This is a genomic window from Exiguobacterium flavidum, from assembly GCF_003344535.1.
In the GTDB taxonomy this organism is placed as follows: domain Bacteria; phylum Bacillota; class Bacilli; order Exiguobacteriales; family Exiguobacteriaceae; genus Exiguobacterium_A; species Exiguobacterium_A flavidum.
Window position 1 is genome coordinate 1 of sequence record NZ_QPKS01000008.1, and the last position, 115343, is coordinate 115343.

The window sequence follows — 115343 nt, forward strand, 5'->3', positions numbered from 1 at the left end:
ATCTGTACGGCGGTCTGCAAGACAAGTGCAGGACGCTCCGACTCGCGGAGACGGCGAAGGAGCTGCCTCGCCTCCTTCGGGAGGCGGAGTTGAAGGGATGGACCTATCATGAACTCGTACACGAGATTCTGACGTATGAGCTGGACTGCAGGGAACAGAAAAACATCGAGCGCCTGATGAAATGGGCAGACTTCCCCGAGCAGAAGACGTTCGAAAGTTACGACATCCGAGAACAGAACGCGCTCGGGGAGAAGAACCTGAACGTCCTGAAGGAGTTGAACTGGGTGGGGGAATTCTTCACCCTAATCCTGATGGGCCCGACGGGCGTCGGGAAGACGCATCTCTCGATTGCCTTAGGCATCCATGCGATCAGCAACGGTCATCAAGTGTCCTTCGTGTCGATGACGCATCTCATCTACATCCTGAAGACACGCGATCATCTGAGGAAGTCGGAGACGCGCTACAAAAGGATCGTGGACTCGGACCTCATCATCATCGACGATGTCATGTACATGACCTATGATCCGCAAGAAGCCCACCTTTTCTTCCAGTTCATCTATGACATGTATGATCATGCGGCCTTCATCCTCACATCCAATAAAGGACCGAACGAGTGGGGTAAATTCTTGGGCGATCCCACCCTGACGACGGCAATCCTGGACAGGCTACTCCACCGGAGTGAAATCATCACGTTCGGCGAAGAGACGGACAGCATCCGGATGAAATATCGAAAAACTTTATTCACTGAACCATCTGTGCAACCTTAATTGTTGGAAACTGACATCTATAATTGTTATAAATTGACCGATTCTAATTGACGGTTACACAGGAAGGTTTTTAGGCGGTCTTAGATACCAAATCAACAGATACTCTAAAATTAACAAGCCACGGTTATTAATAGATTGATCTGGTATGAATACATCCATAAACGTGACTTCATTTGTTAACTTTTTTCCGTTATAGGAATTATGTGATCGTATTCTTGATCGCCAGTTCTCTTTTGTCTCGTCTGTGTCCTTACATGTTCCCACGTACTCGATATCGCCATTAACATTACGGAAAACATATACTCCAGAGAGCCCCTTCATTGAGCTCAACTCAAAGCCAAAGGTATGCGTTTGTTTCTTTCCCATATTGAAACCTTCCTTCCCTCTACCTTTATTTGATTTTGAAATCATTGAGCGGGCTGTACATTCTACCAATTTCTAAAATGCTGTCTTGTTCTAGACCTCTCAAATATTTAGACGTCATCTGCGTATCAAAGTGACCCATCAAACGACTTAAGCTGTAGATATCTATTCCATTACGTAATTGCTTTTGAGCAAAGTAATGGCGGCAATCGTGTGGAGAACAACGGACTTCCCTACGTACCCCAGCATTCTTACAATGAGCCTTCAAGATTTTGTTTATACTCGAGCGATGCAACTGTGTAGCGGATTGATCCAACAAGTAGTACTCTTCCAACTCATCTGGTTCCTTGCATCGAAATCGCTCTCTCTTCAAACTTTCATAGCGACGCATATACTTACGCATCGTTTTGCTAATGTACACAAGACGTTGTTTTGATCCCTTGCCATGGATGAGTATCGTCTTGGATGAGATATCCTTGTCTTTGATACCAATCAACTCCGAAACTCGAACTCCTGTATCAAATAGCATGATGAGAATAAGCTTATCTCGAACATTGGAATAGGTTTCTTCTTCGACGTCTGTGATGATTCGTTTTACCTCGTCATCATTAAACGTTACAATCACCCGTTTTTCTTCCTTCAAACTCTTGATTCTTCGCATTGGATTAGAGAGCTCTTCAATGAACTCCTCTTCTACCAAGTAGTTAAAGAACACTTTTAATGTGGCGATGTTGTTATTGATCGTAATCTCTTTTTCTTGTCCGAGTTGCTGACGATATTGAATATACCGTTTGATGTGTATGGGTCGTACCTCTTCTACTTCTTCTACGCTTAACTCCTCTTGCATAAAATCTTTCCACCTCGACAGACGCCAAATACACATCTCGATATACTTTGCCCTCCTTCCTTGAACTTGTTGATTCAGTTTAAAATCGTCTAACAGTTCCGTAATTTTGGTCACAAAAAAGCCCCCTTCCATTCACAAATAATGTGAACAAAAGAGAGCTTCATTTTTAAATATAATTGTTGAAGGTGAAACGAACTTCATTCCACCTATCCCCTTTAAAACGTTGGTACGAAAGGCTTCATGAGACGAATCGCCTCAGTAAGTCCAGTTCTTATTCCCACTCGATCGTTGAAGGTGGCTTAGACGTCACGTCGTACAGGACGCGGTTGACGTGCTTCACTTCGTTGACGATCCGGACCGAGATCTTCTCGAGGACGTCCCACGGGATGCGCGCCCAGTCGGATGTCATCCCGTCGATCGACGTGACGGCACGGATGCCGACCGCGTAGTCGTACGTCCGCTCATCCCCCATGACACCGACTGACCGGAGCGGCGGGAGGACTGTGAAGTATTGCCAGATCTCGCGTTCGAGTCCTGCCTTCTTGATCTCGTCCCGCAGGATCGCATCCGATTCACGGACGATCTCAAGCTTCTCGTCCGTCACCTCACCGAGGACACGGATACCGAGACCTGGTCCAGGGAACGGCTGACGCCAGACGATTTCATCCGAGAGGCCGAGTTCTTTTCCGAGTTCGCGCACTTCATCCTTGAAGAGCGTGTTGATCGGCTCGATCAGCGTGAACTGCATGTCTTCCGGCAGGCCGCCGACGTTATGGTGCGACTTGATCGTCTGCGCCGTATCCGTCCCGCTCTCGATGATGTCCGTGTAGAGCGTTCCTTGGGCGAGGAAGTCCATGTCTGTCAGCTTCGATGCTTCTTCGTCGAAGACGTAGACGAACTCGTTACCGATGACCTTACGTTTTTCTTCCGGATCAGAGACGCCTCGGAGTTTCGATAGAAAGCGCTCCTGCGCATCGATCTTGATGACGTTCATGTGGAAGTGGTCCGCGAACGTCTGCATGACGCTCTCTGCCTCACCCTTACGGAGAAGACCGTGGTCGACGAACATACACGTCAACTGATCGCCGATCGCCTTGTGGATCAGCGCTGCGACGACGGACGAATCGACGCCGCCAGAGAGTGCGCAGAGCACCTTCTTGTCACCGACCATCTCCTTGATTTTCGCGACTTCGACCTCGATGAAGTTCTCCATCGACCAGTCACCTTCGCAACCGCATACTTCGAACAGGAAGTTCTTGAGCAGCTCCTTGCCGAAGATCGTGTGGTTGACTTCCGGATGGTACTGGACGCCGTACATCTTCAGCTCGTCATTTTTGATCGAGGCGATCGGACAAGAGACATTCGTCCCATCGACCGTGAAACCTGCAGGCACTTCAGTCACGAGATCCCCGTGGCTCATCCAGACCGTCTGCTCGAGCGGAAGGTCCGTGTACATCGCGGATGGATCGTTAAGCGTCAATGTCGCTTTCCCGTACTCCCGGTGAGCGGCCCGCTCGACTTTTCCGCCGAAATGTTGCGTCATGAGCTGCATGCCGTAGCAGATTCCGAAGATCGGAATCCCGAGTTCGAAAATCCCCGGGTCGCACTGATAGGCGTCTTCTGCATAAACGCTGCGCGGTCCGCCTGAGAAGATGATTCCTGCAGGTGCGAGTTCCTTCACCTTTTCCGCCGTGATCTTGTGTGAGTGCAGCTCGCTGTAGACACCAAGGTCACGAATGCGGCGTGTGATCAACTGATTGTACTGGCCCCCGAAGTCGAGGACGAGAATCATTTCCTGGTCCAAATGTGCTTCCAAATGTGCTCCCGCCTTTCAAAGTTTCATGCGTCGCCTTACGAAAAAAGCCCGCTCTTCTCCCAAAGAAAAAATGGAAAAAGAGCAGGCCGCTTCCGAAAAAATGTATACGAAGGGTCTGCTCCCTTATAGTCAGGCCGTTTAAGGTGACCCGGTAGAGACTCTCACGCCATATTCGCGAGGATATACAAAGGAGTTGCATGTTTGATTATGATTTACGTTGTTCCCATTGTAACTACATTGATTCGGAAATATCAACCCTCTACCCGACGAATGATATTTTCGAAATATTCCCGCTTCTTATCCGCGCTCAGCGCTTCCCCGCCGTAGACGAGGCGTTCATAGCTATCCGTGAGCGGGCGCATCGCATAGATTTCGTAATACTGGTCTACCTCCCGTGACAGTTCGCGAAGCGTCCGTCCTTCTTTATAACGGAAACCCTGCTTCTCGAGACGATGCAACAGGAAGCGGTACATCTGACCGAACCCTCTCGGATCATCGATTCGTTTGCGGAAGTAGAGCAGGGCGAGCATCCGGATCAGTTGGCGCCGGAAGATGAACCCGAGCAAAAGGATCAGTCCCCCTGCGACGAATGGCCAGATCGGAAGCTGCGTCTCGTTTTGTGACACCGCAGAGGCCTGTTCTTGCTCGAACGGATTTTCCTGCGGGCGTTCCTGACGCACCGGCGCTTCCGTCTCGGCCGTATCACGTTGCGGATTAGCCCGTTCCGTCTCGCTCTCATTCGTCCGGTCGATCGTATAGAGACCATTTCCGTCGAAGCTGACTGTCGGCTCGAGCGCGACCCAGCCCGGACCTTCGATGTAGACCTCGACCCAGGAATGGGCGTTCTTGTTTCGGACGGTGTAGCTCGTGACGGCTGAACCGATGACATCCGATTCCCCGCCCGTGAACCCCTTCACCCAGCGTGCCGGAAGTCCCGCCGAGCGCAAGAGGACCGTTGCTGCGGTCGAGAAGTTGTCGCAATAGCCGGATTGCGTCTCGAACAGGAACTGATCGACGTAATCCTGATCCTCAGCCGGCACCGGAACGTCCTGCGTATCGTAGACGAAATTCTCCCGGTCGAAGTAGCCCTCAATCGCTTTCGCGCGGTCGTATGGCGTCTCTTCCCCCTCGACGATTTCCTGCGCCAGCTCTCTGACGCGTTCAGGCAGCGTCTCGGGCAGTTGCAGATAGCGTTCGAGTTCGCCGTCCGAAAGTTTGACCGGTTCATCGGTCGCTAGAATACGTTCCGTATAGATCGGATAGTCGTATGTGATCCGGTAGTTCTTCTGGCGGTCCGCTTCGTCGAGGTAGGATATCTTCTGATTTTCCTCATCGATGAGAAATTCTTGACTGTCCTCCCCTTGGAAGAGCTGGACGTTGCTGCCGTTATACGGGACGAAAGGAAGTTCGCGCGTCATCTCGAACGTCGCTTGTTCCTCCCTCTTCTCGACGTCTTCGCCGAACATCGGGAAGTTCGCCTCATCCCGGATTTCCGGGTCGGACTGGGACAGAATCCATCCCTTCCCCGTATAGATGTCCTTCGTCTCGACACGCCAGTAGCGGCTGCCTTCGCTCGCGACCTGGAAGACGACACGCTCGTCCATCTGGAACGGTCCTCCGAGCTGCTGGTCGTTGTTTCCATAGCCGACTTTCTGAATGCCTCCCGTCCCTTCGCCTTCACCTTGGAAACGGGCAGTGAAATCATACCAGCTGTCCTGCCAGTCCGCAGCGAGCGCCGGGGTCTTCATGGCTGCGAGCATGACTGCGCCAATGATGAGGAGCGCGCTGACCGGGCGTACGTAGGAGGCGACCGGCCGTTCGTTCACCTCTGTCGCATACAGCAACAGGAGACTGAGGGAGATCGGCCAAAAGATGAATGTTTCTCCGGAATAGTCGGTCCATGTGTCACAGTAGGCGATGAAGCCGAGTATCCCAAATCCGAGTCCGTAGACGAACCCCCGATTCGGAAATGTCCGACGGGCGAGATAGGCGACGAGAAAACTGATCAGACCGATCGAGAAGGCGAATGCCGGCTTGCCCGGCAAACTTCCGTCAAGGACCCGCTGCACGTCATCGAGTATCTCACCAAGCAGTGCCCACGGCATCTGCCCCGGTGTCAGCACCCAGTAAAAGGAGATGATCAGACCGAGCAGCGACGTTCCGAGGAAATAGAGCCGTTTCAAATGCGAGGCCAGCAACGGGAACGTCAACATCGGCAGGAACGGCAAAAGCCGGTCGAAGGTCGTCAGCGTCAAGAGTGGCGGCATCAGGCACGCAAACAATGCGGCTGCAAGCGCGTTCCATATCCATCTCCGCATCATCGCACCTCCCTCCTCTCCGGCGTATACACATAGACGCTCGCTTCTTGCCCAATTTTTCCGGCCCAGATTTCGTTCCCTTCATCAAGCCGAGGCGTGATGAAGAGGACGTTCCCGCTGAGACGGAGTGCCTTCGCGGAATACTCCCACGCCTCGATGAAGGAGCGGGTCCTGCTCGGACGCACGGTCATCAGGTAATGCGCAAGCTTCGCCTCCTCGAGCGGCAACGACATCGACTGGACGCCATGTCCGACGAGATGAATCCTGTAATTGAGGCGCCGGCGCGTAAGCTGGTCCGTCGCCTCGGCAAGCATCGAGATGCTCTTCTCGAACGCTTCGTCCGGCAGCGTCCCTTCGTCGAAGATGATCGTCGTCTCCCGCTCCTGTTCACGCTCGAACGTCTTCGTCATGAGCGCTTGGCGTTTCGCCGTCGACTTCCAGTCGATCTGGTTCATCCGGTCTCCGCTGACATAATCACGGACACCGACGACCGTATAGGAGGACTGCCGCAAGTCGAGCGAGATAGGTGACGCTCCGCCATCCCCGCGGTCGTCCTCGCTCGGCAGACCGATATCGAGCCGCGCCGGTTCGATCGCAAGATGCGTCTCGACCGAAAAGAAGCGTCTCCGCATGAAGAGACCGAACGCATCACGAATTTCAATCACACAGCCGGGTATCCGGTACAGCCCCCGGCGAATCGACGGAATGACATACTCGATTTTTTCCGCTCTCCGGTAATGGGCGCGGACATGATGCCGGATGTTCAGCTTTTGATCGCTCAGCTCGACAGGCAGTTCTTCGATCACCTCGACGGTCCCGACGAGAAACGGGAACTTCCGCCGGACGGAAAGTGTTGTCTGCAGATTGGTCCCTGCGACGAGCATCCCCCCTGGCACCGACCGTTCGGCGACAGCGCTCGTGACCGGCCAAATCAAAAACAGCGTCCAGTAGATCATCAGACCGAGCGCCACATAGAACAGGCTCGACGCGACCGACCCGCCGTCGACGCGGGCATACATCCAGAGTGCGAAGACAGTCAACAGCAGCAGCGCGTAGCGCCAGCCGATCTGCCATTTCGTCATAGAGCATCCACATCCTGATTGATCGGGACAGGCACTTCCTTCTTCACCTGCTCGAGGATCCGCTCAGCTGTCTGTCCATGGTATCTTGCGTCAGCCGTCAGGATCAGGCGGTGCGACAGGACAGGGACGAGCAAATGTTTCACGTCGTCCGGCAAGACGTAGTTCCGTCCTTCCATATACGCCCAAGCCTGTGCGACCTTCATCAAGGCGATCGACGCCCGCGGACTCGCACCGAGATAGAGGAGCGGATGCGTACGCGTCGCCTGGACGAGCGAGACGACATACTTCTTGACCGCTTGCGAGACGTGAACTTCCTTGACCTCCTGTTTCATCCGGAGGAGGTCCTCCCGTGTCAGGACGGCCTCGAGCGTATCGATCGGCTCCTCCCGTTCGAAGCGTGTCAGCAGTTTCATCTCCTGGTGGAAATCGGGATAACCCATCTTGACCTTGATGAGGAACCGGTCGAGTTGCGCCTCTGGAAGCGGGTAGGTGCCTTCGTGTTCGATCGGGTTCTGTGTCGCCATGACGAAGAATGGGCTCGGCAGCGTATGGATTTCGCCGTCGACCGTCACGTTCGATTCGGCCATCCCTTCGAGAAGGGCGGATTGCGTCTTCGGGGAAGTCCGGTTGATTTCATCCGCCAAGACGATGTTTCCCATCAGCGGACCGGGGCGGTATTCGAACTGGCTCGTCTTTTGGTTATACATGGAGACGCCTGTCAGGTCGGAAGGAAGGAGATCGGGAGTGAACTGGACACGCTTGAACGTCAAACCGATCGATCGGCTGAACGCCCGGACGAGCATCGTCTTCCCGACGCCCGGCACATCCTCGAGCAGGACATGTCCTCCGGCGAGCAGCGCGGCGAGCGCCTCGGTGATGACCTCTTCTTTCCCGATGATGACTTTCTCTACGTTGTCGAGGATGGCTTTGATCTCTTTCGTGTAAGTTCGCATTAGCAGACCCCTTGCTTAGTATGATAGAATTTTCTGACTTTAATAATCTTCTCATATTTCCAGTGCTATTAAAAGCGTTTCGAGCAGTTCGAAAACACACGAAAAAAGAGAGGGTGCTCACCGTGCAGCACCCCCTCCCTGTTTCAGGAACGATCACCATAACCGTTCAAGAAATATTTCACTCGTCCTTAGGACACGATATCAATCTCGTGTCTGATTCGTTCACGTCAAGTCCGGTGATCCTCTTTCCGAAGCGACATGTGATCGTTCCGTCTACACTGGTTATCATTCATGTGCATCACCATCCTTTCGTATTATGAATATTACCTAATCAAAAGGATGTTAAACCGATTTTCTAAAAAAAAATCAACTCTGTCGCAAGGCACCGAGAGCAGCAGCGATCGTCCGCTCATTCGGTGTCTCGATCACACCGAGCTCGGTGATGATTGCCGTGATCAGGGAATGCGGTGTGACGTCGAACGCCGGATTGAAGACATCGACTCCGCGAGGCGCCGTCTCGGTTCCTCCGAACGTCAGCACTTCGTCAGCCGGCCGTTCCTCGATTTCGATCTCCGAACCCTCGGCACTCGAGAAGTCGAACGTCGTCAGCGGTGCTGCGACATAGAACGGAATGCCGAAACTCCTCGCGAGGAGCGCGAGCTGGAACGTTCCGATCTTGTTCGCCGTATCGCCGTTTCGCGTGATTCGGTCGGCTCCGACGATGATCGCGTCGATCCCTTTCTGCTGGATCGTATAGGCCGCCATGTTATCCGTAATCAGCGTCACCGGAATGCCTGCCCGTTGCAGCTCCCAGGTCGTCAGGCGCGCTCCTTGAAGAAGAGGCCTTGTCTCGGAAGCGAATGCTTCGAGGCGAATGCCCCGTTCCTTTGCGAGATAGAAAGGAGCGAGTGCCGTCCCGTAGGCTGCCGTCGCGATCGATCCGGCGTTACAGATCGTCAAGATCTTCGCGCCATCCTCGAACAGGCTGAGCGAGTGCTCGCCGATTTGCCGGCTCGTCGCGGCATCCGCCTCGTACAGCTCGATCGCCCGCCGCTCGAGTGCGCGGCGTGTCCCGTCGACCGTCTTGCCCTGCTCAAGCACGCGTCCGAGTTCCTCGAGGATGTTCTGCAAGTTGACCGCGGTCGGCCGTGTCGAAAGCAGGATGTCCGCCGTTTCGCGTAATCGCTCCTTGAACGTGTCGATTTCCCCGTGTATCTTCTTCGCCTCGAGGACGAGGACGAATGCCGCGAACAGGCTGATCGCGGGTGCCCCGCGCACGCGCAGCTTCAAAATCGCTTCCGCCGCTTGTTCCAGATCCTTGATCAGCAGGTAATGTTCCTCTTTTGGCAGCTTCGTCTGATCGAGTATCCGGAGCGTCCCGTCCTCCCAGATGATGCTTCTCGCGAACGTCGTCATCTTGCCACCTCCTGCGCAAAGAGCTCCTTCAACGCCTGCAAATCGAGCGTCAGCCGATTCCGGATGAGGAAGACGCCGGTTTGGAGGGCGTGCCGTTTTCGCACGATCCGCTCCGCCTTCGACTCGATTCCTTCGAGGTCAGCGACCGGCGCGAGGCCGATCGTACGGCGGATCAGCTCGCATCCGGCGAAGCCGAACGCGTCCGCAAGCGTCGTCTTGAGCACGTCGTCGACGAGCCCGTCCGCGTCCCGGAACGGAGCGACGGCGAAGCTTTCCCACCGCTCGCGGAAAACCGATTCGTATGTCGCAAGGAACGTTTCGACGTCTGAGCGCACACGCTCCTCGCCGATTGCTGAGGAAGCGAAGAACAGGTGCGCCATGAACTGACCGACATCGAATCCGAACGGTCCGTAGAATGCGAATTCCGGATCGATCACCCGAGTCTCGTCAGCCGAGGCGAAGATGCTGCCGGTATGCAGATCGCCATGGAGCAGCGCATCCCCCTTCGTGACGAACAGCGCCTCGAGCTTCGCGACCTCACGCCGCAACTCCCGGTCCGACCAGATGGCTTCGACGTCCTGTTCGAGTCCTTCCTCGATCTGGTTCGTCTCCGCGTCGCAGAACGGGTCGGTGAAGATCAGCTTCTCCGTGATGTCGCACAAATCCGGGTTGTAGTACGTCCGGGCGACCCCCTTCTTCGCGACCGGTCCGAGTGCGAAGTCCGACGTGTGGAACAGTGTCTTCGCGAGGAAGGAACCGATATGGCCGGCGAGCAGCGGATACACTTCTCCCGCGAGCAGTCCGTGCCGTACGATCGTCAAATGCGACAGGTCCTCCATGACCGTGAACGCCTCTTCCTTGCTCGCGTGGTACACGTGCGGGACGAAGGCCGGCGCGAATTTCGCGAATTCCTTGAGCGCAGCCTGTTCGATCCATGCCCGCTCGAGCGAGAGCGGCCAGCTCTCCCCTACGACCTTCGCGTACGGGAGTGCCTGCTTCAGGATGAACCGCTTCTCTCCCTGACGGACGCGAAAGACGAGGTTCAGGTTCCCGTCGCCGATTTCTTCACACGAAGCCTCTCCTTGTCCGATGAATCCGAGTGCCTGTAGCCGCTCGACTGCCGTCCGTTCCGTCAATGCCTGATATGTCATCTGTCATTTCCTCCTGTATCCTTACGCGAAAAACGCCCTTCCGTCCGGTCCAGACGAAAAGGCGCGAAGAGATACTTCGTCCTCTCATCTTTCAGACCATGTCTGTTGGATGTAGCACCGTGCCGAAATGGTCGGTTGCCGCGGCATCTTCGGGCCAATTCCCTCTGCCAACTCGCGATAAGAGTGTATGTGATTTGGTAGTTCGTCAGTTGCTGATTCGAATCATACGCCTCCCGCTTTTCTCGTGTCAATCCTCGAAGCCGGAACCTGAAAACTGATTTGGCAGGCCATCTATAGAAACGAAATCCGAAAAAATTAATTTTTCTAAAAATTGTTTGACAGGATGGTTGTCACATGTAAAAATTGCAATTAGATTTCACAACCACATCACATTCTTATCAAGAGCAGACGGAGGGACGAGCCCTATGATGTCGCAGCAACCGACCAACCTTGGCACGGTGCTAATTCTTGCAGCGCTAGCTGGCAGATAAGAGTCCACACGTATTTTCATGGTCTCTTGTCTATCGACGAGGGACCATTTTTTTGTAGAGACGGAGGATGGCAATGGCTTATATCACGGCAACTTATCAAATCAACGAAACGACGCGCCTGAAGGAACGGGCCGAGTCGATCGCGACCGGACTGACGGTCGGGACGTGGACCGACCTTGCGCATCTCGAACAGGAACAGCTTCGTGCCTACAAGGGCGAGGTCGTCCTCGCAGAAGAACGGGACGGGAAGGGCTACTTGACGATCCGCTACCCGGAACATAACGTCTCACGTGACTTCTCGGCGATTTTGACGACGGTCTTCGGCAAGCTGTCGCTCGACGGCAAGATCCGCCTCGTCGACATCGACCTGCCAGAGACGTTCGCGGCAGATTTCACGGGTGCGAAGTTCGGCGCGACAGGCGTCCGGGACTTGCTCGGCGTACACGACCGCCCGCTCTTGATGAGCATCTTCAAAGGGGTGATCGGGCGGGACCTGTCCTTCCTGCGCGAGCAACTCGAAGCGCAGCTTGAAGGCGGGATCGACATCGTCAAGGACGACGAGATCCTTTACGACAACATGCTGACCCCGACGATCGAGCGGGCACGCGTCGGACGTGCCGTCCTCGACGCCCATTTCGAGAAGACCGGGAAGCGGGCACTGTACGCGATCACGCTCAGCGGTCCTGTCTTCGGACTGAAGGAGCAGGCGAAACACCTGATCGGACACGGGGCGACGGCACTTCTGCTCAACGTCCATACATACGGGCTCGACGTGCTGCGCGAACTCGCGCTCGATCCCGAGATCAACGTCCCGGTCCTTAGCCATCCCGCCTACAGCGGCGGGATGATCGGAAGCGCGGACTACGGCGTCAGCGCCCCTGTCCTGCTCGGTACGCTGACGCGCCTCGCCGGCGCCGACCTGACGCTCTTCCCGTCGCCGTACGGAAGCGTCGCCCTCGATAAGGAGGAGGCGCGCGGCATCGCGGCGGAAGCTTCGCGAATCGGTTTCACCCGGCCCATCCTGCCTGTCCCGTCTGCCGGCATCCATCCGGGACTCGTCCCGGACATCCTGCGCGACTTCGGCCATGACTGCGTCATCAATGCCGGCGGCGGTGTCCACGGTCACCCGCACGGTGCGGCTTCAGGCGTCCGCGCCTTCCATCAGGCAATCGAGGCGACGATTGCACGTCGTCCGCTGCAGGAAGCGGCACGCGAGCACGAAGCACTCCGCCTCGCACTGAGTGCCTGGGGGGTTCGCACATGACGATTCATCTGCTGTGTGACTTTGACGGGACCGTGACGCAAGACGACAACATCATCGCCTTGATGAAACGGTTCGCACCAAACGAGTGGATCACGCTGAAGGACCAGGTCCTCAGCCGCGAGATTTCGATCGAGGACGGCGTCGGTGCGATGTTCCGCCTGCTCAAAAGCAGTGAACGGGAGACCTTCACCCGCTTCCTGATCGACAACGCCTCCTTGCGGGAGGGGTTCCCGGAATTCGTCCGCTACGCCGAGGAGGCCGGACTTTCCCTGACGTTCGTCAGCGGCGGAATCGACTTCTTCGTCCATCCGATCCTCGCGCCGTTCGCCGGTCCGGAACGGATCTACTGCAATGGATCCGACTTCTCGGAAGAAACAATCCGGATCACTTGGCCTCATGCGTGCGACAGCCAGTGCGACAACGGATGCGGCTGCTGTAAACCGTCGATTGCAAGACGCCTCAGCCGCCCGGGTGACCTCGTGATCGCAATCGGTGACTCCGTGACGGATTTCGAGCTCGCGAAGCAGGCCGATCTCGTCTTCGCCCGCGATCATCTCATCCGGATGTGCGAACAGGAAGGCATCCGTTACGTCCCGTTCGAGACGTTCTACGACATCATCGACGGACTGAAGTTCAGATTGGAGGTGACGAAGTAAATGTTCAGAGAATGGCACGAACTGAGTGAAATCAAACGCGAACTCGCAGCGCGTGACTGGTTCCCCGGCACGAGCGGCAACCTTGCGATCCGGACGAAGCTGGAGCCGGTCGAGTTCCTCGTCACGGCGAGCGGCAAGGATAAACGGAAGTCCTCTCCGGACGACTTCATCCTCGTCGACGCGGTCGGTCAACCGACTCATCCGCAAGCAGGAAAACCATCTGCCGAGACGCTCCTGCACGTCGAGGTGTTCAACCGGACGAACGCCGGCTGCTCACTCCACGTCCACACGATCGACAACAACGTCATCTCGGAACTCTATGCCGCTGAAGGCGAGATCCGTTTCACCGGCCAAGAGATCCTGAAGGCACTCGGCTACTGGGAAGAGACGGCTGAAGTCTTCGTCCCGATCATCCCGAACCACGCGGACATCCCGACGCTCGCCGAGGCGTTCGCGGGACACATCAACGGGGACAGCGGCGCCGTCCTGATCCGCAACCACGGCATCACCGTCTGGGCGAAGGACGCCTTCGAGGCGAAGAAGCAGCTCGAGGCATACGAGTTCCTGTTCAGCTACACCGTCAAGCTCCGCCTGCTCGGCGCGACAATCAAACAATCAGTTATCTAAGGAGGAATTCAACATGGCAACGATCCTATTCCAAGAGACGAACGAACGATACAGCACGCAAGAGAAAGTCGCATCCTTCCTCGAGTCCCGCGGCATCCTCTACGAGCAGTGGGACATCACGAAGCTTCCCGCCGACCTGCAAGAAAACTATTCGCTGACGGACGAGGACAAGCAGACGATCCTGAACACGTTCAGCACGGAGATCAAAGACGTCTCGGAACGCCGCGGCTACCAGACGGCTGACGTCATCTCGCTGTCCGACTCGACACCGAACCTCGAGCAGTTGCTCGTCAACTTCCAGCAGGAACATCATCATACGGATGACGAGGTCCGCTTCATCGTCAGCGGCCACGGCATCTTCGCGATCAAGGACGAGGAAAAGGGCTTCTACAGCATCGAGCTCGATCCGGGTGACCTGATTTCGGTGCCTGTCAATACGCGCCACTATTTCACGCTCCAGGACGACCGCCAAGTCGTCGCCGTCCGGATCTTCGTCACGACGGAGGGCTGGGTCCCGATCTACGAGGAGACGGTAAGCGTCTGAAAAAAACGATACGCACAAAAGCAGCGGACCTTCCTCTCGGAAAGTCCGCTGCTTCGCGTTTCAGGAGATGACTTCTTCTCCCGTCAAATCGATATGTCCTTCGCCCCACGCGCACATGGCGTCAAGAATCGGGCGGAGAGACCAGCCATATTCGGAGAGAGAATAGACGACTTTCGGCGGAACCTGTTCATAGACCGTCCGAATGACGACACCATCCTCCTCAAGCTCGCGCAACTGTTGCGTGAGCATTTTTTGCGTGATGTTCGGCATGAGTTTCTTCAGTTCGCTCGTCCGTCGCTCCCCCTTGATCAAATGACACATGATGACGACCTTCCACTTGCCTCCGATGACTTGAAGCGTGGCCTCGACCGGGATGTTATACGGCATGGTTCCTCTTCCTTTCCTTTCGCTGACTGACCGGGACAGGCACTTTTTAGTGCCTATCGCACTTGAAAGTGCGTACTTCTCAATCTTGTTCGATGCGCCTATGATAGCAATTGTAATCGAAAAGTACAAGCGCATCCGGTATGTTGCATCGTTCAGGGACACAAGGGTACTTTTTAGTACCTATAGCACTTCAAAGTACGTACTTCCCTTAGCGACTAAAGTGCAACTATACTGACTGCATGCCAAGCAACACGGCAAACGGAAAGACGGGCGGGCCCCCTGCTTCCGAAGCTTCGACTTCTCGATAGTCACTTACGACGATACGCAGAACTATTCATTCATATGGAAACACAAGGAGGACTTTACTATGAATCAACTGAACCCAAGAACGGACCAGGAACAGGTCCCTAAAAACGGAGGACTCGCGCTGCTCGCCCTCGCCATCAGTGCGTTCGGGATCGGGACGACCGAATTCGTCCCGGTCGGTCTGCTTGCAGCTATCGCAAAAGACTTGAACATCGGAATCACACTCGCCGGTCTGATCATCTCGGGCTATGCGATCGGTGTCGCAGTCGGTGCACCGATCTTGACTGCATTGACGAACCGCATGAACCGCAAGACTTTGCTCATGGCGCTGATGGTCATCTTCATCGCCGGAAACCTCGTCTCCGCCATGTCGACAAGCTTCGAACTACTCATTGCCGCCCGGTTCATCACGGCATTCTCGCACGGTGTCTTCTTCTCGATCGGTGCGACGATCGCCGTCCAGCTCGTCCCTGCACATAAAAAAGCGAGCGCCATCGCGCTCATGTTCACAGGACTAACCGTCGCGACCGTCACCGGCGTCCCGCTCGGCACGTTCATCGGTCAATCGTTCGGATGGCGCGCGACATTCTTCGCCGTCGCAGCGCTCGGTCTCGTCTCGATCATCGCAAGCTTCTTCCTGATCCCGAAAGACTTGAAGCAATCGCCCCCGGCCAAGTTCTCAGACATGTTCAAACTGTTGACGAACGGTCGGATCATGATCGGTTTCCTCATCACGGCACTCGGATATGGCGGGACTTTCGTCGCCTTCACTTACTTGACGCCGATCATGCAGGACGTCACGCACATCAGCCCTAAACTGATCAGCATCATCCTGCTCGTCTACGGAATCGCCGTCGCGATCGGCAACTATGTCGGCGGTAAGCTCGCAAACCATAACCCGGTCAAAGCGTTGTTCTATATGTTCATCATCCACGCCGTCGTCATGATCGCTATGTCGTTCATGATCCCGTTCAAGGTCGCAGGTATCATCGGAATCATCCTGATGGGCTTGCTCGCCTTCATGAACGTGCCAGGCCTTCAGCTGTATATCGTACAGCTCGCTGAAAAATATGTGCCTGCCGCAGTCGATGTCGCCTCAGCACTCAACATCGCAGCATTCAACGTCGGAATCGCACTCGGGGCGACGATCGGAGGCATCACGGCAGATACGATCGGTCTCGTCCACACCCCTTGGGTCGGCGGTATCATGGTCATCCTTGCCGTCATCCTGACAGCCGTATCCCGACGTCTCGAACAGCAGTAAGCAAGGAGGAAACATCATGTTCGAACACCACAAAAGTCATCAACGCATGTATCAGGAAGGCGAGCTGACGCTCGGTCTTCACGTCCCGCTCGAGAACTTCAAGTCACGGACGCCGAAACTCGAGAAACAGGTCGAACTCGCAAAAAAAGCGGATCAATACGGATTCACCGCCCTCTGGTTGCGTGACGTCTTGCTGAAGGATCCATACTTCATGGATCCTGCGGTCGGACAGATCTACGACATGTTGATCTACGGGACGCATCTGCTCGGGCAGACAAGGGACATCGCGCTCGGCACTTCCGCACTCGTGCTTCCGTTGCGGCACCCTCTTCGTTCCGCCAAAGAAGTCGCGACGATCGAGGCGCTCTTCCCGGAACGCTTGATCCTCGGGATCTCTTCCGGCGATCGCCAGGCGGATTTCCACGGCCTCGGCATCGATCACCCGAGCCGCGGCGAACAATTCAAGGAATCGCTGCGTGTGATGGAAAGTGCACTATACGAAAATTATCCGCATATCGAATCGCCATACGGTGATGTCGAGGGCGCGACCCTCGTCCCCCGACCGAAGACGCGAATCCCAACGATGATCACGGGGTTCGCCCAACAGGACATGGACTGGATCGCTCGAAACGGGGACGGCTGGATGTACTATCCGCAAGCTCCTCAGGCACAGGCGAACGCCGTCGCCCATTGGCGAAGCGCGAGCGTCGAGGCCGGAACGAAACGCTTCCGCCCTTTCTCGATGCCGATGCACCTCGACCTTTCGAAAGATCCGGACGAGCTGCCGACACCGATCCGGCTCGGCTTCCGCGTCGGACGAAACCGGCTGATCGAGTTGCTCAAGGTCTATCGTTCGATCGGCGTCAACCACCTGTTCTTCGCGCTGTTCGACAGCGAGCGACCGGCCGAGGAAGTCATCGACGAACTCGGGACATACGTGTTGCCGCACTTCCCGCCCCATCATGCGTGAGGAGGTGACAGCATGACTGTCCGAATCGACGAGAAAGGCGTGAATACGAAACCACTCGAATACGCATCAAACTACCTTGGTTCTTCATTTGAAATACAAATCATTCAGGTCCTTTTGCAGTCACCGCAATCCTTCGAGGAACTGCTGGTCAGATGGGGATCACCACGAAAAAAGCTGGCGCATTCGCTGTATACCCTGGAGGAACGCGGGGTCGTCGAGAAATCGGTCGCCTCCCTCTACGGATTGACACGTCTCGGCTACAGTTTGCAACCGATTTTCCACTCCATCGACCGATGCATCGGGCACCCTTCGTGATTCGTCCGACTCGGGAAGTGGAAGAAATACGCCGAACTTAAAAAGAACGAGGTCCACTCAGGAGAGTGACCTCGTTCTTTTTGTCATCCATCATGTTCTCCAGCAGCGATTATGTTCAGAACAGCCGCTTCGACGTCTGGTAGTTCTTGTTGCCACCGGACAGATTATAGACGTCCGTAAATCCGAGGTTGCGCAGGACGTTCTGCGCCGCGTTCCCCGTCACCCCTTTGTTACAGTAGACGACGGTCGGACTTGCCGGATCAAAATCCTTCGAGCGTTCGCGCAACTCGCCGAGCGGAATATGGACCGCTCCGTCGACGCACGACTTCTCGAACTGCGCCTTCGAACGCGTGTCGATGACCTGGATCTTCTCGCCTGCAGCGATCCGCTTCGCGAGCTGCTGCGGCGTGATCAGGCGCGCCCGCTTCTTGATCGCGTTGTCGAGCGCCATCCCGGTGTAGAGCACCGGATCCTTCGTCGTCGCGAACGGCGGTGCGTAGGCGAGGTCGAGGTGGAACAGGTCCCCTGCCTTCGCCCCGAACGTGATCGCCGTCGCGAACACGTCGATCCGCTTGTCGACGCCTTGCGGACCGACGATCTGCGCCCCGAGAAAACGTCCCGTCGCGCGGTCCGCGATGCCTTTGATGACCATCTCTTTCCCGCCGAGATATTCCGGACGGTCCGGTTTGATGTTGTGGAGGACCTCGACATCGAAGCCGGCTTCGATCGCGTCCCGCTCTGTCAGTCCGGTCTGTGCGACTGTCAGGTCGAACGCCTTGAAGATGCCTGTCCCGAGGACTCCGCGGTGTGCCGCATCCTCACCCGTGATGACCTGGCCGGCGATCCGTCCCATCTTGTTCGCCGTCGAGCCGAGCGGACGGTAGATCGCCTCGCCCGTGATGACGGAGAAGCTCTCCGCGACGTCACCGACGGCGTAGACGTCCGGTACATTCGTCTGCATGCGTTCGTTGACGGCGATCGCGCCGGTCTTGCCGACTTCTACGCCGATCTGCTTCGCGAGTTCGACGTTCGGCTTGACGCCGACCGACAGGATGACGAAGTCGGTCATGATCCGCTTTCCGCTCTCGAGTACGACTTCCTTGACCATCTCTTCGCCTTCGAGCGCGACGACCGTCTCGCCTGTCAGCACATCGACACCTTTCGCCTCGAGATGTTCCTCGACGCGGCAGGCCATGTCGGAGTCGAGCGGCGGCATCACCTGTGGCAAACGCTCGATCAGCGTGACATCGATGCCGCGGTATGTCAGCTGCTCGGCCATCTCAAGACCGATGAATCCGGCGCCGATGATGACGGCCTTCTTCGGATCCGTCGCTTCGATGTGGCTGCGGATCGCGTCCGCGTTCCGGATGTTTCGGACACTGAAGACGTTGTCCGCGTCGACGCCCGGGATTGGCGGGACGAAACTCGAAGCGCCTGTCGCGAGGACGAGCGTGTCGTAATCATCTTCGAACGTCTCCCCTGTCTCGAGGTTCTTGATCGTCGCCGTCTTACTGTCATGATCGACTTTGACGACCTCATGACGCGTATGGATGTCGATGTTATGACGCTTCTTGAACCACTTCGCATCGCGCGGCGTCAATTCGTCGATGTCTGCGATCTCGCCGCCGACGAAGTACGGGATGCCGCAGCCGGAGTAAGAGATGTCGTAGTCGCGGTCGTAAATCGTGATGACCGCGTCCTCGTCATTACGTCGTACCTTCGCGCCGACCGATGTCCCGGCAGCGACCGAACCGATGATGAGCAGTTTCATAAGATATTCCTCCTATTAGTAAAGTAACAGACTGATATAGAGACCAAGCAACGTGAACGCGAGAGTCGGCACCGTCAAAATCGTCCCGATCTTGAAATATTGTCCCCAGCCGATCCGGACCCCTTTCGAACGAAGGACATGAAGCCAAAGTAGCGTCGCGAGACTGCCGATCGGCGTGATTTTTGGTCCGAGGTCGGACCCGATGACGTTCGCGTAGATGAGCGACTCCCGGATCGCGCCGGTCGTCTGCGTCAAGTCGATCGCGAGTGCATCGATCATGACGGTCGGCATGTTGTTCATGACAGACGACAGGATGGCTGCGAGGAAGCCCATTCCGAACGTCGCAGCGGCGAGATTGACTGAGAACGAATCAATCAGACTCGCGAGCAGCCGTGTCAGTCCCGCGTTCTGCAGACCGTAGACGACGACATACATCCCGAGCGAGAAGAAGACGATCGCCCAAGGTGCACCGCTGACGACCTTCCGTGTCTCGACCGCGCTCGAACGGCTCGCCATCAACAGGAAGAACGCTGCGATGAGACCGGCGACGAGACTGACCGGTACGCCGAGCAAGTCGCTCGTGAAATAACCGAAGACGAGCAGTCCGAGGACGAGCCAGGACAAACGGAACATCTTCACATCCTTGATCGCGTCGACCGGCCGTTTCACGTCCTCGAGCGCATACGTCTTCGGGATGTCCTTCTTGAAATAGAGATAGAGGACGAGCAGGCTGCCTGTCACCGAGAACAGGTCGACGAAGACCATCCGGGCCGCGTACTCCGCGAACCCGATGCCGAAGAAATCGGCCGATACGATGTTGACGAGGTTCGAGACGATGAACGGCAAGCTCGCCGTATCCGCGATGAAGCCGGATGCGAACACATAGGCGAGCACGACGTAATCCGGGAGTTTCAGTGCCCGGACCATGGCGAGGACGATCGGCGTCAGGATGAGCGCCGCACCGTCGTTCGCGAATAAAGCAGCGACGACGGCACCGAGCAGCGTCATATAGATGAACAGCTTAACGCCTCCCCCGCGCGCGATACGTGCCATATGTAGTGCCGCCCATTCGAAGAAGCCGATTTCGTCCAGAATGAGCGAGATGACGATCAGGGCGATGAACGTGAACGTGGCGTTCCAGATGATTCCCCAGACCGTCCCGACGTCCGCCCAGTCGACGACGCCGGTCAGGAGAGCGACGAGCGCCATCCCGACGGCCGAATAACCGATTCCGAGGCCTTTCGGTTGTTTGATGATCAAGAACAAGGTGACGAGAAAAATTCCCGTCGCGAGCAATTGCAAATGCGACATGACTTCACTTCTTTTCTTAATTGATATGTGGTGTGACTAGTGACTCTTAGGGATTCACAAACGTTTTGCTTCAGCAGCCGCAGGCAGGGCTTAGTGCCGGCTCCGATTCGAGCCCTTTCAGGATTTGCAGGACGATCCCATACTGTGGATGCGCCTCGTTCAGCCGGTAGTAGATCCACTGCCGGTCGCGACGCTCGAGGATCACTTCCGCCGTCTTCAGCACCTTCAAATGCCGGCTGATCGCAGGTTGCGAGATATCGAACATCTCGACGAATTCACAGACGCAATGTTCCTTTCCCTGAATGCGTCGGATGATCTCAAGGCGCGTCGAATCACTGAGCGCCTTCAGGAATTGGCTCATCGCCTCGATACTCTGTTTTTCACGCATGGTTTTCTCCCCCATCTCCGTTACGCATCGAACTGTATCGCAGAATAATGCATATAATCATTTCGTTATATACTATAATAGGTGTAGGAGAAAATTGCAATTTTTTAAGGAAGGTGATGCGGAATGGTCATTCGACCTGTAGAGAAGAAGGATTTGCCTGCCGTTCTGACGATTTACAATGAAGGAATCGAGGACCGGATCGCGACGCTCGAGACGAAGGTGAAGGACGCCTCCTTCATCGACAGCTGGTTCGACGAACGGACGGACGTCTATGCGGCTTTCGTCGCCTGTGACGGGGACGAGATTCTCGGATGGGTCGCCCTGAATCCTTACTCGCCACGGGACTCCTACTCCGGGGTGAGTGAACTGTCCGTCTACATCACGCGGACACACCGCGGTCAGGGCATCGGCAAGCAGCTGTTGCGCGTCATCGAGGAACATGCCGTCAGCCGTAAGCTCCATAAGATCATCCTGTTCACCTTCCCGTTCAATAAGCTCGGTCAGCGCCTCTATGTACGGGCCGGTTATCGGATCGTGGGCACGTTCAAGGAACAGGGGCGCCTGAACGGCTATTATGTCGATGTCATGGCGATGGAGAAGATTCTTCCGAATGGGGAAGTATGACATTCCCCATGATTTCTGAAGACGAAAAATGCGCCTTGCCGAAATTGGAATCGGTAAGGCGCATTTTTCGTCTCAGCTCTTAGCTTCTTTTTTTTCTGGATACCGCTCCTTCCGATGCTGAAACGCCCCGTACGTAGCGGTAAGAAGGCCTCCTAGTGTTCCTGCGACAAGGTCCGTCATCGTGTCGATGTTGCCGTTCGCCTGCATCGTCGTGTTGAGCACGATGTCGGACGTGAACTCGTATAATTCCCAGAGCGCAGCTCCCGCCATCGACAACCCGAGGATATAGATGAGGACGAAACGCGTCGGCAGCTCGAGGCGTGTCTCTGTATCGAGCCGGTGCAAAAAGTCGATCGCGAGGAAGGACAGGAAGACACCGCTCAGGACGTGGAGAAAGATGTCCCACCAGCCATTTCCGTAAAGTCCGACGATCGAGCCGAGATATTGCGAAGCGAACAGAAACAGGATGTAGGCGATCTTCAAGGCAGTATCGAACTCGAACTTGAAGAAGCGCTCGATCAGCATCGGGATGAGTCCGCAGAAGACACCTGCTGCAGCCACGCTCGCATCGAACATCTCCCCTTGCATGAGTGCGACGATGAGCATGATCAGCATGAAGACGACGAATCCGATTTCAAGACCGCGAACCGGCGTGAACGGCATTTCCTTTCCTCCTCTCGGCTAATCAAGGCGCTTCAGACGGAACAATGCTATATTTGTCAAAAAGGAGTGATTCTCACATGCAAATGCGTCCATTCGGTTCGCACGACTTTCAAGTGTCCGCCCTCGGATTCGGTGCCGGGCATATCGGCGCAGACGGGATGACGGACCAGGAAGCCAGCTATCTCGTCCAAACCGTCCTCGACCGCGGCATCAACCTGCTCGACACGGCGCGCGGCTACGGCAAGTCGGAGATACGCATCGGCCAGGCCTTGAAAGGGCGCCGGGATTCTGCCATCCTTTCGACGAAGGTCGGCTACGACGTCGCCGGTCAGGAAGACTGGACATACGGTGCCGTCTCCGGCGGTATCGATCAAGCGCTCCGCCTGATGCAGACGGATTACATCGACATCGTCCATCTCCATTCTTGCACCCGGGACGTCCTCGCCCGTGGAGACGTGATCGAAGCGCTAGCGCAAGCGAAGCAGGCAGGAAAAATCCGCGCGATGGCATACTCGGGCGACGGCGTCGACCTCGCCTATGCGTTCTCGACCGGTGCGTTCGACAGTTTCCAGACATCCGTCAACCTGTTCGACCAGCGCGTGACGGACAGCTTGCCGCAGATTGCGGCGAAGAAAAAGGCGGTCATCGCGAAACGTCCTCTCGGCAATGCGCCGTGGCGCTTCGCAGAACGCCCGGCCGGCCACTATGCAGAAGAGTACTGGTTGCGATTCCAAGCGATGGGGCTCGAGTTGAAGGAGTCGTCGTGGCTCGAGACGGCACTTCGTTTCACGGTGTTCGAACACGGTGTCACGTCAAGCATCATCGGGACGGCGAACCTGTCCCATCTCGACGCGAACCTCGCGCTCCTCTCGAAGGGGCCGCTTCCTGAAGCGCGCGTCAACGAGCTGAAACAAACCTTCAAAAAACACGATCAAGACTGGGTCTCCCAGGTCTGACAAGGCTGCTCTCTCGAGCAGCCTTATTCTTTTACTTCAAGCGCTTCGATCAGTCGCTCGGTCTCCTCGGCATCCAGTCGTCCGACGCCGCGATCCTCACTCGTCAGGATCGCGCGGTTCATTCCCTCCACCCAAATCCGCCACGTCTCCACTTCAGCGTCCTCATGATGAATTTCCAAGCGCAGATTTTCCGGTGTCGCCACCTCAAAACGTTTTCTTGCGCTCCACTCGATCTTCTCGAGCGGAGCTTCGATGCGTTCGATCTCTTCATCAGATGTATACGTTTGAATGTGGTATCCCCTGCCGTCGTAATACTCGACCTGCCGCAATTCGAGCGGTTCCGTCCTGAAATTCAGATAGAACAGGACCGCCCCGGCGAGTGCGAGGATGGAGAGGATCGCCAGCAGTACCTTACCACTGGTGGACATGCCGTTTGCCTCCTCATGCACCAACCTGAACCGTTCCTTCTTTTAGAAAATGTTCCCGCTTTCCTCTCAACATATGTCAGGTTACGAACGGAGAAACAAAAAAACCTTCCCGATCACCGGGGTGTGTCGCTCGCGAGCAACGAGTAGGAATAGACGTCTCGCGCCGTTCCACCCTGTTGAAGATAACCGCGCAATACGCCTTCGCGGACGAAACCGTTCTTCTCGACCGCACGCTGGGAAGCGGGATTGTCACACGTGATGATCGCCCCGATCCGCTCCATCCCTGTCGAAAAACCGTAATCGACGACCGCACGGATCGCCTCCGTCACGTACCCCATCCCCCAGTGATCGGGGTTGAGCTCATAACCAATCTCCGTCCGTTTGTGATACGGGTTCCAGGCGTTGAAGCCGGCCGTCCCGATCATCTCGCCCGTCTCGCGCAACGTGATCGCGAAGCGGATTCCTCGTTTTTCCGCGAGCGCATTTCGGAACGATTCCGCGATCCGGACGCCCTGCTCTGGATCAGTGAACGGCTCCATTCCGTAATATTGCGTCACCTCCGGTTTGCTGAAGTTTTGATACAGGAACTCCGCATCCCCCTGCTCGATTTCACGTAGCCGAAGACGTTCGGTTTCGAGAATCGGAAACACCGCTTGCTCTGACATGTCTCTCATCCCCCTTTTGTTCCTTTCATTCTAGTGGAAGCCTGTCATTTTTACTTTTTTTTTCGAAAACGTTGTTTGAGACGATTTGAGACCGTGGTATAGTCTAGACAACGAAACAAGAACATTTGTTCTGTAATGAAAGGGATGAAGAGACATGTGGGAGTTCGACCGTTTGCCGGCGAGGCGTGTATTTTGTGTCGACAGCGTCTCTTTTTACGCCAGTTGCGAGTGTGCTTACCGCGGATTGCCCCCCTTGACGACGAAGCTTGCCGTCGTCGCGGACATCAGAAGGAGCGGATCGGTCGTGCTCGCCGCCTCCCCCGCCTTGAAGAAGCTCGGTATCAAGACAGCGAGCCGTCTCTATGAGATCGAGCGCCTGCCTTGGCAGGAGCGCCGGGAGATCCACCTCGTCGAGCCACGGATGCTCGCCTATATGAAGACGTCGGTCGCGATCACCCACATCCTGCATCAGTTCGCCCCGCCGGAAGCGATTCGTGTCTATTCGATCGACGAGACGTTCGTCGATTTGACCGGCACGGAGTCGCTCTGGGGCGACGATGCGCACGCCGCACAGATGATTCGCTCGACCATCTTCCAGCAGACCGGCATCCCGACGACGATCGGGATCGGACCGAACAACGTCATCGCGAAGATGACACTCGATTTAATCGGGAAGAAGACAGGCGTGGCTTCATGCGGATACGCCGACGTCGCCCGCCTGCTCCACCCGTTTCCGGTCGAGAAGATGTGGGGCGTCGGACGCCAGATGACGCAGCATTTGAATCGGCTCGGCATCGAGACGATCGGTGACCTCGCACATTTTTCGCTCCCGCTCCTTCACGACCGCTTCGGCGTGATCGGCGCCGAGCTGTGGCACCATGCATGGGGATTCGATGCGTCGCCGACGCTCCTTGATCCGCGAACCTTCTTTGGTTCCTCGCTGCATCGCGACCGGTCGATCGGTCACGGCGTGACACTGATGCGCGACTATTATCGTTTCGAGGAGGTCCGTCTCGTCTTGAGCGAGCTTTGCATCGATGTCGCGGCACGGGCTCGACGCTCAGGGAAGGCCGGATGGACGGTTCATCTCGGGGTCCGCTATTCCCGGACCAGTGATAAGCGTGGATTCTCCCGTCAACAGAAGCTCCCCTACCCGACATCGGATGAACGAATGATCCTCCATCACGCCCTGACGCTGTTCGAATCCTCGTTCGTCGAAGGGGAAGCGATTCGTTTCCTGTCCGTCTCGCTCGGGAAACTCGCCGACGACGGCGGGATGATGCAGCTGTCGCTGTTCGAGGACAACGGACGGAAGTGGCGGCGGCGACGCCTGCTGCGTGCAATCGACGCCGTCAACGGCCGTTACGGAAAAGGGACGTTGCGGATCGCATCTTCCTTCCTCGATACGAGTGTCGCGAAACGCCGGCTCCGTTTCGTCGGCGGGCACAAGGGAGGCGACCTGCCGTGACGCGCTATGAGGACCGCGGTAATTTGAAGTGGATCCCGTTCCTGATGCCGGAGCACGCCGCGCTTCTGCGCGAATACTACGTACGCGTCCAGAAGCTGGAGATGCCGGCGATCGACGAGCAGCTGAAGGAGTGGTGGGCGCGTGAGCTCGAGCAGGCACTGATCGACGGGACGGAGACGCGCATCATCTACTTCGAGGACGGCGGATACCGGACGGCGTCCGGCTTCGTCGAACAGGTCCGTCAGGAGGAGGAAATCCTTGTGATCCGCTCCTCTGAGAGACAGGAAATTCCGCTCGCGCGAATCATCCGAATCGAAACGGGGTAGAGCCAACTAAAGACGCGCTATCCATCCTAATCGAAAGAAAGAAGGAATCATCCATGCTCGAATGGTTCAGCTCACTGCCTGTCGTCGTCCAGGCGCTGCTCGCGGGGACGATGACGTGGGGATTGACCGCGATCGGGGCTACGCTCGTCTTCGTCTTTACGACGATCGAGCGGCACATCATGAACATGATGCTCGGGTTCGCTGCCGGTGTCATGATCGCCGCCTCCTTCTGGTCGCTGCTCGCCCCGGCTATCGCCTTTACCGAGGAGGCTGGAGGCATCGCCTGGCTCCCTGCGACGATCGGATTCTTGGCAGGCGGCGCCTTCGTCCGCCTGCTCGACTTCGCGACGCCTCACCTTCATCTCGCCTCCCCGATCGAGAAGGCGGAAGGACCGTCGACGAATCTGAAGAAGACGACGCTTCTCTTCCTCGCGATCACCTTACACAACATCCCGGAAGGTCTCGCGATCGGCGTCGCTTTCGGGGCAGCAGCCCTCAACATGGAGGGAGCGACAGTTCTTGGAGCGTTTGGTCTCGCACTCGGAATCGGGATCCAGAACATGCCGGAAGGCGCGGCACTCTCGATCCCGCTGCGCGGCGAGGGATTATCACGGGCAAAGGCGTTCCACTACGGACAAATCTCAGCCGTCGTCGAACCGATCGCCGCGATGATCGGCGCGGCAGCCGTCTATTTCGTCCAGCCGATCCTTCCGTATGCACTCGCTTTCGCGGCAGGAGCGATGATTTTCGTCGTCGTCGAGGAACTGATCCCGGAATCGCAGGCAGATGACGGATCAGACCTCGCGACGATCGGCCTGATGGTCGGGTTCGCCGTCATGATGATTCTCGACGTCGCCCTCGGATGAAAGAAAAGAAGCGTTCGTACATGTCCTTGAGGACTGCGTACGAACGCTTCTGCATGTTCATTTCCTTAAAATCCGCATCGCGTTCAAGACGGCGAGCAGCGTGACGCCGACATCGGCGAAGACCGCTTCCCACATCGTCGCGATGCCGAAGGCGCCAAGCGCTAGGAAAATCAACTTGACCCCGAAGGCGAAGCCGATGTTCTGGTAGACGATTCGGCGTGTCTTGCGTGCGACGTCGAGCGCATCGATCAGCTTTTTCGGCTCGTCCGTCATGAGGACGATATCCGCCGCCTCGATCGCCGCATCGCTCCCGAGTCCGCCCATCGCGATGCCGAGATCCGCCCGGGCAAGGACCGGCGCGTCGTTGATTCCGTCCCCGACGAAGGCGACCTTCTTGCCGTTCGTTCGCGCGAGAATTTCTTCGAGCCGCTCGACCTTCTGATCCGGCAACAGCTCCGCATAGAACCTGTCGATCCCGATTCGCTCGGCGAGCGCCTGAGCCGTCTCGTTCCGGTCGCCTGTCAACATGATCGTCTCGCGGATGCCGATGTCCTTCAAACGGAGGAGCGTCTCCTTGACATCATCCTTCAAGCGGTCGGCGATCTCGATCGCACCGAGGTACGCTCCGTCACGCGCGACATGGACGACCGTGCTTGCACCGTCGATGTCGAGCGGCGAGAGGCCCAGCTCGCGGAACCAACGGCCGTTGCCGGCCCGGATCACACCGTCCGGGAACGTCGCCTCGATACCGGACCCTGCCACTTCACGGTATCCTGTTCCGGTCTTGTCGATGTCCTTCCCATATTCCTTCATGATCGAGCGCGCGATCGGATGGTTCGAGGCGTGCTCGACTTGAGCCGCAACCTCGAGCAATTCCGACTCTGTCACGCCCCGCGGATGGAGCGCCGTCACTTCGAAGACGCCGTGAGTCAGCGTCCCTGTCTTGTCGAAGACGACCGTGTCGATATCATTGAGCGCCTCGAGATAGTTCCCGCCTTTGACGAGTACGCCGCGCTTCGAGGCCGCCCCGATTCCGCCGAAGAAGCCGAGCGGGATCGAGATGACGAGCGCGCACGGACAGCTGATGACGAGGAAGACGAGCGCACGGTAGATCCAGTCGGAGAACGTCGCTCCGTCAAGGATGAGCGGCGGGACGAACGCGAGCAACGCCGCGATGACGACGACCGCCGGTGTATAGACGCGGGCGAACCGCGTGATGAATTGTTCCGTCTTGGCTTTCCGGCTTGACGCATTCTCGACGAGGTCGAGGATTTTCGCGACCGTCGATTGTCCGAACGTCTTCTCGACCTCGATCAACAGGCGACCGTCCGTATTGACGAATCCGCCGAGGACGGAATCCCCTTCGCGGACGCGTCGCGGGACCGACTCCCCGGTCAGGGCAGCCGTGTCGACGAGCGCCTCACCCTCGAGCAGGCGGCCGTCGAGCGGGATTCGTTCTCCCGGCAGGACGACGATCCGTGTCCCGATGCTCACCGATTCCGGCGAGACGACCGTACCATCCTCGAGCATCGCCCGGTCCGGCCGGATGTCCATCAAACCGGCAATCGATTTGCGTGACTGGTCGACCGCCCGGTGCTGGAAGTATTCGCCGATCTGATAGAAGAGCATGACGGCGACGCCTTCCGCGTATTCGCCGATCGCGAACGCCCCGAGCGTCGCGATGACCATCAGGAAGTTCTCATCGAACACCTGGCCGTGCCGGATGTTCCGGACCGCCCGGACGACGACGTCACCGCCGATCAGCGCGTAGGCGATCAGGAAGAGATACAGTTCGACCGCAGTTGGCGCAAGAAACGCTGAGGCATATGCGACGACCCCGATGCCGTACCGGATCATCGTGCCTCTCCCGAAGTGATCATGATCGTGTTCATGGCTGTGGACGTGCTGATTCGTCGTTTTCTCATCTTGGTCCGATGCGAGCGTCACACCGGGCTCGAGCTCCTTGACCCGCCCGATGATCCGCGGATAGACTTCCGTCCGCGCGCTCCCTTCCTGATACGTCACGAACAGCTTCTCTCCCGCAAAGTCGAGGTTCGCTTCCGCGACGCCGTCGAGCGCCTGGATTCCACGTTCGACCTTCGCTGCGCAGTTCGCACAGTCGATGCCCTTGATGACCACTTTCTCCTTCTGTCGTTCCATTTATCTCACCCGCCTCATTCAAATGTTCGTTTGATTATAAATTCATCATACGCCTATCCGGACGAAACGACAACCCCTATTCCCTCTCATCCTTGAGAATGATATTTGCGAATAGGATGGTTTCCATTTCATTAAAATGATATGGTTTTACGTAGAATATAATGGATAAGGGAGAAACATAATGGATATCTTTGAATTACTTAAAGCGCTCCTGCTCGGCTTCGTCGAGGGGATGACTGAATTCGCGCCCGTCTCGTCGACCGGACATATGATCATCGTCGACGACATGTGGCTGCAGACGCAGGAGTTCCTCGGGAAGTACTCGGCGAACACCTTCAAGATCGTCGTTCAGCTCGGATCGATCCTCGCCGTCGTCGTCGTCTTTTGGAAACGGCTCTTCAGCCTCGTCGGTCTCTATAAGCTCGAAGGCGAGCATGACGCGACCGGCACGCACAAGCTGAAGCTGCGCCACGTCTTGATCGGTCTGCTTCCGGCAGGCGTCCTCGGCGTCATCTTCGAGGACGTCATCGACGAAAAACTGTTCTCCGTCGAGACGGTCATCATCGGACTCGCCGTCGGTGCGTTCCTGATGATCGCAGCCGACAAGCTCGGACCGAAGGAGATCAAGACCCACACGCTCGATCAGATCACCTACAGACAGGCAGCCTTGATCGGTCTGTTCCAGTGCCTTTCGCTCTGGCCCGGCTTCTCGCGCTCCGGTTCGACGATTTCGGGCGGTGTCTTCCTCGGTCTCAACCACCGGACGGCAGCGGACTTCACGTTCATCATGGCCGTTCCGATCATGATGGGCGCGAGCCTGATTTCCCTCGTCAAGAACTGGGAGTACATCAACGCAGGCGACTTCGGCTTCTACGCCGTCGGTTTCGTCAGCTCCTTCATCTTCGCCTTGCTGTCGATCCGCTTCTTCCTGAAGCTGATCAACAAGATCAAGCTCGTCCCGTTCGCCATCTACCGGCTCGTGCTCGCAGCAGTACTCGCGTTCATCCTCTATACATGAGGATGAACGTTTTTTGTTTTTCCATGAAACTAATTTCTGGCGAATATGGGTATAGAAGAATTGTAGTCAGAAAAAGAGAAGGAGTGAATGCTAGTGGCACGTCGCAATCGAAGCGGATCGAAACTTCCGCTGATCATCGGAATCGCAGTCGTCGTCCTGATTGCTTTCCTCGCAATCGGACAGTATAACAACCTGGTCAATCTCGAAGAGGACGTCGACAACAAGTGGGCCCAAGTCGACAATCAGATCAAACGCCGGGCTGACCTCATCCCGAACCTCGTCAACACAGTCAAAGGAGTCGCGGGACAAGAACAGAAAGTTTACGGGGATATCGCGAAGGCACAGGCTAGCCTCGCGCAAGCCGCAACGACGGAGCAGACCATCCAGGCCGATCAGCAGGTGACGACGTCACTTCGCGGATTGATCGCCCTGCAGATGACCTATCCTGAATTGAAGTCGAATCAGCAGTTCCAGGCATTGATGGACAGCTTGGAGGGGACGGAGAACCGTCTCGGAATCGCGCGCAAGGATTACAATGACGTCGTGACGACGTATAATAAGAAACGCCGCAGCTTCCCAACGAGCTTGTACGCAAGCGTATTCGGCTTCGAGAAGAAACCGTACTATGAAATCTCGGAAAGCGACCGGGAAAACCCGACCGTCGATTTTGAAAGTGATTCGCAATGATTTGGCGTCGGACGCGTCTGTTCCTTGCCGCGTTCCTCGTCCTGTTCATGACGGCTCCAGTCGCGCAAGCGGTGACAGAGCGAACGGGAGCAGCCTTCTTCATCCAAGATGATGCCAACATCCTCTCGGCAAGCGAAGAAGCAGAACTCGCCCGGCTCGGCGAAGAGCTCGAGCGGTATACGACGGCACAAGTCGTCTTGAAGACGGTGCCTGACCTGAAGGGCCAGGATCTCAGCACTTACGCGAACGAGACGTTCCGTGCACAAGGAATCGGTCAGGAAGGTGCAGACAACGGCGTCCTCGTCGTCGTCGCCCCGAACGAGACGTCACGTAACTTCCGGATCGAGGTCGGCTACAAGATGGAAGGCATCATCACCGATACGACGGCAGGTCGCATCCTGGACGAGAATGCCGTCCCTTACCGTGAGACCGGTGAATGGAACAAGGCAGCGGCTGAAACCTACAAAGCCGTCGTCAGCGTCGTCTCGAAGGAACAGCCGCTCGAGGCTTCCGACCCCGCACCGCAATCCGAAGGCGGACTCAGTTTCTGGACGAAGGTACTGATCGGTGCAGGACTCGTCCTGTTGATTTTCCTCGACATGAAGTTCACCGGCGGCATGTTCTTCTTCGCGATTCTCAACATCCTCTCGTCCGTCCTGCGGGGCGGCGGGGGCGGTGGCGGAAGCCGCGGTGGGGGCGGAAGCTCCGGCGGCGGCGGCGCGGAACGCTGAAACCAGAAAGGAATCGATGCATGTCAGTCATCCAGTTCATCACGATCTATTACCTGCTCTTCTCCCTCATCGGATTCGTCTCGATGTGGCAGGATAAGCGAAAAGCACGAAACGGACAGTACCGCACGCCGGAATCGACCTTGCTCGCCATCGCCTTCCTCGGCGGCGCGCTTGGGACGTTCGTCGCGATGCAGACCTTCCGTCATAAGACACAAAAAGCGAAATTCCAGTTGCTCGTCCCGCTTGCGATCCTGTTGCATGCGACGGGCTGGATCCTCGCGACACGTTGAGGCACTCGGGTCTTCCCCTGAGTGCTTTTCTTTTTCCATTATCAGGTAATGATGCAGTATACTGAAAGAAAACGTCTCAGAAAGGGGTCTTCATGAAACTACTTTCGCGGCTCGTCTTCCTCTCCCTTCTTCTCTTCTCCACTCCAGCCCACGCATTGTCCTGGGCCTACCCGTTCGTCGTCTGGGACGGGAAGGTATATGAAGTGAAACAGGAGAACGTCATTCCGAAAGAGGAAGTCGGCAAACGGATCGGCGAGGTCAAGACGATTCCGAACGACATGACGGGTCGTTATTACGGGGACGCGTCGAACATGTATCCGAAAGGAACGGCCTATCACGCCATCGAGGGGAAAAATCGGGATAAGACGATCGCCGTCAAGGACGACGGCCGTTACGTCGAAGCGGTCTATCGGTATGATTCCCCGTTCCACGTCCTCGACATCTTGACGAACCCGCTGTTCCAGATCGTCATGCTCGTCCTGATCAGTCTGCCGATTGCCTTCTTCATCCGGAACGCCATCCGGCGCAGACGTTCGTAATTCACGGAAATGCTTTTTTGGCATGCTAGAATCAAATCATCACGATGAAAAGGAAGTGCGCCTATGTTCACCGCTTTTGCACGCCAATCCGTATCGGACTAAACGCGCGGGAGCCAACTCGTTCTCGCAGCAAAAGGAGAACTAACATTGATCGATATCTTTAAAGGAAAACAGCTGATCATGACACCGAACCGCGACGGGGACGCCACTGTCCTTGCCGCCTGGGAGGAGGATGCACGCTTTCTCCGTTTCATGGACACGGATCGCGCCTATCCCCGTTCGTACGAGACGATCGCGGAGTCCGAGAACCGCGAGAGCGAGCATTTCTCGTTCCGTCTGCGGACGAAGGACGAGGAACGCCTGATTGGTTTCATCGCCCTGCACGGCGTCGAATGGAACAACCGGACAGGGTCGCTCGCGATTGGCATCGGCGACCCGGCCGACCGGGGAAAAGGTTACGGGCTCGAGGGCATCCACCTGCTCCTCCGATACGCCTTCCACGAACTCGATCTGTACCGGGTCTCGCTCGACGTCATCGCCTACAACGACAGTGCTGTCCGCGCATATGAGAGCGCCGGTTTCCGTCTCGAAGGACGACAGCGGGAGGCCGTCTACCGGGACGGCGCACGCTATGACCGGCTTTATATGGGCATCCTGAAGGCTGAATGGGTCAATCCTTTCTGAATACGAACAAGCACCGCGCGGAGACGTCTCCGGCGGTGCTTGTTCGTGCTCAGAGCGTCTTTTGGTACAGCCGGGTCTCGTCACCCGTGACATAATAGCATGCCCCGCCGTCCTCGAATCCATGCCGTTCATAATACCCGACATGGTCCGTCGCGAGGTGCAGCGCCGTGAACCCTTTTCGTCTCGTCTCTTCTTCTGCATGCACAAGCAACGCGCCGCCGATTCCTGCGCCGCGTCTGTCTTCATCGACGTACAAACAGCCGAACCAGGGCGTCAGATCCTGACGGCTGACGAGGTCGACCCGAAGCAGCGCATAGTTCGCGATCATCGCTCCCCCGTCAAGCGCTATGTAGAAGCGCGGCAGACTTTCAGTCGTCACGCATGACGCCCGCATACAATCTTCGTAAAACATCCGATTGTCCATGTTCCCCCACTGATTCGCAAACCGGTCCATCGCCTGCACAAGCAGCTCCGGACGTGTACTCAACTCGATGATTTCCATCGTTCCCTCCCCCTCTCGCCTTCAGTATAATGCCACCTCTTTCGATTCCCTTTTTGTTCGACAGGAAAGAGGGGCTACCGGTACACTTGAGAGGAAATGTATCCAATCCAAAAAAGGGGGCAATGCAATGGAATACGTGACATTGAACAACGGCGTGAAGATGCCGCAGCTTGGATACGGGGTCTTCAAAGTACCGGAAGAGGAAGTATACGAAGCCGTCCTGACGGCACTGAAGGCAGGTTACCGCTCGATCGACACGGCGATGGTCTATCAGAACGAGGCTGGCGTCGGCCGGGCAATCCGTGACTCCGGCATTCCGCGTGAAGAAATCTTCCTGACGACGAAGGTCTGGAACAAGGACCAGGGCTACGAGGAGACGCTCACAGCCTTCGAGACGAGCCTCGGGAAGCTTGGCGTCGACTATGTCGACCTCTATCTGATCCACTGGCCGATGCCAAAACACGATCGCTACGTCGAGACATGGAAGGCGCTCGAGAACATCTATTCAAACAAAAAGGCGCGCGCGATCGGTGTCTCGAACTTCCACGTCCCTCATCTCGAACGGCTGCTTGCGGAAACGGAAATCGTGCCGGCCGTCAACCAGATCGAATTGCATCCGTATCTTTCGCAACAGGAGATTCGCGACTACTGCAAGGCGCACGGCATCATCGTCGAGGCCTGGAGCCCGCTCATGAAGGGGCGCGACGCGCTGAACGACCCGGTCATCACGGAAATCGCAGAGGCGCATGGCAAGACGCCGGCGCAAGTGATCTTGCGCTGGCATCTCGAGCACGGCATCGTCGCCATCCCGAAATCGGTGACGCCTCACCGGATCGAAGAGAACCTCGACGTGTTCGACTTCTCCCTGACAACGGATGAAATCGCGCGAATCGATGCACTCAACCGAAACGAACGGACCGGCTCGAACCCGGACGAGCTTCATAAGACCGAATTATGACCAGCAGACCGCGGGCTGACGTCCGTGGTCTTTTCCGTGAAAAAAGGCTGCCGAATCGGCAGCCTGATCTGTATCATAGTCTCTCTTCAGATCCATCCTCACGCCGGACGTGGAACTCCTCGCGGCGTACCTGTTCGCGGATCGTCTCGATGTGCTCCTTCATTTCTTTGCGGATGACGATCTCCTCGACGACGACCGGCTTCTTGACGAGGACGACCCGCTCCTCGATCACCTGGATCCGGATATGGTCACCTTCCTCGATCGTCCGGATGCCGGGACGGTCGAACTCATACCCGTCGAGTTCGATCGGCTGTTCGATCTTGTTCCGTTCGACGATGACCTCTTCCTTGACGACCGGAACGTCGAAAACCTGCTCCTCCTCGATCACTTCCCGGTCAAGGACGACCTCACCTGTCTGGACGCGCTCCTTGTCGATCCGGAGCTGTTCCTCGTGAAGTTCCATCGTCTGCTCTGTCCCGTTCGGAGTCGTTTCCTCCCGGTCGAACGACAAGTGATGATCCTCATGCCGTGTTGTGTCATGCTCCGGTTTGTAGGCGCCGGTCTGCTCCCGGTCGTGCGGAAGATGGGTGCGCTCCGCCTCGAGTGCGGGCTCTTCTTGTTTTTGTTGCACGCGCTCCGGTTCCTGCCGTTCGACCGGCTTTCCGCCATTGCGTCGACGCTCGAGCCGTGAACCCGTCATCGGAGGTTCATCCATCACCGGAATATCGCTTTCCTTCGTCAAAAAACGTGCTTTCTGCTTCTCGAGCCATTCGCTCGCAGGAGAGAGTGGAGTTCCCTGTCTTTCTTCCTTCGGCTCCGGGACAGGTTCGACATAGGTCGGATCCGCATAGAGAAACAGCGCACCATGCTTGACCTCCCGTTCATATTGATCAATCTGGTCCCCCGTCAGATTCATCGTCGCGAGCAGACGGCGAATCCCGTTCTCACCTGAGACGATCGAGGAGAGCTGACCTTTGATCGATTCCTCGCCCATCCCTTCCCGGACGTGAATCCCTGTCTGTGATTGGATCAAACGGGCATCCGACGGATTTTTCGTGACGACATACATCTTGTCCTCCGGATATCCTTGTGCCTGCAGTTCCCGTGCGCGCTCCATCAAAGCTTGTTCATTCCCATAGCTGTGTGCAATCACTGGTCGTTCCATACTGACTCCTCCTCAATGCGCTTCATGTAACTGTTTATACCCTGCTTGCTTATAGCGTAGTCCTCAAAAAAGGATGGCTCCCTCGTAAGAGAGCCATCCTTGGTCTTCTTGAATCCTCGACTTATAGGAGGCCGTCGCGGTTGCGGCGATCCAGGTCATTTCCATGGTCGCGATCACGATCGACTGCACTTAGATCGTCACGCGTGTCGAGACCATCACGGTCGCGGTCGCGCAGACGTCCTTCTTCACCGTCGATATGAGCTTCTTCCTTACGGACTGTCTCACGGACCGTCTCCGTGTCTTCGACCGTTTTCTTGCCGACGACGATCTCTTCAGAAACTACACTGTCCTTCGAGACGTTGACACGCTCTTCTGTGATCGGTACGCGAATCTCGTCGCGACCCGTTACCGTGTCATCGAACGAATGATTCGTCGCCTCGCGTCCTTCGACCGAGCGGCGCTCGACATAGACCTCGTCATGCTCGACGGGTACGTCGACGCGAGCTTCATGTTCGACGACTTCCTTCTCGACACGGACTTCGCCCGTTTGGACACGTTCCTTATCGATTTGGAGGCGTTCTTCGTGAAGCTGAAGCTTTTGCTCGTCCGTCAGATCCGTACGATCCATGATGTCGCGATCCATCCCGGCAGTGTTCGTCCGGTCAAGTTCACGATCACGCGAGCCGTCCATACCGACCCCACCTACACCGAGCTGTGATCCGACGCCGTTCAAGTTTGCTTCATGCGTCTTCTCACCGCTGCCGTAACGTCCCGAGACATCGCGGCTCGTGTCCGTGTCCTCGAAGTTCAATCCTTCGCGGACGTCCGCAAGAAGGACGAATCCGCCATTCTCGATATCGTTATAGTGACGTGAAGTCTCTTCGTCCGAAAGTCCGAGATTGCGGAATGTGTGGCGGACTTCCTCGTCACTGCTTGTCGCTCCCATGAAACGGTCGAGCCATGATGGCTTCGTCGATTTCACTTCTGCTGCAGTTTGTCCCCGAACCATTGAGAGGTCTGATTTATCTTTCACCACGACATACAAGTCTTCCTCGCGGTAGCCCTGTGCATGGAGCTCATCAATTTTGGAAATCAATTCCGATTCTTGGTAGTATGTTCCTACATAGCGTTTCGTATTCATGGTTGATCATCCTTTCCTCATTCAACTTTTCAGGTAAGCTTCTGCTCTCCTGCTGTAGTGAGAGTATTCCCCTACATCTCAGAATGAAGCGTCAAATCAACGTTTTTCCAGCTTTGTAATATAACCGTAATTTATCTTGAATGAAAGACTATTCAGTCAAATTCACTATTTCTTCATTATAATTTCACGTCTTCAAACCCTGATATCACGTCAATATTTTCAATCCGACTGCGGACGCGATGATCAAGCCGATGAAGAATAATCGTTTGGCGTCCCGCGGCTCCTTGTAGACGATCATGCTCAAAATCGCCCCGCCCGATGCCCCGAGACCGGTCCAAACGGCGTAGGCGACGCCCATCGGCAGCTCCTTCATCGCGAGCGTCAGCAGGAGGAAGCTCATGCCGAAGCTTGCGATCAGGTAGACGAGAGACAGAACCCCCCGCTTTTGATTCAGCCGGTTGATCGCGAGAACGCCGAGCATCTCACCTATACCGGCCAGTACCAGATAGATCCATTCCATATCATGCCTCCTCCTTCGTCGCTTGTTTCAATCCAATGACCCCGATCAGGAGCGTTCCAATCAAGATGAGTTTCACCGGGTCCGCCTCCGCCCCGAACCAGATGATGTCGGCACAGACGGTCCCTGCCGTCCCGAGCCCGACGAACACGGCATAGACGGTCCCGACAGGCAATTTTTCACTCGCCTTGATCAATACGAAGAAACTGACGAGGATGCTGACGACCGTCCCACTCCACTCAAGAGCCGTGTCCGCATGTTTCAAGCCAATCACCCAGAATACTTCAAAAAATGCTGCACCGAAAACTGCCAACCAATAACGATTCATTTATCTCTCCCCCTAAAATTTAAGAACAAAAAGCCCGGGAGCCTCATCCTCTCCGAATCCCTCACCATGTCAGGTGTGATTCAAATAGGTGGCTCCCGGGCTTTTCTCCCGCCGCTGCGCTGTTAAGCGTTCCTCCCTCGGACCAGACCGTGCAAGCACGCGGAACCCTAGAGGATGACTGTTCTTTTGTTCCCACCATGCTAGCACAAGAAAATTTCTCCGTCAATTCGCTTCGGGCGAACAGGATTCCGCCGGACGATAGCTAATTTTAACAACAAGCCATCGCAAAAGGAGGAGACCATCTTGCGCTATAAAATCAACGATGAATTGAACGTCCGCCGCTTCACCCCGGACGATCTAGATGCTGTCCATGCCTACGCTTCCCAGCCGATCGTCAGCCAGTACCAGGCTTGGGGGCCCAACTCCGCGAGCGATACGAAGGCCTACTTGCATGAGGCGCTGCAAAGTGAGCTTGAAAGTCCGCGCCGTCGCTACGTCTTCGCCGTGACACGTTCGGATGATACGGCAATCGGTGCAGGCGAACTGATCATCACCGACCTCGAACACCGGACGGCAGAAATCGGCTACATCCTTTCTCCGGACGAATGGGGTCATGGATATGCGACCGCCATCGCGAACTTCCTGCTCGAGTTCGGTTTCGAGCGGCTCGAGCTTCACCGGATAACGGCGACATGCGATCCGCGGAACGTCGCATCGGAACGCGTCCTCCAAAAGGTCGGAATGACGAAGGAGGGTCATTTGCGCGAGAACGTCTATCTCGAGGACCATTGGCGCGATTCGCTCGTCTACGGCATCCTCGAATGGGAATGGCAAGTCGACCACGAAGAGGACGGGGCATGATCCCCCGTCCTCTTTCGTTCCATTCATTTCATCCGTTCAAGTACCGTCTGCTGCATCGGCACGTCCCCCATCGTCACCGTCCGCTCGATGAAGGCATATCGCTTGCCGTCGACCTCGAACTCCCGGTTCCCGAGATAACGGACGTTCCGCCCGTCCTGCCGAAGCTTCTCTTCGATTGCGCGGACATGGCTCTGCGTATCATAGTATCTTTCATCGAATGTCATCGCGATGTTATCCTTGCGATAGCCCATCATATAATTGAACCCCCACCAAAAGACAAGTGCTCCGGCGATCACCAATACGAATTCCATAAAATCCCCTCCCTGTCTTATTTTACGAATCAATCCACTTCAGGTTCCCTTTAATTCACATATTATCAAAAATCCTTCAGATTGAATCTTTTGCATCATGGAGACCTGTCCCGTTTCGATGCTAAAATTGAAAAAACACTACTTCCAACGAAATGAGGACGATTCATGGACCGCTTCAAAAAAGGGATCGCGCTTGGCGCAGCCTCCCTCCTGCTCTTCAGCAGTTTTCCGCTTCCGGCTTTCGCGGAGTCTTCCGAGACGGCAGTCGTACAATCCGGGCCGACCCGTTACACAGTCGCTGACAGCCCGCTCTATTCCGCTCCTGGTGTCGCATCCGGTGCCACACTCAAAAAGGGCGAGGAGGTCACGATGCTCGAAGAAGCCGACGGTTATACGCAGATCAGGCTTAGTGATGACTCGCTCCATTACATCGAGGCGACGATGCTCAGCACTGAGCCACCGGCCGTTACATATGAACAGACAGACCTTCTTTACGCCAAACAAAAATTGAGCGTCCTTGCGGAAGCGAAGTCTGACGCAGCAACATCAGGTGAGATCGCATTTGGCGAAGCCGTCGCCGTCTTCGGCACGGAAGGAGAATATGCGCGCGTCAAGGTCGGCTCAGGCTACGGATATGTGCCGAGCAGCCTGCTCGGTGCAGAACCTGCCTCGATCGGCCAGCGTTACGTCCAACGTGATACGGAATTGCTTCGCGCCGGGACGGTAATCGGGACGCTGAAAACGAACGAACGAATCGCTGTCTACGGAAGTGAAGGTGACTGGACACGCGTCAAGACCCCAATCGGCTTCGCCCTTGCCAAGACTGCTGACCTCGGGAACGCCCCACTCAAGACCGGCGCCCGCTACGCCGCCCGCAAGACCTCTGTCACGATCGATGGGCAGATCACTGGCACGTTGAAGACGAACGACCGCATCGCGATCTACGGAACGGAAGGTGAATGGACGCGCGTCAAGTCCGGAGAAGCATACGGTCTCGTCCTGACGGCACATCTCAGTCCCGTCCCCGTCAAGACCGGGGACCGCTACGTCGCGAAGACGACAGTGGTCAAAAAGGACGGGAAGACGATCGCGACGCTCAAGTATGGAACGAAAATCACCGTCTACGGCACGATCGGGACATCGGTTCGAATCAAGATCGGTACCGCCTTCCATCTCATACCAGCGTCAGCTCTATCCCTGACGAAGCCAGCGCCTTACGAGGCGATGGGAAAACGCTACGTGACGCACGATGATTTGACGGTGCGTTCGAAGGCTTCGCTAAGCGGCAAGAAGGTCGCGGCGTTCGATCGCGGAAGATTGATCGAGACATATGGCACGTCCGGCTACTGGACGCGCGTCAAGGTCAAAAGCGGCTATGCCTACGTGGCATCGAGCTCGCTCAGTCTCAACAAGCCGAAGGCCAAACCGAAGAAGGGGACGATTTTTTATGTCCAGCTCGACCGGACACCGCTCTTCGCGACCGACGTCGCCTACAGCACACCGAAGGCTTATTTGAAGAAAGGGACGAAGCTCACCGGTCTCCGCTCGATCGACGACGATTTTTGGCAGGTCCGTCTTCCGAACGGCACGACGGGATACGTCATCAATCCATACATCAGCATCGTCAAACCGGTGAACACGAAACAGACACCCGTCTCCGTCAAGAAACGCTATGTCGTCAAGTCGACGACGTCGTTCTATGCGCGTCCGGGCGGTGCGAAAAGCGGGTTGATCGAAAAGGACACACGGATCTATCCAAGGTACAAGGTCGGTGACTACTACATCATCCAGGACGGCTGGAGCTCCGTCTATCTGCCGGCGAAGCACGTCTCCATAACAAGCGACTCGCTACTCTATAAGAAGGCCGACACGGCACGCGAGCGACTGATCGCTGCTGCTGTCCCGCACCTCGGGACACCGTACACCTGGGGATCGCAAAACCCGCTCAACGGCGGTTTCGATTGTTCGGGACTGATCCACTATGCCTCGAACAAGGCGGGCAAGACCGGAGGCCGGACGAATGTCAGCGGCTACTGGTACGGAGGTTTCTTCAAGGCACAGCGGACCACGATCACGAAAGGAAAACGCGGCGACCTGATCTTCTTCGCGAACACCTACAAGAAAGGTCCATCCCATATCGGAATCATGCTCGACTCGACCCGCTTCATCCATGCGGGCGGAACGCAACTCCAGATCAACTCGATCTACGAGCCGCGCTGGCAAAGCCACTTCCTCGGATACAAATCGTTATGACAAAAAATGCTGCCCTCCCATCGCGGAAAGGCAGCATTTTTCGATTGAACGTTCAAATTTCCTCGTAGCGCGCCACTTGCCGATCCGCAAGCAACGGTGCGATTCGTTCCCGGTAATTCGCATAGTGTTCCGAAGCGACGTGAAGGTCGAGTGCCGCAGCGTCCCGGTAGACCTCATAGAGCATGAACACCTTGTCATCCTCGAGCGACCGGTGGAGCTGATACAGCAGACACCCTTCCTCTTTCAACGTCTCTTCCCTCACCTCAGCGAGAATAGCCTGAACAGCTTGCCCGTCCTTCGCGGTCAGAACAGCCTGTACGACGATCTTAGACATCTGAATCCCTCCTTCTGCCTCTCTGTTCCCCTCCTGAAGGTGCCATAATCCTTTGCAGGGCTTCCGATCGTCTATCACGAAAGGAGGGACACGACGTTTTTGAAAGGAGATGCCATATGATCCAGCAATTGTTCTCGAACCTCGACCAGCTCGCTGACGAGATCAGCGCCATCCGCCGGGACCTGCATCGCCATCCCGAGCTCTCGTTCCAAGAGACACGGACACCACGATTGATCCAGGAATATTACGACATGCTCGACATTCCTTGGCGCACGGTCGGCGGCCGTGGCGTCGTCGCGACGTTGGCAGGAGCCTCCCCCGGAAGGACCATCGCAGTCCGGGCCGACTTCGACGCCCTTCCGATACAGGAGGAGACGTCGCACTCCTTCCGCTCGATCGTTCCCGGTGTCATGCATGCCTGCGGTCATGACGGGCATACGGCGCTCGTCCTCGGTCTCGCGAAGGCCCTTTCGAACATGCGGGAGAGCCTGAGCGGGTCCATCGTCTTCATCCATCAGCACGGCGAGGAGGTCTTCCCGGGCGGTGCCGTCCAGATGATCGAGGATGGCTGTCTCGACGGCGTCGACGCGATCTTCGGCACCCATCTCGAGAACGACCTTCCTGTAGGCACGATCGGTTGCCGTGAAGGATATACGCTCGCAGCGATCGATGAGTTCGAAATCGTCGTCCACGGCCATGGCGGGCATGCCATGGCTCCGCATCAGACGAAGGATGCTCTCGTCGCTGGAGCCCAGCTCGTCTGCAACTTGCAACATCTCGTCAGCCGCCGGGTCGATCCGTTTGAACCCGCCGTCGTCGCGATCGGTTCGTTTCATTCAGGGACTGCCCCGAACATCGTCAACGGCGAGGCACGAATCGTCGGAGAGATCCGCGTGTTCGACAAGGCACTGCGCCACAAACTCAGGCAGATGATCGAGCAGGTCGCGTCAGCGACATGCAGCGCGATCGGCGCGACCTATACCATCGACTTCACGACAGGGTATCCCTCTTTATGGAACCACCCAGTCGAGACGGATGAAATCAGGCAGGCAGCGGGCACTTTCCTCGAGCCGCATCACGTCCGGACCGTCAAGCCCGTCATGGCGGCCGATGATTTCGCCTATTACCTGGAACGGGTACCGGGTTCTTATTTCTTCACCGGCTCCGCGAAATCGGAAGAGGAGACATTCCCTCAGCATCATCCGAAGTATGACATCGATGAACGTTCCCTGCTCGTCGGAGCGAAAGTGCTCGGTTCGACGCTTCTGCGCAGTCTCGGTCGGGCCGGAACCAGCCAGTAAAAAAAAGGAATAGGTCTATTCCGAAAAATGGGAATAGACCTATTAGATTTCACAAAATTACTGAACGGAGGCCAGGCGGCGATGCGTTACCATGAGCTGTTTCAACAAGAGATTTCAAGCATCCCTGGTGTCGATTCCATCTCCTATTCCGATCCAGCGGAGTTGCGCGGAACGTCCAGGGTTTTCCACGCGACGCTCCACACCGGCTTGTTCTGTTTGTCGATCGCCTTCTCTCCGCCAGATGAGGGTCCGGCCGATCACCATGAGCACTTTCCCGCCTGGTCGCTTTCATTCGAGTTCCTCGTCGATGCGGGAGGCGAATTCTCCGGTATCTCCCTATCGCCGGAAGAAGTTCTTTCCTCAGCGAACATCTTGGCTGACGTACTGCGCTTCATCCGATTGACCGGGGTCACAGCACTTTCGATCACGTCCCACGACTATCCTGTCGATTTGGCAAGCTTGCGCCATATCATCGAGACTGCACTCGGGATCCTGACCCCGCCGCTCAGCGACGGACAAATCACCCTCATGGACTCAGCGAACGAGAGGCATTACTTCGAACTTCAATTCGACCTGTTGCTTTGATTCTTCAGCGACTTCTCGACTCGCGTAACGCTTTCCTTCGCTTCCTCCATCATCCGTCCAAACAGTTCTTCGACTGTCGGAACGTCCGCGATCATCCCGGAGACGAGACCGGCATTGACATACCCTTTCGTCTCATCCCCTTCGATCGCACCTTTGACGTGAAAGGCCTCGGCCGTCCGTTCATTGAAACGTTCAACAGTCATGCCGTCCTTCTCCGCCTCGATCACCTGTTCGACGTAAGGACCGTCGAGCACACGGCGGACGCGGCCGACCGAACGGCCGATGATCCGTGTCCCCCCGTCATCCGACTGGAGCAGATGCTGCTTATAGTTGATGTGGACATCCGCCTCGGCTGTCGCGATTAGGCGCGTACCGAGCTGAACACCGGCCGCCCCAAGCAGGAAGGCGGCAGCGAGTCCGCGTCCGTCACCGATTCCGCCGGCAGCGAAGACCGGGATGCTGACCCGGTCTGTGATCTGCGGGATGAGGGTGAACGTCGTCAGTTCGAGGTTCGAATTGATCCCTGCCGCCTCGAAACCTTCCGCGACGAGATAGTCGACTCCGGCCGCTTCCGCTTTCAGCGCGTGCTTGACGGACGCGACGAGCGCGATGACCTGGCAAGCGGCAGCGTGCAGGCGTTCGACGTAAGGGGCGGGATTACCGGCTGACAAGGAGACGACCGGAATCTCACGGGATATCGCAAGTTCGATCAGCTCCTCTGTATACGGCGATACAGTCAGGGCGATGTTGAGGGCGAACGGCTGATCAGTCAGTCTCCTCGTCTCGGTGATCAAGCGATCGACCTCACCTGGCGTCATCGTTCCGCAACCGATCGTCCCGAGTCCGCCTGCGTTCGAGACAGCGGCAGTCAATGGCGCATTGCTGATATTGCCCATCCCGCCCTGGATGATCGGCAGGCGGATACCGAGTCTTTGACAGATATCTTTCACTTTTAAATCCCTCCGTACCTAAGATGTTATACTAAGAGCAAGAACGAACTATTCATGACGAGGGGGATCCACCTATGCAAATTCCGTATCAAGGCAAAACGCCGCAACTCGAAAAAAACGTCTTCATCGCCCCAGGCGCCTATCTGATCGGGGAAGTGACGATCGGTGAGGAGTCGACGATCTGGTTCAACGCCGTGCTTCGCGGTGACGAGGGACCGATCACGATCGGCAAACGCTGCAGCATCCAGGACAATGCGACGATCCATCTGTATGAAGGTGCCCCCGTCGTCGTCGAGGACGAGGTCACGGTCGGGCATAACGCGATTCTCCACGGGTGCCATATCGGACGCCGCTCGATCGTCGGGATGGGTGCGACGATCCTCGATCATGCTGTCATCGGCGAGGAGTGCATCATCGGCGCGAACACGCTCATCCCGTCCGGAAAAAAGATTCCGCCCCGCTCGCTCGTCATCGGTTCACCGGGCAAGGTCGTCCGTGAGCTGAACGCACAAGACCTCGAGATGATCCAGGAGTCGATTGATTCCTACGTCGATAAAGGATATGCCTTCCGCGCAGAGCTCGAATCATAAGATGAACGTCTCTTCATCCGTGAAGAGGCGTCTTTTTTTGTTCGATCCAGCGCTTTTTGTCTGCCCGTTCGAGAAAAGTCTCTTGATTCCCGTAAAGGCGGATGACGTCGCGAATCTCGTCGCCCCGGTAGTAGGGATTCCTGTTATTCGCGAGCGCCGGGTAGCCGGAGCCGCGTTGCAGATAGTCGGACGTCGCGACCGTATACCAGCGCTCCATCTCTATCGGGTGCTCTCCGACATCGACGCGTTCGATTCGTCCAGCGCGGTGTTCGACCGTCATGCCGGAGACATGGAGCCGCCCGACGAAACGTCCGCGGAATCCGGGCCCACGCCCTTCCGCGAGACAGACCTGCGCGTCGAGTGACTGTTCGAGTGATTCGATCAGATGCTTGCCTTGGATTTCGAACGACGTCGGATTGAGCGGCGACGGCGACACCTCGATCAGTTTTCGTTCCGAGACATGGTCGAACAGCCCGGCGTTCGCGATGCCGCTGTTGATCAGGCCGATCTCGCATCCGAGCAGGTCGCGCAGTCCGTCCGCGATCAGGTTCGACAGCGGGTTCTCCTCGACGACGTCGTGCCAGAGGGCTGCTTCGAGCGGGTAATAGGGACGACTCAGCGTCTCGATCGCCTTCTTCTTGTTCACTTTCATCAGCTCCATCAGATCCACTCGCGGCTCTTCCTGCGCCGTCGGGAGCGATGCCGAGGAAACCAGCTTGACGCCGTCCTCCGTCACGTCGAGTACGATCACCCCGATGTGCTCTCCTTGCTGACCGGCGCTGTGATGGATGACGCCGTTTACGAGCCTTGCCTCCGGGAACAGCTTATGGTCGTGCGCCGATATGATGACGTCGATGCCTTCGAGCGTTTCCGTGAGACGCGTGTCCGCCTTCGTCCCGACGTGACTAAGCAAAATACAGACGTCGTGTTCAGCCGCAGCCGCGAGTTCCCCCCTGATCGCCTCCTCATAATCCGACACATGGATGCCAAGCCCCTCATTGAATTCCACCATGTCCGGTGAGACGCCGACGATCAGGATGCGGAGACCGTTCTTTTCGACGACCACACTCGATTTGACACCTGAAAATGCCGAACGGTCCGCCTTGAACAGATTTGCGCTCAGGAACGGGACGCGGCTCGCCGAAGCCATCACTTCGAGCGTGTCTGCTCCTTTGAACATCTCGTTGTTGCCGATCGTCAGCGCATCGTATCCGACCGCCTCGAGCAGATCGACTGCGGCAAGCCCATTCGTGCCGCGATATTCGATGCTTTTGAAGTCGGCGAAGTCCCCGCCGTCGAGCAGGAGCGTCTCCGCTTCCTGACGTTTTGCGATCAAGGTCGCCGCGCGATAGAAGTTCGCGAAATGGCTATGTATGTCGTTCGTATGGATGATGCTCAGTCTTGTCATGTCGTTTCCCCCATTTCTTCACGACCCTTTCGCCAATTCCATTTCCAAATCCTTCAAAAAGCGGCTCCGGATTTATCCGGGCCGCCATTCATCTCATCGCTCCGCAAGCAACGGATGATCCGTCGCGTCGTACAGGTCGTCTTTCTTCTTCAAATCGTTGCCGTGCTGGAAGATCTCCTCGAAGAAGGCGCTTGCCGGCTCCGCGAGCAACCGGTAGTACTGGCTGAACAGCAGGGCGGCGTGGTTTCCGCTCCACTGTGCCGGCAGGAGCTCCTTCGGTAAGCCGGGATCGACGAAGAGAAACTTCCGGTACTCATGGACGAGCTTCGTCCGTTCGACGAAGCATTCCTCGTTCGACATCTCGCCTTGCTGGATCAAGCTCTGATGGACGATGTACTGGCTGCTGTAGGAAGCGATGAACGCTTCATACCGGGCTGCGATCTCGTCAAGCGGCCAGCCGCGTTCGACGAGCGAGGCGTCCTCCTGCGGACCTTTGTACTTCGCCTCGAAGAAATCGACGTATTCCTCGATTCCGTAGGCCTCGATCAATCGGTCGACTTCCTTCTCGAGCGGGTTCGGTGAGATCCAACAGCCGTTCGACAGGTTGCCGAAGCCGCTCCATAGCAACTCTTTTCGTAACTCGTCACGCACCTGGCGCTTCTCTTCCGGGATCGTATACATGAGAATACGCCACTTCGCGTCCCACTCGTGAGGCGTCAGCTTGTAGATCCGGGCTGCCGCCTCCTCCATCCGCTCGATGCCGCGAGGCGTCAGGGAGTAGACACTGCGGGTCCCTCTTTTCTCGGACGTCAGCCATCCCTGCTTGACCATTCGGGAGACAGCGACGCGGACGCCCTGCTCGTTGTGCCCGAATTCCTTCAGGAGACGGATCAGGCTGCCGATCCAGATTTTATTGCCGTAATGGCGGATATAGTCGCCGTAAATCGTAAAGATCATCGATTGGGTGTTCGCACTCATGTCATCCACTCTCTCGTATAACATATTTTTGTCTCTCACCAGTGTAACCGTTATTTCGAAATCAAACCATCCTCATTTCCCGGAGAAGACTGGCGGACGTCTTTCCTCGAAAGCGCGGAGCGCCTCACGCCGGTCCGCTGTCGGGATGACCGCCTCGTAGGCGGCGCTCTCGATCGCGAGTCCTTCTTCGAGGCTCGTCCCCATGCCTGCCGTGATGGCCTGCTTCGCCTGGCGGATCGCGATCGGCGCATTTCGCAGCATCTCACGCGCGAGCGTCTCGCTCGCTTCGAGTACGTCCCCATCCGTGACGCCGTTCAGCAGACCGAGCTGATCGGCTGTCCGTGCATCGATCTTCCGCGCCGTGAAGATGAGTTCCTTCGCCCGTGCTTCCCCGATCAGACGCGGCAGGCGCTGCGTCCCGCCCGCTCCCGGGATGATGCCGAGGCTCGTCTCCGTCAACCCCATCACTGAGCCGGCTGAAGCGATCCGGAAATCACAGGCGAGCATCAGCTCGAACCCTCCGCCGAACGCGTAGCCGTTGACGGCGGCGATCGTCGGTTGCGGCAGTGCGGCAAGTTCCGTGAACGCATCGCGGATCGCGGCGACGTTCCGTCGCACTTCCTGCTCGTTCAGCGTCTTGCGTTCCTTCAGATCGGCCCCGGCGCTGAACGCCTTGCCGCTCCCGGTGACGATGACGACGCGGACGGATGAATCATGCCGGATGTCGCGAATGATGCCGCGCAACTCCTGAAGCGTCGGATAGTCGAAACAGTTCAGCCGTTCTGGCCGGTTCAACGTGATATAGCCGATCTGCTCCCGTACTTCGAATCGAATGTTCATGAACTTCCCTCCTTGTCACTCGACACGCTCGACGATCGCCGAGATGCCCTGTCCGACACCGACGCACATCGTCGCAAGTCCGTATCGTACATCGCGCCGTTTCATCTCATGGACGAGCGTCGTCAGGATCCGGGCACCGCTCGCGCCGAGCGGATGACCGAACGCGATCGCTCCGCCGTTGACGTTGACCCGGTCGCTTTGCAGGCCGAGTTCCTGCATGCAGGCGAGCGCTTGTGCTGCGAACGCCTCGTTCAACTCGATCAAGTCGAGCTCATCCACCGAAAGCCCTGTCCGCGCGAGCAGTTTCCGGGTCGACTGGACAGGACCGATGCCCATGACCGATGGTTCGACTCCCGCCGTCGCGCTCGCGACGTACTTAGCGAGCGGCTTCAGTCCAAGCTCGAGCGCTTTCTCCGCACTCATCAATAGAAGGGCCGATGCTCCGTCGTTGACACCGGATGCGTTGGCAGCCGTCACGGTACCTCCCGCAAAAAGCGGCTTCAGCGTCCCGATCTTCTCGCGTGTCGTCTCCGGGCGCGGATGTTCATCATGCTCGATCAACGTCTCGCGCCCTTTCTTGTCGACGTGGACGACTGGCACGATCTCCTCGCGGAAAAGTTCCGCCTCGATCGCCGCCTTCGCCCGCTGTTGACTCGAGAAGGCGAAATCGTCTTGTGCCTCGCGGCTGATTCCGTATCGCGTCGCGACGTTCTCCGCCGTCTCCGGCATCGAATCCGTCCCGTATCGCTCTGCGAGGCGATCATTGATGAAGCGCCAGCCGATCGTCGTATCGTACATTTCAGGATTCCCGCGCGCAAAACCGGCCTCCGCCTTCCCCATGACGAACGGCGCCCGCGTCATGCTCTCCGTCCCGCCCGCGATGTAGATATCACCTTCACCGAGCGCGATCGCTCGCGCTGCTTGGATGACGGCGTCGAGCCCGGATCCGCACAATCGATTGACGGTCGTCCCGGCTACTTCGACCGGAAGTCCGGCGAGCAACGCCGACATCCTCGCGACGTTACGGTTGTCCTCTCCGGCCTGATTGGCGCTGCCAAAGATGACCTCCTCGATTTCCCCCGGCGGTAACGCCGGATTCCGTTCGATCAACGCCTCGATGACGACAGCACCCAAGTCGTCCGGCCGGACATCCTTCAACGCTCCGCCGTACCGACCGATCGGTGTCCGGACGGCGTCGACGATCACGACTTCGCGCATCATGCCTTCACTCCTTCCGAATAGTCGTAGACGCCTCGTCCCGTCTTCCGTCCGAGCCTACCGGCCGCTACGTATTGCTCGAGGAGCGGTGCCGGACGGTACTTCTCGCCGAGTTTCTCATGCAGATAGCGCAAGTTGTTGAGACGGGTGTCGAGTCCGACGAGATCGCCGAGCTCGAACGGACCCATCGGATAGTTCAGACCGAGCCGGATCGCCTTGTCGATCTCCTCCGGCGTACCGAGCCCTTCCTGCAGCATGTAGAACGCTTCGTTGCCGACGAGGGCGCTGATCCGTGAGGTGACGAACCCCGGGAACTCGTTGATGACGACCGTCTCCTTGCCTAGACGTGCAGCGACTTCCTGGACGGCGGCGACCGTCTCGTCGCCCGTCTCGAGTCCCCGGATGATCTCAATGAGCGGCATCAGATGGACCGGGTTGAAGAAGTGCATCGCGATCGTCCGTTCCGGGCGTTTCGCGTAAGACGCGATCTCGGTCGGACTCATCGTCGACGTGTTCGTCGCGAAATAAGAGTGCTCCGGCGCATTCGCTTCGAGCGTCGCGAACACCGCCCGTTTGATGTCTGCGCGTTCCGGGACAGCCTCGATGATGAGGTCCGCCTGTGCGCTCGCAGCTAAATCAGTCGATAGGATGAGGCGCGAAAAGCCTGCTTCCGCCTCTTCCCGCGTCAGTTTGCCGCGCCGGATGCCGTCTTCCGCGATCTGTTCGAGCGCCTTCTTCGCATCTGCGAGTTGCGCGTCCGCGACGTCGACGAGCGTCGTCGCAAAGCCCTTCATCGCGCTGACGTAGGCGATCCCCCGCCCCATCACGCCTGATCCGACTACCGTGATTCGTTCGATCATCTGAAAAAACCCCTCTCCGTAAAAGCCGCACGGACGAATTGTCCGCACGGCTCGTATGCCTTAAAGTCCGAATGGATTGAGCGGACGGCTGCCGTAGTACGACAGGATGCTCTTCGTCTCCGTGTAGAGATCGAGCGTCTCGATGCAGAGTTCGCGGCCGAATCCGGATTGCTTGTAGCCGCCGAACGGCGTACCCGGGAATGCCGAGAACGGACAGTTGACCATCACGATGCCTGCCTTGATCTGATTCGCGATACGGGTCGCTCGCGCCCCGTCCTTCGTCCAGACGGCAGAGCCGAGACCGAACTCCGTATCGTTCGCGAGTCGGACCGCTTCCTTCTCGTCCTTGAACTTCATCACGACGACGACCGGGCCGAAGATTTCTTCCTGGACGGCCTTCATCTCGTGTGTCACACCCGCGATGATCGTCGGCTCATACCAGAAGCCGCCTTCGTATCCTTCGACCTGCGCGACCTTGCCGCCGAGCAGGATCTCCGCGCCGTCCGCCTTCGCCGACTGGACATAGCCGTCGATGACGTCGACTTGTCCTTGATCGATGATCGCACCGACATGCGTCCCTTTGTCGAACGGGTTGCCGAGGACGAGGCGCTTCGCCTTCGCGACGAACTGCTCCATGAACGCATCATAGATGTCCTCATGGACGTACAGACGCGAACGGGCTTCACACGACTGCCCGCTGTTGTAAAATATCCCGAACAGCGATCCGTCGACGGCGGCCGTGATGTCCGCATCCTCGAAGACGAGGTTCGGCGACTTCCCGCCGAGTTCGAGCGTGACGCGCTTGAGCGTCTGCGATGCGCGTCCCATGATGTCCTTGCCGACCGGAGTCGATCCGGTGAATGCGACCTTGTCGACTCCCTCGTGTTCGACGAGGTGGTTGCCGACCTCACGACCTGAACCCGGGATGACGTTGACGACGCCTGCCGGAACACCCGCCTCGAGACAGATCTCACCGAGGATGATCGCCGTCAGCGGCGTCAGCGTCGCCGGCTTGACGACGACCGAGCAGCCGACCGCGATCGCCGGCGCGATTTTCCAAGCCGCCATCATGAGCGGATAGTTCCACGGGATGATCTGCGCACAGACACCGACCGGCTCCTTCTCGGTATAGTTATGGAATTGTCCCGGGACGTTGTTGACCGTTCCGCGGTGACCGACGATCGCACCCGCGTAGAACTCGAAGTCCTCGATCGCCTGCATGACCTGACCTTGTGCCGCCGCGAGTGACTTACCCGTGTCGAGGATCTCGAGCTCGACGATCTCGTTGAACCGGCTTCGCATGATGCTCGCGATTTTATTGAGCACTTGCGCCCGTCGTCCGACCGGCCACATCTTCCACTTGCCGTGTTCGAAGGCTGCGCGTGCCGCCTCGACCGCCTTGTCCGCGTCTGCCTTCGTCGCCTTCGCGACTTCCGCGACGACCTCTCCGGTCGCCGGGTTGTATGTCTTGAACGTCTCACCGGCGCTTCCGTCGATCCGTTCGCCGTTGATCAGCAATTGATAGACCGCACGCTTCATCTCGAGCTGGTCGAGTTTCGTTTCGTGTACCGTTGACATGGAATCCGCTCCTTAGCGCCCTTTGAACTCAGGACGTCGTTTTTCTTTGAAGGCGCTCATGCCTTCCTTCTGGTCTTCTGTCGAGAAGAGGAGGTAGAAGTTCTTCCGTTCATGTTCCATCCCGGCCTGCGTCGACAGGTCGACCGCCTTATCGACGGCCTCCTTGATCAGGCGGACGGACAGCGGCGGTTGCGCCGCGATTTTTTCAGCCAGGGCGATTGCCGCCTTCTCCAGTTCCGCAAGCGCGACGACTTCGTTGACGAGGCCGTAATCGAGTGCCTGATTCGCTTGCATCCGTTCCCCCGTCAGGAGCCAGTTGAGCGCGCGCGTCCGGCCGATCCGTTTCGTCAGCCGCTGCGTCCCGCCTGCTCCCGGCATGACGCCGATCAGTATCTCAGGAAAACCGAACTGTGTCCCTTCAGCGGCGATCAACAAGTCGCAACTGAGCGCGAGTTCGAACCCCCCGCCAAGGACGAAGCCGTGGACGGCGCCGATGATCGGCTTCTTGATCCGGCTGATCCGGTCCCAGTCCGCGAACGGGTCGGCGAGTTCGAGCGAAATCGGCGTCTCGCCTGCGAGCTCCTCGATGTCGGCACCGGAGGAGAACGCCTTTCCAGTCCCTTCGATCAGGATGACACGGATGTCGTCATGCGCGTCGAACGACTCGAACGCTTCCGCGATTTGACGGACCATCTCCCGGTTGAGCGCGTTGTACTGCTCAGCCCGGTTCAGGATGACGCGACCGATCCGCCCATCTATCTTCGTCTCAACGTACGGTGCTGTCTGCATGGACTTCTTCACCGATCATCAGCGTGACGAGGTCGCCCGCGAAGCCCATCAGGTCCTTGCCTGACGCCTTCCCTTCAGCAGAACGCATCCCTTCCTTCATCGCCTCATGGCTCTCGTAGATCATCTCGCACATGAGGTAGTACGCGCCCTCGCCGCCCATCGGCGAGCCGACGATTTTCGTGACGTTCATCTCCTTGAGCCCGGGGATCTTCGCCGTGATCGGCGCGTGGACGTTGAAGTAGTGCTCGTCGAACTGTTCCTTGTTTTCCGGTTGTTTGTAGAGTGCGATCAGTTTTACCATGTCGATTACCTTCCTTCACATGAGAGTAGAGACGGGTTTCATCGCCTCGAATGGGTTCTTGCATGACTTGCAGTAGACGATGCTGCGACAGGCCGTCGGACCGAACAGGTTCTCCATCGTCACGTACGTCGATCCGCAGTACGGGCAGTCGATCTGCCATTCGCCTTCCTCCGATTGCCGGGGCGGGGCGATGCCGAATGCCTTGAGTCCCGCTTCGCCGCGTTCCGTGATCCGGTCCGACGTCCAAGGCGGTTCGAAGACGAATCCGACCTCGGTCCGGCTCACACCGTCGACGCCTGAGACGGCCTTGATGATGTTCTGCTTGATGAACTCGAGTGCCGGACAGCCGAGGAACGTCGGCAGTACCGTGACGTTGACGGCGTATCCTCCATCGTGTTCGGCCACTTCGAACGACTCGAACATACCGAGGTCGAGGATGCTCACCGTGTCGATTTCAGGGTCCTTGACCGTATCGAGCGCCCGCATGATGTCGTCATGGAGTCTGTCCATCCCGCTCACCAGACTGCCGTCGTATCGAGCAGATAGACTTCGCCGAGCGTCGCGAGCGCGTCGTTCAAATCCGGCGTATGCTCGCCGTCCCGGCCGTTTCGCTCGTGCCCGATCTCAGGAAGCGTCACACCGAGTCCGACGAGGACGGGCGTGATGGCCGCGTACCATCTGTCGAGCAGAATGTTCTCCCCCTCGATCAGACGAGCTTCTTCGATCGCCGCTCCGTTCTTGCCGTACGAGAAGACGTCTCCGAAGTCGGCCATGACGAGCGCAAGCGCCGCATCCATCTTGTCGCGCGCCGTCTCGGTCGAGGAATAGAGCTGCGTAAACCACGTCTGCCAGTGCATCAGATGGTAGTAGAGCTCCATGTTGATCTTGACGGCTACGCTTGCGAGCGGGGCATGACTGCTCTTCTTCAACGCGTCGATCCGGATTTTCTTCGCGAGCGTATAGCAGTAGTTCCTTGCGACCGCGTATGCCCAGTCGTACTCGGGCGTCTCCATGTAATAGCCCGGTCCGTTGACGCGCTCGACGAGGACGGTGTTCTTCCGCTCATGCGAAAGGCGCGTGTGCGCCAGCATGTCGGCGCTCCCGAGGCCGAGCTCCTCGAGCAGCTGGTAATACATCGCGGCGTGCCCCATCGAGTCCTGGGCGATCGAGGACGATGCGACATCCTCCTCGATATGCGGCGCGAGGCCGAGCCATTCCGAACCGCGATAGGAGTAGAGGAAATCGTCATCCGCGAGCTGAAGCAGCAGATCGACGAGCGCTTGCTTGTTCGGTGTCTCCATCATTTCTCCCCCTCGCCCGACCATGACATGATCTCTTTCTCATCGAGCATCTGCTGCTCGTAGTGCCGCCACTTCTTCTTCAAGTAGCCGTATCCTTTCGTCGTCCGGTACTCCTTGTTGTCGAGACGTTGAAGCATCTGCTTCTCGTCCGGCGTCAGCCCGCGGATGTCGGAACGCTTGACGACCCAGATGTCGACGACCGGCTCGCGCCGCATGAAGTTCTCCTGCGCCATGATCAGCGCCATCTCCTTATTCGGAGCGAGCAGGCTGAACTGATGCGAGAAGGCAGCGTTCGGCGTCCGTTTGCTGAACACTTCGAATTCCTGATAGAACGTGTCATTCATCGAAAAAGCTCCTTTCAGGCCATCGTCTCGGCAAGCGCCTCGCGCACCCAAGCGTTGTTTTCATAGGACGTCCGGCGGAGTGCGAGACGTTCCTTCGAACGCGGTCCCTCACCGCGGATGATTTTCTTGAACTCGTCCCAGTCCGGCTGTGCGTAGATCCACAGCTGCTGCTCCTCGTCGAAGCGAAGCGTCGGGTCCGGGATCGTCAGTCCGAGCGAGAGGACGCGCGGAATGTATTTCGTGAAGAAGCTTTGGCGCAACTCCTCGTTCGTCTTCGTCCGGATCTTGTATTTGATCGTGATGTCCTGCTTCGACGTCCCCGTCGTCTCCTTCGATGCCGGTCCGAAGAACATGAGCAGCGATTCCCACCAACGGTCGAGCGATTCCTGGATCATTGCCTTTTGGTCCGGTGTCCCTTCGGCGAGCGCCATGATGATCGACTCCCCGTGTTGCGCGTGGAACACCTCTTCCGCACAAATCCGCTGCAACGCGCGGGCATACGGTCCGTAGGAGGCACCGAGCATGTTCGTCTGCGTGATGATCGCCGCGCCGTCGACGAGCCAGCCGATCAATCCCGCGTCCGCCCACGACTTCGTCGGCATGTGGAAGACGTTATGGAACTTCAGGTCACCGGAGAAGAGGTCCTGCATCAAGTCGCCCCGCGTCTTGCCGTACGGCGTAAGCAGATCCTCGACGACGCGCAGCAGCAGTTGCCCGTGCCCCATCTCGTCCTGTACCTTCGCCATGATGCCGAGCTTGCGTCTTAAGCTCGGTGCCTTCGGGACCCACTCCTTCTCCGGCAAGGCACCCATGATCTCGCTGATTCCGTGCATCGAGATCAGTTTGATCAGCGTCAGCCGGTATTCTTCCGGCATCCAGTCGTCCGCCTCGATCTTGTCGCCGTTCTCGATCCGGGCGATGAAACGTTCAAGCTTCTGTTCTTCCGTCAGCGCTTCCCGCTCGAACAGCGGTGTGTATGGTTGCATCGTGATTCCTCCTCTGTAAGACGTGATCCGAATCTGTGTAAACGCTTTCAAAATCACTTGGAACACTGCCTGAATGCATCGAACATGAGGATCGTGCATCGACATTACATCACTAAAATTAAACGACCGTAAAAATATGGTTATATTGACAACGTACGTCACGTTCATAAAGTTGTCAACGTTTGATTTCTCGAATCGTCCAGTTCACCTGATAAGATCAGTCGTCCTGTTCCTGCTTTTCTGCAGTTCATTTCGCACCCATACCGTGACCGATGAAGAATCACGAGACGGTGATGTCTGCACCACGATGGCATGAAGGCAATTGGACATTTTTTGGAAAACGTTTGATAGTTATGTTACGTATTGTTAAAATATCGTGTAACAAGTGTTATACTCATCTGGTAAGACCAATCATCATTCGGCAGCTGACAGAAAGAGATGCGGCTACCTCAGGAGGATTCACATGAAACCTGGACTTTCAATCGGTCAGACGGCCACCGTAGAAGCGACCGTCACGCAGGACATGTACGCCCAGTTCGAAGGGCAGGTCGTCCACCCTGCCTATTCGACCGTCTCGATGGTCTATCATATGGAATGGGCCGCAAGAAAGATCATCCTCCCCTATCTCGAGGAGGACGAGGAAGGGATGGGCGGTGCCGTCTCATTGAAGCACGTCGACATGTCCCCGCTCGGATCACGCGTCTATGTCACGGCGACGCTCACGGAGATTCGCGATAACGTGATCGTCACTCGTGTCGAGGCACGCAACGACTACGGCATCATTGGAATCGGTGAGGTCAAGCAGGTCGTTCTGCCGAAACCGGTCATCCACCAAAAGCTCGCGATGAGCACTTTTTTTAACAACCGAAATGAAAGCGCTTACCTTAATCCTTTCTAAACTCTAGGAGGTCATGTCATGAACCTATTGAACAAATCAGCGAATCATCAGCCGTCCGTCCTCGAGAAAATCGCCGGACACGAGCAGGTCGTCTTCTGCAATGACCCGGTCTCAGGACTCCAGGCGATCATCGCGATCCATAATACGACACTCGGTCCCGCGCTCGGCGGGACGCGGATGGCTCCTTACGCCTCGATGGACGAGGCGCTCGACGACGTCCTTCGCCTCTCTAAAGGGATGACCTACAAGTGCGCCGCGGCAGATGTCGATTTCGGCGGCGGCAAGGCCGTCATCATCGGCGACCCGGCAAAGGACAAGTCGCCGGAACTCTTCCGCGCCTTTGGCCAGTTCGTCGACTCGCTCGGCGGACGCTTCTACACGGGAACGGACATGGGGACGACGATGGACGACTTCGTCCATGCGATGCGTGAGACCACGCGAATCGTCGGGACGCCGGAATCATTCGGCGGAAGCGGTGACTCCTCGATCCCGACTGCGGCAGGCGTCATCAACGGTCTGCGTGCGACGATCGAAACGCTGTACGGGTCTGACGACCTGAGCCGCGCGACGTATGCCGTCCAAGGACTAGGGAAGGTCGGCTATAAGGTCGCCGAGCAATTGCTCGACGCCGGGGCCCGGCTCTATGTCTCCGACATCTCGGAACAATCGCTCAAGGACATCACGCTCAAGGCCGAAAGAAGCCCGGGAACCGTTCAAGTCGTCGCCCCGCACGAAATCCATCTGACGGATGCCGACATCTTCGTCCCGTGCGCCTTCGGCGGCGTCATCAACGACACGACGATCGGAACGCTTCGCTGCAAGGCGATCTGCGGATCGGCGAACAACCAGCTGCAGCGGGACGAACTCGCGCACACGCTGCGCGAGAAGGAGATACTGTTCGCGCCGGACTACATCGTCAACGGTGGCGGACTGATCCAGGTGGCGGACGAACTCTACGGGGCGAACCCGGAACGTGTCCTCCTCAAGACGCGTCACATCTATGACGCTGTCCTCGAAGTGTTCCGCGAGGCGCATGCCGACAGCATCACGACGCTCGAAGCGGCGAACCGGATGTGCGACAAACGAATCGCGAACCGCGGCGCACGGAACAGCTTCTTTACGAACACGATCAAACCGAAGTGGAATATCCGAAATCACTAAACCGGAGGTGCAACGATGGAGACGACTTTCCCGATGCGACGAATCATCGGAGACGATGGACGAATCGTCGACGAGACGATGAAGGACCTTTTGACAGCTGAACTTGCCTGGAGACTCTATACCGAGATGAACCGGATTCGGACATTTGACCGAAAAGCCATCAATCTCCAGCGTCAAGGGCGGCTCGGCACGTATGCACCGTTCGAAGGGCAGGAGGCCTCCCAAGTCGGCAGCGCACTCGCTCTCGAGGCGGACGATTGGGTCTTCCCGACCTACCGGGACCACGGTGCGACGTTGACGTTCGGCGCCGACATGGTCAAGACGTTCCTCTACTGGAACGGGCGTGTCGAAGGCTGCGTGCCGTCGAAGGAGCGCCATATCTTCCCGCCTGCCGTTCCGATCGCGACACAGATCCCGCATGCGGTCGGCGCAGCCTGGGCCGAACAGCGCCGAGGGACACAGAACATCGCTGTCGCCTACTTCGGTGACGGTGCGACCTCTGAAGGTGATTTCCATGAAGGGATGAACTTCGCGAGCGTATTCCGCGCCCCGGTCATCCTGTTCAACCAGAACAACGGCTATGCCATCTCCGTACCGATCGCAAAACAGATGAACTCCGAGACCGTCGCCCAAAAAGCGGTCGCTTACGGCATGCCAGGCGTCCGGGTCGACGGGAATGACGCGTTCGCCGTCTACTTCGCGATGAAGGATGCCGTCAGCCGGGCGCGTTCCGGCGGTGGACCGACATTGATCGAGGCGGTCACTTGGCGCTACGGCGCACACACGACGGCCGACGACCCGTCGAAATACCGCGACCAGGAGCGATCCCGCGACAAGGCCGACCCGTTGACGCGGATCGAGCTGTTCATGAAGGAGCGCGGCATCTTCGATGAGGAACGTGCAGAAGCCATGCGCACGAAGCACCAGGAAGAGATCGAACAGGCCGTCGCCGAGATGGAACGTTTCAGCAAGCCTGATCCGAACGATCTGTTCGACCATACGTATGCAGTGATGCCGGCTGAAGTCGCGCAACAAAAAGCGGACTATTTCACGCTGAGGGGGAATTGAGCATGGCGACGAACATCAACCAAAAGATGACGGACATGACGCTCGTCCAGGCCGTCACGGACGCGCTTCGCGTCAAGCTGCGCGAAGACGGCACGACGCTCGTCCTCGGCGAGGATGTCGGCAAGAACGGCGGCGTCTTCCGGGCGACGGACGGCCTGCAGGAGGAGTTTGGCGAGGATCGTGTCGTCGATACGCCGCTCAGCGAGGCGGGAATCGTCGGCACATCGGTCGGGCTTGCCGTCAACGGCTACAAGCCGATCGTCGAAATCCAGTTCCTCGGCTTCATCTATCCCGCGTACGAGCAGATCATGACGCACGTCGCCCGGATCCGCATGCGGACGATGGGCGCCTACAGTGTGCCGATGGTCATCCGCGCGCCTTACGGGGCCGGCATCCGCGCGCCGGAGATCCACTCCGATTCGACCGAGGCCTTGTTCACTCAAATGCCGGGCCTGAAGGTCGTCTGCCCGTCCTCGCCGTATGACGCGAAAGGTCTGCTGATCGCGGCGATCGAGGATCCGGACCCGGTCCTCTTCCTCGAATCGATGCGGAGCTACCGTTCGTCGAAGGAGGCAGTCCCGACCGACAAATATACGATCGAGATCGGCGAGGGCAAGATCGTCCGGGAAGGAACTGACGTCACGCTGATCGCCTGGGGGGCGATGGTCGCAGTCGCCGAGAAGGCGGCACTCGAGGCGGCAGAAAAAGGCATCTCCTGCGAGGTGCTCGATCCGCGGACGCTCTACCCGCTCGACCGGGAATTGATCGCAACATCCGTCCAGAAGACGGGACGTGCCGTCATCGTCCACGAGGCGCACGCGATGGGTGGTCTCGGGACCGACCTGGTCGCCCTCATCAACGACACGTCGTTCCTCTACCTGAAGGCACCGGTCGCCCGCGTGACCGGATTCGACGTTCCGGTGCCGCTGTTCGCGCTCGAGGACCATTACATGCCGACGCCTGCGCGCGTCTTGAAATCGATTGAACAGACCGTTCATTTCTAAGGGGTGAAACTAGTGAGAGAAGTCAAACTGCATGACATCGGGGAAGGGATGACGGAAGGTGAGATCGCGAACTATCTCGTCGCGCCCGGTGACCGGGTCACGATCGACCAGCCCGTCGTCGAAGTCTCGACCGATAAGATGGTCGCTGAACTCCCGGCGCCCGTCTCCGGAACCGTCAAAGAGATTCTCGTGCCCGTCGGCCAGACGGTCGGTGTCGGCACTGCCCTGCTCTTGATCGAAGAGGAGCCGGAACGAACGCAGGAAAACGCGACGCGTGAAACGTCCGCGAGCATCCTCGCCCCGGTGCGCGTCCTCGCGACGCCCTACACACGAAAGATCGCCCGTGATAACGGCATCAAGATCGAGGACGTGACCGGGACGGATCCGTCAGGACGCGTCACGGAAGAGGATGTCCGAAATCATATCGCCTCCTTACGCGCTCCTGCGCCGGCAGCAGAAGCGTCCGTGCACGCACCGGCGGAATCGCAGGATGAGACACCGCCCGAACCGGACGTCATCCCGTTCCGCGGGATGCGCCGCCAAATCGCGAAGAAGATGACCGCTTCCCTCTTTACGATTCCGCATGTCACGCACTTCGAGGAAATCGACATGACGCACCTCCTCGCCTTGCGCGAGGAATTGAAAGCGCAAGGAACATCCATCTCCGTCAATGCCTTCTTCCTGAAGGCGCTCGTCGTCGCTCTGAAGGACTTCCCTGTCTTCAACGCCAAGCTCGACGAAGAGAACGAGCGGATCATCCTCGAACGCGTCTATCATATCGGTCTCGCGACAGATACGGATGACGGGCTGATCGTCCCGGTCGTCCGCGACGTCGACCGCCAGTCGCTTCGCGAACTCGACGCGAGCTGCCGGGAGTTGAACCGACGCGCGAAGGCTGGCGAGCTGAAGCCTGCCGAGTTGAGACAAGGGACGTTCACGGTCAGCAACGTCGGTCCGCTCGGAAGCACCGGCGCGACGCCGATCATCAATCATCCAGAGACGGCGCTGATCGCATTCCACAAGACGAAGAAGCGGGCCTGCGTCGACGAGCAGGATCAGATCGTCGTCCGCTCGATGATGAACGTCTCGATGTCGTTCGACCATCGCGTCGCGGACGGGGCGACCGCCGTCGCCTTCACCAACCGGTTTGCCGAGTTGATCGAGCAGCCGAATAACCTGTTCATGGAGTTGATTTAAGATGGTCGTAGGAGAATTGATCGCAGAACGTGACCTGATCATCATCGGCGGCGGTCCGGGCGGCTACACGGCCGCGATTCGGGCGGCCCAGCTCGGACGCGAAGTGACGCTGATCGAACGCGACCGGATCGGGGGCGTCTGTCTGAACGAAGGATGCATCCCCTCTAAGGTGACAGCCGTCGCTGCCGCGAAAGCTGCCGAGCAAAAAACGCTCGACGCCCTCGGCTTCAACCTGGTCGGACACGATTTCACTAAGCTCTCGGCCTACCGCGAAAGCGTCATCGATAAGCTCAGGTCAGGCGTCGAGGCGCTCCTCCAGGCAAACAAGATCGAGCTTGTCCGCGGAGAGGCCGTCTTCCTGTCCGACGACCGGATCGGCGTATCGAACGGTCATCAGTTCGATACATATCGCTTCAAGCAGGCGATCATCGCGACCGGCAGCCGTCCTGTAAAGACTCCCGGCACCATTACACCTGAAGAATTATATGCGCTCGAAACCCTTCCGGAGCACCTCGTCGTCGCCGGCTCCGACTACATCGCGCTCGAGGCGGCGATGAACTTCCGGGCGCTCGGTGCGGACGTCACGCTCGTCATGGCGACGGACATGCCGTTCGACGAGACGCTGACGCGCGAGCTGCGGCGCCTGATGAAAAAACAAGGCATCACGGTGAAGTCAGGTTCTTTCGAAAAAGCAGAGGATGATGCAGCACATTTCGACGGTTTCTCGATTACAGCGACGCATATCGTGACGACAGGCGTACGCCTTCCGAACGTCGACGCGCTCGGGCTCGACCGGATCGGGATGGAACAGTCGGAGGATGGCACGATCGTCGTCTCGAATCATCAGACGTCGATTCCTTCGATCTTCGCGATCGGAGATGTGACTGCCGGTCCTCGATACGCCGCCCGGGCAATCAAGGAAGGCAAGAGTGCAGTCGCCGTGATGAGTGGCCAGCCAGTCGATGCAAACGCCATCTTCCCTGTCGTCCTCCACACATCTCCCCCGGTTGCTTCCGTCGGCATGACGGAGCAGGAGGCAACGGAGGCAGGCCATACGATCCGGACAGGACAGTTCTCGCTCGGCGCGAATGGTTACAGCGCCGTCCATGGTGAGACGTCCGGTGTCGTCAAGGTCATCTCGGATGCCCAGACGGACATCGTACTCGGTATCCATATGGTCGGACGAGGCGCAATCGAACTGTCTTCCTCGTTCGTCCTCGCGCTCGAGCTAGTTGCGAAGGAAGAGGACTTGAAGTTCCCGCTGTTCGCTCATCCGAGCACGAACGAAGGACTGCTCGAAGCTGTCGAGAGCCTCGTCGGACAGGCGATCCATCTTCCTCCGAAGAAACAACAGGTCGTGCTTTGACCAAAACGAAAGGGACGCGACTCTCGCTAAGGAGTCGTGTCCCTTTTAATGTGTGGAATCATCGGTTCATCAGCGAAATCAGTTCCGCCTTCACTTTCCCGTCCTTCACGCTTTTGATTTCACCGACGTTCGGTGCGTAGGAGACGACATAGTTCGTCGGGGTCTTGACGGTCACGACGCCTTTGAATGTCCCAGCCTTCGTCTTCATCGTCTGGTTGACGCCGAGGATGACAGATGTGCCGTTCCCGTATGGACCGGACGCCCACGCCTTCCCTTTCTTCAGCGGATAGGACAAGACGATCGCATACTCCGATTCCGGAAGTCCCCAGTAGAGACCCTTTCCCGTCTCCGTCACAGCATAGGTCCAGCGTTTGTCGACCGTCCATTTATACCAGACGTCGTCACGACCGGTGTGGCGATGCAGTTCGACCTTCCCGTCGACCCGGTAGACGTAGTGTTTGTCCGTATCCATGAGGAAGCTCGTCATCGGCCGGATGTAGTTCGTCATGACGTATGCCTTTTGTCCGTCATACCGGATTTCCGACCATCCGCCCTGATCCGAATAGACGACGAGGCGGCTGTATTTTTTAAGCGTCCCGACGATGGGCGCTGACGTTTCCTTATCTTTTCTGATGTTGAGCACGTTCGCACCGACGTATGCGACGCGGGTCTCCGCTGCCTCTGCCGGCACAATCCCTGTCCCGGCCAACATGATCGTAAGTATTCCGACGATACCGCGTTTCTTGATCATTCCGATCCCCTCCTCCCCCTTCTGTACCCGTCCAGCGGTGACATTTCGAGGATAGCCCGCCTTAACTTTTCATGCCTTTAGATGGATTTCGGTGAAATACGATTTGCAAACCTTATCCATTTCACTTTAACCTTGTGTTATACATGAAAAAATCATCGCGTCACGAAAAGAACATCAAGTTACATATATGATATGCCCGTTCTTCATGATTGTCGGAAAGGAAGTGAATCGATTGTCGAAACATCCGCTGTTCGGAGCGTTCTGTCTGTCGTTCGCAGCAAGCATCTGGGGTGGCACGTATGTCGTCAGCAAATACGTACTCGACGAGATCCCGCCGTTTACACTCATGTGGCTCCGCTACGCGATCGGCTTTCTCGCCCTCTTCCTCATCCACCGTATGCAGGGAGGCGTCAAACTGAAGGAGATGACGACGCGCGACATCGGTCTGCTGACGTGGACCGGCTTCATCGGTTACTTCGTCTCGATCGCCTTACAATTCGTCGGGACGAAATGGTCCGACGCCCATACCGGTGCCCTCGTCACGTCCGCGACGCCGGCGTTCATCTTCGTCTTCGCCTACTTCCTCCTGCAGGAACGTTTCACTCGAAGAAAGACGATCGCCCTGCTGCTTGCGACGACCGGGGTCCTGATCGTCGTCGGTCTCGGCCAAGGCGGAGAGACGCATCTGCTCGGCGGCATCCTGCTGATCGGAGCGGCCGTGACGTGGGCATTGCTTTCCGTCTATGCGAAGATCGCTTCAGACCGATTCTCGTCGCTCGCCATCACGATGTACGCGATTTTAGCAGCCTTCCTCTTCACGACGCCCGTCATGCTCTATGAGCTGAAGGACGGCTTCTTGATGCCGAGCGCCGGTGCCCTCGCCGGCGTCGTCTTCCTCGGTCTGTTCTCGACCGCTGCCGCCTTCCTCCTCTGGAACGCCGGGATGAAGATGATGGACGCGGGCATCGGTTCCCTCTTCTTCTTCTTTCAGCCGCTCGTCGGTGCCTTACTCGGCTGGTGGTGGCTCGATGAGACGCTTGATCCGAGCTTCTTCCTCGGCGGGACGCTGATCATCGTCGGCGTCCTCGTCGCGACATATCGGACGCGCCGAAGATCTGTCTCAAAAACACTCTCTGAGCGGAGACCATTCTGAATCGTCTCCTACGCTTTGAACAAAGGAAGTGATCTCATGCGTCCTATCGTACTCGGTGTATTATCCGCCCTCTTCTTCGCCTTCACGTTCATCTTGAACCATTCGATGGAGCTGTCAGGAGGAAGCTGGCTCTTCAGTGCTTCGCTCCGCTATTTCTTCATGATTCCGTTTCTCGTGTTGATCGTCGCTTACCGAAAAGGGCTCGTGCCACTCCTGATCGTCATGAAGGAACGGCCGCGCGACTGGTTCGTCTACAGCTTCATCGGATTCGGACTGTTCTATGCGCCTCTCTGCTTCGCTGCATCCTATTCACCGGGCTGGCTGATTGCCGGGACGTGGCAAGTGACGATCATCTCCGGGTCACTGCTCGCTCCATTTTTCTTCATATCGGTCGCAGGCAAGAAGGTCCGCGGCAAGATTCCGCTTAAAGGCCTCCTCATGTCGCTCATCATTTTGCTCGGGATTGCCCTGCTCTATCTCGAACAGGCGGACGATTTGACGTCGAACCTGCTGCTGTTCGGCGTCCTGCCGATCCTGATCGCGTCGTTCGCCTATCCGCTCGGTAACCGGAAGATGATGGAGGTGACCGGCGGGCGGCTTGATGCCTATCAGCGCGTCCTCGGGATGACGCTCGCGAGTCTTCCGCTCTGGCTCATCCTCGCCGCGATCGGTCTTGCGCAATACGGGCTCCCGTCGACCGAGCAGACAGTGCAGTCCTTCCTCGTCGCGCTCTCTTCCGGCGTCGTCGCGACCGTCCTGTTCTTCAGCGCGACCGATCTCGTCCGGGGCAACATGGCCAAACTTGCCGCCGTCGAAGCGACGCAGTCGATGGAGGTATTGTTCGCGGTCATCGGTGAGATTCTCCTGCTCGGGACGGTAATGCCTTCGCCTCTCGCATGGGTCGGTATGGGCGTCATCATGCTCGGGATGATACTGCACAGCTACATCTCGCACCGCCCTGAGACGGCGAAGCGGAAAACAAAATCGGCATGAAAAAAGACAGCCCGCGCTGTCTTTTTTCATGCCTCGTCATACGGTTGTTCGACGATCAGGATCCGGCTGCCATCTGCCTCGTCCGTCAGCTCCATCTCGATGATCGATCTCCCAATCAAAAGGACGACCGGCAGCTTCGGATCCGTCTTCCGGAAGAAGCCGACCTGTCCGCCGAAGTTGTCCATGTAATCGACGAACAGGAACAGACCGTTGACGTGCACCTCGTCCCGCAGCGGATCGAACCCGATGCGCGGGACTGTATACCGTGCCTCCCCGTTCAAATAGAGCAACGGTTTCTTCTGCTTCGGTAAATTCGCCGGCCGGCGCACCTCGACCGCCCCCGCGATATCATAATAGAGCCGGTCCTCTCCCCGCGTCGCGACGGCGATCGGTTTTCCTTTGTAGAGCATGACGTCAAGCAGTTCGTCCGCGCCCTCGATGAAGTAACCTTCCCCGTCGTGCTGGTCATAGCTGACCGTATAAAGGGAAAGCCAATCCCTGATCACCTCGCGTTCGACTGGTTTCAGGAACAACAGTGAGACGAGCACGGTCTCGTCCTTCGTAGCGAGCAGGTTGACGAGCACCTCTTCGAGCTGGATCGACTGGATCTCGAAATTCGAGTAGCGCTCTTCGTAGTCCTCGATCAAGCGGTATTCGTAGTGATCGGTGTATTCCTTCAAAGGCGGCAATGAGTTGGAGTCGGCGTTCTCGGTGCGCATCATGGATGGAGCCTCCTTATTTTTCTTCTCAACGAACCTTTACCCATATTTTAGGTGAGCCAATACACCAATTCACTATTATTTCCTTCGAATGACCTGCCTGTTCCCTTCTTTCTCAAACCCGATTGCCTCGAGCTTCAGCCCGTCCTCGATCACCCCGACCTCTTTCAGACGCATCGTGTTGAACATGAACTGAACGAGCGGCTCGAGCGCCTCCTCGACCAGCCCCCGGTCTCGGGAAGACGCGTCGATTTCATAGCTGAATGCTCCTGCCTCCCGGTCGAAATAGAACTGGATTGCGCCGATTCGTTCGCTCGTATCACGTTCGAACAGCCCCCAGCGGCACGTCTCCTCTTCGAATGAGACGACGCGCACCTTCAGCCGGGACGTCTCGAAATCCGGATAGATACCATGCAGCATGACCATCCCTCCTTTTAGTCCTCATACCCGAAAACAAGAAAAAACCGCCTTACCGGCGGCTGTTGAGACTTTCATATTTCCAGTGCCCTTGCGGAGTATCAAGAAGCTCCCTCCTGCACCCGCTTATACTTCAGCGGCAGTAGTTCCTCGACCCGGATCTTGATGAGACGCCCTTCGTCCTCAAGCAGGACGAAGCAGCCCGGTGCATAGTCCGAGATCATCTCGCGGCACATGCCGCACGGACTGACGACGCGGAGCGTCTGATCCGCTTCGTCCGGATACGGGTGACGCACGGCGACGATCGTCTCGAACTCATCCTGTCCTTCCGAAATCGCCTTCCCGATCGTGATCGCCTCGGCACATACGGTGACGCGCCCGATATAGGCCTCGACGTGGACGGCCGAGACGACCTCACCGCCCCGCGTCCGGATGCTCGAGCTGACATGGTGTTTCCCGAGCTTGTACAGGCGGCGGATCGTCCGTTTCGCCTCCTCGACGAGCTCGAGGTCCTGACTTGTGATTTCAAATGTCTGCATGTTCATTTCTCCTTAGAAAAACAATTGATAGATGATATAACCGACGCCGAGCAGCGCGAGCAAGGCGCCGACCGGACCACCGTTCCCGAAGAAGACGCGGTCGCCGGCGTCCGTTCTGTTGTCATCGCGCATGGGACCCCTCCTTCCGTCTGTTGAAGAGCGAGGCGAGCGTGATCAGGATCGTCATCAGGAACACGTTCGCGATCGCATGATTGAAGTACGGAGACAGGAAGAGCAGGTCGACCATCCTTCCGCCTCCGTCGAACAAGTAGTCTTTATTGTAGTAGTCGAACTGCCAAGCAAGATAGAATCCGAAAACCGCCCACGTGGCGAATGCACCCATGATCCAAAAAACCGGGCGACTGATCCGGATCCGGCGTCGCCTGATCATCCATAAGCTCGCGAGGAGCAGAATGATCCAGAAAGGGTAGAGTAACAATCCGAGGTTCCCGTTTCCTGAAATCGACCAGAGCGGGACCGTGAACAGATAGACGAGGCCGTTCACGGCCAGCCATGCCATGCCCATCGTAAACCAGAACTTCCCGTGATCCCGCGGCTTCGCGAAGATCAAAAACAACAAGCCGAACAACGCGTGCCCGAGCGCTCCGATCTCGTACGGATTCATCGTTTCGCGGCCGGCGTCATGCCGTACCGCTCGAGGATGTCCGGCATCCGCTTGCGCCATTCGAGCGTGTCATGGATCGCACCTTTGAAAATCTCGAGCTCGGTCGGGACGTCGTGCTCGCGCAGGATCCGGTCGACGGAATGGATCGCGGAGGCGAAGTGCTGCTGTGAGTCCGGGTCGAGCGACTCGATCGTCCCGTAGTCGAGATAGACGGCTTCGATCTTCGAAAGGTCCATCCGCTCGAGATATTCCTCGAACGGTTCCTGGTTGAAATGGAAGGCCGGCGAGATGCAGAGCGCGCGCGGGAAGACGTCCGGCGCCTGTGCCGTGATGTAGAGCGAGATCAATCCGCCGAGCGACGAGCCGCTGATCAGCCGCTCCCTTGTCGTCCGGTATGTTCGATCGATATGCGGCACGAGCTCGTCGAGAATGAAGCGGGCATAAGACGCGCCTCTGCCCCCGAGCACTTCCCCGTCCGGATTGATTTTCTTGCTCGCCTCGGCGTTCGGCCACGGACTATATTCATGGATGCGGGCATTCTCCGCAAGGTCGTGGTCGATCGCGACGACGATCCATTGAACGTCCTGCTTGCTCAAATACGGCTCGAGCTGGAGCGAGTTTCCTTCAAACGCCTCTTCGTCCGAGAAGATGTTCTGTCCGTCATGGAGATAGAGGACGGGATAACGTTCATTCTTCTCGGCATAGCCGTTCGGCAGAAAGACGCGGATGACGCGCTCCCCTAAGATTTCGGACTGGATGATCTGTTTCGGTATCATTCGAACTCCCCCTGAATCAATGTGTGGATATCTTTGATCGCCCGCTCGTCCCGCAGTGAGATGAGCGCATTCTGTTCCTCGAAGACGAGCAGCGTCGTCTGTTCCTGCGGATGGACGGTCATGCTCTCAGTCGCGCCATTCTCGTACGTAAATCGCAAGGCCGCAATCGGACGCCCCGCCAGGTCCACCCGTCCCGGTGTCCGATCGGCATGATTGATGTGTTCGATGATTCGCTTCAGGTCCTTCTTTTTTCGCCACTGTGTCCGCTTCTGTTCTTCGCCTCGTGCGTCGAACGTCACGATGTCGAGCTGGACGATCCCTGCTTTGAGCGCACGCGATCCGAGCAGCTGACGGAATCGTTCCGCGTCTTCCGTGTCGATGACGCCGGTCTTCCCTTGATTCTCGAAGACGAGCGTCGTCCCGTGGACAGAGATCTTTTCCGTCCCGTCCGCATAGACGAGCGTCAGTGCTTCCGTCGGCGCCGAAGCCATCTTCGGCATCCCGTCCGATAAATCCGCGGCGTTGAGGATTCGGACGAGTTCGTCTACTTCAGAGACCTTCTCGATTTCCCGTTCCATGCCTTCTTCGAGATGTTCGCCCTTTTGAAAAACAGGAATGATCTTCACCTGCTCAATCTCCTCGTCAATCGGATTCGCAGCACCCCGGTAGAGCCAGAGTCCGAGGAGAACGAACGCGAGCAGGAAGAGGAGCCCGAGCAGCGCCGCTGGCATCTTTTTCACCGAACCCCCTCCTTGATCAATCTCGTGAATTCCACTTCGTCCTCCGGGGATAACTGTACCCAGGCCGTCCGGTCGGCGAAGACGATCGTTTCGCCGTGAACGAAGAGTTCCTCCTTCAGACCTGCCTCGTATATGAGCATCATCGAAGCATCGGGAGGATAAGCAAGCTCCACGTTTCCTTGCCGCACCTTTCCGGCGTTGAGCAGCTCGACGAGCCGGTCGATCTTTTCCTGTTCGGCAAGAGTGCTCCCGTCCGCTTCCGGTGTCCGCTCATCATAGCCTGACATCGGTTCCATCACGATTCGAGTGACGGAACGGTCGATCACGTCATGTGCGTTTTGAACAGCGAACGTCATACCTGCCGCGAGGAAGAACGACCCGATGAACGCTTTGGCAAGATTATGCATCGATGCCCTCTCCCCTCTGCTTCCTTATTTCGATTCGAACCTGCTCTTTCCCTCCAAATCATCGTCGCTGTGCAGGTAATTCATGAATAGTCCTTGAAAGAAAAGAGTGACACCATATGGAAGGCCAAACACTGTATGGTCAGGTTAAATGTTTTCGCACGAGGGAAAAGTGAGGAATGGGAGGGATTGTTTTGAATCGATACGGATTGTTCGGAAAGTTCACGGTACGCGAAGATGATCGGAAGGCACTGGTCGAGATCCTGTTAGAGGCAGCAGCCTCGATGAATGGATTAAGAGAATGTGAACTTTATATCGTCAACATCGCCCAAGATGATCCATATTCCGTCTTCGTCTATGAGGTATGGGAGGATGAAGAGGCACATCAGAATTCCTTGTCTCTTGAATCGACACAACACTTGATTCAGCGCGCACGCCCTCTCCTCACCGGAGTCGAACGTATCGCCACGTTTTCTCCGGCAGGCGGTAAGGGACTTTAAGTTTCGAAGCTTCGCAACAGCCACTGTACGTGAAGAGCTACAGTTTTTTCAGAAAGGACGGGCTATCATGAAACATGAGACATTGAAACCCTTCCCGCGCGACTTCCTCTGGGGGGCGGCTTCTGCCGCCTACCAAGTCGAAGGAGCTTGGGATCAGGACGGCCGCGGACCGTCGATCTGGGACGAATTCGTCCGCATCCCCGGCAAGACGTTCAAAGGGACGAACGGTGACGTCGCCGTCGACCATTACAACCGCTTCCGGGAGGACGTCGCACTCATGTCCGAGATGGGCTTGAAGACCTACCGCTTCTCGATCTCCTGGAGCCGCGTCTTCCCCGATGGAACAGGCGAGCCGAATGAGGCGGGATTCCGCTTCTATGACGAACTGATCGATGCCTTGAAGGCCGAAGGGATCGAACCGATCGTCACACTCTATCACTGGGATTTGCCGCTCGCCCTCCAGAACCGGTACGGCGGCTGGGAGTCGCGTCAGATCATCGAGGACTTCCATGCCTACAGCCTCGCCCTGTTCAAGCGGTACGGTGACCGGGTCAAGTACTGGGTCACGCTGAACGAACAGAATATCTTCATCAAGTTCGGCTACAAGACGGCACTCCATCCGCCAGGCGTACAGGACGACAAACGGATGTATCAGGCGAACCATCATGCGAACCTCGCGAACGCGAAAGTGATCTCAGACTTCCACGCGATCGTCCCAAATGGCAAAATCGGCCCGAGCTTCGCCTATGCCCCGGCCTATCCGGCGAGTGCGAATCCTGCGGACGTCCTTGCTTATGAGAACGCAGAGGAATACCAGAGCCACTGGTGGCTCGACGTCTACATGGACGGCGTTTATCCGCAGGCGACCTGGAATCATCTTGCAGCGCGCGGTCTGACACCTGAGATTGAAGAAGGCGACTTCGAGTTGCTCGCGAAGGGGCGGCCCGACTTCATCGGCGTCAACTACTACCGGACGGAGACGTACGAGGCGAACCCGCTCGACGGCGTCGGCGAGCAGGGCACGTTCAATACGACAGGCGTCAAAGGGACGATGGAGTCGACCGGTGTGCCGGGTCGCTTCCGGACCGTCCGCAATCCGCACCTCGAAGCGACGAACTGGGACTGGGAAATCGACCCGACCGGACTGCGGATCGGGTTGCGCCGGCTCGTCAACCGCTACCGTCTTCCGGTCTTGATCAGCGAGAACGGACTCGGAGAGTTCGATAAACTCGAAGGCGACTCGATCGACGACAGCTACCGGATCGTCTACCTCGAAGCGCACATCAAGGCAATCCAGGAGGCGATTACGGACGGTGTCGACGTCATCGGCTACTGCGTCTGGTCGTTCACCGATCTGCTCAGCTGGTTGAACGGCTACCAAAAACGCTACGGCTTCGTCTACGTCGACCGGGACGAGGACGACGTCAAGGAATTGAAGCGCCTGAAGAAGGACAGCTTCTATTGGTACCAGCAGGTCATCGAACAGAATGGCATCTATCCGTCGCCGGACGCCGTCCGCTGACGACGAAGGGCTCCTTTTCCGATTCGGAAAGGGAGCCCTTTTTTCATACCTGCTTCAGTGAAAATCCGTTAGCGAAGAAGACGAGTGTCTCTTCAGCATCCTCTGTCAGTTCCCCATATGTAGCGCTGTACGCCTCGCGCATCGCCTTGAGCGAACCGCCATGTGCCTCGGCGAGATCCGCGCCTCTGAGCAGCAGTTTCGCCTCTTCTGCGTACTCCGCCTTCGTGATCGGCCCGCCGTGCGACAGGACGTAATGATCCGCATCGAATTGCTCGAGCGTCTGCAGCAGCTGGCGGGTCCGCTCCACCGTGTAGTTCGGCTTCGGCGCGAAAATGTCGGCATAGAAGGCGTCTCCGAGGAACAAGATCCGCTCCTCCGGGATATGGATGACGGCACAGCCTGGCGAGTGGTCGCCTTCGACCTGTTGCAGGACGCACGTGACGCCGCCAAGGTCGATCACGAGCCGCCCGTCGAACGTGATCGCCGGCAGCGCGACCGCGATGTCCCGGTCGTCGCCGAACTCCTCCTTGATCGCGTCGGCGCAGAACTTGATTTCGATGCCCTGCTTGATCCGTTCAGCAAGGGCCGCGTCCGTCCAGGCATAATCCGCCATCACCGCGATTTCCTCGCGTGTCTTTCCTGTCGCGATGCTCGGCATGTCGAGATGTGCGAGGCCGAAGACGTGATCCCAGTGCCAATGCGTCAGCGCGAGCAGGTCCGGATTGCGGATGCCTGCGTCCTTCACTTCTTTCAAAAATAACTCCGCGTGGCGTTTCGAGTTGCCCGCGTCGATCATGAGCGTCCGCTCATCTCCTTGCACGACGGCAAGGACGGGACGGTCCGTCGAGGAAACCGGCGTCTGGTACCAGAAGCGTTCCGTCAATCGTTTGAATGTTTGCATGTCGATCCCTCCTTTCTCCATTCTAGACGAAAACGCACGCTCCGATATCCGGAACGTGCGTAAAAATCAGAGCTTGCCTTCTTTTTTCTTGATGAACGGCCACCAGATGCCCCGGCCGAACGATACCGTGACTGCCGGAATCAGGAGCGGCAGGACGATCAGTCCGTACAACAGGAGACCGGTGATGACGATCGTCGCGATCTGGACGAGACTGAGGACGCCGGACGGAATCATCGCACCGAACGTACCGGCGAGGATGATCGCTGCCGTGATGATGACGGTCCCCATCTTCTTCATCGAGACATACATTGCCTCAGCCGTACTGAGTCCGCCAATCGTCTCTTCCCGGAAGCGGTCGAGCAGGAAGATCGAGTAGTCGATCCCGAGCGCGACGAGCATGACGAAGCCGAAGAACGGGACGGCCCAGCTGATGCCGGAGTAGCCGAGACCGTTGACGAAGATCAATTCGGCAATCGCAACCGACGTGTAATACGTCAACAGGAGCGACGCGATCATGAACAGCGGCATGATGAACGACCGGAACATGACGGCGAGGACGACGAACAGACTGAGGACGATGATCGTCACCGTCCGCGTGAAGTCAGCCTTCGACGTCGCGTTCAAGTCCGAGTTGATACTCGAGATGCCGCCGTAGGCGACGGCCGCGTCCTCGAGCGGTGTGTCACGAAGGGCGTTGTCCGTCGCTTTCTTGATGCGCTCGACCGTGTCGATCGCTTCCGGTGAATACGGATCATCCGACAGGACGACGTCGAACAGCAGGCCCGTCTCCTCTCCGAACGTATACCGGTCGAGGACCGGCTCGAACTCCGCATTCTCGAGCGTTCCGGCCGGGATGAACATCCCCGTGCCCCGGATCGATTCCGCCTTGCCCATCTCTTCGAGCAGGTTTGCGATCTGCGTAAGTCCGCCTTCGACCTCATCGAGACCGTCGTTCGCGGAACCGACGCCTTCCGCGAGTCGTGACAGGCCGCTTCCGAGCTGACCGGCCTGGGCACCTTGCGACGCGATACCGCTCGCCGCCTGGCTGATGCCTTGCTCGATCTGTGTCAACTGGCCGGAGATCGCCGTCAGCTGTCCGGCTGCTTGAGCGGCATTCGCCGGCGACTGGAGGGACTGACCGATCAGCCCGAGTTGCGTATTCACCTGGCCAAGACCGTCAGCCGCCTGCTGGAGCTGTGACGCCCCGCCGCTTGCCGCGTCTCCCGAAGGAAGCTGACCGGACACGCCGTTCAGGTTCGTCTCGACTTGCGTCAAGCCGTCCTTTACTTCACCGAGTCCGTCACGGGCTTCCTTCAGGCCGTCCGCCATTTTGCCAAGCTGGTTGTCGAGGTAGAGGTCCTCGATGACCTCCCCGGTCGGACGCGTGATCGAACGGACCGTCTCGACGCCTTCGACCTTCCGGAGTTCGAGCGCGAGCTTCTCTGCGTAAGGGAGCGTATCCTCGCGCGCGATGTCCTCGTCAGCCTTGACGACAACCTTGACCGGGAACGATTCCCCTTCGCCGAAACCTTTCGAGATGGCATTGATCCCTTTGACCGTGTCATACTTCGAACCGATCTCGTCGATCGTGTTGAACGAGAGGGATTCGTCATACGTAAACAGGGGCGGGACCGTCACGAGGGCGACGATCGCCATCGCAAGAAGCGGGTTCTTGATCGACAATCCGCCGAACCGTGCCCAAAGTTTACTGTCGCTGTGGCTCGCCGCCTTCTTCGACGGCCAGAACAGCTTTCCTTTGAGCGTCGCCATGAAGAACGGGATGACCGTGAACAAGACGATAAGCAGGACGAAGATACCGACTGCGACCGCGACCGACGATTTGAAGATCGGGAAGTCGGCGAAGCCGATCGCAGCGAAACCGACGAATACAGCGATGCCGCTGACGAGCAGCGTCCGCCCTGCCGTCTTGTATGTGTTGACGATCGACGTCTCGACGTCATGCCCTGCAGACAACTCCTCCTTGTAGCGGCTGAGGAGCAGGATGCAGTAATCCGTCCCGATCCCGAACAGAATCGCGACCATGAACGTCTGGGTATAGTTCGAGACCGGGAAGCCGAACCAGTCGATGAAATACGCGACGAGTGATTGGCTGATCAAGTAGGAGAACCCGACCGCGATCAACGGGATGAGCGGTGTCACGATCGAACGGAAGACACCGAGCAACAGGATGAAGATGAGCCCGACCGTGATCAGCTCCGTCTTCTTGAGCCCTTCCTGTGCGCTCGTGTTGACGTCCCGGTTGATCAATGCCTCGCCCGTCAAGTAGATCGTCCGGTCCTTCGGAAGGACGTCCGCCTTGATCCGGTCGGCAAGATCCGTGATCTCCTCTTCCGTCCCGTCGACCGTGATCGGGACGAGGACCGTCTTTTTGTCTTTCGAGATGAGCTGGGATTCCGTGTCCTCGCTCTCGAGCGGGTCGAGCACGTCGACGACCGGCTTGCCGAGCGTGTTCAACTCCTCGACGATCCGGTTGATCTCCGTCCGGTCCGCCGTCGTTATTTTTTCTTCGAGCGGCAGGACGAGCGAAATCGTCTCCTCGCTCGCGCCGGCATCTTCGAGAATCTGTTGCGCGCGACGCGAATCCGCGTCGTCCGCGAGCTGAAACGATCCCGCTTCCTCTGCTTGCTTCGCAAGGTTCGGCGCCGTCAGGAACAGGCCGACCGTCAGCAGGATCATCGTGACGAGCACTGCCCATCGCCATTTAATGATAGTACGCATGCCATTACACCTCTTCTAATTTTAGTATCTCTTTCAGCCTTCGGAAAATCCGGACGAACTCTTCGGCTTCACCTTCACTGAACTGTCCATCGATCAGTTTCTTGAGGTACTGATAGATGGCTTCATCCGACGCCTGGACGACTTCTCGTCCCGCGTCGGTCAGCAGGACGAGCTTCGTCCGCTGGTCGCCTTCCGTCCGCTCGATGATGACGAGTCCCTTCTCCGTCAGCTTTTTCAGCCGGTTCGAGATGGCGCTCTTATGGACGCCCTGCAGTTCGGCAAGCCTGCCGGACGGGACAGGCCCATACGACTCGATGATTTTCATCAGCCGGATCTGTTCCGGCGAATGCTCTTTCCAGACCGCGGCATCGACATGTTTAAGAACCCGTTCCGTCCCGTGGACGAGTACATCCTCGAACAGCATGATTGCTTCCTTCAAATCTTCATTCATTTGTTTACCCCCTAAACCACTTTAGTATATCCCCTAAACATTTTTGCGGTCAAGCTGAAAGCTGTGCGAATTCCGACACCGTTTCTCCATTCTTTGTTCACGATTTCACATGAAAAGAAGTGCTTTTTCCGCTATATTAGAGATAAGCACTTATTCGAAAGGGGATTCCCTCATGACCATCCTATTGATCATCGCACTCCTGATTTGCGTCGTCGGCCTCTATTTCACGATCATCGCAGGCAAACGGACCGATTCAGGTTACAGCAACCAAACCGCGACGAAGAACATGACGTGGATGTATGCGATCGTTCTGCCTGTCCTTTGCGCGTTCCTTGCGCTTTTCTATTATCTTCTCGTCTGAACGAAAAAAATCTCTCTGTCACTTTCGACAGAGAGATTTTTTCAGTTCAGTGTCCGCGGCCGGACGATGTAGACGTCACACTTCGCGTAACGGGCGATGTTCTCCGAGACGCTCCCGATCAGGATCCGCTCCATCGCGTTCATCCCGACGGCGCCGCAGACGATGAGCCCTGCCCCGACGTGGGGGGCGATCGTCTTCGCTATGATCGTCTTCGGTGATCCGCTCTCGATGACGAGATCGATGTTCTCAACACCTGCGTCACGTGCCCGTTGTTCGTATCCTTGCAACAGTTCTTCTGCGTATTCCGTCACGTTCTTGTCGATGAACTTCTGGTTCGCCCGGACGTTCGCGAACGTCTGAATGTCGATGACGTGGGCGATGACGAGCTTCGCCTTGTCCTGTTTCGCGAACTGGACCGCCTTCTCGAAGGCAAGGTCCGCCGTCTTCGATCCATCGACCGCGACGAGAATGGTATGATAGCCGGTTTCCATGATTGAGTCACCCTTTCCGCGAGGTGCGAGATTGTCTCTTCAGTATGGAATTACCCGTCCGCCGTCTCATCTAACCGCAGCTCGTCTCACATCCGGTCGTTCTCGCTCTCGAGGATCCGGTTCTCATGGTCGAGCCGGCGCTCTGCTTCGATTCCTTCCGGCTGGTCGGCAAGTTTGTCCGGCGTCATCGGTGCCCCGCGACGCGCCCCTTCCTCGTCTGCGATCAGGACATACCCGCCACGCTCGACGTCCGCATGATGCCGTTCGATATCGCCTTCGGCAAGCCCGAGTTCGCGGAAGACGTCGCGCGTCTCTTCATCCGTAGACTTCTTGCCGGTGAACTTGTCCCACAGCCCCCGTTTCGCTGACACGAGCTCTGCCGAAGATTGTCCCCGCAGCATCGCGAGCTCTTTTTTGTCCTGCAGGACGACGAACAGATCCTCTTCGAGATATCCTTTGAAATGAAGATCCTCGATCGCGCGAATCAGCCCCGTCTCATCGAAATAAGTACCGATATACTGTTTTTGTCCCAATGAAAAAACCTCCCCTTTTTTAGCGTATACCCTCAACCACGCCTGTTCGACACCTATTTCAGCATCGCACCCCGCCGTTTCAGGATGAACAGGGAACTGACGAAAACAGCCAGGAAGCTGAGAACGAGCAACACTTGTTGAAGAGAACTCACCTGACCATTGAAATAAAGACCGGTGAACGTCCAGGCGAAGACGATACCGAAAATCCAATCGTCCTGTGTCCAGACGAACAGTCCGCTCGTGATCAGCATGAGGACGATGACGACCGTCAGCCACATCGACTCATCCATCCCGAAAAGCGAGGATACATGAAGCATGTCGAAGATGATGAACGGATGGACGAACGACAGGACCGAAAGCCAGGCGAGATAGACGGAAAACGGGGAACGCATCCAGGGAGAACGGTTCGGGTGATGCTGGGTTTTCGCATAGATGACACCGAGCGTGACGAGCGCTAGCGTCATCGCGACGATCGTCCAGTAACCGTCGATGAAGACGCTCGCTCCGAGGAACAGCATGTTGAGCGGGAACCACCAGCCGATGTCCTCGATCAATGCGCGGTCAGCCGGATAGGAGACGATCGGGCGGACGCACCAGACGAACAGCACCGTATAGATGACGCCCCAAATCGCGAGTGTGAACGGTGGAAGCTCGATGAGCAGCCCTTCCCCGTGCGTACCGGTCAGAAGCGTATTCTTCAAGAACGCCGTCAAGAGGACCGCACCGAACGAAACGCCATCCGCAAGACGCAACACCTTGATTCGTTCCATCCCCGATCCCTCCTTCAACTCTGTCTAATTACCGATTCCCGCTTGCCTGCGCCGAAAAACCGTCCTGCTGCATCACCCTGGTCGATACTGGAAAAATGTGCGAAAATCGAAAGGAATAATCAAGAGAAGGAGCGATAGGCATGACTACACCATTCATCCGCCCGTATGAATACAACTTCATTCGCACGCAAGCGGACAATCTGTCCCGGCAACTCGCGTCCGTCCATGATCCCGATATCCGTGACGCTGTCATCTACAGTGCGTCGAAGAAGGTGTTCGACCTGATTCCTGCCATGACACCGGAACAGGAAGAACTCCTGATGCGGATCAAGACGATCGAAAGCGAGGAGGAGTTGACGGATTACCTCACGGATGTCGCAGATGCCGTCCACGGATTTCCTGCCGTCACCGAGGCAGAGCTTAAGAAACTCTTTCATAAGAACAAGAAATTGAAGTTACCTGATCTCGCGCGCCTTGACGTCGAGTCGACGACTTTCCTCAGCTGGAACGACACCGGAAGCGGAAAGAAGTTCTTCGTCTATCCGCTGGACGGTAAGATAGTCGGTGTCGAAGGCAGATACGTGCCATCGACGCAAAAAGGAATCTGCAGCCTCTGCAACAACTACTCCGATGTCACGCTCGTATCGGCCCGCAGTAAGGGAAGCAGTGAATCTTACAAGGTGGTCGGCAACTACATGTGCATCGACAGCGACGAATGCAACCGTCACATGACCGACCCTTCCTCGCTCGAGCACTTTTTGAATCGAGTCAAATGAAAAGAACCGCCTCATTCTGAACTGCCCCGCAGAAGTTGGATTTCATGTCCAACTTCTGCGGGGCAGTCATTTTCACGAGAGCGATTCTTCTTTTTCCTTACAATATGGAACGAATTGATTCCTGCCCTGTCTCTTCGCCCTGTACATCGCCATGTCGGCATGTTCGATCAAATCGGCACGGCTCGTGCCGTGTCTCGGATAGATCGAGCCGCCGATGCTCGCCGTCGTACAGATGATTTTACCTTGGATGACGAACGGCTGTCGGAATATATCGATCAACTGTTCCCCGCAGCGGTCTGCCTCTTCGCTCGTATGGATGTCAAACAGCAGGACGACGAATTCATCTCCACCCTGACGCGAGATCAGCGTATTGTGCGGCAGGTGTTTCTGCATACGGCTAGCAACCTCGACGATCATCTCGTCACCGACGAGATGTCCATATGTATCGTTGATCTCCTTGAAGTGGTCGACGTCGACGAAGTAAAGCGCGGCCAGGCGTTCATGCCGCTCCGCGCGACTCAGCTCTTCCTTGAAGAGACGGGCGAACAGATAACGGTTCGGCAAGTTCGTCAACGCATCATGGTAGGCCATGTGCTCCATCTCCTGAAGCGTCGCTTCGAGTTGTGCCGTTCTTTCCGTCACTTTCGCCTCGAGCTCCTCCTGCAGCTGGCGATTCTCGATCAGGATTCTGATCTGCCGAGCGATCAATAGCGGTATCGCGACCAGCAGACCGGCCGACAAGGCGTTCGGCTCGAGGGTCCGGTAAGAAATGCCGAGGAACAGGACGAACAGGAATATGTATGGCGTTACCAGTCGGACCAGCTCGAATCGCCGGTCGAGCCATGACGTGACGCGGGCGTCCCCTTCGACCTGATACAGACGGGCGGCGGCGCCGACCGACAGGACAGCTGCGAGCCACAGCGGATCGATCAGCTGTCCTGTCAGATCGTATTCCATGCCGTACGGCAGGACGTAGAGCAGGTCTCCCGCGAACTGGAAGTGGAACCCGACGAGGACGAGCAACAATGAAAGATTATTTTGGCGTGTCTTCAATGTCAGGAAGATGACCAGCATTCCAAACAACAAGAAGAGATCACCGACCGGGTAACGCAGCAGGATAAGAAGCTCGAGCGATTCGAGATTCGATTGCTGGACATACGGTTCGATCAGGAACTGCCAGCCGGCTGCGAGTCCGACGGCGAGGACGATCAGTTCATCGAACAGAAAACGTCCGACGTGAAGCTGGTGGCGATTCTTGATGATCACATATTTCAACGCTGCGATATAAGCCACGATTTGAGAAGCATAGAAAATCTCGATCCAGTCGAGTGTGTCGATCTCCTGACCGAGGAGAGAGGTGCGAACCATCCAGATGACTTCTCCGAAGACGAAGAAGACACTTCCAAGCCCGAGCAGGAAGAACAGGTTACGGACGACCGGATAGGAACGATATTTGCGAGACGCTTGAAATAGCCAGAGGCTTGAGAGCAGGCCTCCCGCAATCATGAACACGCTCCCTCCGACATCCCACAGTACAGGATGTCCCTTGAAAGCGAGCAACCATAAAAAATGACACGCGACGAAGATGCCGAGTGCTCCCCAAATTCGATATTCGCTTCGCATCCTCAGTCCGCCCCCCTATTTGTTCTATACACGTTCATCGGTCGATTCGTAGGACTTTTACACTACTTAAGAGGCCGCGACGAAAAAAAAGACGGGTGCCCGTCTCCATTCCGCCACATTTCCTTTGATTTCAAATCAATTTTCCCATGCAGATGCGAAAAATACAATCCATGCAACAAAAAAAACTGCCCTCTCATACGAGAGGACAGCGTGCATCAGACATACTCAGGAATCGTCAATGGAAGCATCACGGTGAAGGTGCTCCCCTTTCCTTCGATCGAATCGACATGGATCGTCCCTTCGTGCTCCTTGACGATCTCTTTGCAGATGGACAGGCCAAGGCCTGTGCCGCCGATTCTTCGTGTATCCGAATTGTCGACACGGAAGAATTTCTCAAACAGATGGGCGAGCGCATTTTGCGGAATCCCGATGCCCTCGTCCGATATCTCGATGACGGCAAACTCGTTCTTCATGCCAATCGCTACGGAGACGACTCCGCCTTCCGGTGAATATTTGACAGCATTGCTGATCAGGTTGCTGAGGAGCTGTTTGATCCTCGCCTCATCGGCGATGATTTCCGGCGACTCCCCTTCGATCACATGCAGTTCGATCACCCGGTCCGGATTGGAGGTACGGTAGAAGTCGACGACTTCATCGACGAGTGACGCGACAGTAAGATGCGCCATCTGATAGAGGTGCTTCCCGGACTGCATCCGCTGTACGTCAAGGAAATCCGTCACGAGGTTCGACAGCCGCTCCGTTTCCGTATGGATCGTCTTCAGATATTTCTTTTGCTTCATCTCGTCTACCTTCCGGCTCAGCATCAATTCCGTGAACCCGTAGATCGAGGTGAGTGGTGTCCGCAACTCGTGCGAGACCGTCGAGACGAGCTCCGTCTTCAGGCGATCCGCCTCCGTCTCGAGCGTCGAATCCCGGATGACGAGGATGAGCCCCTGCCATCCGCCTTCGACGGAGATTCTTTCAGCATAGATTTGGAGGTGGGCCGAGTTATTCCGGACGTCGAAGCGAAGCACTTCCTCCGGCGGTTTGCGGGAGGCGATCTGCGCGACGTAGGCATCGAACGTCGGTACGTCGTCGACGATGCTGCGCATGACGTCGAGAATGTACTGGACGGATGACAGCGTCCGGTCCGCCTGGAACTCCGATTCGAGCTCAGGAATCAGGTCGAACAACGGACGGTTGACGTAAATCTCCTTCGAGCCGTCCTCGATGTAGAGAACCGCTTCCCGGATCGAATCGAGCACCTGTTCCGTCTTCTGCTTCTCCCGTTTCATCTCCTCGTAGGAACGCGTCCGCAGCAGCGACAGCGTCAACTGCTGTGCGAACCCGCTCATGTCAGCGAGCTGCTGCTCGCGATACGGTTCCTTGAAGCGGACGAGATAGATCGCAGCGAGCAGTTCGTGCGTCTCCGGCTCGAAAATCGGCAGCGCCACCTCGTAGAGATGGAACGGATAAGGCATCGCGATCGACATCGCGACTTGTTTCTCAGAATGTACGGTCTGCCGCAACAGACGCATCCGGTGGACGGCCGACGTCTCTTCTGTGACGGCAGCCGCGACCTGATCATCGTCCATACCGTAGGTCGTCGCTTTGAACGACCCATTTTTCTCGAACAGGATCAGCGCACCGTATTCGGAACCGGTGATGCTCGCCATCTTCTGGATGATCGCAGGATATGCTTCGACCGTTTCGCGCACGGCGAGCGCTTCCGTCAGTTCATTGCGGAACTTCAGGTTCTCTTCGCTGCGCTTCGTCGTCTCGTAGGCATCCTCGAGCTCCTCCTGTTGCGCTTGAAGCTCCTCTTGCTGCGCGATCAATTCCTCTTGTTGCGCCTGCAGCTCTTCATTTTTCGTCTGCATGTTCTTCTTGCTTTCGACGGTCGTCAGCGCCATCTGGTTGAACGACTCGCGGAGCAGACCGATCTCGTCACGGCGCTTGAGCACTTCAGACCGTCCGATTTCCTCGCCTTCCGTCAGACGCTTGTTGTCGTCGACGAGATGCATCAGATGGCGGGACATGTTCCGGACATACGGATGGATGAACAGGAACAGGAACAAAATCAGCACGACGATGCTCGATAGCCAGATCATCTGCGTACTTGCGACCTCTTCTTGGAGCTTCGCGACGGCATCCGCCTGTTCTTTCGCTAACGAAGCGCGATAGTTTTCAAGCGAAGCGGTCGCCCGCTCAATATCCGGAACGACGTCGATCGTTCCGCTGGCGCTCTCCTTCAACACCCCCTGATCGATCAGGCGGCGTACGACCGGGAGTCCGAGCAATGTGTCGCCCTGAAGGAAGTCCTCATTGATTTCACCATTTTTCTTCCCCGACACGTACGCTTCCGACAAAGGCAGGAGGCCTCCGTAATAGGACGAATAGAGCGAATTCATCTGCGCGACGAATTCACGTTCTTCCGGAGTCTTCGCATTCTCAGCGAACCAGTCCGTCTTCTCCTTGATTCCGGCGCGGTACGATTCCACCTTTTCAAACGTCTTCTCGTCACCGAATATGACATAGCCGCGCAGACCGAACTGGACTTCCTGCCAGTCTTGCCAGAGGTCGTTCGCACGTGCGTTTCGCTCACTCATCGTCGAAAGGCTCTCCTTCGACTCAGTGAGCTGACTTTCCGTATAATCGTAGACGAAAAGCGAAGTCAGTGAGACTACTGCCAAGAGCGCGTAGAACACGGTCAATAGCTGTCGTCCGATTTTTTGGTTGATCCAGTCGAGCATTCATTTTCCCCCTTGAAAGGGCCCCTCTCCGACTACACATAGAAGAATCCTTCTTCATTCGAACAATACCGTTACAGTAACATAAATCACACTCTTTTTCCTAAAAAGATGCCCTCTCTCATTTCACCTTTTCCGGCTTCAATACCTTCTTCTCATGCTTCTGCCGCATACGTTCCGCGTTCAGCAGACCGCCGAGCATCAATACGACGGCAGACAGATAGAACCAGGTCATCAGGACGATGATTCCGCCGAGCTGACCGTAGAGCCGGTCATAGCTTCCGAACTCCGCGTAGTAGGAGAACAACTCCGATACCCCCTGCCAGGCGACCGTCGCGAACAAGGCGCCAGGCATGACTTGGCGGATCGTCAGGCGGACGCTCGGAAGGATCCGGTACAACAGGATGAAGAACGCGAAGAGAAACAGCGAACCGAGTCCCCAGCGAAAGACGAACCAGATGTTCGATATCTGCGCGAGCGTGTCCGCGATCAGACTGAAATGCGCGACGAATCTCCGCGCGAGCTTCTCGCTGACGGGGACGAGCAGGGACAGCGGCAAGATGACCATCAGTCCGAGCGTGAAGGCGAAATCCTGGAGCAAGCCCCGCCAGAATGGTGCCTTCCGGACGACTTCGAGCGCATCGTTGAGCGAACGGACAAGCGACTGGACCGACATCGAGGCGAGCCAGAACGCAGCGACGAAGCTGAGCGATGCAACGCTCAGTCCTTCCTTGTCGAAGACGGTGATGATGCCCTCCTCGATCAACGCGTACGTCTCTGCCGGCGCGAACGGCCGTATCAGGCGCAAGACGTCCTCAGACGAATAAGGAAGGAAGCTGACGAGTTCGACTACGAAAAGCAGGAACGGAAACATGGATAACATAAGATAATAGGCCAACTGCGCCGATTTATCAAAGAACTGTTCGTTGAAGAATCGGGCAAAGACAGGTTTGATGAGCGACATTCAGTATACCTCGCTTTCTGTGGTGCGTATTTTCTTGTTCCCGTTCATTTGAACTCGTTAAACAAGCGAAGCGGCAAACAGAGACGGGCAGCTTGTCCGCTGCCCGTCACCTCACGGCGATCACGCGCCGTTCGCTCTCTTGTTTCGCATCATCCACTGCATAGAGGACGAGGCGTGTCGCCTTCTTCTGTTTCGCGATTGGGATACTGTACGTACCATCCCGTGAAGCCGTCGCCTTCCCGAGCAGCCGACCTGAACGATAGAGACGGACGACCGTTCCCGCCTCCGCCTTTCCGGTGACACGGACCGTCCGGGTCGTGACCCGGGCAGCGACCGGCTGAGCCGGCGGATCGATGTCGAACGTGCGGTAGTCGAGTGCGCCGTTCATCTGCTTGATCGGTTCCGTCGACTGTACGACGACCGCACCTCCGCCACGAAGCGACGCGGTCGTTCCGCGATGAATTTTTTGCGTGAGTGCTTCATTGAATAAAGTCCCGTTGAAGCTGTAGCGTCCTGCCTTTCCGTTCAGGAAAAGGGCAGCGCGAAAATTCGCCATGATATCGCCGAACGGAATCGTTCTTCCCGTCCGTTTCGCGAGCACTGCCTCGACCGCCCGGTAATCGTTTTCCGGTCGTCCGATGATTTCACCATACAGGCCCGCCATGCCGCCCGCCTGTCCACGGATGTACTGGCCGAACAGATAGGACAGCGCGTAGTTCGACAGCGTGTCGTTCCCGCCGTCCCAGTACAAGAGGGAGTGTCCTGACGTGATCGCGTCAGACGTGTTGTAGTAATTGATCCGTTCATCGAGCGGTCTGCCCGTGTAGACTTGCTCCGCCGCCATCGCGAGCGCCTCGTCGAGCCAGAGCGACATCTCGCTCCCCTGCTCCTTGAAGACGTTCTCGTTGAAGTTGACCATATGCTGAAACTCGTGAGCGAGCGTCGAATAGGCGGACGTGACATCCCTTTTCGTCAACATCCCCATCGCAGGATAGGTGTCGATGTAGAACACTTCGCCCCGATTCGATCCTTCGAGGTTCGGAATCAAGTCCCCCGGCCAGAAGTAGCCGGCGACATATCCGCCTGATCCTGCGAAGCCGTCCTGTATGTCGTAGAGCAGGATGTTCGTCTTCCCGTCCCGATCGATGTCAGAGCTCTGACCGAAATGGGTCGTCACAGCCGGCTCGATCCGGTCGTCGAACTCGTGCCCGATTTTCTCCGCCTGCTCAGGCGTCACCTGGTTTTGGTCGACCCAGACGTTCGCCTTCCTTCCGCTGTATCGCAACACCGGCTCAATCGAGGAGAACGTGTTCGTCTTGATGTTCATGACTGTGAAGATACGGCTTGACCCGGGCTTCGGCGGCGAGAACGACTGCTTACGGAAGCCGGCTGCGGTCCGTTTTTGCAGTAGCGCCTGACCGAGCCGGAAGTTGATATCCCGCTTATAAGGCTTCTGCCTGCTTTCTGACAGGACGTTCATGCCGAGCGGCTGTTTCCGCTCCCCGTCTGTCGACGTGTTGGTGATGATCGTATAGCGGTTGCCGGCCGGGACGGCCGGAGTACCGTTCCGGAGCTTGAACACGGCCGACCGTGTGTAGGAGCCATCCGTATTTCTCGCGAAAACGCCTACCCTGACGTACAGCTCATGGTTCGCAAAATCCGCATTCGAAATCGTTTTTCGATAGCTCCTTTCGCGGACGCCGAGCGAATCGACGCGCGTCGTGCCGACGAGTTTGAACGCGCCGCGCGCATACCGGTAGAACTCGATTCCGAGATAGCGGTCCTTGTTTGCGCTCCGGTCGCTCGCATAAGCCAAGATCACCTCGGTCGCTTTGCTTCCGCGCTTCACGCTTTGAAGCGTGACCGTCTGAAGGGCAGACCGGCTGTCGACAAGACGTGCCGCGACACCCGCCGGCTTGACGAGGGGAATGTCCGACGCCTTTCCGGTCACACTCGTTCGAAATGGCTGTTCAGCTGACGCGCTATATTGAAATCCTCCAAGCACCAGTGCACCGCTGACGAGCAATGCCGCCATCCGTCTCATCTTCCCCACCGCCTTCCGTGTTCCTTTCCTTCTATATCGGAAAAAATGGATTTCATTTGAAGAGTTTTTAAGGAAGGCTTCATTTTTTTAAAAGTTCCGCTTCTTCAGGCTGGCATCGGTCACAGAGGGCCGGTACACTAGCAGAAGAGAAGAACCGTGCCGAAGAAGTAGAAAGGGCGTAATCATGTGAGCAACATCCGAAGCGAAGCAGAACAATTCCTCAACACCTATTATGAAGAACTCGGTCTCGAAGGTATTGCCAATCGCATCAGTGAAGTCATCCGGGAAATCGAACGGACCGGGACCTACAGACAGACGGAAGAGGAACTCACTTACGGTGCGAAGCTCGCCTGGCGCAACAGCAACCGCTGCATCGGCCGCCTCGCGTGGGAGCAACTTCACGTCATCGACGCACGTGACGCCGCGACGCGGGAAGATGTCATTGACGTCCTCCTCTCGCACATCGAATATGCGACGAACGGCGGACGAATCCGCTCGACGCTGACCGTCCTTCCTGAGACTGTCCATCTGCTCAACCACCAGCTCATCCGTTATGCCGGCTACGAATCTGAGGAAGGTGTAATCGGCGATCCGGCATCGCTCGCTTTGACGGAACTATGTGAATCGCTCGGCTGGCGCGGAGCACGGACGGACTTCGACGTCCTGCCGCTCGTGATCGAGATCGATGGCGTCCGCTCACTGCACGAGATACCGGAAGAGCTCGTTTTAGAAGTCGACATCATTCACCCGGAACACGACCTGTTCGGAGGAACAAAGATCAAATGGTATGCCGTTCCGATGATCAGCGACATGATCCTCGAAATCGGCGGCATCCGTTATCCGTGCGCCCCGTTCAATGGCTGGTACATGGGGACGGAGATCGGTGCCCGCAATCTCGCGGACGCAGACCGCTATGACCTGTTGCCCACTGTCGCGCGAAGTCTAGGGCTCAACACGTCGAAGGACCGGACACTCTGGAAGGACCGTGCCCTGATCGAACTGAATGGAGCTGTCCTCGACTCGTTCGAGCGCGCCGGTATCACGATCGTCGATCACCATACGGCAGCAAGGCAATTCGCCCGTTTCGAGAAGAACGAGAACGCCTGCGGCCGGGACGTGACCGGCGAATGGGCCTGGCTCGTCCCGCCGATCAGCGGTGCCTCGACGCATATGTTCCACAAGGACTATTCGAATGAGACGAAACGGCCGAACTTCTTTCCGCGCGAGGCGGTACCGGTTCGCTGTCCGTTCAGCATGGCAGGTGAACGGACATGAACTATGTGGCGACCATCCGCGAAAAAATCGGCAACGACCCGCTCATCCTCGTCGGATCCGTCGTCCTCGTGATCAAAGACGGACAGATCCTGCTCGAGCAACGGACCGAACCGCTCGGACGATATGGACTGCCGGGCGGCTTGATGGAATGGGCCGAGTCCCCGGAAGAGACCGCTCGGCGCGAACTGTTCGAGGAGACCGGGCTCGACGCCGGAGAATTGAGGTTGCTCGGCGCCTACTCGGGTCCGAATTATGTCACGACGCTCAGGAACGGCGACGTCTTCCAGAGCGTCACGCTCGCCTACGTCGCCTCTCATGCGACAGGTATGCTTCAAGCAAGCGACGAAAGCCTGCGGCTCGATTACTTCCCGCTCGACGCATTGCCGCCGGACATGATCGGATCGCACGAACGTTTCATCGAAGACTACAAAAAGGCGCTGGCGGAATGATGATTCCGCACAGCGCCTTCCTACTATCCAATATCATTGATGAAGATTCGAACGTCTGCGACCGTAGCCGAAGTAGATCAAGAGACCGATGCCGGTCCAGATGAAGAAAGCGATCCACGTGAAACCGGCGAGGTTCGTCATCAACAGGAAGCACGCGAGCACCGACAGGATCGGCAGGACCGGAACGAACGGCACTTTGAAGACCCGTTTCATGTCCGGCTGCGTCTTACGCAGGATGATGATCGCGACCGAAATCAGAGCGAACGCGGCGAGCGTCCCGATGTTGATCAGCTCAGCGAGCGTCCCGAGCGGTACGAAGCCAGCGAGGAGTGCTGCGATCGTGCCGAGGATCCACGTCGCCTTGACCGGCGTGTGCGTCTTCTCATCGACGTCGGAGAAGACGGCCGGAAGGAGACCGTCACGGCTCATCGCGAACAGGAGGCGAATCAAGCCGTACGTCATGACGAGGATGACCGTCGTCATCCCGACGATCGCTCCAAGGTCGACGAAACCTGCGACCCAGTCCTGACCGGCGACTTTCAATGCGAGCGAGACCGGGCTGTCGACACCTTCGAACTGTTTGAACGGCACGATACCGACCATGATGGCGGAGACGATGACGTAGAGGACAGTGACGATCGCTAGCGACCCGAGGATACCGATCGGCAAGTTGCGGCCCGGATCCTTGACCTCTTCAGCAGCCGATGTGACGGCGTCGAATCCAAGATAGGCGAAGAAGGCAATGGCTGACGCCTGCAGGATACCGCTTACGCCGAACGGTGCGAATGGCTGATAGTTACCCGGCTCGACGTACCAGATGCCGACGACGATGAACAGGATGACGACCGCCACCTTGACGAGCACCATGATGTTGTTGATGCGCTTCGTCTCCTTGATGCCGCGAGACAACAGGAGCGTGATGACCATCAAGACGGCAAACGCCGGCAGGTTGAAGTAGGTCGTCTCCCCCGGAACAGCACCAGGGGCAGCCGTCAGGATCTTCGGCAATTCAAGACCGAATCCTGCGAGCAGCGACTGGAAGTAGCCTGACCACCCCGTCGCGACGGCACTTGCCGCGAGACCGTATTCAAGGAGGAGATCCCAGCCGATGATCCAGGCGATCAGTTCCCCGAGCGTCGCGTATGTGTACGTATAGACGCTCCCTGAGACTGGAATCATGGAGGAGAACTCAGCGTAACAGAGGGCAGCGAGCGCACAGACGATCGCCGAAATGATGAATGAGACCGGCAAGGCAGGACCGGCGTAAAGTGCTCCTGTTCCTGTCAGGACGAAAATCCCCGTCCCGATGATCGCTCCGATTCCGAGGAGCACGAGGTCGATCCCTGACAAATGACGCGCGAGCTTCGAATGGCTTCCAGCGTCCAACATGACGCTGACATCTTTCTTACGCAATAAACTCATACTCTTCTTCACCCGAACTTTCTCTTTTTTCTGAATATTCGAACCATTGTTCGATTAACTTCTTCATCATAACAAAGACCCGTTGCTTTTTCAGCCAAGGTCGTCTGTGTTTATTCACAAAGAGTTCTCCTATTTTTTGTTTCTCACCCCAACGCATATATGCATACATGCGGTGAAGCATCGGGCAAACGCTCTCATCTCCTGATACAGCAAAACCTCCGTCCGAAGACGAAGGTTCTGCGCTTGTTCAATTCACATCAAGGACGATTCAAGTCATCCGGACGATCCATCGGATGATCGAGGTTCGGTCCTTCCTGTGGTGCGTCCGGCTTGAGTGGATAATCATCCTTTTGAGCCAGGTCGTTCTCCGGCAACGCGCCTTTTGGCGTACCGTGCGTCGTCTCGGAAGAACCGGTCGAAGACGACGGTTTGCTGTCCGGCGTCACATCGTCAGCCGCTTTCTGGGCTGCGCCCTTCGCTGCCGATTTCAAGTCCTGTTTAGGCATCGACGGAGTCGACTTCGGCAGGTTCACTGTGTTGACTTCCGTTGCTTCTGCCTTCTTCTCAAGTTTGTCGAGATAACGCGATGCATTGTCGCGTCCGCCAAGACCGAAGGCAAGACCGAATGCGAGGGCGACTGCACCAAGAATCAGTACGAACGCTGCATTTACGATCGTCGCCGCGACACCGAGTTGTCCGAGTGCCATGAAGACGGTAAGAGCGAGGATCGCATATTTCGCGACGTTGCTGAGAATACTCAGTTCAGAATGACCGAACAATCCGTCCATCATCCGTTTGACGAGGTTCGCGACGATGATACCGACTGCGAGGATGACGATCGCCGTCAGGACGATCGGCAGGAACGCAAGGACAGCCCGCCCAAGGTCGACCATGAAGTCGAGTCCGATCAGGTTGAAGGCTTCGACGACGAACAGGACGATGATGACGATCTCAACAAGCGAACCGACGAGTGAAGATGGGGAGATCGACGATTGCTTCGCATCCCAGTTACCGATTTTGAGATGCTTCGTCAGATTGTTGAAACCGAGTCGGGACAACAGATCCGTGACGAACTTCTTGACGAAGCGGCCGACATAGACCCCGACGAGAATCAACAGAACCCCGACGACGATATTCGGAATCATACCGAGGACATCGTTGAGCATGTTGATCGCCGGTTGCGAGATTCCTTTGATGTTCAGCTGATCGAGTGCCGAAATCGTGACCGGAATCAGGATGAGGATGAAGACGACGGTCCCGATGATCGATGAGATCGATTTCGAATCCTCCTTATCCTCCGCGCTGACGTTGAAGCGGGCAAGGAACTTGTCCGTGCCGATTGCGTGCAGGAAGTTCGTGACGATGTCGCGGACGATCTTCGCGACGATATAACCGATGATGAAGATCAATGCCGCCGCGATCAGACGCGGGATGAAAGCGAGGAACGATGAGAGCAATCCGCTGAACGGTTCCGAGACGCTCTCGATGTTAAGTGCGCCGAGTACGCCCGGCAGGAACATGAGGAGGATCAGGTAAAAGACGATGTCCCCTGCGATTTTAGGATACTGGGTCATCCCTTGTTGATCCTTCATGAATTTGCTTGAACGCACACGTTCCGACTGCATCAGCTTGTTGCCGAGCTTGACGATCACCGCACGCAGTACGACTGCAAGGATGTAAGCAAGCAACAGGATGAGGCCTGCCTGCAGGATGTTCGGGATCGCACCGAGCAGCGTTTCCATCGTGTCCGCAAGCGGACCTGCGATGATGGCAAGGTTCAGAATGTTGAAGACGAGAATCAAGACGAAGATCATCAAAATCCAGAAGATGACAGTCGCAATGATTTTCTCAGGCGTCCACTTCTTTTTCTTCGGAGGCGGTGCGCCCTCCTTTTGGGGTGACAGCTTGTGCACGACTCCCGACTTCTCGAGTGCCTTTTGGATACCGTTCGCGATCAGCTTCGCGACAAGCCAGCCGATCAGGAAGACGACGATCGCGAGCAGGAGATTTCCCACATCGTTCAGGATGCCTCCAGTGTCGATCGTAGTCCCATTCCACCAATTTCGCATTTGGTCACGCTCCTTTATCGTTTTTAAGATGATAGAGAAATATTTCAGACATTTAGATAATCCCCTTCATCAGAAAATGGTAAACGGAGGATTCGCAGTCAGTTTCAGCTTATTTCAGGAAAAACACGGCAACATCCTGCTCCAACCGAAAAGACCAGGTCCCGGATAGTTCCGTTTCCTGGTCCTTCCCTCAGACCGCTTCCTTGTCCGAGAACTGGCTATTGTAGAGTTCGGCATAGAAGCCGTCCGCCTCGAGCAGTGCCATGTGCGTCCCCTGCTCGACGACCGCCCCCTTATCCATGACGAGGATCAAATCCGCGTCCTTGATCGTCGACAGGCGGTGTGCGATGACGAAGCTCGTCCGCCCTTCCATCAGCCGGTGCATCGCCTACTGGATCTGGATCTCGGTCCGTGTGTCGACGCTCGACGTCGCCTCGTCGAGAATCATGATCGGCGGATCGGCGAGGATCGCCCGGGCGATCGTCAGGAGTTGCTTCTGGCCTTGTGAGATGTTCGACGCCTCCTCATTCAGGACGGTGTCATATCCTTCCGGAAGCGTCCGGATGAAGTGGTCCGCGTACGCGGCCGAGGAAGCCGCGATGATTTCCTCTTCCGTCGCTGACGGTTTGCCGTAGACGATGTTGTCGCGGATCGTCCCGTTGAACAGCCACGTGTCCTGCAACACCATCCCGAACGTCGTCCGCAGGTCCTCCCGCGACATCTTGCGGCTGTCGAGACCGTCGATCCTGATGACGCCGCCGTTCAATTCATAGAAGCGCATCAGCAGGTTGATCAGCGTCGTCTTGCCGGCGCCGGTCGGTCCGACGATCGCGACCGTCTGTCCCGGTTCGACCGAGATGTCCATGTCACGGATCAGCAGCTCCTCTCCATAGCCGAAATCGACATGTTCGAACGTGACGGCACCTTTCGCGCTCTCGAGCCGCGCCGTCGTCACCTCCGCGACCTCCTCCTGTTCGTCGAGCAGCTCGAAGACGCGCTCGGCCGCTGCGACCGTAGATTGGATGACGTTCGCGATATTGGCGGTTTGCGTGATCGGTTGCGTGAACTGACGCGTATAGGTGATGAATGCCTGGATGTCCCCGATCGAGATCGCACGCTGCGTCACGAGGATCCCTCCGACGACGCTGATCAGGACGTAGCTGATGTTTCCGATGAAGAACATCATCGGCATGATGATGCCTGAGATGAACTGTGCCTTGCGCCCTGCCTCATACAGCTCCTCGTTCACCGCATCGAACTGCTCGACGGCACGGCGTTCCCGGCCGAACGCCTTGACGACCGGGTGACCCGTATACATCTCCTCGATGTGACCGTTCAATTCGCCGAGCGTGCGCTGCTGGTCCGCGAAATACTTCTGCGAACGTTTCAGGATGGGACGGATGGCGAAGATCGACACCGGAAGCGACACGAGAGAGATCAGCGTCAGGACCGGACTGATCGACAGCATCATGATCAGGATCCCGATGATCGTCACGAACGACGTGATGAATTGGGTGACGCTCTGCTGAAGCGTCGAACCGATCGTGTCGATGTCGTTCGTCACCCGGCTGAGCGTCTCCCCCTTCGCTTTGCCGTCATAATACTTGAGCGGCAGCTTCTCGAGCTTCAGATTGACGTCCTCGCGCAAGTCGTAGACCGTCTTCTGCGCGACGCCCGACATGATGTATTGCTGGACATAGTTGAACAGGCTGCTGACGAGGTAGAGTCCTGCGAGCAAAAGCAGGATGTTCCCGATCCGCTCGAAGTCGATCGCTGCGCCTGGAACGCCACGGAACTTCGCGAACGCGCCCTCGAACAGCTCCGTGATCGCGATCCCCATGATCTTCGGTCCGGCGATCATGAAGACGGTGCTGAGGATGGCAGCGAGCAGGACGGCGGTTAGCGCTTGCTTGCGCGGCCGTAAATAGCGCAACAGGCGACGGAACGTCCCTTTGAAGTCCTTCGGCTTCTCGCCCATCATCATCATGTTTCCTCCGCCTGGATGTCCGGGTCCGCCTGCCGGTCGCACCGGCTGTTTCTGGTTCGTCATGCGATCTCCTCCTCAGACAGTTGCGATTCGACGATCTCGCGGTACACCGCGTTGTCCTCGAGCAGCTGATCATGCGTGCCGACCCCTGCGACCTTCCCGTCCTCAAGGACGATGATCCGGTCCGCGTCGAGGACGGTGCTGACGCGCTGGGCGACGATCATGACCGTCGCTTGTTCCGTCTCGCTCCGCAATGCTTTGCGCAGCGCGGCGTCCGTCTTGAAGTCGAGCGCGGAGAAACTGTCGTCGAAGACATAGATGTCCGGCTTGCGCACAAGGGCGCGGGCGATCGACAGCCGTTGCTTCTGTCCCCCTGACAAGTTCGACCCGCCCTGCTCGACGATTGATTCGTATTTCCCGGGCAATCCGAGGATGAATTCCTCTGCCTGCGCGACGCGCGCGGCATGCTCGATTTCCTCGATCGTCGCATTCTCCTTGCCAAAGCGGATGTTGTCCGCGATGCTGCCCGTGAACAAGAGCGCTTTCTGCGGGACGAATCCGAGCTTCGAACGCAGCTCCTCTTGCGGCATGTCACTTATCTCGACCCCGTTGACGCGAATCCGTCCTTCCGAGACATCGTAGAAGCGCGGAATCAGATTGACGAGCGTCGACTTGCCAGAGCCCGTCCCCCCGATGATCGCCGTCACCTCGCCGGCCTTCGCCGAGAACGAGACGTCGGACAGGACTGGTTCCTCGGCACCGGGATAGCGGAACGTCACCCGGTCGAACACGAGCGTCCCCCGCTCGCGATCCGCTTTCCTCACTCCTTCGTCCTGCATCGTCGGCTCCATCTCAAGCACTTCATTGATCCGTCTCGCCGATACCGCTGCGCGCGGCACCATGACGAACATGACAGAGGCCATGACGAGCGCGAACATGATCTGCATGACGTACTGAATGAACGCCATCAAATCGCCGATCTGCATCGCGCCGCTGTCGATCCGCATGCCGCCGAACCAGATGACCCCGACGACTGTCAGGTTCATCACGAGCATCATGACCGGCATCATGCCGGCCATCACCTTGTTGACGCGGATCGAGACGTCGGTCAACTCCCGGTTCGCCTTGTTCAGGCGCACCTTCTCCTCGCGTTCCCGGTTGAAGGCGCGGATGACGCGGACGCCGGTCAAATTCTCCCGGAGCACGAGATTGAGCCGGTCGAGGCGTTTCTGCACCTCAGCGAACAGCGGCATCCCCTTCCAGAAGATGAGCAGGATCGCCCCAACGAGGAACGGCATCGCGACGACGATGACGAGCGACAGCTTCGCATCCTTCGAGACGGCCATGATCAGACCGCCGACGAACATGATCGGGGCGCTGACGACCATCCGGAGCAGCATGATGACGACCTGTTGGACTTGCGTGATGTCGTTCGTCGTCCGCGTGATCAGCGACGCCGTCCCGACCTGGTCGAACTCCTGGAGCGAGAAGCGTTCGACATGGTTGAAGACGCTGCGCCGGATATCACGCCCGAGTCCCATCGCCGCCTTCGACGAGTAATAGCTCGCGATGACGGAGGCAATCGCCCCGAGCGCCGTGACTCCGAGCATGATACCGCCAATCTTCCAGATGTAAGGGGTGTCGCCCGTGACGACGCCATTGTCGATGATGTCCGCCATCAGCGTCGGCAGATAAAGATCCGCCATAGATTGAAGAAAGACGAGCAGGACGACGGCGAGGACCGCCGTCTTGTAGACACCGAGCCGCTTGAGCAGTTTGAGCATATCCATTACCTCCTTTTTCAGTGAACCATCACTTCGCCGCGCGACCAGAGATGGTTTCCTATATGACCTAAGCTACGCCTCCCCTCCCCTGAAGTCAACGCTCAAATGATGTGAATAAGCACATATGCCTTTTAGATTTTTTCCATATAAAAAACCCCTCCGCAAGCGAAGGGATCCCGATTCATTTCAAACGCAGGACGACATCATCGATTTTGATTTCGTGCGCCCCGAGCGGAGATTCGTCCGATTTGCCGAGCAGGAATTTCAGACCAGTCTGATCGTCTTGCGGCATCGTCCATTCGAAGCGGAACGTCTGATCCGCCTGCCCGAGTTCCACCTTCTCGCTGAGATAACGAGAGTAGACCGCGTTCTCGATCGTCACTTCGATGTCCCGTGCGACAGTCGAGCTTGCGCGGAACGACAGTTCGTAGGTCTTCCCTTTCTTGAGCTCGAGCCCGCCCTGTTCGAGCAGGACGCTCCAGCGTTCCTGTCCTTCCTGTCCGATCTGGATCCGTGCCGCGCCTTCGACCGCTTCGATCACGGCTTGCGCGTCATAGTGGACGTATTGTCCCCATGCTGCCAACCCATCTTCGAACGATCCGTTCTTCAGCGGATTCGGGTCGGCGATGACCGGCGTCACGTCGATCAGCTCGACGGCGTCAAGCGACACGGTCCCTTTGCCTGATTCGAACTCGAAGACGAGTTGGCTGAGCAGGTCCGTCCCGTTCGTCATCGTAAACGGAACTTCGAACGTCGTCATCTGCCGCTTCAATGCCACGGGCTGCGCCGCGAGATAGTCGACGTCCCCTTCCTCATTCCGGAGCGCTACCTTGAGCGCCGGGCCATCCGACTTCGCCTCGAAGCGAAGGACGTATTGCCCTCCTTCCTTCAACTGGACGCCGCGTTGTGTCAACGTCGACGTCAACCCCTTCTTGCCTCTCGCCGTGTAAGTGAACTGGCGCAAGTCGTCGACCGTCCCGAGCGACTTCGACAACCTGCCGTCGAATTGCCAGTAGGTCAGACGATCCATCGCCCCTTGGTCGAACGTCCCGTTGTAGACGAGGTTGCCGTCTCCGAGTGCCGGTTTCGTTGCGTTCTCGTCGATTTCACCGCGCGGAATCTGCTCGACGCGGACGTTGCTGATCTCGACAGGCGAACGCCCGCCGTTTCCGAGGTTGAATTCGAGACGGGCTGCGAGGTCCGTCTCACCGGTCATGTCGAACGTGAAGGCGTACGATTGGCGTTCAGCCGTCAGACGGATGTTTTCCTCGTTCGAGTATTTCGTATAGCCCCGCTCCGCCCCAGCGCCGACCTTGACCACCATCTGACGCTCAGCGTCGGAGTTCGCGTCAAAGCTGACACGGTATCGCCCACCTTGCGCAAGCGCGAGCTGCTGGATCATCTGGAGCGAGTAGGAGTAACTTCCCGGCTCTTCGATCGTCACGTGCGCAACGCGCCCGCTGTCCGTCTCCTTGACATTGACGTCCCCTTTGCCGCCGAAGTCCGGCAACTGGAGGAAGTTCCAGTACGTTGGATCGAGCGATTGGCCGTTCTGGTCTACACGCGTGATCGGCTCGAGGTAGTTCGTATCATAGATCAGGTTTCCGTCCTGCGGCTGCTTCGCTCCGTCAGGCAACGGAAGCGGCTCGTACGTCGGCTCGACCGGTTCGCGGTACTTCCCGTTCTTCAGGTCGTACACCCGGACGTACTCGACTTCCATCTCCGCCGGGAACGGCGTCGATGCGTCGGTCTCCCCGTCGAACCAGCCACCGACGGCAAGGTTCATGACGAGGTAGAAGTTCTGGTCGAACGGCGCCGGATAGCTGTAGTTCGTCGCCGTGTTCAACCCTTTCGAGTACCAGTCGTTCTGCGTCTGGTAGAGGTTGCCGTCGACATACCATCTCAACTCTCCCGGCTCCCACTCGACGGCATAGGTGTGCCAGTCCTTGATCGTACTGCCTTCCGGGAAGTGGTATTCCTTGCCTGTGTATTTGTTGTTCGGCCAGTTCTCGCCGTAGTGGATCGTGCCGGCGACACGGTCCGGCTTGCTGCCCCACGCCTCCATCACGTCGATCTCACCCGAAGATGCCCACGCACCGTAGCGATCCTCTTCCGGCAACATCCAGAAGGCCGGCCAGAGGCCTTTTCCAGCCGGCAGTTTCGCCTTGATCTCATAGCGGCCGTATGTCTTGCTGAAGAGCCCTTTCGTCTTCAGCTTCGCCGACGTATAGTCATACGCACCGAGCGAATCCGAGATCTGTTCCTTCTTCGCCTGGATGACGAGCTTGCCGTCGCGCACGAACGAGTTATCCTTCGCGTCCGTATAATATTGTTTCTCGTTGTTCCCCCAACCTGGCGCGACCGGGTTGCCGTTCCCGTCGATGATCCAGTTCCCCAGGTCATGGTCCCACTTCGTAGGGTCGATCTTTCCTTTGTCGAACTCGTCCGACCAGACGAGCGCCCATTTCGCCTTCTTCGCGCCATCATCGTCCTTTGCCGCGTCCGCTTGTTGCGTCGACAGGACAAGACCTGTCCCGACCAAAATCGCTGCGATTTTCTTCATCTCATTATTCCTCCCTTTTCAAAAAGACAGGCAAGGACCGAACCGGTTCAAAACGGTTTTAGCCTTGCCTGTCTTGTGAGTCACGCCTGTTGTTCGATTGCTTTCTTGTGCTTCGAGATGACATCCGCGTAAAAGTACGCGCTGTCCTTCCAGATGCGCTCCTGCGAGTCGAAATCGATATAGATGATGCCGAAACGCTTGTCGTAGCCGAAACTCCATTCGAAGTTGTCGAGCAGCGACCAGAGGTAGTACCCTTGAATGTTCATGCCTTCTTCGTTCAGGTCGGAGACGGCCTGCAGGTGCATGTTGACGTAGTCGATCCGGTTCTGGTCGTGGACGCGACCGTCTTCGAGCACGTCGTCGAATGCCGCCCCGTTCTCCGTGATGTAGATCGGGAGGTCCGTGTACTCTGCGCGCAGGCGGCGGATCAGATCCTTGAACTCGTTCGGCGCGATGTCCCAGCCCATGCCCGTCTTGTCATAGTCCGAGTAAGCACCCTTGTAGAGGAAGTCGCTCGCCGCGCTGAACTCGACGATGCCGCGGCTGTAGAAGTTGATGCCGAAGAAGTCGCATTTCGTCGAAATCGTCTCGAGGTCGCCCGCGTGGATGAAGTCGAACGAGTGGACGTATTTCGAGAACAGGTTCATCATATCGACCGGGTATTGGCCCTTGAAGACCGGGTCGAGGAACCAGCGATTCGAGTAACCGTCCGAGTTGTTCCGGGCGATCTGATCGTTCGCGGAATCCGTCTTCGCATAGACCGGCGACAGGTTGAGCGTGATGCCGATCGGCGTGCTTGATGCGAACTCGCCTTTGAGCAGCTCGACCGCCTTGCCGTGCGACAGCAGGATGTGGTGGACGGCGCGGACCGCTTCGTTCAGGTCCGTGTGTCCCGGTGCGTGCTGCCCGAGGTGATAGCCGAGGAATCCGGCGCACCATGGCTCATTGTGCGTGATCCATGAGTCGACGACCTCGTCGAGCTCTTCGAAGCAGACGCGGGCGAAGTCGAGGAACCAGTCGACTGATTCGCGATTGACCCATCCGCCTTCCTCGTGCGCCCACATCGGAAGATCCCAATGGTAGATCGTCACGGCCGGCTTGATGCCCTCTTCGCGGAGGCGAAGCGCGAGCTTCTTATAGAAGGCCATCCCTGCCGGATTGTACTCGCCCTTCGCCGGGAAGATGCGCGGCCAGGCGATCGAGAAGCGGTACGTGTCGACGCCGAGCTTCTTGATGTGCGCGATATCTTCCTCATAACGATGGTAATGATCACATGCGACGTCTCCGTTGTGCTTCTCGAACACTTTGCCGTCCGTGTCGCAGAACATGTCCCAGATGGAAGGTGTCCGTCCGTCTTCGGCGTGCGCACCTTCGATTTGATAGGATGAAGTGGCCGTCCCGAAGACGAAATCCTTGTTGAATTGCATAATCCATTACCCCTTTGTGTATTATTCTTTGACGGCACCAGCCGAGATGCTGCTGACGATGTACTTCGAGAGGAACAGGAACGCGATCATGATCGGCACGACCGAAATCGCGATACCGAGATAGAGCGAGCCGAGGTTCTCTGCGACTTGTGATCCCTTCAGGAAGCCCATCAGGACAGGCAGCGTGTACTTCTCCGGTGAGAAGAGCAGGACGAGTGGCATCAGGTAGTTGTTCCACGATCCGATGAACGTAAAGATCGACATCGTCGCGATCGCAGGCATCATCATCGGAAGCGCGATCGTGTGGAAGATCCGCCATTCACTCGCGCCGTCGATTCGCGCCGCCTCGAGCAAGCTCGGGTGCATCACCGTCTGGATGTACTGCCGGACGAAGAAGACGACGAACGGGCTCGCGATCGCAGGGACGATCAGCGGGATGAAGCTGTCGAGCAGGCCGAGGTTCTTGCTGAGCTCATAGAACCCGATCAGACCGAGTTGTCCCGGAACCATCATCATGACGAGCATGAAGACGAACAGGGCGTTCTTTCCTTTGAATTGATAGAAGGCGAACCCGAACGCCGTCAGTGCTGAGAAATATCCTGACAGGAGCGTCACGAGCACCGAAATGATCAAGCTGTTCTTGAAGCCGGACCAGATGTTGACATAGTCGCTCAGGACAGCGTAGTTCTCTGCGAGCGACGTCCCTGGCAAGAGCGAGAAGCCGGATAGGACTTCTTCGTTCGAACGGGTCGCGTTCGTCAGCATCATCAGGAAGGGAATGAAACAGATGATCGTCAGGACGATCAGCCCGGTGTAGATGACGCCTTTGCCGAACCAAGCGCGTTTCTCTGCTGGCGGCGTCGGTTGTTCCGGACGTCGTAGTTGGCGCTTCGGCTCCTCAGTCTGCGGGACGAGGCGCCGTGCTTCTGCGTTTTGTTCCATCGGTCAAGCCCCCTTCTTTTCCGCCTGCTCTTTTCGGAACATCCCTTTGAAGATGACGATCGAAAAGACAAGCGTGATGATGAACAGTCCGTATGCGACAGCTGCCGCATAGCCGTAGTTGTTGTACTTGAATGCTTGGTTGTAGAGATAGAGCACCATCGTGTTCAGTGCGCCGTCCGGTGATCCGAGTCCATCCGTCAGGAGCATCGGCAGATCGAACAGCTGGAGACCACCGATCAGTGACGTGATCATGATGTAGAGGAGAATCGGTTTCAAAAGCGGCAACGTGATACGTGAGAAAATCTGCCAACGAGTCGCCCCGTCGATCAAAGCCGCCTCGAAGTAATCCTTCGAGATGCCGGAAACACCGGCCATGACGACGATGAACGAGTGGCCGAACCACATCCATGTCAGGATGAGCGAAGCGGAAAGCTGGGCCGTCACCGGTTGTGTCAACCAGCTGATCGGCTCATCGATCAATCCGACCTTGAGCAACATCATGTTGAGCGATCCATGCTGCCAGTCGAGCAGGATGCCGAACAACAGCGCGACCGAGCTGATAGTGATCAGGTTCGGCAGGTAGAAGAAGGCCCGGAAGAAAGCGAGACCCTTCAGCTTGAGCTGCAAATCTGAGAACAGGAGGGCGAGCATGAGAGCTCCGCCGATCTGCAACGCGAAGTTGACGCCCCAGATCTTGATCGTGTTGAAGAATGCCTCGATGAAGTAGCTGTCTCCGAGGAGGCGGGTATAGTTGGCGAGTCCGACGATCTGCTCCCCTTCCGCTCCCGAGTAGTTCGTGAAGCTGTAGTAGAGCGTCAAAAGAACAGGGTAGATGCTGAACGTCAAGAAGACGACCCAGAACGGCGCAATGAATACATAGCCATAGCGGTCTAGTTTTTTCACGAGTGATGCTCCTTTCATGAAACAAGGTGGCAGACAGAATGCTGCCTGCCACCTGTCAAAATTGCTTAGTTGTTAACCTTGATGTCTGGGTATGCGTTCTTGACTTTCTTATAGAACTCTTCGATCGCTTCATCCTTCGACTTCTTGCCTTCTACATATTGAAGGACCGATGCGCCGTAGAGCGTATCAAGCTGTTGGTCGTACTTCGTGACGATACCAGGAGTGATTTTTTCTGCTTGGTCGAGGAAGAACTCATAGTTGTTCTGTCCGCCGAGGAACTCATCGCTGAAGTCAGATTTGATCTTGTCCGTAACTGGCGTGTAAGCAAGGACGTCGCCTGTCTCTTTCGCCCAGTCAGTCAAGAACTCGTCGTCTTGTGTCATCATCTTGACGAAGTCATACGCGAGCTTCTGCTTCTTCGAATCCTTGTAGACACCTAACCACGTTCCGCCCCAGAAGTACGGGCTTGGACCGCTCGTGACAGCCCAGTCGCCTGCCGTCGTCTTCGCGTTCTCTTTGAGGACGCTGTGCAGTCCCCAAGTCGGAAGGACGTACGAGAAGACTTGCGTCTCCGTCTGCTTGCCGTTTTCCTTGACCTTGATCGGCTTGTCCATGCCTTCGAACCAAGAAGGTGACCATTCAGGAGCGAGCGCCGTGTATTGTTTCGCACGCAGTTCCTTCGCGTAATCCATGTAGTCCTTCTTCTCTTGCGTCAGGACGAGCTCTTGGTTTTCGTTGACCCATGGTTGCGGGTTAGCGCCTTGCGAGAACCAGCGGATCGAGCCTTCATCCGGGAACATCTTGTAGCCTTTTTGCTTCATCTTTTCAGCGACTTCGAAGACGCCGTCCATCGAACTCATCATGCTGCCGACTTCTTTCGGGTCATCCGTACCGAGTACTTCCTTCGCGAGGCTACGCTTGTAGTAGACGCCGCCTGGAGTCGTCTGCCATGAGAGTGCACGAACGTTTCCGTCCTTGTCCTTACCGAGGTCATAGACGTACGGGATATAGTTGTCCTTGATTTTGTCTGCACCGAACTTGTCGTCAGACAGGTTCGCCCAGTAGCCTGCATCGACCCATTGCTTCAAGAAGGCGATCTCACCTGTGAAGATATCAGGTGCACCGACACCGCTCTCGAGTGCTGGTTTCAGCTTCGTCGGATAATCGGCGATCGGAACGATCGTCAGCTCGACTTTGACACCGTTCTTCTCTTCGAATTTCGTGATCGGTTTCTTCAGCTCGTCCGTGAACGACCAGATTTTGAGGACGTCGTCCTTCTTCTCAGTTGAACCTGAACTGTCTGAACATCCGCTAAGTACACCGGCAGCAAGCGTGCCGACCGTCATTACGCTAATTAGTTTTTTTCGCATGGGTTACCATCCTTTTCGTATGTTTTGATGATGTCGTGAACCTTGTTAATGCTTTCCGAAAATATCGAAAGCGCTTTCGGAAACTTTCGAAAAAAGAGCCGAATATTATATTCGGTGGGATTGGTTCATTTCGAAACCGCTCTCGCTCCTCATCGCAATCAAGTGCGAGAGCGATTTCGAAATCTTATTTCATCTTGCGAGCGGCGCGCAGGAATCTCGGACGATCAACTCGACCGGAATCACTTCTGTCACAGCCGTCCGTTTCTTCTGTTCGATCTGCTCGATCAGGACGTCAGCGGCCTTCTTCCCGATTGCGTCCGTATCTTGGCGGATCGTCGTCAACTTCGGTGTGATGTACTTGACCATCTCGATATCATCATATCCGATGACCGAGATGTCTTCCGGCACTTTCAGACCCGCTTCATGGATCGCTTCGATCGCACCGATCGCCATCTGGTCCCCTGCCGCGAACACGGCAGTCGGACGATCTTCGAGCGCGAGCAAGCGCCGCATCGCAGTCTTTCCGCCGTCGACTGAGAAGAATCCTCCATCGACGATGTAGCCGTCCGGTGTCGGCAACGAAAGTCTCGCCATCGCCTGCTTGAAGCCGTCGACGCGTGCAAGTCCCGCGTCTGTCGTTCCGTCACCTGCGATATGAGCGATTTTGCGGTGCCCAAGGCCATACAGATAGTCGACAGCGAGCCTTCCGCCTGCGATGTTGTCGGAAAAGACGACGCTGCAGTTCTCCGTGTCCATGTCGACGACGACGATTGGAATCGAGCTCCGAATCAGTGTCTGGACCTGTTCATCCATCTGGTCCGAGCAGATGACGACGATACCGTCGACCGCCCGGTGCTTGAAGTGCTCGAGATAGCTCATGTCACGGTTTCTGAGATTGCGTGACGCGAAGATCAAATCATATCCTTGCTGCTCGGTCGCTTGACGGAAGCTCTCGATGATGGCATTGAAGAATGGATGCTTCATCCCTACTTCGTTCGCTTCCGCGAACATGACGCCGATCGTCCAAGACTTTTTCGTCGACAGCGACTGCGCGTGCGCGTTTGGCAAGTATCCCATATCAGAAGCGGCCTGAAGGATTTTCGCCCTCGTCTTCTCACTGACATCCGAATAGTTGTTGAGCGCCTTTGAAACTGTCGTGATTGAAAATCCAGTCACTTTCGCTAAGTCGTATATCGTACCCATTTCATTGAACCCCATTTCATCGAAAGCGCTTTCGATAAATTTAGTATAGAAGTTCTCCTCCGAGGAATCAACCTTTTTTTGAAACCGCTTCCTAAAAAATGCTGTTTCTTTTTTCCTCTTCACGGAATCGACATATTCCGTCCCTTCCGAAACAGGGTATAGGGTAGATGAAGCATTTCCCTTCAAAGCAAAGGAGTGATGAGGATGGACTACTGGAGCATGCCTGCCGATCAAGTCGTGGAACAACTTGGCACCCGCCGCTCCGGTCTGACGGAGGAGGAGGCCGCCTCGCGTCTGCAGACTTATGGAGCGAATATCATCCGGGAGCAAAAGCGGACGACACGTCTCTCTCTGCTACTCAGTCAATTCAAGAACCCGATCATCGTCATCCTCCTCATCGCGACGCTCATCTCGGCCGGGACAGGTGAATGGATCGACGCGACGATCATCTTCGTCATCATCCTCGCAAGCGCAACGCTCAGCTTCTTTCAGGAACACAGGGCAAGCCGTGCGATTGAGGAGTTGCGGGCGAAGGTCCAGACGAAGTCGCATGTGTTGAGGAATGGGAGCGAGAAGGACGTCCCTTCGAGCGATGTCGTCCCCGGCGACATCGTCCTCCTCTCAATCGGCAGTCTCATCCCTGCTGACGGTCTGATTCTCTCGAGCACGGACTTCTACGTCAACCAGTCGATCCTGACCGGAGAGTCACTCCTCTCCCAAAAATCTGCCGGCATCCTGCCCGCTTCTTCCAGTGTCGAGGAACGGACGAACTGCGTCTTCACCGGAACGAACGTCCATAGCGGCAATGCTGTCATGATCGCCCTTCAAACAGGAAGAACGACCGTATTCGGTCAGATTGCGGAAAAACTGCAACTTCGACCACCGGAGACGGAATTCGAGTCCGGCCTTCGCCATTTCGGCTATTTGCTCACGCGGATGATGCTCATCCTGACCCTTGCTGTCTTCGCGATCAACATCTTCGTCGATCGCCCCGTCATCGATGCTCTTCTCTTCTCCGTCGCCGTCGCCGTCGGCCTGACGCCGCAACTCCTCTCTGCCATCGTCAGCATCACCCTCTCGAACGGATCGCGTATGATGGCGAAGGAAGGGGTGATCGTCAGACGCCTGAATTCAATCGAGAACTTCGGGAGCATGGACATCCTCTGCACGGATAAGACGGGCACGCTGACGGAAGGTGTCGTCCGCTTGAGCGGAGCTCTCGATTCAGACGGACGTCCTTCCGATTCCGTCTTCCGCCTCGCTTTCATCAACGCCTCCCTTCAGAACGCCCTCGCGAACTCACTTGACAAGACGATCGTCGCGGAGCGCCCACTCGACTTGAGGGGCGTGACGAAGCGCGAGGAGATTCCGTTCGACTTCACGCGCAAGCGGCTCAGCCTCGTCGTCGAGGAGGAGGGTGTATTGACACTGATCACGAAGGGAGCCTTCCACCCCATACTGTCAGCCTGCAGCCACATCGCCGCCAATGACGGAATCCGCCCGATCGATCTGGCGGAAAGCGCGGTGCTCGAAGCCCGGTACACGGCTTGGGGCAACGAAGGGATTCGCGTCCTCGGCGTCGCATCGAAAACGGTCGGTCTGAAGAACGATTATACGACGGCCGACGAGGCGGACTTGACGTTTCAAGGCTTCCTTCTGTTCTCGGACCAGCCGAAGGAGGACGCCGACGAGACGATCGCAGCCCTCGCGCGAAGCGGTGTCTCGCTCTGCGTCATCAGCGGCGACAACAAGCTCGTCGCCCTGCACACTGCGAAAGCCGTCGGACTCGACGTCAAGGGCGTCCTGACCGGCGGCGACTTGATCAAGATGAACGATGAAGCGCTCTGGTACAATGTCGAGACGACGAACGTCTTCGCCGAGGTCGATCCGAACCAGAAGGAGCGAATCCTGCTCGCGTTCAAGAAGAACGGTCACGTCGTCGGTTACCTCGGCGACGGCATCAATGACGTCCCCGCCCTGCATGCCGCGGACGTCAGCATCTCCGTCGACACCGCCGTCGACGTCGCGAAGGAGTCGGCCGACTTCGTCCTGCTCGAGAAAAATCTCGATGTGTTGAACCGGGGAATCATTCTCGGCCGGACGACGTTCGCAAATACGCTCAAGTACATCATGATCACGACGAGCGCAAACTTCGGAAATATGTTCAGCATGGTCGGCGTCTCACTGTTCCTCCCGTTCCTGCCTCTCCTGCCGAAGCAGATTCTGATGATCAATTTTCTAAGCGATTTCCCAGCCATCACGATCGCGAGCGATGCCGTCGACGAGGAGATACTCGAGACACCGCGGCGCTGGGACATCAAGGAGATTCAGCGCTTCATGATCGTCTTCGGTCTCATCAGCTCCGTCTTCGACTATCTGACGTTCGCCGTCCTCTTCTTTTTCTTCAAGGCATACGATGCGACCTTCCAGAGTGCCTGGTTCACTTTCTCAGTTCTGACTGAGCTCCTGCTGCTCCTCGTCATGCGGACACGTAAACCGTTCTACAAAAGCCGTCCTGCACGTCCGCTCCTTTATTCGACCATCATCATCTTTTTGCTTACGCTGCTCCTTCCCTACCTGCCCGTCTATACGATTTTGCGGCTCGAACCGGTCCGCCTGCCTGTCATCCTCTCCTTGTTCGGTCTCCTCGGCGGCTATGTCATCATGACGGAGATCGGAAAGCATTACTTCTTCAAGAAGGTGTCGACACGTTCATACAGCACTGGACATGAAACGAGACAGCGGGATTAAAGTCCGCTGCCTCGTTCGCTCCATCCTGTTGTTTCCTTCTCAATGCACAAGTTCGAGCACACTGATTCCCCGCTCGATCAATTGCGCGCGTTCGGCAGACGTCGCCTTCAGGCGCTCGAGGTCGAGCAGCAGGCTTTCCCGCTCCGCCTTGTCCTCCGTCAGCTCGAGCAGCTCGAGCCGAAGCAACCATGCCTCAGGCAGACTCGACAGCGCCACGTCGATCAGCTCGGACAGCCGCTGCGCGTCGATTTCCCCTTCCCGCATCTCGCGGACCGCGGCGAACAACGGGTCGGCAGGCGTCAACGGCCGTTCGATCCGCTCGAAGACGACCTCTTCCGGAATCACCTTCAGTTCCTCGACGTCCGTCCCCGGGAAGGCGGAGATGATCTGTCCAGCAATCAGGTCGAGTTGGTCGAACCGCTCGATGCCGTCAGCCGTCTCAAGTATGGCATCGACGAGCGTGACGATCGCCCGCTTGCCGTCGATCTCCTGGACCTCGCTGATGCGACCGCGGAGCGCAAGTCCCGCTTCGACCCAGTCGAGCGTCTCATCGAAACGGACCTGTGCGAGCACCTCGTTCAGCCCCTCACCGTGGAGCAATGTAAATCCTTCCGGATGCGAAGCGTGTCCCTGGCCTTCGATGACCCGGCCGTTCGCCGCAAGTGCGACCGGTCCCTTGAGACGGACACGCCGGAGCGTCCCGAATTCCTCGAGCGTATCCGGCGCACCGACGAGCGAGACGCCGCTGTCGAAGACGAGCGTCGACAAGGCCCCGGAGTCGACGGCCTTGCGCAAGCCGTGATCGCCGCCGCGCGCGAATGCCATCGTCGAAGCGTACTGTTCGAGCGCCTCCCGCAGCTGTTCGAACGACTCACAGACGAACAATTCCTTCTGCATGTTCGTCACGTCGTGCTTCGTCGCGAGCGCCTTCTCGAGCGAGAACGGGTGCTTGACGACAGCTTCCGTCAGGCAGTGCCGGCTTTCGCCGACCGACGAGAGCAATCCCGCCCCGTAGATTTGCGGTGCGTCGAGGTCGCCAATCAGCCCGAACTCGACCGTCCACCAGAACAGGCGCGAAATCTCGTTCGATTCCGAGATGCCCTGCACATGCGTCCGTGCCTCGGCGAGCTCGAGTTCCGCCTGCGCGATATCGCCTGGCGTCGAGAACGGGCTCTCCTTGACGACCGTCAATTTTTTCAGTGCACGGAAGACGGCGTGCTCCGCCCGGTGCGAGAACGATTTCGCACCGATCTCACCGAAGCGGCGGACGAATTCCGCGTAGACCGGGTTCATCAGGATCGGTGCATGCCCGGCCGCCTCATGTAGGATGTCCGGCGCCGGCGTGTAGAGGATGTTGTCGACTTTCCGGATGTCGGTCGCGATCGGCAGAAGGCCGTGCCCCTGGAAGTCGAAGAAGGCGACGCCCGGAATCAATCCGTCGACGGCGACCGTCCCCCAGCCGCCCCGGCTCAAGTTCGCCGTCATCTCGCGGACGTCCGGGATCCGCTCCGTGCTGATGCCGGAAGCCTTCAGCCCTTCGAGGTAAGCAGGATGCGCCGTATGTTGCAACGTATGGAGATTGAGCCGCATGACGTACCGCCAGACCGCGTGATCCGTCGGCGTGTAGTCTTCGTAGTGCTGCGGTGCGACGTGCGGTTTCAGATGACTTGGAATGATCGGTGTTGACATGGAAGTTCCTCCTTTTGATCAGCTTGACACTCCCACGGCTAAAGCCGCAAGCTCGAATCCTTCGGTAGGCGTGGGATTCTGAAGTGCTTGTACGAACGCAGCCCATTTCTGTTTTGTTCAAGCCTTCAGATGAGGGTGTGCCATCACCCCTCCTGAGACAGACCATATAGGTTCTCAGGCTGGTGGACTGTTACCATCCACCACAGGTCATTGCAGGTGTGTCCATCTTATATTTTAGCGTCTTTTGCATGACGACAGGCATCGTTTTACCGGTCACATGTTTTCGTGACCGAACCGCGTACGATGATTAAGGGACGATGGACACAGGCGTTTTAGAGACTTGTACTTGTCTATGGGATATATATACTCGAATGTCGGATGTTCTTCACGTCCGAACTCACTTTCATTCCATGTCTAAAGACGGGCTGCGCCAGATATGGGCTTTCTCGTTCGTAAAATTTGTAATTCACGGCGGCCTGTGTGCACGTTCTCAGCGCCACGTGCTCTCTTGGACAGGTAGGCCGACTCTACCTACGTCGGCAATAAGCTCAAACTTCCTAAGCTCAAGTGGGTCCGTTTCGCCAACTCGAGACAGGTCGAAGGGCGGATCCTGAACGCGACGATCCGACGTAACGCCTCAGGGAAGTACTTCGTCTCCCTGGTCGTCGAGCAGGAGATCGGCGAACTGCCGAAGACCGGCTCATCCGTCGGCGTCGATGTCGGATTGAAGAATTTCGCCATCCTGTCCGACGGCACCGTGTACAAGAACGACCGCCATTTCCGCACGCTCGAGAAGAAATTGGCCCGCGAACAACGCAAGCTCTCCCGTCGTCAGCTTATCGCCATGAACAAGAAAATTAAGCTCTCCGAATCGAAGAACTACCAGAAGCAGAAGCGCAAGGTCGCGCGTATACACGAGAAAATCGCGAACAAGCGGAACGACTTCCTGCATAAAGTATCGACCGAGATCGTCAAAAACCACGACGTCATCGGGATCGAGACCCTGCAGGTGAAGAACATGCGGCAAAACCGCAAGTTGAGCAAGGCGATCTCCGAGGTCAGTTGGTCGGAGTTCTTCCGCCTGCTCGAATACAAGGCGGACTGGTACGGGAAGACCGTAGTCAAGGTCGGCAAGGCTTTCGCCTCGAGCCAGCTCTGTTCGAGTTGCGGCCATCAGCACAAAGACGTGAAGCATCTTGGCTTGCGCGAGTGGACTTGCCCAGGTTGCGGCGTCCACCATGACCGAGATGTGAACGCAGGACTGAACCTCAAACAAGAGGCCGAGCGAATCCTCGCTTCTTCAACCGTCGGGACGACGGGGCTAGCCTGATCAGGTTTCGGTCGTCAGGTCGGATGACTCAGGAACCTCCACCTCCAAGCAAAGCGTAGGTGGAGCTAGTTCAATGCGGTATCGTCATCGTTTTTACTTTTATACTGTTATGCTGTTATGCTTTTAGTGACTAAAGCATCTATTGTTTAGGATTATACGCACCTTCTCCAAACTACGTCAACACTTTTTGTCACCAAACGCATTCTACCCGCTTTTAGGACGATCATTCTTCGAGCGCCCATTCGCGATAAAGGTACTCATTTTCAGACGAAATGAGTACCTTTATCGATAAATGAATAGATTAATCTTCAATCATCATGCTCATTCCACTTGTTTTTGAGCATGATTAACAAAGTGAGCACGAAGTGGAGGGATTCGATGCGTCACTATGACCGCTGATTTTTAAGGCAACGTTCAAGGCGTTTTTAGCATCCTCATTTTTTCAGCGCGCTGCGTGCATTCGTCGCAGCGAAGACGACCATCGCGAGACCAAGCACGAGCGCGACACCGAGCCCTTTTGATAAAGCACTCCAATCGATGTCCTCCCAAAGTAATACGCCGCGCATCCCCTCCATGATGTACGTCGTCGGATTGATCGTCGCCGCGACCTTCAACCACTCGGCTTCGATCAGCTCCTTCGGGACGAACGTCGTCGACAGAAAAATCAGTGGGAAGAACAGGAGCGTCCCGGCCTGTGCGGCCTGGGCGTTCCGCGTCTTGAGCGCGACGCCGACCGAGTAGCCGGCGAACCCGAGACCGAAGCCGAGCGCGAGCAGGACGGTGAAGAAGAAGCCTGGCGCACCAGCCGGAATCGTCAAACCGAGCAGGAATGCCATCCCGAAGATCAACAGCGTCTGGACGAACAGTTGGAGCATGCCGGCAATCATCGGACCGAGGACGATCGCGGTCCGTGAGACCGGCGTCAGCAGGAGCCGGGCGAAATATCCGTTCTCGATGTCCTTGACGAGCGCCTGTCCGGCGCCGCCAGCTCCTCCGACCGCACCGGAGACGATCGACACCGGGAGGATGAAGTTCAAATAGTCGACTCCGCCGAATTGCGGGAGCGCCGAGATGCCGGACAGCCCGCTCGTATAGACGAGCAGGAAGAACACACTGATGATCAGGTTCGGGATGAAGGAGAACGGGTTGCGCAACGTCACGAGCAGGCTCCGCTTCGTCAGGAGCAGCGTCTCTTTCCACATCTCATTCACCTTCCTTTTCGTACGCATGTCCCGTCAGACGGATGAAGACATCGTCGAGCGACGGCTGCTTGACGAGCAGCGTCTCGGCAGTCAGCTGATGCTCATCGAGGTAGCGGACGACCTGACTCAGCGTCTCCATCCCCGTCGACGGCAAGATGAGCCTGCCCTTCTCGACCGTCCCGCCAAACGCGGCGCGGACGCGTTCCGCCGCCGCTCCTTCGCTGAAGGTGAGTTCGATTCTCTCCCCGCCGATCATCCCCTTCAATTCATCTGCCGTCCCTTCCGCAATCAGACGTCCCTCGTCGATGATCGCGATTCGGTCCGCGAGCTGATCGGCTTCCTCGAGATACTGCGTCGTCAGGAAGATCGTCGTGTTGAATTCTTCGTTCAGGCGGCGCACCTCGTTCCAGATCTGTTGCCGGCTCGCGGGATCGAGTCCGGTCGTCGGTTCGTCGAGAAAAAGGATCGTCGGGCGATGGACGAGCGTCAAGGCGAGGTCGAGCCGTCGTTTCATCCCGCCGGAGTAGCGACCGACCCGCTGTGCGCCATCCTCCTCGAGTCCGACGAGTCGCAACAGTTCGAGCGCCCGTGCTTTAGCCTCCTCCCTTGTCATCCCGAACAGCCGCCCCTGCAGGAGCAGCAGTTCTTCACCCGTCAAGTCCTCGTCGATGCCCGTCTCCTGTAAGGCGACGCCGATTTGCAAACGCACCTGCTGTTCCTGCTTGACGACGTCATAGCCATTGATCTCGGCGCTTCCGCCGGACGGCCGGATCAGCGTCGTCAGCATCTGGACGGTCGTCGACTTCCCGGCACCGTTCGGACCGAGAAAGGCGAATATCTCCCCCTCCTCGACTTGGAAGGACACCTGCTTGACGACTTCCTGCTCCCCGTAACGTTTCGTCAGTTCATGAACACGGATCATGCAGCACCCCTTCTTCCTTCTTGACCTCTTCCCGATTCGAAAGACCATGGTTCTGTTTACCCGTTTCTCGGCCTGACCTTCCCTGCCTGATATGCAAAAAAGACCTTTTTTCTTAGAGCAGCGCGAAATCACACTGCCCTAAAAAAGGTCTCCTCTCATATGACTTCGAACGGAATGTCCGCCTTCGCCTCCCCATTGACGAGAATCGTCAAGTGGTGACGCCCGGGATGATGGACGCGCGTCGTCAAGTCCTTGAAAGATTGGCGTTTCTGCACCGATTTTCTGCCGTCGACCGTTCCCTCGCTGATCTTGAACACCTTCCTGCTCGTCCCGCGCTTCTTGACGTAGTCGATCGCATACTCGATCCGCAACCGCTCCCGCTCTGTCGTCGTCACGTCGAACGCGAACACGAGCACCCCGCCGATCGGGATGCTGTCCGCTTCAAGACTCAGCCCTTCGACCTCGACCTCTCCGCATGTCACGAAGCCGAACAACTGCAATGCCTCCGGATGTCCCTGCTTCAGGAGCGTCCGCGACGCATGGCGGAGCACCCAGTCGGAATGCGGATGTTCCCCGAGCCGTGTCCGGACGCGTTCGAGGACGAACTCCGGATGTGTCTTCGTGATGTCATTGAGATGATTCGCGACGCTCTTGCGGACGTAGAGCGATTCGTCCGCGAGCAGCCGATCGAGGAGCGGCAACACAGGCGAAGGGTCCGCAATCAGCGACGGGATCGCCTGCCCCCATGGGAGACGCGGCCGCGTCCCTTCCGAGGCGAGGCGCCGGACGTGTTCATCCTCGGACGCACTCCACCGATGAGCCGTCAGAAGGAAGCGATCCTGGTCCTCGAGCAGGAAACGCCGGACCGCGAACTCGGACGACGAGTGCGGCGTCAGCCGCTCGAGCGCGAGCAATGCCCGTTCCCAGTCATCGGCATGAAGCTCGACATAGTCCGGGAAGACGATACCCGGCAGTCCCGGAAAGCGCGGTGCGATCGTCTCGAGGCGCGACACCGCTTCATCGAAATCGTCCGGCAGGTATCCTCCGAGCGTCGTCGCGATCAGGCGGACGCGCTGCTTGAACGCAAGCTCGTCCCAATCCGCCTCAAGCACCCGGCGCGAAAAATCAGGCGTCCCGAGCTCTTGTCCGAGCCGATCGAGCCACTCACGGGTGAAAACGTCCTTGATCAGCGACACGTGACATGACTTCCTTCCCAGTTCTTCTCGAGGCGGAGCAACGCCTCCTTGCGGGCGAGTCCACCTGCATAGCCGCCGAGGTCGCCGTTCGCCCGGATGACGCGATGGCACGGGATGACGAGCGCGAGCTGGTTCGACCCGTTCGCCCGCGCGACAGCGCGCATCGCCGTCGGCTGGCCGATCCGCAAGGCGAGTTCCTGATAGGAAATCGTCTCGCCGGCCGGAATCTTCAGAAGTTCGCTCCAGACGAGGCGCTGGAACGGTGTCCCGTACAGCGTGACCGGCGTCTTGAAAACAGGCAGTCCCGTCCCGAAATACTGCTTCAACTCCTGTTCGATCTGGTCGAAGACCGGTGACTCGTCCGGGAGGATGACGGCACGGGCACTGATCCGCAACCGTTCGATCTCGCGTTCGAGCCCGCGCCGTTCGACGAACTCGAGCAGGTGGAGCGTCACGTCGTCCGCGATCGCGAGCATCGGGCCGAGCGGCGTGTCGAGCCATTTCGCCTTGAGGACGTTCCCGTCCCAGCGTTTCGGCGCCTCGCCCATGATTTTCGCGAAGGCGTCGCGGAAGCCGCTTTCCGACTCATATCCGCTCGCGAGCTGCGCGTCGATGACGGGACGCCCCGTACGGATCTCCTTCATCGCAAGCCCCATCCGGCGTGCCCGGGCATATTCGACGAACGTCATCCCGAACCGTTTCTTGAACTGACGCCGCGCCGTCGAGGCATCGAGTCCGAGTTCACTGAAGTCGGCGTCCTTGAAGCGTTTCTCAGGCGTCGCCTCGACCGCCGCGACGAGCCGCGTGATGACGTCGCTCTCCCCCGGGTGCGACAGCGGACGACAACGCTGGCATGGCCGGAACGAAGCGAGCAATGCTTCCTTCGCCGTCTCGAAGAATTCGCAATTCTCCCGCTTCGGCTTACGCGCCGGGCACGTCGGACGACAGAAAATGCCCGTCGTCTTGACGCCGACGAAGAAACTTCCTTCATACGTCGCGTCGCGCGCGAGCAGCGCCTCGTAATATTCCTCTTGTTTGATTTCGTTCATCGCAACCACCCCTTTGTCTCCAGTATACCGGCTTTAGACAGGGAGGACCGCCGAAAATCAGGCATCTATTTTTTACTGAGAAACAAGAAGCCGCCTCCCGCTCAGCGGAAATAGACAGCTTTCACAGAGTGAGCAGCGCGAGGTAAAGCAAGCCTGCACCGGACAATCCGAACAACAGACCGAACAGGTCAGGCAAGCGCTTCTGAAAGGTGAGGACGAGCAGACCGATCGACGCGAGACCGGTCAGCGAAAGCAACATGAGCGCCGGTGTCAAGACGACCGGGAGTGCTTCGAATGCTACAGGCGTCTCGGTATTGCTGAGCGTCGCGCTCGCAAGCAGGACGAGCAGGATGACGACCCCCTCCATCCGGACGGACGGTCTCGGATCGAAAGCCGGCTCGTTCGCAAGGCGCCGCCTGACGATCGTCCCGTTGAGGAACGCATAGCCGAGCAACGGCAGAATCAGGATGTGCTTCAGCAGCAGCGCCTGTCCGTACGGCATGCCCCAGGCGTTCGCATAGTCGCCGAGCGGGACCGTCTCGCGCATCAGGAACATGCCGCTCAACAGGACGAGCATGAACAAGAAACGGGCGAGCGGACTGAACCAGCGCAAGAACGCCTGCCAGTTCTTCGCGTCCCGAGAAAGAAAGCCGGCGGCGAGGACGATCCCGATCCAGATGCTGGCGGCGCTGAAGTGCATGAACTGGGTGAGCAGTCCGACTAGGCCCTGTTTCGACGCAGCATGGCTCGTCGCAGCGAGCGCGAGGAAGAGCAACTGCGTCAAACCGATCGAGAGCTGCACGTTCTTTCGGAACAGCACAAGCAGCGAAGCAATCAGGCAGACCGCGAGGAATGCAAGCCCCGTCCCGTTCCCGGTAAGCGCGGTGCGCAGCGCGTCGATACGCGACAGGTTCAGCTCGTCCTGCAGGTAACGACCGATGCGAACGACCGGTAGTCCCGCAGAGACGACGAGACCGACCAAGGCGAACGAAGCAACATGTCCACTCGGTCGAAGCGACGGCCGCCGCTCTTGCGGAGTGGCACCAAGCAGCAACTGTCCCGTCCAAAAAGCAGCGAACATGTACGATAGGAAGTCACCGAGTATATAGATCACGCGCTCCGCCGTCTCGCAAACAGGAACAAGAGCGCAGTGAGGATGGTCGCGACGAGTCCACCTCCGACCCACGGCAGAAGCGTCGCGGCGAAACCAGAGCTTGTCGGCGTCTCGTCCTGCGTCATCGCGCTCGTCCGCATGACGCTCGCCTCATTTTTTTCTTCATTTCCCGTTGCTGTCGTCTCCTGCTCTTCCCTTTGATCAACAGCTTGTTCCGATTCCGCAGGAGCTATCGGCTGTTCGATCGTCGTCTCGCCCTTCACCGTGAAGTCGACCGTCCCTTCGATCGGATGACCGTCGGCCGAGATCATCGTCCAGCCGATGACATATTCTCCGCCTGTGAGCTCCTCTTCGATGACGGCGCTCAGTTCGTTCCCGAGGCGCATGACCCTTCCGATTTCGACCTCTTCTCCATCCTTCGCCGTTACGTTGAGCGTACTCGTCTGTTTGACCGGTGCGTCGAACGTCAGCCGAATCCGCTCACCTTCCCCTTGTATGACCTGGCCGTCTGACGGATTCGATTCCTTCAGGCTGCTATGGGCGCCTGCCGACAGCGGGTTCAGGAATAACAACCCGATGATGATGACGATACTGCGAAACATATCCATCCCTCCATTTTTGAGCACGATCCGTCTTCGTTCGTGATCGAACGTTTTTTCTCCTCACTTGAACTAACGTAGACAGTTCTCGAATGGATCAGTTTTTTCGGAATTTTTTCACTTCAGCACATCGACTGCAATTTCACGGTCTCTTTTAGTATCCTTTTTCGAAAAAATACCCCAAACTGTATATTAGGATGAATATCTCAAGCCGTTCGACCGATAAGGATACATATCTTGATTCCAAGAATTTTGAAGAAAGACAAAATACCGATTCAGGAAGAGGGAAACGACCTATGCAAGGAATCACGCAACCACTCAGTGAAATGAACGTGCTCGAAGCTATCACG

At 57.1% G+C, this 115343-nt stretch carries 110 protein-coding genes, 2 pseudogenes and 3 riboswitches (1 of these 115 running past the window's edge); of the genes and pseudogenes, 42 read left to right on the forward strand and 70 right to left on the reverse strand.

Features of this window, described 5'->3' with window-relative positions; genetic code table 11:
- Positions 1-2: 2 nt before the first annotated feature.
- On the forward strand, positions 3-767 hold the full coding sequence (istB, locus tag DFG60_RS08820; protein WP_114571399.1) for an IS21-like element helper ATPase IstB: 765 nt from the start codon (positions 3-5) through the stop codon (positions 765-767).
- 391 nt (positions 768-1158) lie between these two features.
- Here the strand turns inward: istB and DFG60_RS08830 are convergent, their stop codons facing one another.
- The 7 genes from DFG60_RS08830 to mtnK form a co-directional block, all read right to left on the reverse strand.
- On the reverse strand, positions 1159-2091 hold the full coding sequence (locus DFG60_RS08830) for a tyrosine-type recombinase/integrase (protein WP_114571401.1): 933 nt from the start codon (positions 2089-2091) through the stop codon (positions 1159-1161).
- 157 nt (positions 2092-2248) lie between these two features.
- Positions 2249-3769 (reverse strand): glutamine-hydrolyzing GMP synthase, encoded by a 1521-nt coding sequence (gene guaA, locus DFG60_RS08835; RefSeq protein ID WP_157964521.1) that lies wholly within the window; start codon positions 3767-3769, stop codon positions 2249-2251.
- A gap of 130 nt (positions 3770-3899) precedes the next feature.
- Positions 3900-4001, reverse strand: a riboswitch (purine riboswitch).
- A 43-nt stretch (positions 4002-4044) separates the two neighbouring features.
- The gene (locus DFG60_RS08840; protein WP_114571403.1) at positions 4045-6114 is read right to left on the reverse strand and encodes a DUF4129 domain-containing transglutaminase family protein; all 2070 of its coding nucleotides are present in this window, start codon (positions 6112-6114) and stop codon (positions 4045-4047) included.
- Positions 6111-7193: a DUF58 domain-containing protein gene (locus DFG60_RS08845; RefSeq protein ID WP_114571404.1), complete on the reverse strand. Its 1083-nt coding sequence runs from the start codon at positions 7191-7193 to the stop codon at positions 6111-6113. The genes DFG60_RS08840 and DFG60_RS08845 overlap by 4 nt, the downstream gene beginning before the upstream one ends.
- Positions 7190-8146: an AAA family ATPase gene (locus DFG60_RS08850; RefSeq protein ID WP_114571405.1), complete on the reverse strand. Its 957-nt coding sequence runs from the start codon at positions 8144-8146 to the stop codon at positions 7190-7192. Before DFG60_RS08850 ends, DFG60_RS08845 begins: the two co-directional genes overlap by 4 nt.
- 366 nt (positions 8147-8512) lie before the next feature.
- The gene (gene mtnA / locus DFG60_RS08855; protein WP_114571406.1) at positions 8513-9562 is read right to left on the reverse strand and encodes an S-methyl-5-thioribose-1-phosphate isomerase; all 1050 of its coding nucleotides are present in this window, start codon (positions 9560-9562) and stop codon (positions 8513-8515) included.
- Entirely contained in the window at positions 9559-10713 is a 1155-nt protein-coding gene (gene mtnK, locus DFG60_RS08860) for an S-methyl-5-thioribose kinase (RefSeq protein WP_114571407.1), read from the reverse strand. The genes mtnA and mtnK overlap by 4 nt, the downstream gene beginning before the upstream one ends.
- An 81-nt stretch (positions 10714-10794) precedes the next feature.
- Positions 10795-10897: riboswitch (SAM riboswitch) on the reverse strand.
- A 208-nt stretch (positions 10898-11105) separates the two neighbouring features.
- Positions 11106-11207, forward strand: a riboswitch (SAM riboswitch).
- Positions 11208-11277: 70 nt separating this feature from the next.
- Between mtnK and DFG60_RS08865 the strand changes: the two genes are divergently transcribed.
- The 4 genes from DFG60_RS08865 to DFG60_RS08880 are packed head-to-tail and all read left to right on the forward strand — an operon-like array spanning position 11278 to position 14295.
- The gene (locus tag DFG60_RS08865; protein ID WP_114571408.1) at positions 11278-12468 is read left to right on the forward strand and encodes a 2,3-diketo-5-methylthiopentyl-1-phosphate enolase; all 1191 of its coding nucleotides are present in this window, start codon (positions 11278-11280) and stop codon (positions 12466-12468) included.
- A complete protein-coding gene (locus DFG60_RS08870; protein WP_114571409.1) occupies positions 12465-13124 on the forward strand; it encodes a 2-hydroxy-3-keto-5-methylthiopentenyl-1-phosphate phosphatase in 660 nt (219 codons plus the stop codon). The genes DFG60_RS08865 and DFG60_RS08870 overlap by 4 nt, the downstream gene beginning before the upstream one ends.
- Entirely contained in the window at positions 13125-13751 is a 627-nt protein-coding gene (locus DFG60_RS08875; protein ID WP_114571410.1) for a methylthioribulose 1-phosphate dehydratase, read from the forward strand. It begins immediately after the preceding gene.
- Between the two features lie 13 nt (positions 13752-13764).
- On the forward strand, positions 13765-14295 hold the full coding sequence (locus tag DFG60_RS08880) for a 1,2-dihydroxy-3-keto-5-methylthiopentene dioxygenase (protein ID WP_114571411.1): 531 nt from the start codon (positions 13765-13767) through the stop codon (positions 14293-14295).
- A gap of 60 nt (positions 14296-14355) precedes the next feature.
- Here DFG60_RS08880 and DFG60_RS08885 read toward each other — a convergent pair whose 3' ends face one another.
- On the reverse strand, positions 14356-14682 hold the full coding sequence (locus DFG60_RS08885) for a winged helix-turn-helix transcriptional regulator (protein ID WP_114571412.1): 327 nt from the start codon (positions 14680-14682) through the stop codon (positions 14356-14358).
- A 367-nt stretch (positions 14683-15049) separates the two neighbouring features.
- On the opposite strand from DFG60_RS08885, the gene DFG60_RS08895 reads away from it, so the two are divergent.
- Genes DFG60_RS08895 through DFG60_RS08905 form a run of 3 tightly spaced genes read left to right on the forward strand, consistent with a single transcriptional unit; the run spans position 15050 to position 17537 of the window.
- Positions 15050-16252: an MFS transporter gene (locus DFG60_RS08895; RefSeq protein ID WP_114571414.1), complete on the forward strand. Its 1203-nt coding sequence runs from the start codon at positions 15050-15052 to the stop codon at positions 16250-16252.
- Between the two features lie 16 nt (positions 16253-16268).
- Entirely contained in the window at positions 16269-17222 is a 954-nt protein-coding gene (locus tag DFG60_RS08900; RefSeq protein ID WP_114571415.1) for an LLM class oxidoreductase, read from the forward strand.
- 12 nt (positions 17223-17234) lie between these two features.
- Positions 17235-17537: a winged helix-turn-helix transcriptional regulator gene (locus DFG60_RS08905; RefSeq protein ID WP_114571416.1), complete on the forward strand. Its 303-nt coding sequence runs from the start codon at positions 17235-17237 to the stop codon at positions 17535-17537.
- Between the two features lie 115 nt (positions 17538-17652).
- On the opposite strand, the gene DFG60_RS08910 is transcribed toward DFG60_RS08905, so the two are convergent.
- The 3 genes from DFG60_RS08910 to DFG60_RS08920 all read right to left on the reverse strand — a co-directional run bounded on the left by DFG60_RS08910 (position 17653) and on the right by DFG60_RS08920 (position 21007).
- Positions 17653-19308, reverse strand: coding sequence for an FAD-dependent oxidoreductase (locus DFG60_RS08910; protein WP_114571417.1), 1656 nt, complete (start codon positions 19306-19308; stop codon positions 17653-17655).
- A 15-nt stretch (positions 19309-19323) separates the two neighbouring features.
- The gene (locus tag DFG60_RS08915) at positions 19324-20619 is read right to left on the reverse strand and encodes an arsenic transporter (protein WP_114571418.1); all 1296 of its coding nucleotides are present in this window, start codon (positions 20617-20619) and stop codon (positions 19324-19326) included.
- 70 nt (positions 20620-20689) lie between these two features.
- Positions 20690-21007 (reverse strand): ArsR/SmtB family transcription factor, encoded by a 318-nt coding sequence (locus DFG60_RS08920; protein ID WP_114571419.1) that lies wholly within the window; start codon positions 21005-21007, stop codon positions 20690-20692.
- Between the two features lie 123 nt (positions 21008-21130).
- Between DFG60_RS08920 and DFG60_RS08925 the strand changes: the two genes are divergently transcribed.
- Entirely contained in the window at positions 21131-21631 is a 501-nt protein-coding gene (locus tag DFG60_RS08925) for an arsinothricin resistance N-acetyltransferase ArsN1 family A (RefSeq protein ID WP_114571420.1), read from the forward strand.
- 72 nt (positions 21632-21703) lie between these two features.
- Here DFG60_RS08925 and DFG60_RS08930 read toward each other — a convergent pair whose 3' ends face one another.
- Entirely contained in the window at positions 21704-22294 is a 591-nt protein-coding gene (locus DFG60_RS08930) for a hypothetical protein (protein ID WP_114571421.1), read from the reverse strand.
- A gap of 77 nt (positions 22295-22371) precedes the next feature.
- Here DFG60_RS08930 and DFG60_RS08935 point away from each other — a divergent pair, with 77 nt between their 5' ends.
- Positions 22372-23250, forward strand: coding sequence for an aldo/keto reductase (locus tag DFG60_RS08935; protein ID WP_114571422.1), 879 nt, complete (start codon positions 22372-22374; stop codon positions 23248-23250).
- Positions 23251-23273: 23 nt separating this feature from the next.
- Here the strand turns inward: DFG60_RS08935 and DFG60_RS08940 are convergent, their stop codons facing one another.
- Together DFG60_RS08940 and DFG60_RS08945 are read right to left on the reverse strand one after the other, a co-directional pair.
- On the reverse strand, positions 23274-23678 hold the full coding sequence (locus DFG60_RS08940; RefSeq protein WP_114571423.1) for a hypothetical protein: 405 nt from the start codon (positions 23676-23678) through the stop codon (positions 23274-23276).
- A gap of 113 nt (positions 23679-23791) precedes the next feature.
- Positions 23792-24343: a GNAT family N-acetyltransferase gene (locus DFG60_RS08945; protein ID WP_198661574.1), complete on the reverse strand. Its 552-nt coding sequence runs from the start codon at positions 24341-24343 to the stop codon at positions 23792-23794.
- A 154-nt stretch (positions 24344-24497) separates the two neighbouring features.
- Between DFG60_RS08945 and DFG60_RS08950 the strand changes: the two genes are divergently transcribed.
- Genes DFG60_RS08950 through DFG60_RS08960 form a run of 3 tightly spaced genes read left to right on the forward strand, consistent with a single transcriptional unit; the run spans position 24498 to position 27003 of the window.
- The gene (locus DFG60_RS08950; RefSeq protein WP_114571424.1) at positions 24498-25811 is read left to right on the forward strand and encodes a Y-family DNA polymerase; all 1314 of its coding nucleotides are present in this window, start codon (positions 24498-24500) and stop codon (positions 25809-25811) included.
- A complete protein-coding gene (locus DFG60_RS08955; RefSeq protein ID WP_114571425.1) occupies positions 25808-26137 on the forward strand; it encodes a YolD-like family protein in 330 nt (109 codons plus the stop codon). Before DFG60_RS08950 ends, DFG60_RS08955 begins: the two co-directional genes overlap by 4 nt.
- 53 nt (positions 26138-26190) lie before the next feature.
- Entirely contained in the window at positions 26191-27003 is an 813-nt protein-coding gene (locus DFG60_RS08960; RefSeq protein ID WP_114571426.1) for a ZIP family metal transporter, read from the forward strand.
- A 57-nt stretch (positions 27004-27060) separates the two neighbouring features.
- Here DFG60_RS08960 and DFG60_RS08965 read toward each other — a convergent pair whose 3' ends face one another.
- The gene (locus DFG60_RS08965) at positions 27061-29163 is read right to left on the reverse strand and encodes a heavy metal translocating P-type ATPase (RefSeq protein ID WP_114571427.1); all 2103 of its coding nucleotides are present in this window, start codon (positions 29161-29163) and stop codon (positions 27061-27063) included.
- A 181-nt stretch (positions 29164-29344) separates the two neighbouring features.
- Here DFG60_RS08965 and DFG60_RS08970 point away from each other — a divergent pair, with 181 nt between their 5' ends.
- From DFG60_RS08970 to DFG60_RS08995, 6 genes are all read left to right on the forward strand, one after another.
- On the forward strand, positions 29345-30181 hold the full coding sequence (locus tag DFG60_RS08970) for an undecaprenyl-diphosphate phosphatase (RefSeq protein WP_114571428.1): 837 nt from the start codon (positions 29345-29347) through the stop codon (positions 30179-30181).
- Positions 30182-30268: 87 nt separating this feature from the next.
- Entirely contained in the window at positions 30269-30868 is a 600-nt protein-coding gene (locus tag DFG60_RS08975) for a LemA family protein (protein ID WP_232818685.1), read from the forward strand.
- Positions 30865-31599: a TPM domain-containing protein gene (locus tag DFG60_RS08980; protein WP_114571430.1), complete on the forward strand. Its 735-nt coding sequence runs from the start codon at positions 30865-30867 to the stop codon at positions 31597-31599. Before DFG60_RS08975 ends, DFG60_RS08980 begins: the two co-directional genes overlap by 4 nt.
- A 20-nt stretch (positions 31600-31619) precedes the next feature.
- Entirely contained in the window at positions 31620-31889 is a 270-nt protein-coding gene (locus DFG60_RS08985; RefSeq protein WP_114571431.1) for a DUF1294 domain-containing protein, read from the forward strand.
- 92 nt (positions 31890-31981) lie between these two features.
- Positions 31982-32428 (forward strand): hypothetical protein, encoded by a 447-nt coding sequence (locus tag DFG60_RS08990; protein ID WP_114571432.1) that lies wholly within the window; start codon positions 31982-31984, stop codon positions 32426-32428.
- A 180-nt stretch (positions 32429-32608) separates the two neighbouring features.
- The gene (locus tag DFG60_RS08995) at positions 32609-33112 is read left to right on the forward strand and encodes a GNAT family N-acetyltransferase (protein WP_114571532.1); all 504 of its coding nucleotides are present in this window, start codon (positions 32609-32611) and stop codon (positions 33110-33112) included.
- Between the two features lie 49 nt (positions 33113-33161).
- Here DFG60_RS08995 and DFG60_RS09000 read toward each other — a convergent pair whose 3' ends face one another.
- Positions 33162-33614 (reverse strand): GNAT family N-acetyltransferase, encoded by a 453-nt coding sequence (locus DFG60_RS09000; protein ID WP_114571433.1) that lies wholly within the window; start codon positions 33612-33614, stop codon positions 33162-33164.
- 127 nt (positions 33615-33741) lie between these two features.
- On the opposite strand from DFG60_RS09000, the gene DFG60_RS09005 reads away from it, so the two are divergent.
- Positions 33742-34572 (forward strand): aldo/keto reductase, encoded by an 831-nt coding sequence (locus DFG60_RS09005; protein ID WP_114571434.1) that lies wholly within the window; start codon positions 33742-33744, stop codon positions 34570-34572.
- Between the two features lie 73 nt (positions 34573-34645).
- Here DFG60_RS09005 and DFG60_RS09010 read toward each other — a convergent pair whose 3' ends face one another.
- From DFG60_RS09010 to DFG60_RS09025, 4 genes are all read right to left on the reverse strand, one after another.
- Complete coding sequence (locus DFG60_RS09010) at positions 34646-35737, reverse strand: DUF2382 domain-containing protein (RefSeq protein WP_114571435.1); 1092 nt, start codon at positions 35735-35737, stop codon at positions 34646-34648.
- Between the two features lie 121 nt (positions 35738-35858).
- The gene (locus tag DFG60_RS09015; protein WP_114571436.1) at positions 35859-36878 is read right to left on the reverse strand and encodes a YsnF/AvaK domain-containing protein; all 1020 of its coding nucleotides are present in this window, start codon (positions 36876-36878) and stop codon (positions 35859-35861) included.
- Positions 36879-37083: 205 nt separating this feature from the next.
- Positions 37084-37398, reverse strand: a complete 315-nt coding sequence (locus DFG60_RS09020; protein ID WP_114571437.1) for a DMT family transporter — start codon at positions 37396-37398, stop codon at positions 37084-37086.
- Between the two features lies 1 nt (position 37399).
- Entirely contained in the window at positions 37400-37723 is a 324-nt protein-coding gene (locus DFG60_RS09025; protein ID WP_114571438.1) for a DMT family transporter, read from the reverse strand.
- Positions 37724-38026: 303 nt separating this feature from the next.
- Here DFG60_RS09025 and DFG60_RS09030 point away from each other — a divergent pair, with 303 nt between their 5' ends.
- Positions 38027-38584, forward strand: a complete 558-nt coding sequence (locus tag DFG60_RS09030) for a GNAT family N-acetyltransferase (protein WP_114571439.1) — start codon at positions 38027-38029, stop codon at positions 38582-38584.
- A 23-nt stretch (positions 38585-38607) separates the two neighbouring features.
- On the opposite strand, the gene DFG60_RS09035 is transcribed toward DFG60_RS09030, so the two are convergent.
- Positions 38608-38895, reverse strand: coding sequence for a hypothetical protein (locus DFG60_RS09035; RefSeq protein WP_114571440.1), 288 nt, complete (start codon positions 38893-38895; stop codon positions 38608-38610).
- 165 nt (positions 38896-39060) lie between these two features.
- Here DFG60_RS09035 and DFG60_RS09040 point away from each other — a divergent pair, with 165 nt between their 5' ends.
- Positions 39061-41148, forward strand: a complete 2088-nt coding sequence (locus DFG60_RS09040; RefSeq protein WP_114571441.1) for an SH3 domain-containing protein — start codon at positions 39061-39063, stop codon at positions 41146-41148.
- Between the two features lie 52 nt (positions 41149-41200).
- On the opposite strand, the gene DFG60_RS09045 is transcribed toward DFG60_RS09040, so the two are convergent.
- Entirely contained in the window at positions 41201-41482 is a 282-nt protein-coding gene (locus DFG60_RS09045) for a putative quinol monooxygenase (protein WP_114571442.1), read from the reverse strand.
- 116 nt (positions 41483-41598) lie between these two features.
- Here DFG60_RS09045 and DFG60_RS09050 point away from each other — a divergent pair, with 116 nt between their 5' ends.
- Together DFG60_RS09050 and DFG60_RS09055 are read left to right on the forward strand one after the other, a co-directional pair.
- On the forward strand, positions 41599-42783 hold the full coding sequence (locus DFG60_RS09050) for a M20 metallopeptidase family protein (RefSeq protein WP_114571443.1): 1185 nt from the start codon (positions 41599-41601) through the stop codon (positions 42781-42783).
- Between the two features lie 81 nt (positions 42784-42864).
- Positions 42865-43368, forward strand: a complete 504-nt coding sequence (locus DFG60_RS09055; RefSeq protein WP_114571444.1) for a hypothetical protein — start codon at positions 42865-42867, stop codon at positions 43366-43368.
- On the opposite strand, the gene DFG60_RS09060 is transcribed toward DFG60_RS09055, so the two are convergent.
- Entirely contained in the window at positions 43347-44318 is a 972-nt protein-coding gene (locus DFG60_RS09060) for an NAD(P)H-dependent flavin oxidoreductase (RefSeq protein WP_114571445.1), read from the reverse strand. The two genes, DFG60_RS09055 and DFG60_RS09060, sit on opposite strands and share 22 nt — an antisense overlap.
- Before the next feature lie 74 nt (positions 44319-44392).
- On the opposite strand from DFG60_RS09060, the gene DFG60_RS09065 reads away from it, so the two are divergent.
- Positions 44393-44908: a gamma carbonic anhydrase family protein gene (locus DFG60_RS09065; RefSeq protein ID WP_114571446.1), complete on the forward strand. Its 516-nt coding sequence runs from the start codon at positions 44393-44395 to the stop codon at positions 44906-44908.
- Between the two features lie 13 nt (positions 44909-44921).
- On the opposite strand, the gene DFG60_RS09070 is transcribed toward DFG60_RS09065, so the two are convergent.
- From DFG60_RS09070 to paaA, 12 genes are all read right to left on the reverse strand, one after another.
- Positions 44922-46316, reverse strand: a complete 1395-nt coding sequence (locus tag DFG60_RS09070) for a bifunctional metallophosphatase/5'-nucleotidase (protein ID WP_114571447.1) — start codon at positions 46314-46316, stop codon at positions 44922-44924.
- Between the two features lie 93 nt (positions 46317-46409).
- Positions 46410-47294 carry a phenylacetic acid degradation operon negative regulatory protein PaaX gene (gene paaX / locus DFG60_RS09075; RefSeq protein ID WP_114571448.1) on the reverse strand — a complete coding sequence of 295 codons (885 nt, stop codon included), beginning with the start codon at positions 47292-47294 and terminating at the stop codon, positions 46410-46412.
- Positions 47295-47366: 72 nt separating this feature from the next.
- Positions 47367-48134: an enoyl-CoA hydratase-related protein gene (locus DFG60_RS09080; protein WP_114571449.1), complete on the reverse strand. Its 768-nt coding sequence runs from the start codon at positions 48132-48134 to the stop codon at positions 47367-47369.
- A 15-nt stretch (positions 48135-48149) separates the two neighbouring features.
- On the reverse strand, positions 48150-49352 hold the full coding sequence (gene pcaF / locus DFG60_RS09085) for a 3-oxoadipyl-CoA thiolase (protein WP_114571450.1): 1203 nt from the start codon (positions 49350-49352) through the stop codon (positions 48150-48152).
- The gene (locus tag DFG60_RS09090; RefSeq protein WP_114571451.1) at positions 49352-50212 is read right to left on the reverse strand and encodes a 3-hydroxyacyl-CoA dehydrogenase; all 861 of its coding nucleotides are present in this window, start codon (positions 50210-50212) and stop codon (positions 49352-49354) included. Before DFG60_RS09090 ends, pcaF begins: the two co-directional genes overlap by 1 nt.
- A gap of 60 nt (positions 50213-50272) precedes the next feature.
- Positions 50273-51790: an aldehyde dehydrogenase family protein gene (locus DFG60_RS09095; protein ID WP_114571452.1), complete on the reverse strand. Its 1518-nt coding sequence runs from the start codon at positions 51788-51790 to the stop codon at positions 50273-50275.
- Positions 51791-51802: 12 nt separating this feature from the next.
- A complete protein-coding gene (locus DFG60_RS09100; protein WP_114571453.1) occupies positions 51803-52579 on the reverse strand; it encodes an enoyl-CoA hydratase/isomerase family protein in 777 nt (258 codons plus the stop codon).
- The gene (locus DFG60_RS09105) at positions 52557-52880 is read right to left on the reverse strand and encodes an EthD family reductase (protein WP_114571454.1); all 324 of its coding nucleotides are present in this window, start codon (positions 52878-52880) and stop codon (positions 52557-52559) included. The genes DFG60_RS09100 and DFG60_RS09105 overlap by 23 nt, the downstream gene beginning before the upstream one ends.
- A gap of 15 nt (positions 52881-52895) precedes the next feature.
- A complete protein-coding gene (gene paaD / locus DFG60_RS09110; RefSeq protein WP_114571455.1) occupies positions 52896-53390 on the reverse strand; it encodes a 1,2-phenylacetyl-CoA epoxidase subunit PaaD in 495 nt (164 codons plus the stop codon).
- Between the two features lie 5 nt (positions 53391-53395).
- Positions 53396-54181, reverse strand: a complete 786-nt coding sequence (gene paaC, locus DFG60_RS09115; protein ID WP_408608656.1) for a 1,2-phenylacetyl-CoA epoxidase subunit PaaC — start codon at positions 54179-54181, stop codon at positions 53396-53398.
- Entirely contained in the window at positions 54181-54525 is a 345-nt protein-coding gene (paaB, locus tag DFG60_RS09120) for a 1,2-phenylacetyl-CoA epoxidase subunit PaaB (protein WP_114571457.1), read from the reverse strand. Before paaB ends, paaC begins: the two co-directional genes overlap by 1 nt.
- 14 nt (positions 54526-54539) lie before the next feature.
- Positions 54540-55511 carry a 1,2-phenylacetyl-CoA epoxidase subunit PaaA gene (gene paaA, locus DFG60_RS09125; protein ID WP_114571458.1) on the reverse strand — a complete coding sequence of 324 codons (972 nt, stop codon included), beginning with the start codon at positions 55509-55511 and terminating at the stop codon, positions 54540-54542.
- A 463-nt stretch (positions 55512-55974) separates the two neighbouring features.
- Between paaA and DFG60_RS09130 the strand changes: the two genes are divergently transcribed.
- From DFG60_RS09130 to DFG60_RS09155, 6 genes are read left to right on the forward strand one after another with little or no spacing between them, the layout of a single operon-like run.
- On the forward strand, positions 55975-56409 hold the full coding sequence (locus DFG60_RS09130; protein WP_114571459.1) for a thioesterase family protein: 435 nt from the start codon (positions 55975-55977) through the stop codon (positions 56407-56409).
- Positions 56410-56427: 18 nt separating this feature from the next.
- A complete protein-coding gene (locus DFG60_RS09135; RefSeq protein ID WP_114571460.1) occupies positions 56428-57570 on the forward strand; it encodes a Glu/Leu/Phe/Val family dehydrogenase in 1143 nt (380 codons plus the stop codon).
- A gap of 15 nt (positions 57571-57585) precedes the next feature.
- Complete coding sequence (gene pdhA, locus DFG60_RS09140; RefSeq protein WP_114571461.1) at positions 57586-58638, forward strand: pyruvate dehydrogenase (acetyl-transferring) E1 component subunit alpha; 1053 nt, start codon at positions 57586-57588, stop codon at positions 58636-58638.
- A 2-nt stretch (positions 58639-58640) separates the two neighbouring features.
- Positions 58641-59642 (forward strand): alpha-ketoacid dehydrogenase subunit beta, encoded by a 1002-nt coding sequence (locus DFG60_RS09145; protein WP_114571462.1) that lies wholly within the window; start codon positions 58641-58643, stop codon positions 59640-59642.
- Between the two features lie 12 nt (positions 59643-59654).
- Positions 59655-60839: a dihydrolipoamide acetyltransferase family protein gene (locus DFG60_RS09150; RefSeq protein ID WP_114571463.1), complete on the forward strand. Its 1185-nt coding sequence runs from the start codon at positions 59655-59657 to the stop codon at positions 60837-60839.
- 1 nt (position 60840) lies between these two features.
- Entirely contained in the window at positions 60841-62205 is a 1365-nt protein-coding gene (locus DFG60_RS09155; RefSeq protein WP_114571464.1) for a dihydrolipoyl dehydrogenase family protein, read from the forward strand.
- A gap of 58 nt (positions 62206-62263) precedes the next feature.
- Here the strand turns inward: DFG60_RS09155 and DFG60_RS09160 are convergent, their stop codons facing one another.
- Positions 62264-62956 (reverse strand): SH3 domain-containing protein, encoded by a 693-nt coding sequence (locus DFG60_RS09160; protein WP_114571465.1) that lies wholly within the window; start codon positions 62954-62956, stop codon positions 62264-62266.
- Positions 62957-63188: 232 nt separating this feature from the next.
- On the opposite strand from DFG60_RS09160, the gene DFG60_RS09165 reads away from it, so the two are divergent.
- Together DFG60_RS09165 and DFG60_RS09170 are read left to right on the forward strand one after the other, a co-directional pair.
- Complete coding sequence (locus tag DFG60_RS09165) at positions 63189-64109, forward strand: DMT family transporter (protein ID WP_232818686.1); 921 nt, start codon at positions 63189-63191, stop codon at positions 64107-64109.
- Between the two features lie 36 nt (positions 64110-64145).
- Positions 64146-65102: a DMT family transporter gene (locus tag DFG60_RS09170; protein ID WP_114571466.1), complete on the forward strand. Its 957-nt coding sequence runs from the start codon at positions 64146-64148 to the stop codon at positions 65100-65102.
- 26 nt (positions 65103-65128) lie between these two features.
- Here the strand turns inward: DFG60_RS09170 and DFG60_RS09175 are convergent, their stop codons facing one another.
- From DFG60_RS09175 to DFG60_RS09205, 7 genes are all read right to left on the reverse strand, one after another.
- Positions 65129-65824: a hypothetical protein gene (locus tag DFG60_RS09175; RefSeq protein ID WP_114571467.1), complete on the reverse strand. Its 696-nt coding sequence runs from the start codon at positions 65822-65824 to the stop codon at positions 65129-65131.
- A gap of 75 nt (positions 65825-65899) precedes the next feature.
- A complete protein-coding gene (locus DFG60_RS09180; RefSeq protein ID WP_157964513.1) occupies positions 65900-66241 on the reverse strand; it encodes a GNAT family N-acetyltransferase in 342 nt (113 codons plus the stop codon).
- Positions 66242-66339: 98 nt separating this feature from the next.
- The gene (locus DFG60_RS09185; protein WP_114571469.1) at positions 66340-66777 is read right to left on the reverse strand and encodes a cytidine deaminase; all 438 of its coding nucleotides are present in this window, start codon (positions 66775-66777) and stop codon (positions 66340-66342) included.
- A gap of 121 nt (positions 66778-66898) precedes the next feature.
- Positions 66899-67402, reverse strand: coding sequence for a hypothetical protein (locus tag DFG60_RS09190; RefSeq protein WP_114571470.1), 504 nt, complete (start codon positions 67400-67402; stop codon positions 66899-66901).
- The gene (locus DFG60_RS09195) at positions 67399-68178 is read right to left on the reverse strand and encodes an alpha/beta hydrolase (RefSeq protein ID WP_114571471.1); all 780 of its coding nucleotides are present in this window, start codon (positions 68176-68178) and stop codon (positions 67399-67401) included. Before DFG60_RS09195 ends, DFG60_RS09190 begins: the two co-directional genes overlap by 4 nt.
- Complete coding sequence (locus tag DFG60_RS09200; protein WP_114571472.1) at positions 68175-68918, reverse strand: PIN domain-containing protein; 744 nt, start codon at positions 68916-68918, stop codon at positions 68175-68177. The genes DFG60_RS09195 and DFG60_RS09200 overlap by 4 nt, the downstream gene beginning before the upstream one ends.
- Positions 68915-69325, reverse strand: a complete 411-nt coding sequence (locus DFG60_RS09205) for a hypothetical protein (RefSeq protein WP_114571473.1) — start codon at positions 69323-69325, stop codon at positions 68915-68917. Before DFG60_RS09205 ends, DFG60_RS09200 begins: the two co-directional genes overlap by 4 nt.
- A 191-nt stretch (positions 69326-69516) precedes the next feature.
- On the opposite strand from DFG60_RS09205, the gene DFG60_RS09210 reads away from it, so the two are divergent.
- On the forward strand, positions 69517-69822 hold the full coding sequence (locus DFG60_RS09210) for a putative quinol monooxygenase (protein ID WP_114571534.1): 306 nt from the start codon (positions 69517-69519) through the stop codon (positions 69820-69822).
- Between the two features lie 67 nt (positions 69823-69889).
- The gene (locus DFG60_RS09215; RefSeq protein ID WP_114571474.1) at positions 69890-71344 is read left to right on the forward strand and encodes a glycoside hydrolase family 1 protein; all 1455 of its coding nucleotides are present in this window, start codon (positions 69890-69892) and stop codon (positions 71342-71344) included.
- Between the two features lie 43 nt (positions 71345-71387).
- Here DFG60_RS09215 and DFG60_RS09220 read toward each other — a convergent pair whose 3' ends face one another.
- From DFG60_RS09220 to DFG60_RS09230, 3 genes are all read right to left on the reverse strand, one after another.
- Complete coding sequence (locus DFG60_RS09220) at positions 71388-72245, reverse strand: MBL fold metallo-hydrolase (RefSeq protein ID WP_114571475.1); 858 nt, start codon at positions 72243-72245, stop codon at positions 71388-71390.
- Between the two features lie 66 nt (positions 72246-72311).
- Entirely contained in the window at positions 72312-74984 is a 2673-nt protein-coding gene (locus tag DFG60_RS09225; protein ID WP_114571476.1) for an MMPL family transporter, read from the reverse strand.
- Between the two features lie 4 nt (positions 74985-74988).
- Positions 74989-75435: a MarR family winged helix-turn-helix transcriptional regulator gene (locus tag DFG60_RS09230; protein WP_114571477.1), complete on the reverse strand. Its 447-nt coding sequence runs from the start codon at positions 75433-75435 to the stop codon at positions 74989-74991.
- A 172-nt stretch (positions 75436-75607) separates the two neighbouring features.
- On the opposite strand from DFG60_RS09230, the gene DFG60_RS09235 reads away from it, so the two are divergent.
- Entirely contained in the window at positions 75608-75796 is a 189-nt protein-coding gene (locus DFG60_RS09235; protein WP_114571478.1) for a hypothetical protein, read from the forward strand.
- A 41-nt stretch (positions 75797-75837) separates the two neighbouring features.
- On the opposite strand, the gene DFG60_RS09240 is transcribed toward DFG60_RS09235, so the two are convergent.
- From DFG60_RS09240 to DFG60_RS09250, 3 genes are all read right to left on the reverse strand, one after another.
- Entirely contained in the window at positions 75838-76287 is a 450-nt protein-coding gene (locus DFG60_RS09240) for a universal stress protein (RefSeq protein ID WP_114571479.1), read from the reverse strand.
- Positions 76288-76373: 86 nt separating this feature from the next.
- Positions 76374-76820: a general stress protein gene (locus tag DFG60_RS09245; protein ID WP_114571480.1), complete on the reverse strand. Its 447-nt coding sequence runs from the start codon at positions 76818-76820 to the stop codon at positions 76374-76376.
- Positions 76821-76873: 53 nt separating this feature from the next.
- Complete coding sequence (locus DFG60_RS09250) at positions 76874-77590, reverse strand: hypothetical protein (RefSeq protein ID WP_114571481.1); 717 nt, start codon at positions 77588-77590, stop codon at positions 76874-76876.
- Between the two features lie 140 nt (positions 77591-77730).
- Between DFG60_RS09250 and DFG60_RS09255 the strand changes: the two genes are divergently transcribed.
- Positions 77731-78366 (forward strand): FusB/FusC family EF-G-binding protein, encoded by a 636-nt coding sequence (locus DFG60_RS09255; RefSeq protein ID WP_114571482.1) that lies wholly within the window; start codon positions 77731-77733, stop codon positions 78364-78366.
- Between the two features lie 72 nt (positions 78367-78438).
- Here DFG60_RS09255 and DFG60_RS09260 read toward each other — a convergent pair whose 3' ends face one another.
- The 4 genes from DFG60_RS09260 to DFG60_RS09275 form a co-directional block, all read right to left on the reverse strand.
- Complete coding sequence (locus DFG60_RS09260; protein WP_232818687.1) at positions 78439-79989, reverse strand: GGDEF domain-containing protein; 1551 nt, start codon at positions 79987-79989, stop codon at positions 78439-78441.
- Positions 79990-80204: 215 nt separating this feature from the next.
- A complete protein-coding gene (locus DFG60_RS09265; RefSeq protein ID WP_114571483.1) occupies positions 80205-82742 on the reverse strand; it encodes a HAMP domain-containing sensor histidine kinase in 2538 nt (845 codons plus the stop codon).
- Positions 82743-82860: 118 nt separating this feature from the next.
- A complete protein-coding gene (locus DFG60_RS09270) occupies positions 82861-83703 on the reverse strand; it encodes a YihY/virulence factor BrkB family protein (RefSeq protein ID WP_114571484.1) in 843 nt (280 codons plus the stop codon).
- A 106-nt stretch (positions 83704-83809) separates the two neighbouring features.
- Positions 83810-85747: an Ig-like domain-containing protein gene (locus DFG60_RS09275; protein ID WP_198661575.1), complete on the reverse strand. Its 1938-nt coding sequence runs from the start codon at positions 85745-85747 to the stop codon at positions 83810-83812.
- Positions 85748-85933: 186 nt separating this feature from the next.
- On the opposite strand from DFG60_RS09275, the gene DFG60_RS09280 reads away from it, so the two are divergent.
- Positions 85934-87022 carry a nitric oxide synthase oxygenase gene (locus DFG60_RS09280; RefSeq protein ID WP_114571486.1) on the forward strand — a complete coding sequence of 363 codons (1089 nt, stop codon included), beginning with the start codon at positions 85934-85936 and terminating at the stop codon, positions 87020-87022.
- On the forward strand, positions 87019-87471 hold the full coding sequence (locus DFG60_RS09285; RefSeq protein ID WP_114571487.1) for an NUDIX hydrolase: 453 nt from the start codon (positions 87019-87021) through the stop codon (positions 87469-87471). Before DFG60_RS09280 ends, DFG60_RS09285 begins: the two co-directional genes overlap by 4 nt.
- 33 nt (positions 87472-87504) lie before the next feature.
- On the opposite strand, the gene DFG60_RS09290 is transcribed toward DFG60_RS09285, so the two are convergent.
- From DFG60_RS09290 to DFG60_RS09340, 10 genes and pseudogenes are all read right to left on the reverse strand, one after another.
- Positions 87505-88893, reverse strand: coding sequence for an amino acid permease (locus tag DFG60_RS09290; RefSeq protein ID WP_114571488.1), 1389 nt, complete (start codon positions 88891-88893; stop codon positions 87505-87507).
- A gap of 257 nt (positions 88894-89150) precedes the next feature.
- Entirely contained in the window at positions 89151-90962 is a 1812-nt protein-coding gene (locus DFG60_RS09300; RefSeq protein WP_114571490.1) for a mechanosensitive ion channel, read from the reverse strand.
- 190 nt (positions 90963-91152) lie between these two features.
- A pseudogene (locus DFG60_RS09305) lies at positions 91153-93012 on the reverse strand (ABC transporter ATP-binding protein).
- Complete coding sequence (locus DFG60_RS09310) at positions 93009-94733, reverse strand: ABC transporter ATP-binding protein (protein ID WP_114571491.1); 1725 nt, start codon at positions 94731-94733, stop codon at positions 93009-93011. Before DFG60_RS09310 ends, DFG60_RS09305 begins: the two are co-directional and overlap by 4 nt.
- Positions 94734-94914: 181 nt before the next feature.
- Entirely contained in the window at positions 94915-97296 is a 2382-nt protein-coding gene (locus tag DFG60_RS09315) for a carbohydrate binding domain-containing protein (protein ID WP_114571492.1), read from the reverse strand.
- 80 nt (positions 97297-97376) lie between these two features.
- Positions 97377-98723 carry a GH1 family beta-glucosidase gene (locus DFG60_RS09320; RefSeq protein WP_114571493.1) on the reverse strand — a complete coding sequence of 449 codons (1347 nt, stop codon included), beginning with the start codon at positions 98721-98723 and terminating at the stop codon, positions 97377-97379.
- A gap of 21 nt (positions 98724-98744) precedes the next feature.
- Complete coding sequence (locus tag DFG60_RS09325; protein WP_114571494.1) at positions 98745-99665, reverse strand: carbohydrate ABC transporter permease; 921 nt, start codon at positions 99663-99665, stop codon at positions 98745-98747.
- A gap of 3 nt (positions 99666-99668) precedes the next feature.
- Positions 99669-100568 (reverse strand): carbohydrate ABC transporter permease, encoded by a 900-nt coding sequence (locus DFG60_RS09330; protein ID WP_114571536.1) that lies wholly within the window; start codon positions 100566-100568, stop codon positions 99669-99671.
- Between the two features lie 65 nt (positions 100569-100633).
- The gene (locus DFG60_RS09335) at positions 100634-101938 is read right to left on the reverse strand and encodes an ABC transporter substrate-binding protein (protein WP_114571495.1); all 1305 of its coding nucleotides are present in this window, start codon (positions 101936-101938) and stop codon (positions 100634-100636) included.
- Between the two features lie 189 nt (positions 101939-102127).
- Positions 102128-103141, reverse strand: coding sequence for a LacI family DNA-binding transcriptional regulator (locus DFG60_RS09340; RefSeq protein ID WP_114571496.1), 1014 nt, complete (start codon positions 103139-103141; stop codon positions 102128-102130).
- Between the two features lie 204 nt (positions 103142-103345).
- Here DFG60_RS09340 and mgtA point away from each other — a divergent pair, with 204 nt between their 5' ends.
- Entirely contained in the window at positions 103346-105892 is a 2547-nt protein-coding gene (gene mgtA / locus DFG60_RS09345; protein WP_157964516.1) for a magnesium-translocating P-type ATPase, read from the forward strand.
- Between the two features lie 39 nt (positions 105893-105931).
- On the opposite strand, the gene DFG60_RS09350 is transcribed toward mgtA, so the two are convergent.
- Positions 105932-107581: an aromatic amino acid hydroxylase gene (locus tag DFG60_RS09350; protein ID WP_114571498.1), complete on the reverse strand. Its 1650-nt coding sequence runs from the start codon at positions 107579-107581 to the stop codon at positions 105932-105934.
- Between the two features lie 541 nt (positions 107582-108122).
- On the opposite strand from DFG60_RS09350, the pseudogene DFG60_RS09355 reads away from it, so the two are divergent.
- Positions 108123-108911: pseudogene (locus DFG60_RS09355) on the forward strand (RNA-guided endonuclease TnpB family protein); the annotation flags it as partial.
- Between the two features lie 434 nt (positions 108912-109345).
- Here the strand turns inward: DFG60_RS09355 and DFG60_RS09360 are convergent.
- From DFG60_RS09360 to DFG60_RS09385, 6 genes are all read right to left on the reverse strand, one after another.
- Positions 109346-110113 carry an ABC transporter permease gene (locus tag DFG60_RS09360; protein ID WP_114571499.1) on the reverse strand — a complete coding sequence of 256 codons (768 nt, stop codon included), beginning with the start codon at positions 110111-110113 and terminating at the stop codon, positions 109346-109348.
- Between the two features lies 1 nt (position 110114).
- Positions 110115-111035, reverse strand: a complete 921-nt coding sequence (locus tag DFG60_RS09365; protein WP_114571500.1) for an ATP-binding cassette domain-containing protein — start codon at positions 111033-111035, stop codon at positions 110115-110117.
- Positions 111036-111190: 155 nt separating this feature from the next.
- Positions 111191-112231: a DNA alkylation repair protein gene (locus DFG60_RS09370; protein ID WP_114571501.1), complete on the reverse strand. Its 1041-nt coding sequence runs from the start codon at positions 112229-112231 to the stop codon at positions 111191-111193.
- Positions 112222-113280 carry a bifunctional transcriptional activator/DNA repair enzyme AdaA gene (locus DFG60_RS09375; RefSeq protein ID WP_114571502.1) on the reverse strand — a complete coding sequence of 353 codons (1059 nt, stop codon included), beginning with the start codon at positions 113278-113280 and terminating at the stop codon, positions 112222-112224. Before DFG60_RS09375 ends, DFG60_RS09370 begins: the two co-directional genes overlap by 10 nt.
- 121 nt (positions 113281-113401) lie before the next feature.
- Positions 113402-114394 carry a copper resistance D family protein gene (locus tag DFG60_RS09380; RefSeq protein ID WP_114571503.1) on the reverse strand — a complete coding sequence of 331 codons (993 nt, stop codon included), beginning with the start codon at positions 114392-114394 and terminating at the stop codon, positions 113402-113404.
- Positions 114391-114996 carry a copper resistance CopC family protein gene (locus tag DFG60_RS09385; RefSeq protein ID WP_157964517.1) on the reverse strand — a complete coding sequence of 202 codons (606 nt, stop codon included), beginning with the start codon at positions 114994-114996 and terminating at the stop codon, positions 114391-114393. Before DFG60_RS09385 ends, DFG60_RS09380 begins: the two co-directional genes overlap by 4 nt.
- 293 nt (positions 114997-115289) lie before the next feature.
- On the opposite strand from DFG60_RS09385, the gene DFG60_RS09390 reads away from it, so the two are divergent.
- A protein-coding gene (locus DFG60_RS09390; protein ID WP_114571505.1) for a methyl-accepting chemotaxis protein crosses the window boundary here: on the forward strand, positions 115290-115343 show its 5' end (the start). Its footprint extends 849 nt past the window's final position; only the first 54 of its 903 coding nucleotides appear in the window; it begins with the start codon at positions 115290-115292; its stop codon lies beyond the right edge, outside the window.

Coding starts and splice junctions, on each gene's coding strand:
- DFG60_RS09175 (WP_114571467.1), bottom strand. CDS start 65,824: ATGATGCGCACCGAGAACGCCGACTCCAACTCATTGCCGCCTTTGAAG.
- paaC (WP_408608656.1), bottom strand. CDS start 54,181: ATGGAGACACCGAACAAGCAAGCGCTCGTCGATCTGCTGCTTCAGCTC.
- paaD (WP_114571455.1), bottom strand. CDS start 53,390: ATGGACAGACTCCATGACGACATCATGCGGGCGCTCGATACGGTCAAG.
- DFG60_RS09160 (WP_114571465.1), bottom strand. CDS start 62,956: ATGATCAAGAAACGCGGTATCGTCGGAATACTTACGATCATGTTGGCC.
- DFG60_RS09020 (WP_114571437.1), bottom strand. CDS start 37,398: ATGGAATGGATCTATCTGGTACTGGCCGGTATAGGTGAGATGCTCGGC.
- DFG60_RS08940 (WP_114571423.1), bottom strand. CDS start 23,678: ATGTCCACCAGTGGTAAGGTACTGCTGGCGATCCTCTCCATCCTCGCA.
- DFG60_RS08945 (WP_198661574.1), bottom strand. CDS start 24,343: ATGTCAGAGCAAGCGGTGTTTCCGATTCTCGAAACCGAACGTCTTCGG.
- DFG60_RS09205 (WP_114571473.1), bottom strand. CDS start 69,325: ATGCATAATCTTGCCAAAGCGTTCATCGGGTCGTTCTTCCTCGCGGCA.
- DFG60_RS08840 (WP_114571403.1), bottom strand. CDS start 6,114: ATGATGCGGAGATGGATATGGAACGCGCTTGCAGCCGCATTGTTTGCG.
- DFG60_RS08965 (WP_114571427.1), bottom strand. CDS start 29,163: ATGGAACGACAGAAGGAGAAAGTGGTCATCAAGGGCATCGACTGTGCG.
- DFG60_RS08985 (WP_114571431.1), top strand. CDS start 31,620: ATGTCAGTCATCCAGTTCATCACGATCTATTACCTGCTCTTCTCCCTC.
- DFG60_RS09025 (WP_114571438.1), bottom strand. CDS start 37,723: ATGAATCGTTATTGGTTGGCAGTTTTCGGTGCAGCATTTTTTGAAGTA.
- DFG60_RS08980 (WP_114571430.1), top strand. CDS start 30,865: ATGATTTGGCGTCGGACGCGTCTGTTCCTTGCCGCGTTCCTCGTCCTG.
- DFG60_RS08880 (WP_114571411.1), top strand. CDS start 13,765: ATGGCAACGATCCTATTCCAAGAGACGAACGAACGATACAGCACGCAA.
- DFG60_RS09275 (WP_198661575.1), bottom strand. CDS start 85,747: ATGAGACGGATGGCGGCATTGCTCGTCAGCGGTGCACTGGTGCTTGGA.
- DFG60_RS09265 (WP_114571483.1), bottom strand. CDS start 82,742: ATGCTCGACTGGATCAACCAAAAAATCGGACGACAGCTATTGACCGTG.
- DFG60_RS09145 (WP_114571462.1), top strand. CDS start 58,641: ATGGCGACGAACATCAACCAAAAGATGACGGACATGACGCTCGTCCAG.
- DFG60_RS08950 (WP_114571424.1), top strand. CDS start 24,498: ATGTGGGAGTTCGACCGTTTGCCGGCGAGGCGTGTATTTTGTGTCGAC.
- DFG60_RS09105 (WP_114571454.1), bottom strand. CDS start 52,880: ATGGTAAAACTGATCGCACTCTACAAACAACCGGAAAACAAGGAACAG.
- DFG60_RS08865 (WP_114571408.1), top strand. CDS start 11,278: ATGGCTTATATCACGGCAACTTATCAAATCAACGAAACGACGCGCCTG.
- DFG60_RS09255 (WP_114571482.1), top strand. CDS start 77,731: ATGACTACACCATTCATCCGCCCGTATGAATACAACTTCATTCGCACG.
- paaX (WP_114571448.1), bottom strand. CDS start 47,294: ATGAGTGCGAACACCCAATCGATGATCTTTACGATTTACGGCGACTAT.
- DFG60_RS09045 (WP_114571442.1), bottom strand. CDS start 41,482: ATGTCTAAGATCGTCGTACAGGCTGTTCTGACCGCGAAGGACGGGCAA.
- DFG60_RS09385 (WP_157964517.1), bottom strand. CDS start 114,996: ATGTTTCGCAGTATCGTCATCATCATCGGGTTGTTATTCCTGAACCCG.
- guaA (WP_157964521.1), bottom strand. CDS start 3,769: ATGATTCTCGTCCTCGACTTCGGGGGCCAGTACAATCAGTTGATCACA.
- mtnA (WP_114571406.1), bottom strand. CDS start 9,562: ATGACGACGTTCGCGAGAAGCATCATCTGGGAGGACGGGACGCTCCGG.
- DFG60_RS09135 (WP_114571460.1), top strand. CDS start 56,428: ATGAACCTATTGAACAAATCAGCGAATCATCAGCCGTCCGTCCTCGAG.
- DFG60_RS08910 (WP_114571417.1), bottom strand. CDS start 19,308: ATGAAACTGCTCATCATCGGTTCGGTCGCTGCCGGGACATCGGTCGGC.
- DFG60_RS09010 (WP_114571435.1), bottom strand. CDS start 35,737: ATGGAACGACCAGTGATTGCACACAGCTATGGGAATGAACAAGCTTTG.
- DFG60_RS09005 (WP_114571434.1), top strand. CDS start 33,742: ATGGAATACGTGACATTGAACAACGGCGTGAAGATGCCGCAGCTTGGA.
- mtnK (WP_114571407.1), bottom strand. CDS start 10,713: ATGACATATCAGGCATTGACGGAACGGACGGCAGTCGAGCGGCTACAG.
- DFG60_RS09365 (WP_114571500.1), bottom strand. CDS start 111,035: ATGATCCGTGTTCATGAACTGACGAAACGTTACGGGGAGCAGGAAGTC.
- DFG60_RS08930 (WP_114571421.1), bottom strand. CDS start 22,294: ATGCCGTTCACGCCGGTTCGCGGTCTTGAAATCGGATTCGTCGTCTTC.
- DFG60_RS09250 (WP_114571481.1), bottom strand. CDS start 77,590: ATGGAACGAATCAAGGTGTTGCGTCTTGCGGATGGCGTTTCGTTCGGT.
- DFG60_RS08915 (WP_114571418.1), bottom strand. CDS start 20,619: ATGTCGCATTTGCAATTGCTCGCGACGGGAATTTTTCTCGTCACCTTG.
- DFG60_RS09300 (WP_114571490.1), bottom strand. CDS start 90,962: ATGCGAAATTGGTGGAATGGGACTACGATCGACACTGGAGGCATCCTG.
- DFG60_RS08975 (WP_232818685.1), top strand. CDS start 30,269: ATGCTAGTGGCACGTCGCAATCGAAGCGGATCGAAACTTCCGCTGATC.
- DFG60_RS09070 (WP_114571447.1), bottom strand. CDS start 46,316: ATGACAAGACTGAGCATCATCCATACGAACGACATACATAGCCATTTC.
- DFG60_RS09055 (WP_114571444.1), top strand. CDS start 42,865: ATGCGTTACCATGAGCTGTTTCAACAAGAGATTTCAAGCATCCCTGGT.
- DFG60_RS08990 (WP_114571432.1), top strand. CDS start 31,982: ATGAAACTACTTTCGCGGCTCGTCTTCCTCTCCCTTCTTCTCTTCTCC.
- DFG60_RS08995 (WP_114571532.1), top strand. CDS start 32,609: ATGACACCGAACCGCGACGGGGACGCCACTGTCCTTGCCGCCTGGGAG.
- DFG60_RS09290 (WP_114571488.1), bottom strand. CDS start 88,893: ATGAGTTTATTGCGTAAGAAAGATGTCAGCGTCATGTTGGACGCTGGA.
- DFG60_RS08900 (WP_114571415.1), top strand. CDS start 16,269: ATGTTCGAACACCACAAAAGTCATCAACGCATGTATCAGGAAGGCGAG.
- DFG60_RS08885 (WP_114571412.1), bottom strand. CDS start 14,682: ATGCCGTATAACATCCCGGTCGAGGCCACGCTTCAAGTCATCGGAGGC.
- DFG60_RS09170 (WP_114571466.1), top strand. CDS start 64,146: ATGCGTCCTATCGTACTCGGTGTATTATCCGCCCTCTTCTTCGCCTTC.
- DFG60_RS09260 (WP_232818687.1), bottom strand. CDS start 79,989: ATGCGAAGCGAATATCGAATTTGGGGAGCACTCGGCATCTTCGTCGCG.
- DFG60_RS09195 (WP_114571471.1), bottom strand. CDS start 68,178: ATGATACCGAAACAGATCATCCAGTCCGAAATCTTAGGGGAGCGCGTC.
- DFG60_RS09230 (WP_114571477.1), bottom strand. CDS start 75,435: ATGAATGAAGATTTGAAGGAAGCAATCATGCTGTTCGAGGATGTACTC.
- DFG60_RS09360 (WP_114571499.1), bottom strand. CDS start 110,113: ATGTGGAAAGAGACGCTGCTCCTGACGAAGCGGAGCCTGCTCGTGACG.
- DFG60_RS08850 (WP_114571405.1), bottom strand. CDS start 8,146: ATGCGAACTTACACGAAAGAGATCAAAGCCATCCTCGACAACGTAGAG.
- DFG60_RS09215 (WP_114571474.1), top strand. CDS start 69,890: ATGAAACATGAGACATTGAAACCCTTCCCGCGCGACTTCCTCTGGGGG.
- DFG60_RS09040 (WP_114571441.1), top strand. CDS start 39,061: ATGGACCGCTTCAAAAAAGGGATCGCGCTTGGCGCAGCCTCCCTCCTG.
- DFG60_RS09235 (WP_114571478.1), top strand. CDS start 75,608: ATGACCATCCTATTGATCATCGCACTCCTGATTTGCGTCGTCGGCCTC.
- DFG60_RS09310 (WP_114571491.1), bottom strand. CDS start 94,733: ATGCTCAAACTGCTCAAGCGGCTCGGTGTCTACAAGACGGCGGTCCTC.
- DFG60_RS08870 (WP_114571409.1), top strand. CDS start 12,465: ATGACGATTCATCTGCTGTGTGACTTTGACGGGACCGTGACGCAAGAC.
- DFG60_RS08875 (WP_114571410.1), top strand. CDS start 13,125: ATGTTCAGAGAATGGCACGAACTGAGTGAAATCAAACGCGAACTCGCA.
- DFG60_RS09080 (WP_114571449.1), bottom strand. CDS start 48,134: ATGAACATTCGATTCGAAGTACGGGAGCAGATCGGCTATATCACGTTG.
- DFG60_RS09325 (WP_114571494.1), bottom strand. CDS start 99,665: ATGGAACAAAACGCAGAAGCACGGCGCCTCGTCCCGCAGACTGAGGAG.
- DFG60_RS08935 (WP_114571422.1), top strand. CDS start 22,372: ATGCAAATGCGTCCATTCGGTTCGCACGACTTTCAAGTGTCCGCCCTC.
- DFG60_RS08925 (WP_114571420.1), top strand. CDS start 21,131: ATGGTCATTCGACCTGTAGAGAAGAAGGATTTGCCTGCCGTTCTGACG.
- DFG60_RS09375 (WP_114571502.1), bottom strand. CDS start 113,280: ATGAACGAAATCAAACAAGAGGAATATTACGAGGCGCTGCTCGCGCGC.
- DFG60_RS09185 (WP_114571469.1), bottom strand. CDS start 66,777: ATGCAGACATTTGAAATCACAAGTCAGGACCTCGAGCTCGTCGAGGAG.
- DFG60_RS09285 (WP_114571487.1), top strand. CDS start 87,019: ATGAACTATGTGGCGACCATCCGCGAAAAAATCGGCAACGACCCGCTC.
- DFG60_RS09350 (WP_114571498.1), bottom strand. CDS start 107,581: ATGTCAACACCGATCATTCCAAGTCATCTGAAACCGCACGTCGCACCG.
- DFG60_RS09065 (WP_114571446.1), top strand. CDS start 44,393: ATGCAAATTCCGTATCAAGGCAAAACGCCGCAACTCGAAAAAAACGTC.
- DFG60_RS08970 (WP_114571428.1), top strand. CDS start 29,345: ATGGATATCTTTGAATTACTTAAAGCGCTCCTGCTCGGCTTCGTCGAG.
- DFG60_RS09220 (WP_114571475.1), bottom strand. CDS start 72,245: ATGCAAACATTCAAACGATTGACGGAACGCTTCTGGTACCAGACGCCG.
- DFG60_RS08920 (WP_114571419.1), bottom strand. CDS start 21,007: ATGCGTGAAAAACAGAGTATCGAGGCGATGAGCCAATTCCTGAAGGCG.
- DFG60_RS09240 (WP_114571479.1), bottom strand. CDS start 76,287: ATGGAAACCGGCTATCATACCATTCTCGTCGCGGTCGATGGATCGAAG.
- pdhA (WP_114571461.1), top strand. CDS start 57,586: ATGGAGACGACTTTCCCGATGCGACGAATCATCGGAGACGATGGACGA.
- DFG60_RS09015 (WP_114571436.1), bottom strand. CDS start 36,878: ATGAATACGAAACGCTATGTAGGAACATACTACCAAGAATCGGAATTG.
- DFG60_RS09190 (WP_114571470.1), bottom strand. CDS start 67,402: ATGAATCCGTACGAGATCGGAGCGCTCGGGCACGCGTTGTTCGGCTTG.
- DFG60_RS09340 (WP_114571496.1), bottom strand. CDS start 103,141: ATGGGTACGATATACGACTTAGCGAAAGTGACTGGATTTTCAATCACG.
- paaB (WP_114571457.1), bottom strand. CDS start 54,525: ATGAATGACACGTTCTATCAGGAATTCGAAGTGTTCAGCAAACGGACG.
- DFG60_RS09035 (WP_114571440.1), bottom strand. CDS start 38,895: ATGGAATTCGTATTGGTGATCGCCGGAGCACTTGTCTTTTGGTGGGGG.
- DFG60_RS08845 (WP_114571404.1), bottom strand. CDS start 7,193: ATGACGAAATGGCAGATCGGCTGGCGCTACGCGCTGCTGCTGTTGACT.
- DFG60_RS09315 (WP_114571492.1), bottom strand. CDS start 97,296: ATGAAGAAAATCGCAGCGATTTTGGTCGGGACAGGTCTTGTCCTGTCG.
- DFG60_RS09225 (WP_114571476.1), bottom strand. CDS start 74,984: ATGCGTACTATCATTAAATGGCGATGGGCAGTGCTCGTCACGATGATC.
- paaA (WP_114571458.1), bottom strand. CDS start 55,511: ATGCAACCATACACACCGCTGTTCGAGCGGGAAGCGCTGACGGAAGAA.
- DFG60_RS09090 (WP_114571451.1), bottom strand. CDS start 50,212: ATGATCGAACGAATCACGGTAGTCGGATCAGGCGTGATGGGGCGGGGG.
- DFG60_RS09155 (WP_114571464.1), top strand. CDS start 60,841: ATGGTCGTAGGAGAATTGATCGCAGAACGTGACCTGATCATCATCGGC.
- DFG60_RS09320 (WP_114571493.1), bottom strand. CDS start 98,723: ATGCAATTCAACAAGGATTTCGTCTTCGGGACGGCCACTTCATCCTAT.
- DFG60_RS08905 (WP_114571416.1), top strand. CDS start 17,235: ATGACTGTCCGAATCGACGAGAAAGGCGTGAATACGAAACCACTCGAA.
- pcaF (WP_114571450.1), bottom strand. CDS start 49,352: ATGCGCGAAGTCGTGATCGTCGACGCCGTCCGGACACCGATCGGTCGG.
- DFG60_RS09335 (WP_114571495.1), bottom strand. CDS start 101,938: ATGCGAAAAAAACTAATTAGCGTAATGACGGTCGGCACGCTTGCTGCC.
- DFG60_RS08895 (WP_114571414.1), top strand. CDS start 15,050: ATGAATCAACTGAACCCAAGAACGGACCAGGAACAGGTCCCTAAAAAC.
- DFG60_RS09050 (WP_114571443.1), top strand. CDS start 41,599: ATGATCCAGCAATTGTTCTCGAACCTCGACCAGCTCGCTGACGAGATC.
- DFG60_RS08960 (WP_114571426.1), top strand. CDS start 26,191: ATGCTCGAATGGTTCAGCTCACTGCCTGTCGTCGTCCAGGCGCTGCTC.
- mgtA (WP_157964516.1), top strand. CDS start 103,346: ATGGACTACTGGAGCATGCCTGCCGATCAAGTCGTGGAACAACTTGGC.
- DFG60_RS09100 (WP_114571453.1), bottom strand. CDS start 52,579: ATGCAGACAGCACCGTACGTTGAGACGAAGATAGATGGGCGGATCGGT.
- DFG60_RS09130 (WP_114571459.1), top strand. CDS start 55,975: ATGAAACCTGGACTTTCAATCGGTCAGACGGCCACCGTAGAAGCGACC.
- DFG60_RS09270 (WP_114571484.1), bottom strand. CDS start 83,703: ATGTCGCTCATCAAACCTGTCTTTGCCCGATTCTTCAACGAACAGTTC.
- DFG60_RS09180 (WP_157964513.1), bottom strand. CDS start 66,241: ATGCTGCATGGTATCTATCCGGATTTCGAGACGTCCCGGCTGAAGGTG.
- DFG60_RS09095 (WP_114571452.1), bottom strand. CDS start 51,790: ATGTCAACGGTACACGAAACGAAACTCGACCAGCTCGAGATGAAGCGT.
- DFG60_RS09000 (WP_114571433.1), bottom strand. CDS start 33,614: ATGGAAATCATCGAGTTGAGTACACGTCCGGAGCTGCTTGTGCAGGCG.